General features: G+C 62.3%; 96 protein-coding genes (1 of these 96 running past the window's edge). 56 read left to right on the plus strand and 40 right to left on the minus strand.

The window, feature by feature from the left end; all coding sequences use genetic code 11:
• Positions 1-274 precede the first annotated feature (274 nt).
• The gene (locus P3T18_RS17465) at positions 275-1,042 is read left to right on the plus strand and encodes a DUF899 domain-containing protein (RefSeq protein ID WP_429301219.1); all 768 of its coding nucleotides are present in this window, start codon (positions 275-277) and stop codon (positions 1,040-1,042) included.
• Positions 1,043-1,055: 13 nt separating this feature from the next.
• Here the strand turns inward: P3T18_RS17465 and P3T18_RS17470 are convergent, their stop codons facing one another.
• The gene (locus P3T18_RS17470) at positions 1,056-1,904 is read right to left on the minus strand and encodes a response regulator transcription factor (RefSeq protein WP_429301220.1); all 849 of its coding nucleotides are present in this window, start codon (positions 1,902-1,904) and stop codon (positions 1,056-1,058) included.
• Positions 1,905-2,103: 199 nt separating this feature from the next.
• On the opposite strand from P3T18_RS17470, the gene P3T18_RS17475 reads away from it, so the two are divergent.
• On the plus strand, positions 2,104-2,940 hold the full coding sequence (locus P3T18_RS17475) for a carbon-nitrogen hydrolase family protein (RefSeq protein ID WP_429301221.1): 837 nt from the start codon (positions 2,104-2,106) through the stop codon (positions 2,938-2,940).
• A 168-nt stretch (positions 2,941-3,108) separates the two neighbouring features.
• A complete protein-coding gene (locus tag P3T18_RS17480) occupies positions 3,109-4,473 on the plus strand; it encodes an APC family permease (RefSeq protein ID WP_429301222.1) in 1,365 nt (454 codons plus the stop codon).
• 31 nt (positions 4,474-4,504) lie between these two features.
• Here P3T18_RS17480 and P3T18_RS17485 read toward each other — a convergent pair whose 3' ends face one another.
• Both P3T18_RS17485 and P3T18_RS17490 read right to left on the minus strand, forming a co-directional pair.
• Positions 4,505-4,687, minus strand: a complete 183-nt coding sequence (locus P3T18_RS17485; RefSeq protein ID WP_429301223.1) for a hypothetical protein — start codon at positions 4,685-4,687, stop codon at positions 4,505-4,507.
• A 192-nt stretch (positions 4,688-4,879) separates the two neighbouring features.
• Entirely contained in the window at positions 4,880-5,782 is a 903-nt protein-coding gene (locus tag P3T18_RS17490) for an NAD-dependent epimerase/dehydratase family protein (protein WP_429301224.1), read from the minus strand.
• A 456-nt stretch (positions 5,783-6,238) separates the two neighbouring features.
• On the opposite strand from P3T18_RS17490, the gene hutH reads away from it, so the two are divergent.
• The 7 genes from hutH (at position 6,239) to hutG (ending at position 14,533) form a co-directional block, all read left to right on the plus strand.
• The gene (gene hutH / locus P3T18_RS17495) at positions 6,239-7,762 is read left to right on the plus strand and encodes a histidine ammonia-lyase (RefSeq protein ID WP_429301225.1); all 1,524 of its coding nucleotides are present in this window, start codon (positions 6,239-6,241) and stop codon (positions 7,760-7,762) included.
• A gap of 23 nt (positions 7,763-7,785) precedes the next feature.
• Positions 7,786-8,484 carry a histidine utilization repressor gene (gene hutC / locus P3T18_RS17500; RefSeq protein WP_429301226.1) on the plus strand — a complete coding sequence of 233 codons (699 nt, stop codon included), beginning with the start codon at positions 7,786-7,788 and terminating at the stop codon, positions 8,482-8,484.
• 104 nt (positions 8,485-8,588) lie between these two features.
• The gene (gene hutU, locus P3T18_RS17505) at positions 8,589-10,277 is read left to right on the plus strand and encodes a urocanate hydratase (RefSeq protein WP_429301227.1); all 1,689 of its coding nucleotides are present in this window, start codon (positions 8,589-8,591) and stop codon (positions 10,275-10,277) included.
• Positions 10,278-10,279: 2 nt separating this feature from the next.
• Complete coding sequence (locus P3T18_RS17510; RefSeq protein WP_429301584.1) at positions 10,280-10,927, plus strand: HutD/Ves family protein; 648 nt, start codon at positions 10,280-10,282, stop codon at positions 10,925-10,927.
• Between the two features lie 123 nt (positions 10,928-11,050).
• The gene (gene hutI, locus P3T18_RS17515; RefSeq protein ID WP_429301228.1) at positions 11,051-12,274 is read left to right on the plus strand and encodes an imidazolonepropionase; all 1,224 of its coding nucleotides are present in this window, start codon (positions 11,051-11,053) and stop codon (positions 12,272-12,274) included.
• A 13-nt stretch (positions 12,275-12,287) separates the two neighbouring features.
• Complete coding sequence (locus tag P3T18_RS17520) at positions 12,288-13,682, plus strand: formimidoylglutamate deiminase (RefSeq protein WP_429301229.1); 1,395 nt, start codon at positions 12,288-12,290, stop codon at positions 13,680-13,682.
• Positions 13,683-13,720: 38 nt separating this feature from the next.
• Positions 13,721-14,533 (plus strand): N-formylglutamate deformylase, encoded by an 813-nt coding sequence (gene hutG, locus P3T18_RS17525; protein ID WP_429301230.1) that lies wholly within the window; start codon positions 13,721-13,723, stop codon positions 14,531-14,533.
• Between the two features lie 250 nt (positions 14,534-14,783).
• Here the strand turns inward: hutG and P3T18_RS17530 are convergent, their stop codons facing one another.
• On the minus strand, positions 14,784-14,918 hold the full coding sequence (locus P3T18_RS17530; protein WP_429301231.1) for a hypothetical protein: 135 nt from the start codon (positions 14,916-14,918) through the stop codon (positions 14,784-14,786).
• A gap of 316 nt (positions 14,919-15,234) precedes the next feature.
• Here P3T18_RS17530 and P3T18_RS17535 point away from each other — a divergent pair, with 316 nt between their 5' ends.
• Positions 15,235-15,900 (plus strand): hypothetical protein, encoded by a 666-nt coding sequence (locus tag P3T18_RS17535; protein WP_429301232.1) that lies wholly within the window; start codon positions 15,235-15,237, stop codon positions 15,898-15,900.
• 74 nt (positions 15,901-15,974) lie between these two features.
• On the plus strand, positions 15,975-17,846 hold the full coding sequence (locus P3T18_RS17540; protein ID WP_429301585.1) for a DUF3857 domain-containing transglutaminase family protein: 1,872 nt from the start codon (positions 15,975-15,977) through the stop codon (positions 17,844-17,846).
• 93 nt (positions 17,847-17,939) lie between these two features.
• On the opposite strand, the gene P3T18_RS17545 is transcribed toward P3T18_RS17540, so the two are convergent.
• The 5 genes from P3T18_RS17545 to glgC form a co-directional block, all read right to left on the minus strand.
• On the minus strand, positions 17,940-19,091 hold the full coding sequence (locus P3T18_RS17545; protein WP_429301233.1) for a branched-chain amino acid ABC transporter substrate-binding protein: 1,152 nt from the start codon (positions 19,089-19,091) through the stop codon (positions 17,940-17,942).
• A gap of 518 nt (positions 19,092-19,609) precedes the next feature.
• Positions 19,610-20,071, minus strand: a complete 462-nt coding sequence (locus P3T18_RS17550; RefSeq protein WP_429301234.1) for a hypothetical protein — start codon at positions 20,069-20,071, stop codon at positions 19,610-19,612.
• Between the two features lie 202 nt (positions 20,072-20,273).
• Positions 20,274-21,140 carry a pyridoxal kinase PdxY gene (gene pdxY, locus P3T18_RS17555; RefSeq protein WP_429301235.1) on the minus strand — a complete coding sequence of 289 codons (867 nt, stop codon included), beginning with the start codon at positions 21,138-21,140 and terminating at the stop codon, positions 20,274-20,276.
• 238 nt (positions 21,141-21,378) lie between these two features.
• Positions 21,379-22,839, minus strand: coding sequence for a glycogen synthase GlgA (gene glgA / locus P3T18_RS17560; protein WP_429301236.1), 1,461 nt, complete (start codon positions 22,837-22,839; stop codon positions 21,379-21,381).
• 76 nt (positions 22,840-22,915) lie between these two features.
• Entirely contained in the window at positions 22,916-24,181 is a 1,266-nt protein-coding gene (gene glgC, locus P3T18_RS17565; protein WP_429301237.1) for a glucose-1-phosphate adenylyltransferase, read from the minus strand.
• A 493-nt stretch (positions 24,182-24,674) separates the two neighbouring features.
• On the opposite strand from glgC, the gene P3T18_RS17570 reads away from it, so the two are divergent.
• Complete coding sequence (locus tag P3T18_RS17570; protein WP_429301238.1) at positions 24,675-25,799, plus strand: alpha/beta fold hydrolase; 1,125 nt, start codon at positions 24,675-24,677, stop codon at positions 25,797-25,799.
• A gap of 79 nt (positions 25,800-25,878) precedes the next feature.
• Here P3T18_RS17570 and P3T18_RS17575 read toward each other — a convergent pair whose 3' ends face one another.
• Positions 25,879-27,435, minus strand: coding sequence for a DUF1254 domain-containing protein (locus P3T18_RS17575; RefSeq protein WP_429301239.1), 1,557 nt, complete (start codon positions 27,433-27,435; stop codon positions 25,879-25,881).
• 314 nt (positions 27,436-27,749) lie between these two features.
• Here P3T18_RS17575 and P3T18_RS17580 point away from each other — a divergent pair, with 314 nt between their 5' ends.
• Positions 27,750-29,201 (plus strand): DEAD/DEAH box helicase, encoded by a 1,452-nt coding sequence (locus P3T18_RS17580; protein ID WP_429301240.1) that lies wholly within the window; start codon positions 27,750-27,752, stop codon positions 29,199-29,201.
• Between the two features lie 122 nt (positions 29,202-29,323).
• On the opposite strand, the gene P3T18_RS17585 is transcribed toward P3T18_RS17580, so the two are convergent.
• The 8 genes from P3T18_RS17585 to P3T18_RS17620 form a co-directional block, all read right to left on the minus strand.
• Positions 29,324-30,793 carry a DUF1254 domain-containing protein gene (locus P3T18_RS17585; RefSeq protein WP_429301241.1) on the minus strand — a complete coding sequence of 490 codons (1,470 nt, stop codon included), beginning with the start codon at positions 30,791-30,793 and terminating at the stop codon, positions 29,324-29,326.
• Positions 30,794-31,135: 342 nt separating this feature from the next.
• On the minus strand, positions 31,136-32,320 hold the full coding sequence (locus tag P3T18_RS17590; protein WP_429301242.1) for a serine hydrolase domain-containing protein: 1,185 nt from the start codon (positions 32,318-32,320) through the stop codon (positions 31,136-31,138).
• 45 nt (positions 32,321-32,365) lie between these two features.
• A complete protein-coding gene (gene glnQ, locus P3T18_RS17595) occupies positions 32,366-33,094 on the minus strand; it encodes a glutamine ABC transporter ATP-binding protein GlnQ (protein ID WP_429301243.1) in 729 nt (242 codons plus the stop codon).
• The gene (glnP, locus tag P3T18_RS17600) at positions 33,091-33,747 is read right to left on the minus strand and encodes a glutamine ABC transporter permease GlnP (RefSeq protein WP_429301244.1); all 657 of its coding nucleotides are present in this window, start codon (positions 33,745-33,747) and stop codon (positions 33,091-33,093) included. The genes glnQ and glnP overlap by 4 nt, the downstream gene beginning before the upstream one ends.
• The gene (locus P3T18_RS17605; RefSeq protein ID WP_429301245.1) at positions 33,744-34,496 is read right to left on the minus strand and encodes a transporter substrate-binding domain-containing protein; all 753 of its coding nucleotides are present in this window, start codon (positions 34,494-34,496) and stop codon (positions 33,744-33,746) included. The genes glnP and P3T18_RS17605 overlap by 4 nt, the downstream gene beginning before the upstream one ends.
• A gap of 111 nt (positions 34,497-34,607) precedes the next feature.
• Entirely contained in the window at positions 34,608-35,147 is a 540-nt protein-coding gene (locus P3T18_RS17610; RefSeq protein ID WP_429301246.1) for a RidA family protein, read from the minus strand.
• The gene (locus P3T18_RS17615) at positions 35,144-36,085 is read right to left on the minus strand and encodes a PhzF family phenazine biosynthesis protein (RefSeq protein ID WP_429301247.1); all 942 of its coding nucleotides are present in this window, start codon (positions 36,083-36,085) and stop codon (positions 35,144-35,146) included. Before P3T18_RS17615 ends, P3T18_RS17610 begins: the two co-directional genes overlap by 4 nt.
• A gap of 87 nt (positions 36,086-36,172) precedes the next feature.
• Positions 36,173-37,048, minus strand: a complete 876-nt coding sequence (locus P3T18_RS17620; RefSeq protein WP_429301248.1) for a helix-turn-helix domain-containing protein — start codon at positions 37,046-37,048, stop codon at positions 36,173-36,175.
• Positions 37,049-37,395: 347 nt separating this feature from the next.
• Here P3T18_RS17620 and P3T18_RS17625 point away from each other — a divergent pair, with 347 nt between their 5' ends.
• Complete coding sequence (locus P3T18_RS17625; RefSeq protein WP_429301249.1) at positions 37,396-39,081, plus strand: arylsulfatase; 1,686 nt, start codon at positions 37,396-37,398, stop codon at positions 39,079-39,081.
• Between the two features lie 163 nt (positions 39,082-39,244).
• A complete protein-coding gene (locus tag P3T18_RS17630) occupies positions 39,245-40,420 on the plus strand; it encodes an anaerobic sulfatase maturase (RefSeq protein WP_429301586.1) in 1,176 nt (391 codons plus the stop codon).
• 70 nt (positions 40,421-40,490) lie between these two features.
• Here P3T18_RS17630 and P3T18_RS17635 read toward each other — a convergent pair whose 3' ends face one another.
• Positions 40,491-41,486 (minus strand): LLM class flavin-dependent oxidoreductase, encoded by a 996-nt coding sequence (locus P3T18_RS17635; protein WP_429301250.1) that lies wholly within the window; start codon positions 41,484-41,486, stop codon positions 40,491-40,493.
• A 514-nt stretch (positions 41,487-42,000) separates the two neighbouring features.
• Between P3T18_RS17635 and P3T18_RS17640 the strand changes: the two genes are divergently transcribed.
• The 16 genes from P3T18_RS17640 to P3T18_RS17715 all read left to right on the plus strand — a co-directional run bounded on the left by P3T18_RS17640 (position 42,001) and on the right by P3T18_RS17715 (position 58,728).
• On the plus strand, positions 42,001-42,243 hold the full coding sequence (locus tag P3T18_RS17640) for a hypothetical protein (RefSeq protein WP_429301251.1): 243 nt from the start codon (positions 42,001-42,003) through the stop codon (positions 42,241-42,243).
• Between the two features lie 30 nt (positions 42,244-42,273).
• Positions 42,274-43,875 carry a rhodanese-related sulfurtransferase gene (locus P3T18_RS17645; protein WP_429301252.1) on the plus strand — a complete coding sequence of 534 codons (1,602 nt, stop codon included), beginning with the start codon at positions 42,274-42,276 and terminating at the stop codon, positions 43,873-43,875.
• 605 nt (positions 43,876-44,480) lie between these two features.
• A complete protein-coding gene (locus P3T18_RS17650; protein WP_429301253.1) occupies positions 44,481-45,032 on the plus strand; it encodes a hypothetical protein in 552 nt (183 codons plus the stop codon).
• Positions 45,033-45,051: 19 nt separating this feature from the next.
• Positions 45,052-46,005 (plus strand): patatin-like phospholipase family protein, encoded by a 954-nt coding sequence (locus tag P3T18_RS17655; RefSeq protein ID WP_429301254.1) that lies wholly within the window; start codon positions 45,052-45,054, stop codon positions 46,003-46,005.
• 213 nt (positions 46,006-46,218) lie between these two features.
• Complete coding sequence (locus P3T18_RS17660; protein WP_429301255.1) at positions 46,219-46,809, plus strand: hypothetical protein; 591 nt, start codon at positions 46,219-46,221, stop codon at positions 46,807-46,809.
• Between the two features lie 88 nt (positions 46,810-46,897).
• Positions 46,898-47,587: an ABC transporter permease gene (locus P3T18_RS17665; RefSeq protein ID WP_429301256.1), complete on the plus strand. Its 690-nt coding sequence runs from the start codon at positions 46,898-46,900 to the stop codon at positions 47,585-47,587.
• 4 nt (positions 47,588-47,591) lie between these two features.
• Complete coding sequence (locus P3T18_RS17670) at positions 47,592-48,305, plus strand: ABC transporter permease (RefSeq protein ID WP_429301257.1); 714 nt, start codon at positions 47,592-47,594, stop codon at positions 48,303-48,305.
• 56 nt (positions 48,306-48,361) lie between these two features.
• Entirely contained in the window at positions 48,362-49,189 is an 828-nt protein-coding gene (locus P3T18_RS17675) for an ABC transporter ATP-binding protein (RefSeq protein WP_429301258.1), read from the plus strand.
• 29 nt (positions 49,190-49,218) lie between these two features.
• Positions 49,219-50,259, plus strand: coding sequence for a GlxA family transcriptional regulator (locus P3T18_RS17680; protein ID WP_429301259.1), 1,041 nt, complete (start codon positions 49,219-49,221; stop codon positions 50,257-50,259).
• A 157-nt stretch (positions 50,260-50,416) separates the two neighbouring features.
• Complete coding sequence (locus tag P3T18_RS17685) at positions 50,417-51,652, plus strand: aspartate aminotransferase family protein (protein ID WP_429301260.1); 1,236 nt, start codon at positions 50,417-50,419, stop codon at positions 51,650-51,652.
• 28 nt (positions 51,653-51,680) lie between these two features.
• On the plus strand, positions 51,681-52,748 hold the full coding sequence (gene aruF / locus P3T18_RS17690; protein ID WP_429301587.1) for an arginine/ornithine succinyltransferase subunit alpha: 1,068 nt from the start codon (positions 51,681-51,683) through the stop codon (positions 52,746-52,748).
• Positions 52,745-53,788 carry an arginine N-succinyltransferase gene (astA, locus tag P3T18_RS17695; protein ID WP_429301261.1) on the plus strand — a complete coding sequence of 348 codons (1,044 nt, stop codon included), beginning with the start codon at positions 52,745-52,747 and terminating at the stop codon, positions 53,786-53,788. Before aruF ends, astA begins: the two co-directional genes overlap by 4 nt.
• Positions 53,789-53,790: 2 nt before the next feature.
• Positions 53,791-55,254 carry a succinylglutamate-semialdehyde dehydrogenase gene (gene astD, locus P3T18_RS17700; protein WP_429301262.1) on the plus strand — a complete coding sequence of 488 codons (1,464 nt, stop codon included), beginning with the start codon at positions 53,791-53,793 and terminating at the stop codon, positions 55,252-55,254.
• A gap of 9 nt (positions 55,255-55,263) precedes the next feature.
• Entirely contained in the window at positions 55,264-56,604 is a 1,341-nt protein-coding gene (gene astB / locus P3T18_RS17705; protein ID WP_429301263.1) for an N-succinylarginine dihydrolase, read from the plus strand.
• A complete protein-coding gene (astE, locus tag P3T18_RS17710; RefSeq protein ID WP_429301264.1) occupies positions 56,588-57,631 on the plus strand; it encodes a succinylglutamate desuccinylase in 1,044 nt (347 codons plus the stop codon). Before astB ends, astE begins: the two co-directional genes overlap by 17 nt.
• A gap of 290 nt (positions 57,632-57,921) precedes the next feature.
• Entirely contained in the window at positions 57,922-58,728 is an 807-nt protein-coding gene (locus tag P3T18_RS17715) for an ABC transporter substrate-binding protein (protein WP_429301265.1), read from the plus strand.
• 136 nt (positions 58,729-58,864) lie between these two features.
• On the opposite strand, the gene P3T18_RS17720 is transcribed toward P3T18_RS17715, so the two are convergent.
• The gene (locus P3T18_RS17720) at positions 58,865-59,623 is read right to left on the minus strand and encodes an acetoacetate decarboxylase (RefSeq protein WP_429301266.1); all 759 of its coding nucleotides are present in this window, start codon (positions 59,621-59,623) and stop codon (positions 58,865-58,867) included.
• 293 nt (positions 59,624-59,916) lie between these two features.
• On the opposite strand from P3T18_RS17720, the gene P3T18_RS17725 reads away from it, so the two are divergent.
• Positions 59,917-61,299 (plus strand): EAL and HDOD domain-containing protein, encoded by a 1,383-nt coding sequence (locus P3T18_RS17725; protein WP_429301267.1) that lies wholly within the window; start codon positions 59,917-59,919, stop codon positions 61,297-61,299.
• A gap of 149 nt (positions 61,300-61,448) precedes the next feature.
• Here the strand turns inward: P3T18_RS17725 and P3T18_RS17730 are convergent, their stop codons facing one another.
• Together P3T18_RS17730 and P3T18_RS17735 are read right to left on the minus strand one after the other, a co-directional pair.
• A complete protein-coding gene (locus P3T18_RS17730) occupies positions 61,449-62,906 on the minus strand; it encodes an HDOD domain-containing protein (protein ID WP_429301268.1) in 1,458 nt (485 codons plus the stop codon).
• Between the two features lie 91 nt (positions 62,907-62,997).
• Entirely contained in the window at positions 62,998-64,812 is a 1,815-nt protein-coding gene (locus P3T18_RS17735) for a putative bifunctional diguanylate cyclase/phosphodiesterase (protein WP_429301269.1), read from the minus strand.
• A gap of 298 nt (positions 64,813-65,110) precedes the next feature.
• Between P3T18_RS17735 and P3T18_RS17740 the strand changes: the two genes are divergently transcribed.
• From P3T18_RS17740 to P3T18_RS17750, 3 genes are all read left to right on the plus strand, one after another.
• Complete coding sequence (locus tag P3T18_RS17740; RefSeq protein ID WP_429301270.1) at positions 65,111-66,448, plus strand: EAL and HDOD domain-containing protein; 1,338 nt, start codon at positions 65,111-65,113, stop codon at positions 66,446-66,448.
• Positions 66,449-66,665: 217 nt separating this feature from the next.
• Entirely contained in the window at positions 66,666-67,226 is a 561-nt protein-coding gene (locus tag P3T18_RS17745; protein ID WP_429301271.1) for a peroxiredoxin, read from the plus strand.
• 123 nt (positions 67,227-67,349) lie between these two features.
• A complete protein-coding gene (locus tag P3T18_RS17750; protein ID WP_429301272.1) occupies positions 67,350-67,814 on the plus strand; it encodes a hypothetical protein in 465 nt (154 codons plus the stop codon).
• Positions 67,815-67,905: 91 nt separating this feature from the next.
• On the opposite strand, the gene P3T18_RS17755 is transcribed toward P3T18_RS17750, so the two are convergent.
• The 7 genes from P3T18_RS17755 to P3T18_RS17785 form a co-directional block, all read right to left on the minus strand.
• A complete protein-coding gene (locus P3T18_RS17755; protein WP_429301273.1) occupies positions 67,906-71,247 on the minus strand; it encodes an efflux RND transporter permease subunit in 3,342 nt (1,113 codons plus the stop codon).
• Positions 71,248-71,250: 3 nt separating this feature from the next.
• A complete protein-coding gene (locus P3T18_RS17760) occupies positions 71,251-74,385 on the minus strand; it encodes an MdtB/MuxB family multidrug efflux RND transporter permease subunit (protein ID WP_429301274.1) in 3,135 nt (1,044 codons plus the stop codon).
• 18 nt (positions 74,386-74,403) lie between these two features.
• Positions 74,404-75,840, minus strand: a complete 1,437-nt coding sequence (locus P3T18_RS17765) for an MdtA/MuxA family multidrug efflux RND transporter periplasmic adaptor subunit (RefSeq protein ID WP_429301275.1) — start codon at positions 75,838-75,840, stop codon at positions 74,404-74,406.
• A 513-nt stretch (positions 75,841-76,353) separates the two neighbouring features.
• Positions 76,354-77,190, minus strand: a complete 837-nt coding sequence (locus tag P3T18_RS17770; protein ID WP_429301276.1) for an IclR family transcriptional regulator — start codon at positions 77,188-77,190, stop codon at positions 76,354-76,356.
• 565 nt (positions 77,191-77,755) lie between these two features.
• Positions 77,756-78,439, minus strand: coding sequence for a response regulator transcription factor (locus tag P3T18_RS17775; RefSeq protein ID WP_429301277.1), 684 nt, complete (start codon positions 78,437-78,439; stop codon positions 77,756-77,758).
• A 77-nt stretch (positions 78,440-78,516) separates the two neighbouring features.
• Positions 78,517-79,860, minus strand: coding sequence for a sensor histidine kinase (locus tag P3T18_RS17780; RefSeq protein ID WP_429301278.1), 1,344 nt, complete (start codon positions 79,858-79,860; stop codon positions 78,517-78,519).
• Between the two features lie 118 nt (positions 79,861-79,978).
• Positions 79,979-80,185, minus strand: coding sequence for a hypothetical protein (locus P3T18_RS17785; protein ID WP_429301279.1), 207 nt, complete (start codon positions 80,183-80,185; stop codon positions 79,979-79,981).
• On the opposite strand from P3T18_RS17785, the gene P3T18_RS17790 reads away from it, so the two are divergent.
• Positions 80,184-80,378, plus strand: a complete 195-nt coding sequence (locus P3T18_RS17790; protein ID WP_429301280.1) for a hypothetical protein — start codon at positions 80,184-80,186, stop codon at positions 80,376-80,378. The genes P3T18_RS17785 and P3T18_RS17790 overlap by 2 nt on opposite strands.
• 24 nt (positions 80,379-80,402) lie before the next feature.
• Here P3T18_RS17790 and P3T18_RS17795 read toward each other — a convergent pair whose 3' ends face one another.
• The 3 genes from P3T18_RS17795 to P3T18_RS17805 all read right to left on the minus strand — a co-directional run bounded on the left by P3T18_RS17795 (position 80,403) and on the right by P3T18_RS17805 (position 82,652).
• Positions 80,403-80,690 (minus strand): GCG_CRPN prefix-to-repeats domain-containing protein, encoded by a 288-nt coding sequence (locus P3T18_RS17795; RefSeq protein ID WP_429301281.1) that lies wholly within the window; start codon positions 80,688-80,690, stop codon positions 80,403-80,405.
• Between the two features lie 221 nt (positions 80,691-80,911).
• On the minus strand, positions 80,912-81,292 hold the full coding sequence (gene crcB / locus P3T18_RS17800; RefSeq protein WP_429301282.1) for a fluoride efflux transporter CrcB: 381 nt from the start codon (positions 81,290-81,292) through the stop codon (positions 80,912-80,914).
• Positions 81,293-81,449: 157 nt separating this feature from the next.
• A complete protein-coding gene (locus tag P3T18_RS17805; protein WP_429301283.1) occupies positions 81,450-82,652 on the minus strand; it encodes an ammonium transporter in 1,203 nt (400 codons plus the stop codon).
• A gap of 408 nt (positions 82,653-83,060) precedes the next feature.
• Here P3T18_RS17805 and P3T18_RS17810 point away from each other — a divergent pair, with 408 nt between their 5' ends.
• On the plus strand, positions 83,061-84,833 hold the full coding sequence (locus P3T18_RS17810) for a sensor histidine kinase (RefSeq protein WP_429301284.1): 1,773 nt from the start codon (positions 83,061-83,063) through the stop codon (positions 84,831-84,833).
• Here the strand turns inward: P3T18_RS17810 and P3T18_RS17815 are convergent.
• Both P3T18_RS17815 and P3T18_RS17820 read right to left on the minus strand, forming a co-directional pair.
• Positions 84,820-85,146 (minus strand): hypothetical protein, encoded by a 327-nt coding sequence (locus tag P3T18_RS17815; RefSeq protein ID WP_429301285.1) that lies wholly within the window; start codon positions 85,144-85,146, stop codon positions 84,820-84,822. The genes P3T18_RS17810 and P3T18_RS17815 overlap by 14 nt on opposite strands.
• A gap of 160 nt (positions 85,147-85,306) precedes the next feature.
• A complete protein-coding gene (locus P3T18_RS17820; RefSeq protein ID WP_429301286.1) occupies positions 85,307-85,888 on the minus strand; it encodes a DJ-1/PfpI family protein in 582 nt (193 codons plus the stop codon).
• A 167-nt stretch (positions 85,889-86,055) separates the two neighbouring features.
• Between P3T18_RS17820 and P3T18_RS17825 the strand changes: the two genes are divergently transcribed.
• The 9 genes from P3T18_RS17825 (at position 86,056) to P3T18_RS17865 (ending at position 97,698) form a co-directional block, all read left to right on the plus strand.
• Positions 86,056-86,529: a hypothetical protein gene (locus P3T18_RS17825; protein ID WP_429301287.1), complete on the plus strand. Its 474-nt coding sequence runs from the start codon at positions 86,056-86,058 to the stop codon at positions 86,527-86,529.
• Between the two features lie 96 nt (positions 86,530-86,625).
• On the plus strand, positions 86,626-87,087 hold the full coding sequence (locus P3T18_RS17830; RefSeq protein WP_429301288.1) for an Rrf2 family transcriptional regulator: 462 nt from the start codon (positions 86,626-86,628) through the stop codon (positions 87,085-87,087).
• A gap of 166 nt (positions 87,088-87,253) precedes the next feature.
• On the plus strand, positions 87,254-87,907 hold the full coding sequence (locus tag P3T18_RS17835; RefSeq protein ID WP_429301289.1) for an NAD(P)-dependent oxidoreductase: 654 nt from the start codon (positions 87,254-87,256) through the stop codon (positions 87,905-87,907).
• A gap of 1,632 nt (positions 87,908-89,539) precedes the next feature.
• Positions 89,540-90,973 (plus strand): HK97 family phage prohead protease, encoded by a 1,434-nt coding sequence (locus tag P3T18_RS17840; protein ID WP_429301588.1) that lies wholly within the window; start codon positions 89,540-89,542, stop codon positions 90,971-90,973.
• Between the two features lie 49 nt (positions 90,974-91,022).
• Complete coding sequence (locus P3T18_RS17845; RefSeq protein WP_429301290.1) at positions 91,023-91,211, plus strand: hypothetical protein; 189 nt, start codon at positions 91,023-91,025, stop codon at positions 91,209-91,211.
• Positions 91,212-92,181: 970 nt separating this feature from the next.
• Positions 92,182-94,959 (plus strand): phage tail length tape measure family protein, encoded by a 2,778-nt coding sequence (locus P3T18_RS17850; protein WP_429301291.1) that lies wholly within the window; start codon positions 92,182-92,184, stop codon positions 94,957-94,959.
• An 11-nt stretch (positions 94,960-94,970) separates the two neighbouring features.
• Positions 94,971-95,174, plus strand: coding sequence for a hypothetical protein (locus tag P3T18_RS17855; protein WP_429301292.1), 204 nt, complete (start codon positions 94,971-94,973; stop codon positions 95,172-95,174).
• A 1,085-nt stretch (positions 95,175-96,259) separates the two neighbouring features.
• Positions 96,260-96,574, plus strand: coding sequence for an HNH endonuclease (locus P3T18_RS17860; protein WP_429301293.1), 315 nt, complete (start codon positions 96,260-96,262; stop codon positions 96,572-96,574).
• A 296-nt stretch (positions 96,575-96,870) separates the two neighbouring features.
• Complete coding sequence (locus P3T18_RS17865) at positions 96,871-97,698, plus strand: hypothetical protein (RefSeq protein WP_429301294.1); 828 nt, start codon at positions 96,871-96,873, stop codon at positions 97,696-97,698.
• An 82-nt stretch (positions 97,699-97,780) separates the two neighbouring features.
• Here P3T18_RS17865 and P3T18_RS17870 read toward each other — a convergent pair whose 3' ends face one another.
• Together P3T18_RS17870 and P3T18_RS17875 are read right to left on the minus strand one after the other, a co-directional pair.
• The gene (locus tag P3T18_RS17870) at positions 97,781-98,518 is read right to left on the minus strand and encodes a hypothetical protein (protein WP_429301295.1); all 738 of its coding nucleotides are present in this window, start codon (positions 98,516-98,518) and stop codon (positions 97,781-97,783) included.
• Between the two features lie 49 nt (positions 98,519-98,567).
• Positions 98,568-100,610 carry a P-loop ATPase, Sll1717 family gene (locus tag P3T18_RS17875; RefSeq protein ID WP_429301296.1) on the minus strand — a complete coding sequence of 681 codons (2,043 nt, stop codon included), beginning with the start codon at positions 100,608-100,610 and terminating at the stop codon, positions 98,568-98,570.
• 274 nt (positions 100,611-100,884) lie between these two features.
• On the opposite strand from P3T18_RS17875, the gene P3T18_RS17880 reads away from it, so the two are divergent.
• Entirely contained in the window at positions 100,885-101,169 is a 285-nt protein-coding gene (locus tag P3T18_RS17880) for a hypothetical protein (protein WP_429301297.1), read from the plus strand.
• A 472-nt stretch (positions 101,170-101,641) separates the two neighbouring features.
• Here P3T18_RS17880 and P3T18_RS17885 read toward each other — a convergent pair whose 3' ends face one another.
• Positions 101,642-102,202: a potassium channel family protein gene (locus tag P3T18_RS17885; protein WP_429301589.1), complete on the minus strand. Its 561-nt coding sequence runs from the start codon at positions 102,200-102,202 to the stop codon at positions 101,642-101,644.
• Between the two features lie 494 nt (positions 102,203-102,696).
• Here P3T18_RS17885 and P3T18_RS17890 point away from each other — a divergent pair, with 494 nt between their 5' ends.
• Genes P3T18_RS17890 through P3T18_RS17900 form a run of 3 tightly spaced genes read left to right on the plus strand, consistent with a single transcriptional unit; the run spans position 102,697 to position 103,781 of the window.
• On the plus strand, positions 102,697-103,017 hold the full coding sequence (locus tag P3T18_RS17890) for a pyocin activator PrtN family protein (protein ID WP_429301298.1): 321 nt from the start codon (positions 102,697-102,699) through the stop codon (positions 103,015-103,017).
• Between the two features lie 4 nt (positions 103,018-103,021).
• Positions 103,022-103,288 carry a pyocin activator PrtN family protein gene (locus tag P3T18_RS17895; protein WP_429301299.1) on the plus strand — a complete coding sequence of 89 codons (267 nt, stop codon included), beginning with the start codon at positions 103,022-103,024 and terminating at the stop codon, positions 103,286-103,288.
• A 22-nt stretch (positions 103,289-103,310) separates the two neighbouring features.
• Positions 103,311-103,781 (plus strand): hypothetical protein, encoded by a 471-nt coding sequence (locus P3T18_RS17900; protein ID WP_429301300.1) that lies wholly within the window; start codon positions 103,311-103,313, stop codon positions 103,779-103,781.
• 14 nt (positions 103,782-103,795) lie between these two features.
• Here P3T18_RS17900 and P3T18_RS17905 read toward each other — a convergent pair whose 3' ends face one another.
• Positions 103,796-105,238, minus strand: coding sequence for a DUF6538 domain-containing protein (locus P3T18_RS17905; RefSeq protein ID WP_429301301.1), 1,443 nt, complete (start codon positions 105,236-105,238; stop codon positions 103,796-103,798).
• Positions 105,239-105,443: 205 nt separating this feature from the next.
• Here P3T18_RS17905 and P3T18_RS17910 point away from each other — a divergent pair, with 205 nt between their 5' ends.
• Positions 105,444-108,083 (plus strand): mechanosensitive ion channel family protein, encoded by a 2,640-nt coding sequence (locus tag P3T18_RS17910; RefSeq protein WP_429301302.1) that lies wholly within the window; start codon positions 105,444-105,446, stop codon positions 108,081-108,083.
• A gap of 48 nt (positions 108,084-108,131) precedes the next feature.
• Here P3T18_RS17910 and P3T18_RS17915 read toward each other — a convergent pair whose 3' ends face one another.
• Entirely contained in the window at positions 108,132-108,638 is a 507-nt protein-coding gene (locus P3T18_RS17915) for a cysteine dioxygenase (protein WP_429301590.1), read from the minus strand.
• Positions 108,639-108,950: 312 nt separating this feature from the next.
• Here P3T18_RS17915 and P3T18_RS17920 point away from each other — a divergent pair, with 312 nt between their 5' ends.
• The 3 genes from P3T18_RS17920 to P3T18_RS17930 all read left to right on the plus strand — a co-directional run bounded on the left by P3T18_RS17920 (position 108,951) and on the right by P3T18_RS17930 (position 110,343).
• Positions 108,951-109,436 carry an Lrp/AsnC family transcriptional regulator gene (locus P3T18_RS17920; protein WP_429301303.1) on the plus strand — a complete coding sequence of 162 codons (486 nt, stop codon included), beginning with the start codon at positions 108,951-108,953 and terminating at the stop codon, positions 109,434-109,436.
• Between the two features lie 132 nt (positions 109,437-109,568).
• Positions 109,569-110,009 (plus strand): YciI family protein, encoded by a 441-nt coding sequence (locus P3T18_RS17925; RefSeq protein WP_429301304.1) that lies wholly within the window; start codon positions 109,569-109,571, stop codon positions 110,007-110,009.
• A gap of 124 nt (positions 110,010-110,133) precedes the next feature.
• Complete coding sequence (locus P3T18_RS17930) at positions 110,134-110,343, plus strand: hypothetical protein (protein ID WP_429301305.1); 210 nt, start codon at positions 110,134-110,136, stop codon at positions 110,341-110,343.
• A gap of 132 nt (positions 110,344-110,475) precedes the next feature.
• Here P3T18_RS17930 and P3T18_RS17935 read toward each other — a convergent pair whose 3' ends face one another.
• Positions 110,476-112,959, minus strand: a complete 2,484-nt coding sequence (locus P3T18_RS17935; RefSeq protein WP_429301306.1) for an FUSC family protein — start codon at positions 112,957-112,959, stop codon at positions 110,476-110,478.
• A gap of 202 nt (positions 112,960-113,161) precedes the next feature.
• On the opposite strand from P3T18_RS17935, the gene recC reads away from it, so the two are divergent.
• Positions 113,162-115,343: the 5' portion of an exodeoxyribonuclease V subunit gamma gene (gene recC, locus P3T18_RS17940; protein ID WP_429301307.1), read on the plus strand. 1,208 nt of this gene lie beyond the right edge of the window; 2,182 of the gene's 3,390 nt are visible here — the first part of the coding sequence; the start codon lies at positions 113,162-113,164; its stop codon lies off the right edge, out of view.

The following is a 115,343-nucleotide window of genomic DNA, read 5'->3' on the forward strand; positions in this document are numbered from 1 at the left end:
CGAGAGCAGGGCGCCCGTATTGCGCCTTGCCCGACCGTGTAGTCGGTTGTTCTCCACCCTTGACGCGACGCCGTGCCATGCAGTTTGCGCGCGGCGTCGCGTGTCTTTTTTCAGATCATTCAGCGTTTTTCATGCACACGTTTTGCGGGCACACAGCAGCCGGCCAACGTGGCGCGCCTTGACATCCCCAAGTGCATTTCTAGACTGGAGTTCATGGTTCAGTTCGACGCGGCATCCTGCCCGTCGAACGGCGTTTGCCATCTGGGAGGTGCACATGAACCCGCAAACTCGGGACCCGCAGCATCGAACCGGCACACGGGAAGAATGGCTGGCGGCCAGCAAGGCGCTGCTTGCCGAAGAGAAAGCGCATATGCGTGCCGGCGACGAACTCGCGCGCAAACGCCGTGCGCTGCCATGGGTGAAAGTCGACAAGACCTATTCTTTCGACACGCCGCAAGGCCGCAAGACGCTCGCCGATCTGTTCGACGGGCGCAGTCAGTTGATCGTCTATCACTTCATGATGGGTCCGGACTGGGACGAGGGCTGCGTGGGCTGTTCGTTTCTCTCCGATCACATGACCGGCATCCTGGCGCATCTCGAACATCACGACGTCTCGTACGTGACGGTCTCGCGTGCACCGCTCGACCGCATCGAGGCCTTCAAAAAGCGGATGGGATGGCAGTTTCCGTGGGTGTCGTCGAATCAGAGCGATTTCAACTACGACTATCACGTGTCGTTCACGCCGGAAGAAGTGGCGGGCAAGAAGGGCTTCTACAACTTTACCGAGCAGGATGTCGGCATCGACGAAATGCACGGGCATAGCGTGTTCTACAAAGACGCGGCGGGCGACGTGTATCACACGTATTCCACCTTCGGTCGCGGCGACGAGCAGTTCATCAACACGTACGCGCATCTGGACGTCACGCCGAAAGGCCGCAACGAAACGACCAGTCTGACCGACTGGGTCAAACATCACGACCGCTACGAGGCCGGCACGTCGGATGCGTCCAACGCGTCCGGTTGCGCTGCCTGCAAATCGTGAAAACACGGGGACGTCACGCGTTTTTGCGTCCCGCCTCGTAGAAGAGCGCGAACAGTTCCGACTGCGAGTTGACGTTGAGCTTGGTGTAAATGTGCTTCTTGTGCGCACGCACCGTTTCGAACGAGATGGTCAGTTTCTCGGCAATGGCGCGTGTCGAGAATCCGCTCAACGTCAGCATGGCCACTTCGACTTCGCGCGCGGTGAGCGGCGAACGTCCGCCCGCCGACGACACCTGCTCGAAACGCGCGGCATAGGCGGGCGCGTCTTCGGCGAGCGTCTGGACCGCGTTTGCCGGCGTGGCGTCACCGGAGAACGCTTGCGAGGCGCCGGCATCGAACGACTCGAAACGCAGACGCTGACGCAGCAATGCGATCACCCAGGGCGCGCACAGGGCAAGTACCGCGAGATCGCGTTCGCCGTAGCGCTGCGTCGCGCCGAGTGAAAACGCGAGCGTGTGACGCGCGTCGATCATGTAATTGAAGTGCACTTCATCGCCGACGATGTTCTTCCTGAAGTACCGCTGGTAGTAATCGGTCATCGTGAAGTTGTCGGGTGCGACGTCGGCGAGCGTGAGAAAGCCGGAGACGGGCCGCTCGGTCGCGGCGATATAGAACGGATCGAGTTGATACAGCGCGGCCAGATAGTCCTGGAACATCGTGTCGACCGTGCCGTCCGGCATCGGCGATTCCGCGCACACCAGCGGCGCTTCGCCCACGGCGAAACGCAGGGCGACCCAGTTGTCGAACATCACATAGCGTTCCAGCGCGCGCGTGAGGCGGGTCCAGAACTGCGCGGTGTCGAGTGCCTCGACGACCGCGCCGATCTCGCGATGAAAGGCCAGGTCGCGCCATTCGAGTTCCATGCCTGCTCCGGTGAGGGTAACCCTGCTGGGTAATTACGGACAAAAATATGTCTGGTAATAATAGGCTCAACCTTGAAACAGAGGCGGTCGAGTCAAGCCGCGTAGCAAACGTGGCGCCGACCGGTATTTTGCACGGGACGGGAGTGATGCGCGCTTGCGCCGCTCCGGTCGAGCCGGCATGGAATCGGAGACAACAGCAATGCTTCAACTGGAACTGGCACAAATTCCCATCGTGGACGGCGCGTCCGGCGTGGATGGCGCGAACGTGCAACGCGTGCTGCACACCATTGCCCGACGTTCGGACGGCACCGATCTGATCGTGTTTCCCGAAACCACGCTGTCGGGCTTTCCGACGCGTGACAACGTGCGTGACGTGGCCGAGCCGATCGAGGGTGCCTCGCTCACGGCGGTGCGCAATGCCGCGCGCGACGCGCGTGTGGCCGTGGCCGTCGGTTTCGCGGAACGCGACGGCAGCCGCTTTTTCAACACCACGGTACTGATCGACGAGCAGGGCGGCATCGCGCTGCGTTATCGCAAGACCCATCTGTGGGCCTCGGACGTGGGCGTGTTCGAACCGGGCGACCGCTACGAAGTGTGCAGCTTCAAGGGCATGACCGTCGGTCTGCTGATCTGCTACGACATCGAATTTCCCGAAACCGGGCGCGCGGTGGCCTCGCTCGGCGCCGATCTGCTGCTCGTGACGAACGGCAACATGGACCCGTTCGGTCCGGTGCATCGCCGCGCCATCGTGGCGCGGGCCATGGAAAACCAGATGTTCGCCGCACTCGTGAACCGGATCGGTTTGGGCGACGACAACCTCACGTTCCCCGGCGAGTCGGCGTTGATCGATCCGCTCGGCGAAGTGGTCTGCGATGCGGGGCATGAAGAAACCGTGATGCGCGCCACGCTTGACCCGGCACGCCTCGAAGGTGCGCGCGAGCATTACCGTTATCTGCACGACGCGCGCATTGCGCTCGATCTCGCCACGGCAGAGGGCGAGCGCGGCCAGCGGATGCGCGTGATCCGCAACGGCTGATTGCAGCATGCGCTGAAGCAGGCACGGCAGCGCAAACGAAGTTCAGGCACGACACCTACCGCGCAAAAAACCGCGCATCCAGCAAGTCTGATCGACGGTATCGAGCAGGACGGCGCGAGGCGCGCCGCCCGCAGCCGATGCTCGTCCATTCGTCTCAGGAGACACCGCATGAACCCATCATCGAACGCCGGGCCGGCCGCGCAGTCCGTCAGCGGCACCACGCATCTGAAACGTACGCTCGGGCTGCCGTCGGTCTTGCTATTCGGTCTCGCCTACATGGCGCCGCTGATCGTGTACGGCACCTACGGCGTGCTCGCCGGCGCGAGCGGCGACACGGCGGCGCTCGCCTATCTGATCGCGCTGATCGCCATCGTCTTCACGGCGCTCAGTTACGGCAAACTCGCGCGACTGTTTCCGGTCGCGGGTTCCGCGTACACGTACACGCGCAAGACCTTCAACCCGCATCTGGGATTCATGATCGGCTGGGCCACCTTACTCGATTATTTTTTCCTGCCCATGGTGATCTGGCTGATCGGCGCCGCGTATCTGAGCGCGGCGTTCCCGCATATTCCGGGCTGGATCTGGATCGTCGCGTTCATCGTGCTGACCAGCGCCTTGAATATTCTCGGCATCGAACTCGCGAACCGTTTCAACATCGTGCTGATGGTGGTGCAACTGGCGATCGTCGCGTTGTTCGTGGTGTTGTGCTGCCATTACGTGACGGCTGCTGTCGGCCCGGGCGGACTGATTTCGGCGGAGCCGTTCTTCAAGCCGCACGTGCCGTTCTCGGCCACCATGGCGGGCGCCGCGATCGCCGCGTATTCGTACCTCGGCTTCGACGCGGTCTCCACGCTCACGGAAGAAACCATCGCACCGGAGAAGACCATGCCGCGCGCCATCGTGCTGATCGCGCTGATCGGCGGCGCGATCTTCGTGATTGCCGCGTACACGATCCAGCTCGCGCATCCCGGCGCCGTATTCAAGGACCCGGATTCGGCGGCGTTCGAAGTGGCGCGCAAGGTCGGCGGCGATATCTTCGTGACGGTGTTTCTCGCCGGGCTGATTCTCGCGCAGTTCGCCTCGGGCATCTCGGCGCAGGCAAGCGTGGGCCGTTTGCTCTATGCGATGGGACGTGACGAAGTGCTGCCCAAGCGGATCTTCGGCTTCGTGCATCCGAAGTACAAGACGCCGGCGCTGAACATCGCGATTGCGGGCGCAATCGGTCTGGTGGCATTGAAGCTGGACGTGGCGACCTCGACATCCTTCATCAACTTCGGCGCGTTTCTCGCGTTCACTGCCGTCAACCTGTGCGTGATCCGGCAGTTCTTCAACGCAAGGGGAAGCGCGAATGCGATGGGCGTGATCGGTGGACTGCTGTTCCCGCTGGCCGGCGCCATCGCGGACGTGTGGTTGCTGGTGAGTCTGGAGAAAACCGCGCTCGTGCTCGGCGCAGTGTGGTTCGTGCTGGGGCTGTGCTATCTCGGCTGGATCACGCGTTGTTTCCGTCAGGCGCCGCCGGAAGTGGCGGTGTAAAACAGATCGCAGCGCCGAGGCGCTGCGGCGCTCAGAGCGACATGTCGAAGGCGGGCTTGAGGAAGAATTCGATGGCCATCACGGCGAGGCCCATGGCCGCCGCCGACAGCGTCAACGTGCCGTATTCGTCGTAACGTGCATCGTAAAGGCACGCTACGACGAACAGAATCGCCAGCAGGTTAGTCAGCCAGTCGAAATTCAGCGCGAAGGTCATCGATCAAATCCGGGCTCATGTGCGACCGCAGTGCCGGGTCGCTCGCTAAGGTGAGCGGAATTCTAGCGAGTTGAGCTTACGGATTCGCAACGGCTGCGCTTACAGAAATTACGCATTGCGTGAAGCCGGGGAGTCGCTCCGGCGGAGCGCTCCTCGCAGATAAGGCCTGAAAACAGGCCTCGCGGCGAATCTTCAGTCGAGCTTCATGTCGTGCTCGATCCAGTCGATCACCGACGTGTGCTTCGGTTGCCAGCCCAGCAGTTTGCGCGAACGGTCGCCGCGCACGCGGCTGTTCGAGCCGAGTCCGTACGACGCCATTTCGTAACCCCATTCCTTCTGTGCTTCGGCGAGCGGCCAGTCTTGCGCCTCGCCGAGCTTCATCTTGCGGGCAATCGCCGCGCTCATGTCGCGGAACGAGGCCTCGCCGCTTTCGACGAAGTAGAACGTGCCGGGCGGCGTTTTTTCCAGCGCGAGCCGATACAGTTCGGCGACGTCGTCCACATGCACGTTCGACCAGGTGTTGCCGCCGCTGCCGACATGCCGCACCACGCCGCTTTTCTGCGCCTGACGCACGAGGCGCGGCAATTGCACGCTCGAGCTGCCGGCCACGACGCCGTTGCCGTAGATCAGCGTGTTGCACAGCACGGCGGAGCGGACGTTCTGTCCGGCCGCGTCGAGCACCAGCTGATCGATCGCGACGCGCGCCGCTTTGTCGGCGGTCGGCGTGGGCAGGGCGTCTTCGTGGTAGATCTGCGCCTGGCCGGCTTCGCCGCCGGACGCGTCGCCCACGATGCTCGACCCGCTCGTGTGCAGAAACGGTTTGCCCGAGCCCGCGAGTCCTTCGATCAGCGCCTTGACGGCGCCCTCGTGGTCGCTGCTTGCCGCGTTGATCACGGCGTCCGCGGCCTTCGCTTCGGCGACCAGCAGGTCGCGGTCGTCCAGTGTGCCGATGACGGGTTCGATGCCGAGGCGCTGCATTTCGGCAGCCTGCTCGGGCTTGCGGATCAGTCCACGGACCTGATGGCCGGCGCGCACGAGATGCGCCGCAATGGAACCGCCGATAAAGCCGCTTGCGCCAGTAATGAATATCTTCAAGACGTTCTCCAGGTTGGAAACACGATGCAATGAAGGCAGTATCCGCTCTTCCGATTCTCGCAAAAAGACGCGTAGTGACAAATCAATCTTGATTTCAGATCAATAATCCCGCGACGCCCCCGCGACACCTGTTAGCCCGGCATGCCCCGCCGCCGCGCGCCCGTTCTGCGTGGTCGCCTATAACCTGAAGAGCGACTATTCGGCCTCGCCGCGCGTGGTGCGCCTTTTTTGGCTACTTGCCAGCGTGGTTTTTGAAGATGTATATACAAGACATCGCTTTCCGTTGCGCAGGCCGGCAGATCGGCCGGACGCCGCACGTCGGCCGGGGATTCGACAAGCCCGCAGCCAATGCGATGCCCTAATGGAAACCCCTGGATAAGTGCCCGCAAAAACAGGTTGTATATACAAGAGCGCGACGCTAAACTTGTCCCAAATTGTATAGACAGGATGACAACCATGATGATTCTGAAGCCCGGCTACCTGACTCTCCCGCAACTGCGCCAGATCGCTCGCGAGCATGTCGCGCTGCAACTCGATCCGGCCAGCCACGCCGCTATCGACGCCTGCGCCAAAGCCGTTGCCGATATCGCCGCGAAGGGCGAGCCGGCCTATGGCATCAACACGGGCTTCGGCCGTCTGGCCAGCACGCACATTCCGCACGACCAGCTCGAACTGCTGCAACGCAATCTGGTGCTCTCGCATGCGGTCGGCGTGGGCGAGCCGATGTCGCGTCCGGTGGTGCGTCTGCTGATCGCGCTGAAGCTGTCGAGCCTCGGCCGCGGTCACTCGGGCATCCGTCGCGAAGTGATGGAAGCGCTCATTACGCTGTACAACGCCGATGTTCTGCCGGTCATTCCGGTGAAGGGCTCGGTCGGCGCATCGGGCGACCTTGCGCCGCTCGCGCATATGTCGGCCACCTTGCTGGGCGTCGGCGAAGTGTTCGCGAAGGGCGAGCGCATGCCGGCCACCGAAGGCCTCGCGCTGGTCGGTCTGAAGCCGCTCACCTTGCAGGCTAAGGAAGGGCTCGCGCTGCTCAACGGCACACAGGCGTCCACCGCGCTCGCGCTCTACAACATGTTCGCCATCGAAGACCTGTACCGCACGGCGCTGGTGTCGGGCGCGCTGTCGGTCGACGCCGCGATGGGCTCCGTCAAGCCGTTCGACGCGCGCATTCACGAACTGCGCGGCCACCGCGGCCAGATCGACGCGGCGGCGGCCTATCGCTCGCTGCTCGAAGGCTCGGGCATCAACGTCTCGCACGCCGATTGCGACAAGGTGCAGGACCCGTACAGCCTGCGCTGCCAGCCGCAGGTCATGGGCGCGTGTCTCGACCAGATGCGCCACGCGGCCGACGTGCTGCTGCTGGAAGCCAACGCGGTGTCGGACAATCCGCTGATTTTCCCGGACACCGGCGAAGTGCTGTCGGGCGGTAACTTCCACGCTGAGCCGGTTGCATTCGCGGCCGACAACCTCGCGCTCGCGGCCGCTGAAATCGGCGCGCTCGCCGAACGCCGCATCGCCTTGCTGATCGACGCCACGCTGTCGGGCCTGCCGCCGTTCCTCGTGCGCGACGGCGGCGTGAATTCGGGCTTCATGATCGCCCACGTCACGGCGGCCGCGCTCGCGTCGGAGAACAAGACGCTTGCGCATCCGGCGTCGGTGGATTCGCTGCCGACCTCGGCGAACCAGGAAGACCACGTGTCGATGGCGACTTTCGCGGCGCGCAAGCTCGGCGACATTGCCGAAAATACCGCGAATATTCTGTCGATCGAACTGCTTGCCGCGGCGCAAGGCGTCGATCTGCGCGCGCCGCACAAGACCAGCCCGAGTCTGCAGAAGGTGATGGACACGGTGCGCAAGGACGTCGCGCACTACGAACTCGATCACTACTTCGCGCCGGACATCGAAGCCGTGACGCGCCTCGTGCAGAACGGCACGATCGCGAAGCTGAGCCCGTTCTCGTTCGCCTCCGAACAGTAAGCCGCGGCTACCCAGAGCGTCTCATGAACAACGCACCGGCTTACCAGGGCATCAAGGACTTCATCCTCTCGCGCATTCACGCAGGCGAGTGGGCCGAAGGCGACCAGGTGCCGTCCGAAAACGAGCTTGCACGCGAATTCAACGTGGCGCGCATGACGGTCAACCGCGCGCTGCGCGAATTGACCTCGGAACAGGTGCTCACGCGCGTGCAGGGTTCGGGCACTTTCGTGGCCCGTCCCAAGTACGAATCCACGCTGGTGGCGATCCGCAGTATTTCCGACGAAATCGTCGCGCGCGGGCATCGTCATCAGGCGAAGGTGCTGCATATCGGCGCGACCATCGCCGACGAAGCGCTCGCCGAGGAAATGCAGGTGAGCGCGGGCAGCCCGGTGTTTCATTCGCGCGTGCTGCATCTGGAAAACGACGAGCCGGTGCAACTCGAAGAACGCTGGGTCAACCCGGCGGTTGCGCCCGAGTACGCCTTGCAGGATTTCACCAACACCACGCCGAATCAGTACCTCGTGCGTGTGGCGCCGCTGCAGCGCGTGGAGTACCGCATCGAGGCGCTGGCCGCCGACGCGGCCACGCGCGAATTGCTGACCATGGACGACACCGAGCCGTGCCTCGTGCTGCATCGGCGCACGTGGTCGCAAAGTCAGGTGGCGTCGGTTGCCAATCTTTGGCATCCCGGCAGCCGTTACCGTTTCACCGGCCATTTCTGAGTTGCCGGGTTCCATCAGTTCGAACCATTCGACGAATCTTCGCGAAGCTCTTTCGATCCGTTTTTAGACACTCTCCGACCATTTTCCGCATTCCGAGGGCCACCATGAACAACCCGAAACACATCGATCCGCGTCTCGACCCGACCCGCACGATTCGCGCGCCGCGTGGCGCGGAAAAGACCTGCAAGACCTGGATCGCTGAAGCGGCTTACCGGATGATCCAGAATAATCTGGACCCCGAAGTAGCCGAGCATCCGCATGCGCTGGTGGTGTACGGTGGCATCGGGCGCGCTGCGCGTAACTGGGACTGCTTCGACCAGATTCTCGCGTCGCTGAAGGATCTCAACGAAGACGAAACGCTGCTGATCCAGTCGGGCAAGCCGGTGGGCGTGTTCCGCACGCATGCCGATGCGCCGCGCGTGCTGCTGGCCAACTCGAATCTGGTGCCGCACTGGGCGACGTGGGAACACTTCCACGAACTCGATCGCAAGGGCCTCATGATGTACGGCCAGATGACGGCCGGCAGCTGGATCTACATCGGCAGCCAGGGCATCGTGCAGGGCACGTACGAAACGTTCTTCTCGGTGGCCAACCAGCATTTCAACGGCGACCCGGCGGGCCGCTGGATTCTCACCGGCGGTCTGGGCGGCATGGGCGGCGCGCAGCCGCTCGCCGCCACCATGGCGGGTTTCTCGATGATCGCGGTGGAATGCGACGAGACGCGTATCGACTTCCGCCTGAAGACCCGTTACGTGGACAAAAAAGCCAAGACGCTCGACGAAGCGCTTGCCATGCTCGACGAAGCGAAGCGCTCGGGCAAGCCGGTGTCGATCGGTCTGCTGGGCAATGCGGCCGACGTGTTCGCCGAATGCGTGGCGCGCAACATCACGCCGGATTGCGTGACGGACCAGACCAGCGCGCACGATCCGATTCACGGTTATCTGCCGCAAGGCTGGACCGTCGAAGACTGGCGCGAACGCATGAAGACCGCGCCGGATTCGATCGTCACGCCGGCCAAGCAGTCGATGGCCAAGCAGGTTCAGGCCATGCTGACGCTGCAGGAACGCGGCGCCGCCACACTCGACTACGGCAACAACATTCGCCAGATGGCGCTGGAAATGGGCGTGGAAAACGCGTTTGATTTTCCGGGCTTCGTGCCGGCGTATATCCGGCCGCTCTTCTGCGAAGGCAAGGGGCCGTTCCGCTGGGTCGCGTTGTCGGGCGATCCCGAAGACATCTACAAAACGGATGCCAAGGTCAAGGAACTGATTCCGGACGATCCGCACCTGCACAACTGGCTCGACATGGCGCGCGAACGCATCGCTTTCCAGGGCTTGCCGGCGCGCATCTGCTGGGTCGGCGTGAAAGACCGTTATCGTCTCGGCCAGGCGTTCAACGAAATGGTGAAGAATGGCGAACTGAAAGCGCCGATCGTGATTGGCCGCGATCACCTCGACACCGGTTCGGTGGCGAGCCCGAATCGCGAAACCGAATCCATGAAAGACGGCTCGGACGCCGTCAGCGACTGGCCGCTGCTCAACGCGCTGCTCAACACGGCGGGCGGCGCATCGTGGGTCTCGCTGCATCACGGCGGCGGCGTCGGCATGGGCTTTAGCCAGCACTCGGGTGTCGTGATCGTCGCCGACGGCACCGACGCCGCCAAGGAGCGTCTCGGCCGCGTGCTGTTCAACGATCCGGCCACCGGCGTGATGCGTCATGCGGACGCCGGCTACGAACTCGCGCAGGAAACGGCGCGCGAGGCGGGTCTGAATCTGCCGATGCTGGGCCGTTGATCGTGACCGTTGCCGGCAAGGAGAGAGCGGCGGCGCTCGGCACTACGTTGATCCGCGCGGCCGATCTCGTGGCCGCGCCGTGGAAGAACGGCGGCGGGGTCACGCGCGAAGTGGCGAGCTTCCCGACGGATGCGGGGCTCGACAGCTTCGTGTGGCGGGTGAGCGTGGCCGACGTGGCGCAGGCGGGACCGTTCTCGCGCTTCGAAGGCATCGACCGCACGCTGGTGCTGCTGGGGGGCGCGGGCATGCTGCTGGACGAGACGTCCGCCGACAACACGGCTGCTGCGCTGACGCACACGCTCACCACGCCGCTCGACATCGCGCGTTTCGGCGGCGAGGCGCAGATTCAGGCGCGTCTCGTCGACGGCGCGACGCGCGACTTCAACCTGATGGTGCGGCGTCGCGCGGCGACGGGCGAGCTGGAAGTGTGGCAATGCAATCAGCAAAGCCGTCAGCAGCACGAGTTGTCCGCCGATGTGGTGGTGCTGTTCTGCGCGAGCGGGGCGGTCTCGGTTACGCTGGACGATTCGGCCGAACCGGTTTCGCTCGACACCGGCGACACACTGATGATCGACGCGCCGCGCGCACGGCCATGCCGCGTTCAAGGCGCGGGCGCACTGCTCGCGATCAGCATCCGCTACACCGCCTGACGACGATTCGCGCTCGCGGCCCGAATCAGAGGGCGAACCCGCAGCGCGAATCCGGGGTGCAAACCCCGACGAACACGCCAAGGCCATCTTAAGAGCACGTTACGAGCAAGCAAAGAGCACGCGATGAAGCAAACCGTCTGGCATCACCTGAATCTTTGTCCAACGGGCGACCCTCGGCACACGTCGAGCGACGCCGCGATCGCCGTGCAGGACGGCCGTATCGCGTGGCTCGGCGCAGAGTCTGCGCTGCCGGCCGAATATGCCGCGTGGCCGCGCGAAGATCTGCATGGCGCGTGGGTCACGCCGGGTCTCGTCGACTGTCACACGCACCTCGTGTACGGCGGCCAGCGCGCCGACGAATTCGCGCAGCGGCTGGCAGGTGTCAGCTACGAAGAAATCGCGCGGCAGGGCGGCGGCATCGTCTCGACCGTGCGCGCCACGCGTGCGGCCGACGAAGCCACCTTGCTGCGCCAGTCCGCCGCGCGGCTCGAACCGCTGCTCGCCGAGGGCGTCACGGCGGTCGAAATCAAATCCGGTTACGGGCTCGATCTCGCCAGCGAGCGCAAGATGCTGCGCGTCGCGCGGCAACTGGGCGAACGCTACCCGGTGACCGTCTACACGACCTTTCTCGGCGCGCATGCCTTGCCGCCCGAATTCGCGGGCCGTGCGGACGCGTACATCGACGAAGTCTGCAACACCATGCTCCCCGCGCTCGCGGACGAAGGTCTGGTGGACGCCGTCGACGTGTTCTGCGAGCGCATCGGTTTTTCGCTCGAGCAGAGCGAACGCGTCTTCGAGGCGGCCGGGCGTCGCGGCTTGCCTGTGAAGATGCACGCCGAGCAGTTGTCGAACGGCGGCGGCACGGCGCTGGCGGCGCGCCATCGCGCGCTGTCGGCGGATCACCTCGAATTTCTCGACGAAGCCGGGGTGGCCGCGATGAAAGAAGCCGGCACGGTTGCGGTGCTGCTGCCGGGCGCGTACTACTTCATTCGCGAGACGCAATTGCCGCCGCTGGACTTGCTGCGGCGCTACGAGGTGCCCATCGCGATTTCCACCGACAGCAATCCCGGCACATCGCCCGCCACCTCGCTCCTGTTGATGATGAACATGGCGACCACGCTGTTCCGCATGACCGTGCCCGAAGTCCTGCAAGGCGTCACGGTGAACGCGGCGCGGGCGCTCGGCAAGTCGGACACGCACGGCACGCTGGAAGCCGGGCGCGCGGCGGATTTCGCGGTGTGGTCCGTCGATTCGCTGGCCGAGCTGGCTTACTGGATCGGACGTCCGCTGTGCGCGCGCGTGGTGCGCGCGGGCGAGACGGTCTATACACGGCGTGAACTGATTTAAGGCCAGAACGACGATGCAAACTGAACTGTCATTATTCGCCGACCACGCCTATCTGCCCGATGGCTGGCATCGCAACGTGCTGTTGCAATGGGACGCGGCCGGCACGCTCACGGCCGTCACGCCGGGCACGGATGCGCCGCCTGCCGGCACGCGGCGAGCCGCGGGTCCGGTGATGCCTGGCATGCCGAATCTTCATTCGCACGCATTTCAGCGTGCCATGGCCGGTCTCACCGAATATCGCGCGGCGTCCGGCGCGAACGCCACGGACAATTTCTGGAGCTGGCGCGACCTGATGTACCGCTTCGCCGCGAAGATCACGCCCGAAGGACTCGCGAGCGTGGCGCAGTGGCTGTACATCGAAATGCTGAAAGCGGGCTATACGTCCGTGTGCGAATTCCATTACGTGCATCACACGCCGGACGGCAGCCGCTATACGAATCAGGCGGAACTCGCGCAGCGTGTCGTGGACGCGGCTTCGGCGAGCGGCATCGGCATGACGATGTTGCCGGTGCTGTATCAGTACAGCGGCTTCGGTTCGCGCGCCCCGCGTGAAGATCAGCAACGCTTCATCAATACGCCCGACAGTCTGCTCGATCTGCTCGGCACCTTGCGCGCGGCACGGCCCGAAAGCGCGGCCTTGCGTTACGGCGTGGCGCCGCATTCGCTGCGCGCGGTGTCGGCGGATTCGTTGCGTGCGCTGCTCGGCGGACTCGACGCCACCGCGCCGGTCCATATCCATATCGCGGAACAGACGGCGGAAGTCGATGCATGCGTCGAAACCGAAGGCGCGCGGCCGGTGCAATGGCTGCTCGATCGTTTCGATGTCGATAGCCGCTGGTGTCTGGTGCATGCCACGCATGTCGACGCAAACGAAACACAGGCGCTCGCGAAGAGCCGTGCGGTAGCCGGTTTGTGCCTGACCACCGAGGCCAATCTCGGCGACGGTATTTTCCCGGCGTACGATTATCTCGACGCGCAAGGGCGCTTCGGTGTCGGCTCGGACAGTCACATCGGCGTCGACTGGCGCGCGGAACTGCGTCTGCTCGAATACGGCCAGCGTCTCACGCGCCGTCAGCGCAACGTGCTCGCGTCGACGCAGGCCACGCATGTGGCGGACCGTCTGTTCGACGCCGCGCTCGAAGGCGGCGCGCAGGCCACCGGCCGCGCGGTGAGCGGCTTGCAGGTGGGGCAGCGCGCGGACTGGCTGGTGCTCGACCCCGATCATTCGAGCATCGCCGAGCATGCGCCGCACGCGTGGCTCTCGGGCGTTGTATTCTGCGAGCATGGTGAGACGCCGATTCGCGACGTCTACGCGGGCGGCCAGAAGGTCGTCGACAACCGCCGTCATCGCGATGAAGAAGCGGCGTACGCGCGCTATCGCGTGGCGCTCGCCGATCTGCTGAAGTGATTGAAACGACTCTTCGAAACCACTGATTCCGGGCCGATATGACTGCCGCCAACCATCCGCCGGTTTTCTCGCTGCAACAGGGAAGCCTGCCGTTGCTGATTTCGATTCCGCACGTGGGCACGCAGATTCCCGCCGATATCGCGGCCACCATGACGCCCGTCGCGCAACGCACGGACGACTGCGACTGGCATCTCGACCGCCTGTACGCATTTGCCGCGCGCATGGGCGCATCGATTCTGACGCCGTTCAACGCGCGCTACGTGATCGACCTGAACCGTCCGCCCGACGGCGCGAACCTCTATCCTGGTCAGGACACGACGGGCCTGTTGCCGGTCGATACCTTCGAGAAGGAACCCTTGTATCTCGACGGTCGTCTGCCCGACGAGGCCGAAGTGGCGCGTCGTCGTGACGCCTACTGGCGGCCCTATCACGATGCACTGACGGCCGAACTTGCCGAACTCAAGGCGCGACACGGCAAGGTGCTGCTGTGGGAAGCGCACTCCATCCGCTCGCATGTGCCGCGCTTTTTCGAAGGACGCCTGCCCGATTTCAATTTCGGCACCTCGAACGGTGCGAGCGCCGTCGCCGGACTGGGCGAGGAACTGGCCGCCATCGTCGAGCGGCATGGCGATTATTCGGCGGTTGCGAACGGGCGCTTCAAGGGTGGTTACATCACGCGGCAATACGGTGTGCCGGCAGAAGGTGTCCATGCCGTGCAGCTGGAACTCTCGCAGATCACCTACATGCAGGAGCAGTTCCCCTATGCGTATGACGAAAGGCTCGCGGTGAAGGTCGAACCGCTGCTGGAAGAACTGGTCGCGGTGGCGTTGCAGCGCGCGAAGAGTGCGTAGGGAAGTTCGTAAGGTCACCGGCCTCGCCGGAATCGCAGGCGGCGGGCTTCGCCGCCCGGCGATCTTTCTTTGCGGCCCGCTTCGCGTTCTGCGAGTGCCGGGCATTTCCATCAAGGTGTAACAGCATGTGTCCGTCGTTGCGTGTTCGCCCGTTCGCGGCGAACTTATAGTGCGGCGACGTGACGTGCTCCAATGAAAAAGCCCCGCTTAGGCGGGGCTTTTCGGTGCTCGCTCGAAGCGTTGCACGGCATCAGTGGCAGCGACGTTCCCAGTGATGGTGAACGCGCACCTTGTGGCATTCCTTGTGATGTTCGTAGGCTTGAGCGGGAGCAACTGCGCTCAGCGTGACAACTGCCGCAGCGATGGCGAGAACGAGCTTTTTCATTACAGAATCCTTAATTCAACGTGTTGGGACTAACCGTGCAGCACAACGCGTGCCGCGCGGCCCCGGAAGGATGCCACAAATCGTCGGCGATGCGCTGGAACACAGGCGAAATGCGCGGGTCAATCTCAAACGCCGGCTTGCGCGCACGTGGTTGCGCGTGTTTTTTTCGCGGCAGCGGCGTGTAACTTCGGCGCCACGACAGCCGCCGCACGAACGCATATGGATTGCGCGTCGCGGTGCGAAGCGGCTACCCTTTCAGAACGATGACGCGCGAGCGTGTCATCCATACATCGGGCAAAAGATGGAAGACCCAGCGATGGAAGATTCCGACGAATTGCTGCTCCCAGTGTGGCGGGCAAACCTGGTGCTGCTGACCCGCGAGGTCGGCGCGGCGTCGCGCCTCGCGCGCATGATGACGTTCTCCGCGAGCTACCTCAAACTGATGCTGTCCGGCCAGCGCGAATTCAGCGAGGAATTCGTGCGCGGGATCGAGGCCGTGACGGGTTTGCCGAACGGCTGGATGAATTCGCCGCACGCGGAGCAGGACATTCCCGCCAACGCGCGCGAGGCGATCGACAACGAGCAGCCGCTCGCGCGCTTTCGCGGCACGGCGCATCCGGTGCGCAAGAAAACCGTGCTGCGGCCGCCCGAGCCGATTTTCGGCCAGCCGGCGGCAGCCAAACGTGTCGAAGAAGAAACCATCGACGCCGAGGCGCACCGGCGTCAGGCGCACGTGCGCAAGCTGCGCGATCTGGCGGTTCAGGATGTGCGGCGTTTCGAGCGTCATCTGAGTCACGCGCCGGTCGAACTCACGGCAGTGCGCGCCAAGGTGGAAGACGTGATCGCCGCGGCCGATCTCGACGACCCGATCCAGGCCGATCTCGCCGGCAGGCTCGAACAGATCGAGAAGCATCGTCATCTGCTGCTGCGTCACGTGGAGCGCCTGCAAAGTCTGCTGGGAGAGATCGGGGACACCGATTGACCGGCGTGCCGGTGACGCGCGGCCGCGCCTGGCTCGTGGCGGGGGCGCTGCTTATGCTCCTGCCCGGCGCGGGCATGCTGAACGCGGCGCATGCCGACGAGCCCACGGCCGATTCTGTTGCCGACGACCTCGCTCCGTCCACGATCGAGCGCGACGTGCATCTCTTCGTGATCCAGAAAGACGGCTCCGTGGAAGAGCACGACGACACCGTGTTGCGCGCCAACACGGCGAGCGGCGTCGACGACATCGCGCAGCGCTACGTGTGGTTCAACAAGGATATCGAGCAGGTGCAACTGCTGGCGGCGCAAACCATCGGGCCGGACGGCGTCGCCCACGACGTTGGCCCCGAAGCGATTCGCGACGTTCAGGAACCGCGTTCGGCCGGTGCGCCGAGTTTCGAAGACGGTGTATTGCGCACGGTGATCTTTCCCGGTGTCGAAGCGGGTTCGCGCGTGCATCTGGCCTTCCGCAAAACGCGCAAAACACCCTTGCAGGCCGGCACATTTGCGTATCTGGTGGAGCCGACGCGTGATCCCGTCGAGATGCAGAAGCTGATTTTCGATCTGCCCGCCGACGTGCCCTTGCACGCCGACGCGCGCGGTTACGTCGCGCTGCCGCCGGTAACGGAAAACGGCCGGACGCGCTACGAATTCGACTATCGCCACGGTCCGTATGCGCGGCTGGAAGCGGGCGCGGTGGGCTACGCGAATTGGGGCGACCGTTTGATGGTATCGACCGTGCCGGACTTCGCGAACTTTGCGGCACGCTATCGCGGACCTGCCACCGACGCGACCATGAGCGATCCGCAGATCGTGCAGCTTGCCCGAAGCCTGACTGCCCAGGCCGCCGATCCACGCACCAGGGCGCGTCTGCTGTACGACTGGGTGCGTCTGAATATCCGTTACGTGGCTTTGTTTCTTGGCGAAACCGCGGCCGTGCCGCACAGGGCAATCGACATTCTTCACAACCGCTACGGCGACTGCAAGGACCACGTTGCGCTGTACAGCGCGTTGCTGGCCGCGGTCGGCATTGACAGTCAGGCCGTGCTGCTCAATCTCGGGCCGTACTACAGATTGCCCGACGTGCCGGGCTACGGCGCGAGTGCGATCAATCACGCTATCGTCTGGATTCCTGAGCTATCGCTGTTCGCCGATACCACGGCGGGCGGCGTCGCATTCGGTTATCTGCCGCCAAGCGTCATGGACCGTCCCGTATTGCTGGTCGATGACGGCGTGCTGGTGCGCACACCCGCCACGCAGCTTCGCGAGCGCAGCGCGCGTCTGCAGATCGACGTGGACGAGAGCGGCGCGGCCACTTACGCGTATCGCGTGGAAGACGCGGGTTACACGGCGGAACTCGAACGCAACACGTTTCGCCGATCCACGCGGCAGCGCATCCAGCAGATCGCGGCGAGCCGTCTGCTGCAAACGGGTCTACACGGCACCGCGCAATTGCGCACCGACGACGTCAACGCCACCGATGGCGCGTTTGCCACGTCGATGCAGGGCAGGGTGGAGCATGTCGTCTGGCCGGACGGCACCACCGCCGTGCCCGCTCTGAGCAGCCTGTCCGGCGGTATCGGAAGCCAGGTCCAGACGTGGCTCGCCGAGCCCGTGCGAACGCAGCCTTGGGCCTGTGTCGGCGGCAGCTTCGACGAGACGCTGGAGATCACGCTACCGCGTTTTGCGCGCGTCGCGAATACGCAGGGGAGTCGGCAGGGCGCGCCCGACATACCGTCGAACCTCACGGTGAAAGATCCGTTTATCGAGTTCTCTTCGCGCTACGTGTTCGATCCGGTTGCGCGCACCTTGCAGGTCACGCGGCATTTGCAGGCCGCGTTCGGGCATCAGATGTGTTCGCCGCAGGAGTTCGCCGGCATGAAGGACGACCTTGTGCGGATCGAGCGCGATCTCGATGCCGAACTGGTCGTCAAGGCGGGAAAGTAGAGCGGAATGCGGATGTGAAACGCCGGACCGGCACGCGCGCGGCGTCGCAACCCGGCGAGCGCCGCGCGCAGGACGAAGCCGCCGCGCGCTATGTCAGGTGCCGCTCTTCGTGACGATCGGCACCCACACGCCACCTTTCACCTGATACAGCGTGGACGCGCCGCTCTTCAGCGCGCCCGTGCTGTCGAACGAAATCTTGCCGGTCACGCCGTCGTAATCGATTGCCTTGAGTACCGGGCGATACACCGCCGGCGAACTCGACTTGGCCTGCTGCATGGCCTTGATCGCGACCCACGCGCCGTCGTAACCGAACGGTGCATACGAAAGAATATCGACACCGAAACGCTTCTTGAACTTCGCGGAGAAGTCCTTGCCGCCCGGCAATTGCGCGAGCGGCCGGCCGTATTCCCAGGCCATCGCACCTTCGGCCGCGTCGCCCGCGAGCTTGATGAAATCCTGGTCCATCACGCCGCCGCCGCCGACCAGCTGTGCGTTCAGTCCGAGTTGCTTCATGCGCTTCGCGAAGCCGGCCGCCTGCGTATCCAGTCCGCCGAAGAACACCAGGTCGGCGTTGGTCGACTTGATCTTGGTGATCTGTGTGCTGAAGTCCACGGCCTTGTTGTCGGTGTACTCGCGCGCCACCAGCGTGCCGCCGTGCGCCTTGACCGCTTTCTCGAACTCGTCCGCTTCGCCCTGACCGAAGGCCGTGCGATCGTCGATGATCGCGATGCGCTTGGCCTTGCTCACTTCGACCGCGTAGACGCCCGCGTTGCCGGCGTTCTGCGCGTCGGTGGAAATCACCATGAAGGTGTTGGCAAAGCCGCGTCCGGTGATGATCGGGTTGGTGGCGGCCGGGTCGATCACCGGAATGCCGGCCTGCTCGTAGACCTGCGACGCGGGAATCGTGGTGCCCGAATTGAAGTGGCCGACCACCACGGCGACGCCCGAGTCCACCAGTTTCTGCGCGGCCTGCACGCCGATGCGTGGATCGGCCTGGTCGTCCTGCGAGACGATTTCGAATTGCGCCACCTGATCGCCGATCTTGATCTTCTGCGCATTGGCTTCTTCGATCGCGAGCCGGACGCCGTTTTCGAGGTCCTTGCCGTAGCCTGCATTGGCGCCCGTCAGCGGCGCCGCGAAACCGATCTTGACCGGCAGGTCGTCGGCGAAACTGCTCAGCGGCGCGAGGGTGAAGACGGTGCCAATCAGCAGAGCAAGCGGTTTCAGCGTATTGCGAAGACTCATGGTCTCTCTCTCCATCGACAGTTTCAGGGTGTTGAAAACGGCACGGTGTCACGCTGGATCGGCACGCGAACGCCGGTTTGCGCCCGCGTGGCCCCATGCGTCGAGACTACGGATGATCGGCCGCCAAAAACATCCGGACATGTCCCGGTAGGTGTTGCCCGGCCTCGCAACCGTTCGTCATCTGGCGCGAATATAGAAAGCCAATTTGCGGTCGTCTTGGCAGATCGCGGCGCTTTGCATGAGCATTTCGGCATACCGGCGCGGGCCGTTCCCGGACGGGCGGTGCGCGCGGCTACCTACGCGCCGTTGACGGCACACGCTTGATCTGCGGGAGGGAGAAGGGCGGCGTCGGGCTGGTTTGCTGCAACGCGGCGGGAGAGGCGGCACCGCGAATGCGGTGCCTGACGACAAATCGGATGCGGATTACGGAGTAGCCTGCTCACTGACGAGCCAGGCTGGCGCGGCAGACCGGAGGACGCGGAAAGCGCCTGGCCCGGCCGGTGCGCTGGCTCGCCGCTTCAGCGTTCCCCTTGCTGGCGCAGCAACTCTTCGCGCAGACGCAGCAGCGGTTCCTTGGTGGCTTCGTCGGCCCAGGTGTCGAGGTCGTCGATGGCGCGCTGGCAGCCGTCGAGTACGAGGTCGATATCCACCGGAATGCCGTTGTTGAGCGCGAACTCGATGGTCTCGGCAAACTGCTGGCAGTCGTCTTCGCCGTACGAGATGTCGAGGTTGTCCGCGATCACTTCGGCGATATTGCTGCGCGCCTTGTCGTCGGGCGTGACCATATCGACGATGCCGCGCGCCACCGCGGGCGAGTAGTAGAGCGCGATGTCGAGCCATTGCGTCGGGTCGAAGTCGGCCTGGTCGAACTGGTTCTCGAAGTACTCGATCGCTTCCTGCTCGTGCGCCTCGTCCGCATCGACGCTGATGCACAACTGCTCAAAAAATTCTTCCCGCTCGCTGCGGATATAACCGTCCATCGATGCCTCGTCTGCTGAATTGCCGGATGCTGAAAACTGCCGCGCGAGCGATGGCGAACCGCACGCACGCGGCACGCATTATAGGACGCCGCGCGTTTGAACAGCTTGCGCACCGGCAGACGAAGCGGTCACGACGCGAGCCTGAGCTGTTTGCGCGCGGCTGCCCGGCCAGATTCGGCCGCCCCGACCACTGGTCACACCGTCAGGTGGTCTCGGCGACCCACGCATCGAACCATTCGCGCGGCTGGGCGATTTCGTTTTGCGCCGCCACCAGTTCGAGTTCATAGCGCCCGGCTTGCCAGGTGGCCTTGACCACCGCGTTGACGGCGGCGATGGTGTGCTCGAAGGCCGTGCGGATCGAGTCGCCCAGCAGCGTGCGCGCCACGAATACCGCGCTAGTGAGATCGCCCACACCCACCGGCTGCCGCGCGAACGGATAGAGCGGGCGCTGCCCCATCCACGCCTCGCGCTCCGTCACGACCAGCATGTTGAAGCGGTCGGCGGGGCTGTTGCGGTCGAGCAGATGTTTGACCAGCATGAGTTTGGGTCCGCGCGCGATCACCTCGCGGCAGGCCGTGACGGCTTCTTCGAGCGTTTCGATTTCGCGGCCCACGAGGCGTTGCAGTTCGGTGTGATTGGGCGCCATGGCGTCGGCCATCTCGGGCATGGTGCGCACCAGAAACTCCTGAATGCCGGGCTCGACCTTGCAGCCGCTCGTCGCGCCCATGACTGGATCGCAGAAGTACCAGGCGCGCGGATTGGCCGCTTTCACCGAACGGACGATTTCCAGCACTGACTCCGCCTGTTCCGGCGTGCCCAGATAGCCCGACAGCACGGCGTCGCAGCGCGGCAGCATGCCGATCGCGCCGATGCCGTCGACCAGTTCTTCCATCTGGGCGGCGTCGATCGCGCTGCCGCTCCAGTGACCGTATTGCGTATGGTTCGAGAACTGCACCGTGTTCAGCGGCCAGACGTTGACGCCGAGCCGGCGCATCGGAAACACGGCCGCGCTGTTGCCCGCGTGTCCGAAGACCACATGAGACTGGATGCTCAGAACGTTTTTCGTCATGGTATGCGTCCGCGCTCGCCGGAGTGCGCGTTTGAATGAGAACCGAAGGATGGGCCGCGCCCGCGACCGGCAGGCGCCAGTGCTTTATGCGGCAGGACAGTGTCAGACCATGCAAGAAAAATGCACGGTCTGCGTAGTCAACTAAAGATACAGGAGTTTCGGGCGGGCGAGTTGATCCGTCCCCGAGTTGTTGCGCCGAACCATCAGCAGACCGTGGCGGAACAGTTCGGGCGCGCTGTCAGGCAAGCTCGCGATAGAGCGCGATGTACTGCCCGGCGGAATTGCCCCAGCCGAAATCCTGACGCATGGCGCGCCGCTGGGTCGCTTTCCACTCCGTGCGGCGGCCGTAGAGCGCGAAGGCGCGGCGAATCGCGGCGCCGATGCCCTTCGGCTCGAAGCGCTCGAACACGAAGCCGGTGGCGGTATCGTCGGCGAGATTTTCGAGCGACGCATCCACCACCGTGTCCGCCAGCCCCCCCACGCAGTGGACGAGCGGCAGCGAGCCGTAGGCCAGCGCATAGAGCTGCGTGAGACCGCAGGGCTCGAAGCGCGACGGCACCGCGATCACGTCGCTGCCCGCCACGATGGTATGGGCCAGCGTTTCGTCGAAGCCGAGCTCGACCGCAACCGCTTCGGGATGCGACTGCGCCACGCGTTTCAGGCCGTTTTCCAGCGCCGGGTCGCCCGTGCCGAACACCACCAGTTGCCCGCCGTGGCGGATGATCTCCGGCACCGCGCCGAGCAGCAGGTCGAGTCCTTTCTGTTCCGTGAGCCGGCTGACCACGCCGAACAGCAACGCGTCGCTTTTCTGCGCGAGGCCGAAGCGCTTTTGCAAGGCCTCCTTGCAGGCCAGCTTGCCGGCCAGACGCGTCGCCGTGTAATGGTTCTCCAGCAAGGTGTCGGTGGCGGGATTCCAGACGCTGTAATCGACGCCGTTCAGGATCCCGCTCAGGTCGTGCGAACGGTGACGCAGCAGCGCGTCGAGTCCGCCGCCTTGCGCAAGCGTCTGGATTTCGCGGGCGTAGGTGGGGCTGACCGTGGTGATGCGGTCGCTGTAGTAAAGGCCGGCCTTCAGGAACGAGAGCTGTCCGTAGAACTCGATGCCGTGCATGTTGAAGAAATCGCCCGGCAGGCCGAGCTGGCCGAACTGATGGGCCGGAAAGACGCCTTGATATGCGAGGTTGTGGACGGTGAACACGCTATGCGCGAGCGCACGGCCCTGTTCGCGCTCGGCGGCCTTGAGGTAGGCGGGCGCGAGTCCGGCGTGCCAGTCGTGTGCGTGGATGATTTGCGGCGACCACGCCGGATCGAGCTGCTGCGCGAGTTGTGCGGCCACCCAGCCAAGTAGCGAGAAACGCTGCGCGTTGTCGCCGTACGGGACGTGCTCGTCGTTCAGATAAGGATTGCCCGGCCGGTCGTACAGCGTGCCGGCGCGGATCACGTAGACCACCAGCCCGTTCGCCGGCAGCGTGCCGCGTTCGAGCGAGACGTCGGGCGCGTCGAAGCGGCGCCCCAGTTGCGCGACCGGCTGGAGATCCGTCAGCCCGGCGAGCACGGCCGGGAAGCCGGGCAGCAGCACCCGCACGTCGGCGCCGCGCTCGATCAGCGCGGGCGGCAAGGCGCCCGCGACGTCGGCGAGACCGCCCGTTTTGAGGAGGGGATACAGCTCGCTTGCGACGTGCAGGGCGCGAATCGTCATAGGCTGCGTTTCATCCTGTTGGTCAGTTGAGCGGGGGCCCGCTTGCACGGCGCCCGCTTTCAGGGCATGCCGCGGCTCATTTCGGCTTCTGCCGCAGCGCTTCGGGCGTGACCAGCACGACGCCGTCGTCGGTGCGGTAAAAGCGTTCGGCGTCCGCCACCGGATCTTCGCCGATCACCGTGCCGTCCGGAATCGCGCAGCCGCGGTCGATCACCACCTTCTGCAGACGGCAGCTCGCGCCGACCGTAACCTGCGGCAACAAGACTGCCTCATTGATGTTACAGAAAGAGCTCACCTTGACGTTCGACGACAACACCGAGCGCGAAATCTGCGAACCGGATATCACGCAGCCGCCGCACACGATCAGATTATTGCCCGAGCCTTGCAAGCCTTTCATGTCACGGACGAATTTGGCCGGCGGCAGCTGTTCCTGATACGTCCAGATCGGCCAGTTGCGGTCGTACAGGTCGAGCGTCGGGATGGTGGAGGCGAGGTCGAGGTTGGCGGCCCAGTAGGCGTCGATGGTGCCGACGTCGCGCCAGTAGGGCTCCACTTTCGGGTCCGACGACACGCACGACATGCTGAACGGATGCGCAATCGCGAGGCCTTGCGTGACCACGCGCGGCAGGATGTCCTTGCCGAAGTCGTGGTCGGTATCGACGGACGAGATATTTTCTTCGAGCAGCGAGTACAGGTAATCCGCGCTGAACACGTAGATGCCCATGCTGGCGAGCGCCGTGTCGGGCCGGCCCGGAATACAGGGCGGGTCCGCCGGTTTCTCCACGAAGCCCGTCACGCGCCGGTTTTCGTCCACGTGCATGACGCCGAACGCCACCGCGTCCATGCGCGGCACCTCGATACAGCCGACCGTGCAATCCGCGCCGCTTTCCTCGTGATCGGAAATCATGCGCGTGTAGTCCATCTTGTAGATGTGGTCGCCGGCCAGCACCACCACGTATTTCGGCCGGATCGAGCGGATGATGTCGAGATTCTGGAACACCGCGTCGGCGGTGCCGCGATACCAGTGCGCCCCTTCCACGCGTTGCTGGGCCGGCCACAGGTCGATGAATTCGCCGAACTCGCCGCGCAGGAAGCTCCAGCCGCGCTGCAGATGACGCAACAGCGAATGCGCCTTGTACTGCGTGACCACCGCGATGCGGCGAATGCCGGAGTTCAGACAGTTGGACAGCGCGAAGTCGATGATGCGGTATTTGCCGCCGAAGTGAACCGCGGGCTTGACCCGTTTGTTGGTGAGCGGCCCGAGCCGCGTGCCGCGTCCGCCCGCAAGGACGATGGCGAGGGTGCTGCGTTGCAGATCGTTCAGCCGTGCCGGAGTTTCCATATCTGTCTCCTTGATTAGTATGCCCCGGGTGTTCCTGCTCGCTTGTTCTGACTTCGTGTTTTGCGGTTGCCTTTGCTATTTTCTGTTTGCCTGCCTTGAGCCTGGTCGATCGTCCGCTTATACGTCCGCTTATACGTCCGTTTATACGCCCGTTTTCGCATTTGTCCGTCTGCTATTTCTAGCACCGAAATGCCGCCCGTGCATCCCGTGATGGTGCGGATGCCGGTTCTGGCCGACCGAACCACATCGATACACGTCGACTCCGCCGAACCTGTCCACGATCGACCGTTGTGCGATGCGCATCCGTGCGCCACGACACATTCGGCATGAGGTGACGCGCCGCAATATATGTGCCACGGCCGATGCGGCGGAGTGCGCCGCGCGGGCATGGTTGCGGGCGCCGCGGCAGAGTTCGGCGGTGCGTCGTAGAATCGGTCGGCTCGAGCTTCGACTTTGCTGCCCATCGCCTTCCTTCTGCAAGAAAAAATAAACGATGAATTTCCGTCGCCATGCTTTGTTCGCCATCCTGAGTGCGTCGTCGCTCCTCGCCAGTCAGGGCGTTTTCGCGCTCGATGCCGCCAGTGCTACCAGTGCCACGCCGACAGCGTCGATCGCCACGGCCGGTTCGTCCACCGCGGCCGCGCCCATCGGCCAGGCCGCGGACAATGCCGGTCCGGCGTACGGTCCCGAGCTGGAGGGCTTCGACTATCCGGCGCCGGTCGGGCAATACACGTTCACCTCGCAAGGGGTCGCGCTGCATATGGCTTACATGGACGTGAAGCCTGCGCACCCGAACGGCCGCACGGCGGTGCTGCTGCATGGCAAGAATTTTTGCGCGGCGACCTGGGCCGACACGATCCACCGTTTGACCGACGCCGGCTATCGCGTGGTCGCGCCCGATCAGATCGGCTTCTGCAAATCGAGCAAGCCCGAGCACTATCAATACAGCTTCCAGCAACTGGCGCGTAACACGCACGCGCTGCTCGAGTCGCTCGGCGTGAACGACGCGACCGTGATCGGCCATTCGACCGGCGGCATGCTGGCGATCCGCTACGCGCTCATGTATCCGCGCGAAACGCAGCAGCTCGTGCTGGTCAACCCGATCGGTCTCGAAGACTGGAAGGCGAAAGGCGTGCCGTCCTTATCCGTCGACCAGTGGTACGAACGCGAACTGAAAACCACCGCCGACGGTATTCGCCGCTACGAGCAATCGACCTATTACGCCGGGCAGTGGCGCGCCGACTACGAGCCATGGGTGCAGATGCTGGCGGGCATGTATCGCGGTCCGGGCAAGCAGATCGTCGCGTGGAATTCGGCGCTGCTGTACGACATGATTTATACGCAGCCGGTCGTCTATGAACTAGGCCAACTGAGCATGCCGACGCTTCTGATGATCGGGCAGAAGGACACGACCGCGATTGGTAAGGACGCGGCGCCGCCCGAGGTGCGCGCGAAGATCGGTCATTATCCGGAGCTGGGCAAGGCCGCGGCGAAGGCGATTCCGCATGCCACGCTGGTGGAGTTCGCCGAGTTGGGACATGCGCCGCAGATGCAGGACCCTGTGGCGTTTCATCGGGCGTTGCTCGATGGGTTGGCGGCGGTGCCGGCGAATCGGTGAGGGTGATCTCGTGACGGCTCACGGCCGGTCACCTGGCGTTAAGTGACCGGCCTGCTCGCGACGTGTGTTTTTCTATTTCCTATTGCGTGATGCGCTTCAAGTCGTCGGGTTTCCAGGTCTTCTTGAAGAAGGCTTCCTTGGGACTGTACAGACGCAGGATGATGAAATAGCCCTTGCCCGGAACCGTCCTCACCCAGTTGCGTTCCTTACCGGCCGGTGCGCTCGGGCCGAAGTAAAGATCGTACGTGCCGTCGGCGTTCTGCACGGGTTTGTCCATCGAATTCAAGGAAGGCAGCGGTTGGCCGTTCTGCAATCCGGATGCGGTGATCGAGTCATAGACCGTGACCGACCAGAAGTTGGCGGCAGGAATATCGGGCGGCAAGTGAAGTTGATAGCTGTTGCCGCCTTCCAGGAAGTTGCCGTCCGCATCGCGCCAGGTCGACGGATATTTCGCGCCCTTTTCGACGAGGTCGACGACCATACCGGGACTCGTTGCATAAGCCGTCGTGAAGTACGCATCTCGCTGAGCCAGATTGGTGAACGACTTGCTTGCCTGAAACAGCGGGTTCTGGCCGGCGAACACATTGACCCATTGACGGTCCGGATAGTATTTGGCCTCGGGTTGATCGACCAGTCCGTTATAGATTTCGACCTTGCTCATTCCGAACGCGGTTTTCGCGGCCTTGTCCAGCAACTCGCGCTGCCGCGCGGTGGGTTGGAACGGCTTGCCTTTCTCGATGCCGATTGCGGCCATCATGCCGCGCCAATCCATATCCGCGGGGTCGACGGTTTCCTGATCGACAAAGCGGGCGAGCATGTCGAAATAGCTGCCGTCATGGGGGAACAGCATATCGGCCGGCGTGGCCGATCCATCGGGAAACCGCATCGGTTCGGCAGACTCCTTTTTGCCGTAGGGATAAATGCGTGTGCCCGCGATCAGGGCGTTGGCGGGTTTGAGATCTTTCGGGTCGGTGAAAAAGCCGCGATAAAACACGAATACATTGTTGGTCCGGGAGCGGTAAAGGTAATAGCCTTTCGGTGCGGCTCCCTTGTAGTTCCACGGGACGATCAGATACTTGCCGCCCTTGCCGCCGTCAGGTCCGGCAAATCCGAGGTCTCCTGTATAGGTTTTCCCGCCTATCGTTGGACCCGAGAGCGGGCGCTGATAGAAGTCGTCCAGAATGCCCTGATTCTGAGGCGGCACTTCGACGACGATCGGGCCGTCTTTCGCAATGTTGACGTACGCCATCGCGTAAAGACAATCGGAGTTCGGCGTGGTGACCTGCGTCTGTGCGTTGAGCCGTTCTTTCCAGACCGGCAGAACGTTGTAGCCGGCTCCGTAGATTTTCTCCGACCCTTCCTTCATCGCGAACATATTGATTGCGGGCAGCGACCACAAATAGACCTGTACCGCGCGCTGAAAATACAGTTCGTCGCGAAGCAGTTCGGCCGATTCATGGGTGGGGAAGTCGCCGGAAAACGGCGCGTTGGCCAGCGCGTCGTGGCTCGCGGCCAGCGTCTGCATGGGTGTCGGCTGCTGCGATTGAGGGAACGCCTGCGCGCAATAGCTCGCAACGGCAAGCGCGATGAGCGCGCCCGCGAAATGCCTGGAGGCGACGGATGGCGATGGTTTCACGGCTGTACTCCTTTGACTTCGTCAAAATCATCAAGTGCAGTCTTGCTGTGGCGGGGAAGGGTTCGACCTTCGACGTGAGCGGCTATCGGCGTCGGTGCTTTTCTCCGTGCTTTCGCGACGAAGGGTGGGGCCATTCGGGATGCCTCGCAGGAAGCGCGTAATCTACCTTGCATGCTTCGTGAATATTTTCGGGGTGCTTACTCCGAGGATCATCGGGTCTTTCCGGAGAACCGGCTATCGGGGTAAGGGGCAACGCAGCACCTCGCACGGCCCCAACCGCTAAAATCTCCCCTTTACCCCAACTGCCTCTGAAAATGTCCTTCGCCTCCCTCGGCCTGATCGATCCTTTACTGCGCACCCTGCAGGATCTCAATTACCAGACACCTACGCCGGTGCAGGCCAAGGCGATTCCCGTCGTACTGGACGGCAAGGACGTGATGGCCGCGGCGCAGACCGGCACGGGCAAAACTGCGGGCTTTGCCTTGCCGCTGCTGCAACGCCTCGTGCAACACGGCCCGGCGGTATCCAGCAATCGCGCGCGCGTTCTGGTGCTGGTGCCCACGCGCGAACTCGCTGAACAGGTACTGCAAAGTTTCATCGAATACGGCAAAGGCCTCGACTTACGATTTCTGGCCGCGTACGGCGGCGTAAGCATCAACCCGCAAATGATGAAGTTGCGCAAAGGCGTGGACGTGCTCGTCGCCACGCCGGGCCGGTTGCTGGATCTGAATCGCCAGAACGCGGTGCAGTTCGATCAGGTGCAAACGCTGGTGCTGGACGAAGCCGATCGCATGCTCGACCTGGGCTTTTCGCGCGAACTCAACGCGGTCTTTGCCGCCTTGCCCACGCAGCGTCAGACTCTGCTGTTTTCCGCCACGTTCTCCGATGAAATCCGCACCATGGCGGCGGGCATCCTGCGCAGCCCGGTGCATATCAGCGTCAGTCCGCCCAATGCCACGGCAAGCAGGATCAAGCAGTGGGTGGTGCCGGTGGACAAGAAGAACAAGCCCGATCTGTTCATGCATCTCGTCGCCGAGAACGACTGGAAGCACGCGCTGGTGTTCGTCAAAACCCGCAACGGCGTGGACTACCTCGCGGCCATACTGGATGACGCGGGTTATTCGGTCGACACCATTCACGGCGACAAACCGCAACCCGCGCGCCTGCGCGCACTGGAGCGCTTCAAGTCGGGCGACGTGCATATGCTGGTTGCCACCGATGTGGCGGCGCGCGGACTCGATATCGACGACCTGCCGCTGGTGATCAACGTCGATCTGCCGATCGTCGCGCAAGACTATGTGCACCGTATCGGCCGAACTGGACGCGCCGGTGCGAGCGGCGTGGCGGTGTCCCTCGTGTGCGCCGACGAAGCGCCACAACTGGCCGCGATCGAAGCGCTGATCCGGCAGACGCTGCCTCGCGAAGAGGAGCCGGGTTTCGAAGCCGAGCACCGTGTGCCGCAAACCAGCGCGACGGGCGAGATCATCAAGAAACCCAAGAAGCCGAAGAAGCCTAAAGTGCCGCAAGCCTTGCCGGGCATCAAACAGGCACCCGGCAAGAAGCCGCAGCCGAAAGGTGGCGAGAGCCGGCGCAAGGCGGCGCCACCGCAAGCCGTCGCAGTGAAGAACGACACGAGCTTTTCCAGCGGCAGTCCGTTCAGCGTGCAAAAGCCACGCAGTAAGCCCGCCGGCAAATCTGGCAGCAACCCGGCGGCGGGCTCACATAAGCCGGCAGGCAAACCGGCCGGTGGACGAGGCAAAAAATAAGCCGCAATTAAGCCGCGAATCAGCCCTGATTCGCGGCAACGAACCACGCCAGCCCCGCAGAGGGCTGGCGATCTTCTGCAAGTGTGAGGCCGATACGCATCCGTTCGGCCCATTCCCACCCGCTATTTTCCGACCGCCTCGAAATCCGGCAGCTTGAACGACTTGTTCATAAAATCATCCGTTGGTCCGTAGAACCGGACCGTCGGAGCAGGGCGGCGCCTAGCCGTTGGAATCCAGTTCGACTCGAGTCCCTTTGGCGCATGCGGTCCGACGTAGATCGTTACGCTGCCGTCGCTATTGAGCTTCATCTTGTCCATGTCGTACGAAGACAGCGTGGTGCGCTCGCTATTGCTGTAAATGTAGGTCCACGTGGCATGGTCGTAGACCGTGACGGCCCAGAATTGCTTCGCGGGCATCTTGGCGGGAATCGTGATCTTGTACGTCGTCTTCGCGTCCATCAGTTTGCCGTTCTTGTCCGCCACGGCCACCATGTACATCGTGCCCGGCGAATCGCTCAGCGTCTTGGGCATATAGATGCACCAGAAGAAAGCTCTGGCGCGGCCCACGTAATCGACGCGGTCGTCGTAGACGTAATCGAACTGTTTCTTTTCGTCGGGGAGCAGCAGGGAAATGTAGTGTCGCTCGGGCCAGTAGAGAACATCCTTGGGCGGATGATCGAAGTAGGCCTGCAGGCTGAACCAGGCGTCGGCGGCACCCTGACGCATCGCCCGGATTGTTTCGGCATCCGGATTAAATGGCTTGCCTTTCTGAATTCCCAATGAGGCGAGCATGCCCATCATCACTTTGTCTTCCGGTCTCACGGGTTCGACATTGACGATATCGGCGAGATCCTTGAAGAATCGCTCGTCGTAAAACGGCAGTGTCGGATAGCGTCGAGTGCCTGGATCGACGAAAGTTTGCTGGGGCGGGTTGGCTGCGTCCGAGAGATAGTACAGCCGCAGCTTGTGCGAGAAATTGAACGCGTCGTCCACCGTTTTGCCTGGCTGGACGATCGAGCGGAATGCCATCGTAATCCGGAAGCTGGGTGACGCAACGTGAATGTAACCCTCGGGAATCGGCCCTGTGTAACCGGGTGGCGTGAACAGATATTTGCCGCCCTTTCCCTGATCCAGTCCTGACGGGCCAACGTCGGCAATCGTGAATTGCCACGCATCCACGACCTGTCCGTACAGGCTGCCGTCGGCGCCGGACGGCGGCAGTTCCAGCACCACCGGACCCTTGCGAAGATCGGTGAAGGCGGAAATATACGGCGTCGAACTATTCCCCGTCACGACTTCGAGATTGGGCGTTGCGGGCTTGGAATACGCGAGAATATCGTTGTCTTTCAGACCGAGGGATTTGGCGCCGGCGGGACGAAATCGATAGATTTCCACTGCAGGCAGCGCCCAGTTGACCGCTTCGAATGCGCGCTGTCGCAGGATCTGATAATTGAGGTCCGGGGAGGGTTTGCTGCCCGCCGCCGGTTGGCCGCCGAGCGGCTCCTTGCCGTCCTGCGCGCCGGCTGTGCCGGATGCGAGTGTGAGCAGGCAAATCGCTGCAATCGTGAAGCCTCGTTTGATCATGTTCTTCATGAGTCGACACCGCCTCGCAAGAAAAGATCGCCGCTCCATGATCCGGTGCTTCCACGCAATCATCTTCCCATTCTGGCGCGCGCCACTCGTCTCTGTAGGCTGGATGGGATTACGTGGCGCTTGCCGGGCGCGGATTCGATCGGACAAGATTCAGTCGCTGAGTCTTGTCCGAAATCCGGCCGGACGCCATAGGGGAAAAGGGCAACGGAATTGCCCAATGGGGCAGTCGTGAAGGGACGCCCGCGCAGTTGGCAGTTCGCCGGGGTGCCCGGTGAGCTTGCCGGGTCGGCCGGGACGGGCTCGCCGCGATGGCGGGCCGTCCCCGATGCAAAACGCCCAGCCTTACGGCATCGTCGCGATCGCCTCGAACAACGCCAGATTCAGCAGCTTGACCGCTTCGTTGGTCGGATCGGGTTGCGACGAGAACTTGGCGATCACCGTTTCGCGCAACGGATCGACATAGAGCCACTGTCCATGAATGCCGATTGCAAAGCAGGCGCCGCTGGCATTACCCACCTGATACCACTTGTTGCGGTACTTGCCGTCCGGCAGCCACGACGAGAATGAGCCTTGCCGCCAGGCTTCCGCGCTGCCGCCCGTGAGCGTGTCGGTCATCCAGTCGGCGGGGATCAGCCGGCGGTCTCCGGCCACGCCGCCCAGCCGCACCAGTTCGCCGATCCGCGCCAGATCGCGGACGGTCATGCACAGGCCGCCGCCCGAGCGAGCCGTGCCGGCGATATCGACCGTGACACAGCCGTCCTGCCGCAGACCGAGTGGTTGCCACAGACGCGTCGCGGCGAAGTCGGCATAGCGCTGCCCCGAGGCGCGTTCGATCACGAGGCCGAGCACGTCCGAGTTGGGCGAGCAGTAATGAAACGGACCACCATGCTCGCCCGCGCCTTTGGACAGACACGCAAGCAGCTCGATTACCGTTTCCAACGGCTCGCCGTCGCGGCGCGGATCGAGCAGGCCGGCGCGCCGGTAGCGCGCGTAGATGCCGTTGGGGTTGAGATAGTCCTCGTCGAAGTCGAGACTGGTGCGCATATCCAGCACGTGTCTGACGCGGGCGTCGCCGAACGCCGAGCGCGCGAGTTCCGGCACGTACTCCGCGACCGGCGCGTTGGGGTCGAGCAGTCCGTCGCCGTACAGCATGCCGGCGAGCAGTCCCGCGACCGACTTGCTGGCCGAAAACAGAATGTGGCGGCTTTGCAGCGTGAAATTCGGCGCATGAAAATCGGCGACGAAGCGTCCGCCTCGCATCACGGCAATGGCATCGGTCGAGGTCTGACCCAGCGCCGAGGCAATCGTGCGGCGTTCGCCATGCACCACGAACTCGTGTGCGGTCAGCGCGTCGGCGTTCGCGAGGGGTGCTTCGGCGAGACCGGGCGTGGCGGCGATGCGCGCCGTCGGAATGATTTCGTGGACGTGGCGGAAGGCCCAGACGTTCCACGGCGCGTCGCGCCAGTTGTCGTGACGAACGCTGTCGCGGCGAAAACCGTAGTCGTGTTCAAAGCGTGACGGGATCATGGGGCTGCGGACTCCTGTGGCGTACGGCGGTAAATCGCATGAGCATCAATGGACATGCTGCAGAAACTCGCGAAAGCGGTCGCCGGGCGGCGTGGCCAGCATCTCGACGGGCTTGCCGTCGTGCACGACGCGACCCGCTTCCATGAAGAGCAGGCGCGATCCGACGCGCTGCGCAAAGCCCATTTCATGCGTGACCACCACCATCGTCATGCCTTCGCTGGCCAGCGTCTGCATGACCTTGAGCACTTCCTGACGCAATTCCGGATCGAGCGCCGAGGTCGGCTCGTCGAATAACATCAGCTTGGGCTGGACGGCGAGCGCGCGCGCGATCGCCACGCGCTGCTGCTGTCCGCCGGAAAGCTGCGACGGGTAGTGCTGCATGCGTTGCGCGAGGCCGACTTTCTCCAGCAGCGCGCCGGCAATCTCGCGCGCTTCGGCCTTGCTGCGGCCGCGCGCGCGGATCGGGCCGAACATGACGTTCTGCAGCGCCGTGAGGTTGGGAAACAGATTGAACTGCTGGAACACCATGCCCGCTTCGAGCCGGATGCGCCGGATATCGCGCGCGGAACCCAGCACGCTGATGTCGTCGACGCGCAGGTCGCCGGAACTGATGGTCTCCAGTCCGTTGATGCAGCGAAGCAGGGTGGACTTGCCGGACCCGGACGGCCCGACGATCACCGCGACTTCGCCGCGCTCGATCGCGAGATCGAGCGGTTGCAGAACGACATGCTGTCCAAAACGTTTGGATACCTGACGAAATTCGATCATGCTCATGGCAGACGTACCCTCCGTTCGAGTACTCGCAGACCGAGCGCGAGCAGGCTGATCACGAGCAGATAAATGACCGCCACCGCAGTCCAGATTTCCACCGCCCGAAAGTTCTCGGCCATGATCTCCTGGCCGCGGCGCGTGAGTTCTCCCACGCCGATGACGAGAAAGATCGAGGTGTCCTTGACCAGGTTGACGAACTGGTTGCCCATTGCCGGCAGTGCGCGGCGGAAGGCAATCGGCGTGATGACATGCGCGAGCACGGTGTGAAAGCGCAAGCCCATCGCGAGGCCGGCTTCGCGCAATCCGCCGGGCACCGCGTCGAGCGCGCCGCGGATGATTTCCGCGTTGTACGCGCCGGAATTCACGATCAAGGTGATGATGGCCGCGCTGGTCGCGCTGATCCGTATGTTCATCATGATCGGCAGCGCGAAATACACGAACATCACCTGCACGACGATCGGCGTGCCGCGAATCAGCGCGACATACACCTGCGCCGGCAGCGCGGCGTAGCGGCCGCCGTAGGTCAGCGCAACGCCGGCCATGACGCCGAGCACGACGCCGCCGGCGAGGCCGGCCAGCGCGATCAGAAGCGTGAGCCGGAGCCCCATCAGCAGGTCCGGCAGCGCGGCACCGACGGCCGCCCAGTCAAAGCTCATGACGACGCCTCGCCGAACCATTTGCGGTTGAGCGCCTCGAGCCGGCCGTCGGCCTTCATGGCGGCGAGTTGCGCATTGGCCGCGGCAACCAGCGGGCTGCCTTTCTGGAAGCCCATGCCCACGTCGAGTCCTTCGAGCGGCGGCTGGACGACCCGCACCTTGTTCTTGCCGGCGGTGTTGGCGTAGTAGAGCAATTGCGGCTTGTCGTAGACCACGGCGTCGGTGCGGCCCGCTTCCAGCGCCAGCAGCGCATTGTTGATGCTCGGCAGTTGTTCGAGCGTCGCGTCCTTGACGTGATCCTTGATGTAGCCCACCGCGACCGTCCCCGTCTCGGTGCCGATGTGTTTGCCGGCGAGATCGGCCGGGCTGTGGATCGTGGTGTTGTCCAGCCGCGTCAGCGCGATCAGGCCGCTTTTGTAGTACGGCGTCGAGAAATCGATGACCTGCTGACGCTCGGGCTTGATGAAGAGTTGCGAGACGATCACGTCGATGTTGTGCGTCTGCAGGGCCGGGATCAGCGCGCCGAATTCCATCGGCTGCAGGCGCCATTTGCGTTTCATGCCTTTGGCGACTTCGCTCCAGACCTCGACGTCGAAGCCGGAATAGCTGTCGCCCTGCTTGAACGCGAACGGCGGGGCGCCGACATTGGAGCCGACCACCAGTTCGGCGTCGGCCGCGCGCAGCGAGCGCGACAACAGGAGAGCGGGTCCGGCCGCGAGGCCGAGTTGCAGCAGTTGACGGCGATTCATGGTTTTCTCCACGGTGGTTGATCGTGCGGACCTGCCGGTCTGGCCGGCGATCCGCCATCTAATGACGGCTCGTTAATGTTCGTTGATGGCTCATTGACGGCTCATGCCGCGTTACGGCGGCCCGGCTTCGTTGGTGTTGCTGGTGTTTCCGGCGCTGCCGGCGTGTTGCGGCTCGCCGGCACGGGCGATGGGCACGAGCGCAACGGTCAGTTCGATTTCGAGCAGTCCGCCGCCCGGCAAGCCGGCCACGCCCACGGCCGAGCGCGCGTGCTGGCCGCTTTCGCCGAATACCTCGTGCAGCAGCAGGGACGCTTCGTCCAGCACCTGGCTGTGGTTGCCGAACTCGGGCACGGCGTTGACGAAGCCGCGCAAAAACAGCACGCGCTCGACCGTCATCGTGGACGGCAACGCCGCCGCCAGCGCGCTCAGCGCGCGCAGCACGCAGGTCCGCGCGGCATCGCGGATCGACTCGCGCGGCGTCGTGTGATCGACCGGTCCCGCGATGATGTCGTCGCCGGTGCGGCTGACCTGGCCGCTGATGTAGGCAATCCCGCCGTGGATCACCACGCCCACGTAGGCGCCGCGCGGCGAGGGCAAGGGCGGCAGCGTCAGCCCGAGTTGCGCCAGACGCGCAGCGATGGCGGTCGTCATGACGCAGCCCCGACGTGCGTCTCGAAGCGGACCGGCCCGCCGAGCCAGCAGCCGTCGGGACGGCCTGCCGGTGCGTCGGTATCGCTGCTTGCGGCCGCACTTACAGCCGTATCGAAACTGAAGCGTACCGAGATCTGCGAGGGACGCTTCATCGCGCGGCCCTGACGGATCGTGATGGTTCGCGGGGACGCTTCCACCATGCCGTTGGCCAGCAGACCGAACGACAAAGCCGAGGCCGCGATGCCGGTGGCCGCGTCTTCCGGATAGCCGGAGGCGCGGGGAAACTGCCGCGCGTCGAAGATTTGCCGGCCGGCGTCGAAGCTTGCGTAGGGATAGAGGCCGGTCGAGCCGATCCGCTCGCACAGCGCTTCGATTTTTTCGAAGCGCGGCTGCAGGGCGTCGAGCGCGGCGCAGGTGGCGAGCGGAATCAGCGTCTTCACGCGGCTGGTGGAGGCGTTCTGGATCGGCAGGGGAGCCAGCTGCGTTGCGTCGATACCGAGCGCGTCGAGGATCTCGTCGCGGCTGCGCTCGGCGTGCGGCAGCGGCTCGATGCGGCCCAGCGGCTGGGAGATTTCGACTGCCGCGCCGTCGGCGGTGTGATCCGTGATGCGCACTTTCACCGCGCCGCTGCGCGTCTGGACCGTCAGATGGTCGCGTTGGAGTTTGCCGGTCTGATGGAGCAGCCAGACCGCGCCGACCGTGGCGTGGCCGCACATCGACATTTCGTGGTTCGGTACCCAGAAGCGAAACTCGTAATCGCAGCCGGAGCCGGGCGGCGCGGGCAGCACAAAGCCGCTTTCGTGGCCGTAGTGCCGGGCCACCTGCTGCATTTGCGCGTCGGACATGCCGGCTGCGTCGACCACGATGGGCGCGGGATTGCCGCCGCCGGGACCGGCGGCGAACACGCTGACGAGTTCGACCTGATGGGGTGAAGACATGGCGGTGTGAGCCCCGCTGACCGGGGGATGTGTTTCCATCCGGTCAATTTACGGGGATCGACGCCGCGCCGCGCGTTCGAGCGGGCCTTAACTTTTGACCGCGCGGGCCATCCTGTCGCGCAACTCGGACGGCGAGTGGCCGCCGATGCGGCGCATCGCGCGCGCGAGCGCCGCGCCGCTTTCGAAGCCGACGCGAAATGCCACTTCGCCGATCGGCAGATCCGTGTCGGAGAGCAGCCGGCAAGCGTTTTCGTAGCGTTTGCGCTGCTGGAATTCGCCGATCGACTGGCCGGTGCCTTCGCGAAACAGCCGTGTGATGTGACGGCGCGAAATGCCGAAGCGGTCTTCCAGCGCGTCGAGCGGAATGTCCTGATCGGCATGACGGGCCACGAAGGCTTCGAGGTCGGCGACCAGCGCCATGCCGTGCTCGCGCGGCGAGATGCCGGGCTCCGTTTTGCCGGAGATCACTTCGCCGATGCACTGCATCAGCAGAGCCGACGAAAGCGCCTGACGCGTGGCCTCGCCGCCATACGCACCCATGTCGCTGCGCAACGAGAGTTCCTGCAGCGTGCGAATCGCGGCGGTTCGTCGTACGAGAATCGGCGTGCGCGTGCGGCGCCGGAATTCGCCGAGCGAACCGACGCCCGTATCGAGCTTGTGCAGTGCATCACCCGTCACGTAGACGGCGACGTGCGTGTGCGTGGCGCATCCGGCGCGGGTCTGGTGCGCGCGTCCTTGCGGCACGACGGCGAAGCGGTCCTGCGAAAGCCAGGTGCCCGAGCGGCGGTCTTCATGACAAAGCTCCACCGCGCCGTGACTCGGCAGGATGAACATGAGGCAGTCGTGCCAATGCCAGGGCATCGCGTAAGTGCCGCTGCCGGTCAGCGTCGCGTGTCCTTCGTCTGCGGCAACCAGCTGGGCCTTGTTGGCGGGCTGGCAAAGCTGGGTGAACGTTCGTAGCATGGCGATACTCCATGCGATTCAGGAAGTGTCTCGCCGTGGCAGACCCGGCGACCGGCGCGCGTGCGCCGTATCGAATCGCGAGGGCCGCCCGGCATCGACGGAATGCTGGAAAGCATAACAGTGCAAAAAGCCGCTGGGGGCTTTGCCGGGGACTGTTTGCGCCAGGGCGGCGTATTGCTGGTTTGGTGCGCCGCGTCAGAAACGCGCCCGTGCATTGCCTTCTGTTTTGCCCTTCGGGGCAATTCCGTTGCCCCTTGCCCTAATGGTAAAGAGCGGTGCCTCGTAGAAAAATCGTTCCGGTAAATCAAACCGGAACTTCTCCGGCAATCTCTAGTTTGGGGAACAGCATGCGACTCGTGACGCGCCTCGCAGGATTGTCCAAACCACTGGCATACGCGCCGTTTGCACTTGCCGCAACCGGTCTTCTCGGTTTTGCGATCAGCGGACAGGCGCAGACTGCGTCGCAGCCGCAAACGCGGCCCAACATCGTGCTGATCGTCGGTGACGACGTCGGCTACGGCGATCTCGGCGTCTACGGCGGAGGCGAGGGGCGCGGTATTCCGACGCCAAACCTCGACAGAATGGCCGACGAAGGCATGACATTTTTCGACTTCTATGGCCAGCCAAGCTGTACGCCCGGCCGCGCGGCGCTTCAGACGGGGCGCAACCCGAATCGCAGCGGCATGACAACCGTCGCGTTCCAGGGGCAGGGCGGAGGTTTGCCCCATGCGGAGTGGACTCTGGCTTCCGTATTGAAGCTCGCGCACTACAACACCTATTTCACCGGTAAATGGCATCTCGGCGAGGCGGATTACGCGCTTCCCAATGCGCAAGGCTATGACGACATGAAATATGTCGGTCTCTATCACCTGAACGCCTACACGTATTCCGATCCGAAGTGGTTCCCCGAGATGGATCAGAAGACTCGCGACATGTTCGCCAAGGTGACGACCGGCATGCTCTCCGGCAAAGCCGGCGAAAAGGCGCATGAAGATTTCAAGTTGAACGGGCAGTACCAGAACGAACCGGAAAACCGGATCGTCGGTATTCCATTCGTGGACCGGTACATCGAGAAAGCGGCGCTCGACGACATCGACGAAGCGGCGCAGCGCGGTCAGCCGTTTTTTATCAATGTGAACTTCATGAAGGTGCACCAGCCGAACATGCCCGACCCGGACTACATCGGCAAATCCCTGTCGAAGGCCAAATATGCGGACTCGCTGGTCGAACTGGATGCGCGCGTGGGTCACATCCTCGACAAACTGCGTGAAAAGGGACTCGACAAGAATACGCTGGTCTTCTTCACGACCGACAACGGTGCGTGGCAGGACGTTTACCCCGATGCCGGCTATACGCCGTTCCGTGGCACCAAGGGAACCGACCGCGAAGGCGGCACACGTGTACCGGCGCTTGCGTGGTGGCCCGGCAAGATCAAGCCGCACTCGCGAAACTACGACATTCTGGGCGGTCTCGATTGCATGGCAACCTTCGCGGCGCTGGCGGGAGTCGATTTGCCGAAGAACGATCGTGAAGGCAAGCCGATTATTTTCGACAGTTTCGATATGTCGCCCGTGCTATTCGGCACCGGCAAGAGCAAGCGCGAGGCCTGGTTCTATTTCACCGAGAACGAATTGACGCCGGGCGCGGTGCGGGTCGGACAATTCAAGGCTGTCTTCAATTTGCGTGGCGACGGTGGAGCGGATACGGGTGGTCTCGCGGTGGATACGAATCTCGGCTGGAAAGGGCCCGAAAGTTACGTCGCGACGGTTCCGCAAGTGTTCGATCTCTATCAGGACCCCCAGGAGCGGTACGACATTTTCATGAACAACTATACGGAGCACACCTGGACACTTCCGACGTTCAACCTTGCCGTGAAAGACCTGATGAAAACGTACATCCAGTATCCACCCCGCAAAATGCAGGGCGAAGGCTATTCAGGTCCGATTACGCTGACCCAGTATCAGCGGTTCGGCTACATTCGCGACGAACTCCAGAAGAACGGCTTCAACATCCCGATGCCGACCGGCAATTGAGCAGTCCCCGAGGTGCACGTTATAGTCGCGCACCTCGGGCTCCGGTGCGAGGAATGGTATGCACGAAAGAGACGACGTAGTACAGCGGCCGATTTCGTTCGTGAGCGCGAAAGCGTCGGTGCCGGAGCCAATCGCACCGGCGCAGAAAGGACGCTTTCACACGATGGCGAAACCCGTCGGCTCGACGTGCAATATCGACTGCACGTATTGCTATTACCTGCACAAGGAACATCTGCTCGAACAGCGTCGGGGCAGCAGAATGACGCCCACGATGCTCGAACGTTACATTCGTCAGTACATCGAGGCGCAAAACGGCGACGAGATCATTTTTTCATGGCAAGGCGGCGAGCCGACCATGCTCGGTATCGACTTTTTCCGCGACGTCGTCGAGATTCAGAAAAAATACCAGCCGCCGGGACGCCGCATTTCGAATGATCTTCAAACCAACGGGACCTTGCTCGACGACGAATGGTGCGTCTTCCTCAAAGAGCACGCCTTTCTGGTTGGACTCAGCATCGACGGGCCGCGTGAATTGCACGATGCGTTCCGTCGGGACCGGAAAGGCCAGCCCACGTTCGACAGGGTCATGCGCGGCGTCGAATGTCTGCGCAGGCAGGGCGTGAAATTCAACACGCTGACCGTCGTGAACCGGATCAATGCAAAACGTCCGTTGGACGTGTACCGTTTTCTGCGCAATGAACTGAACTCGACCTATATGCAGGTCATTCCCTGCGTCGAACCCAAAGTTTTTCGCGAAGTTGCCCCTCAGCACTGGTCGGTCGAGACCATGCCCATGATCGGCACCAGCGCGGCGAAGCCGGGCAATGCGGATTCGGTCGTGACGGACTGGTCGGTCGATCCCGACGACTGGGGCTACTTTCTGTCGCGCACTTTCGACGAGTGGCTCAAAAAAGACGTCGGCCGCGTGCTCGTCAGCCTCTTCGAGACGGCAGTCGTGCAAACCATGGGGAAGCCCGCACAAACCTGCATCAGCGCCGAGTTTTGCGGCAAAGCGCTTGCGATCGAACACGACGGCGAGGTGTATTCGTGCGATCACTATGTCTATCCAGCATGGTCGCTGGGTAACATCGGCAAAACGCACCTTGGCGAGATGGCTTTTTCCCAGCAGCAACAGCGCTTCGGATACGCGAAGCGCGATTCCCTTCCCGACTATTGTCGGCAATGCAAACACCTGAAACTTTGTTGGGGAGAGTGCCCAAAGAACCGCTTCGTACGAAGCCCCGACGGAGAGCCGGGACTGAATTATCTCTGCGCCGGGATCCGACGGTTTCATGAGCACGCAGGTCCCGCGCTCAGGCAACTCGCAAGGCAGTGCTAGCGGGGCGGCCAGCGCATGCCGGCCGCCGCCGTCGGCTTTTTATGAGTCTCGGCGCAACCTCAACGAAACCTCAACGCGCCTCGGCCAGTTCCTCTCTCACCTGCGCGCCGATCTCGAACGAACGCAAACGCGCGGCGTGATCGTAAATCTGCGCGGTGAGCATCAACTCGTTCGCCCCCGTTTGCTCGATGATGGAGCGCAGCCCGTCACGCACCGTCTCGCGATCGCCGACCACCGAGCACGCGAGCGAATGCGCGACGCCGTTCAATTCCATCGACGACGCCTCCAGCTGTTCGACCGGCGGCTGCAATTGTCCGGGCGTGCCACGCCGCAGATTGATGAACTGCTGCTGCAGCGACGTGAAAAGACGCGCGGCTTCTTCGCCGGTATCGGCGGCGAACAGATTCACGCCGACCATCGCATACGGTTTGTCCAGCGTCGCGGACGGACGGAACTGTTCGCGATAGACCTTCAGCGCGCTCAGCATGTAATCGGGTGCGAAATGCGAGGCGAAGGCGAACGGCAGGCCAAGCGCCGCGGCGAGTTGCGCGCTGAACAGCGACGAGCCGAGCAGCCATAGCGGCACGTGCAAACCCGCGCCGGGCACGGCGCGAATCCGCTGACCCGGCACGGGATCGGCGAAATAACGCTGCAATTCGACCACGTCGTCGGGGAAGGAGTCGGCGCTGTTCTGCAGATCGCGGCGCAGGGCGCGCGCCGTCGATTGATCGGTGCCGGGTGCGCGGCCGAGGCCCAGATCGATACGGTCGGGATACAGCGAAGCCAGCGTGCCGAACTGTTCCGCGATGACGAGCGGCGCATGGTTCGGCAGCATGATGCCGCCGGAACCGACGCGGATCGTCTGCGTGCCGCCCGCCACATGGCCGATCACCACGGCGGTCGCCGCGCTGGCGATGCCGGTCATGTTGTGATGCTCGGCCAGCCAGAAGCGACGGTATTGCCACTTTTCCGCGTGCTGCGCGAGATCGAGCGTGTGGCGGAACGCGTCGGCAGGGGTGGCGCCCGCGTTGACGGGCGAGAGGTCGAGGACCGAGAAGGGGATCATTGTCTGTTCACTTGCTGATTCGGGCGCTGTCGCGCGATGGGGCATTGTGGCAAAGGTTCGGCTTTCCTGCTGACTGCCCCCGGATGCCCACGTTTGCGAAAGGGTTGGGCGCGACGTGCTGCTCGATGTGAGCGATACACGTGAGGTCGATATCGATATGGCCGATCGATATTTAACAGTCACATGCCGCGCTGCTACCTTGAACGGCTCGCGTCTTAGTCTTTTTGCGCGGCGAAGCGGGCGGCCAATCCGACGCAGCGCGAAAGCGTTGCGCGTAATTCTTGCATTCCTCGCTACGCTTTCCGGGGGCTTCGATGAATCCAGCTAGACGAGTGGACTGAACGCACACGTCGCGCAGCGCGAATCGGGTCGCGCGGCGGCCCGCGACAGTCAAAATCGCAACAGTCGACGCCCGCGCACGACGCTTCCGTCTGCGGATTGATCGACGTGCCGCGTGGCGCGGAAATTGCACAGTCGTTCAGTGTCACGCAGGATGGCGCGCCCGAACAGCAGCTTGCATAGCGGCTTTGAGGAAAACGAGGAAAACGCGCCGCAACGCCTCGCAGCGGGCGCGGTCGAAGCCGTCGCGCCGCGTATCGGCAATATCCATTGCGTGAGCAAGGCTTATAGCAACCGTACGCCGATCGTCATTCGCGTGTACGGTGGGAATATCGGTGCGGCAACGCGCGGTCCATCGGGCCGGCAGCGGCCGCAAGACCTTTATCTCCGGCTAGTCGAACGGCGTTTTACCGAATAGCTGGAATGTCACGAAGGAGTCTCCGGTCTCATGACTTTCGTCAAAGAGTTCAGTACTCAATCATTCGAAAACGTGCGCCGCGCACTGCTCGCGCGCGCCGAAATCGCGCTCCTCGATGTGCGCGAAGAATTTCTGCATGCCCGCAGTCATCCGCTTTTTGCCGCCAATCTGCCGCTGTCGCGGCTCGAACTGGACGCGCCGCTGCGATTGCCGCGCCGCGACGTGCCGATCGTCGTGATGGACGACGGCGAAGGGCTGGCGCAACGCGCGGCCGAACGGCTGAGCCAGCTCGGCTACACCAGCATCGCCCTGCTCGAAGGCGGCCTGAAAGGCTGGGCGCGCGCGGGCGGCGAGCTGTTCAAGGATGTGAACGTGCCGAGCAAGGCGTTCGGCGAACTGGTGGAGAGCGAGCGTCATACGCCGTCGCTGGATGCGGCGCAGGTTCAGGCCTTACTCGACCGTGAAGCCGATGTGGTGGTGCTCGACGCACGCCGCTTCGACGAATATCAGACCATGAACATTCCCGGCAGCGTGAACGTGCCGGGCGCCGAACTGGTGCTGCGCGCACGTCAGCTTGCACCGAATCCGGCCACGCGCATCATTGTGAACTGCGCGGGACGCACGCGCAGCATCATCGGCGCGCAGTCGCTCATCAATGCGGGCGTGCCGAACCCGGTGGCGTCGCTGCGCGACGGCACGATCGGCTGGACGCTCGCGGGACAACCGCTCGCGCACGGCAGCACGCGGCGCTTCGATCCGAGAGTCGACGACGCGATCCGCCTCGCGGCCGCGACGGCGGCGCGCGATGTCGCCGACCGCGCCCACGTGGGCCGCACCTCGCGCGACGAAGCGCGTCGCTGGGCCGACGAAGCGGTACGCAGCGTCTATCGATTCGACGTACGCACACCCGACGAATACGAAGCCGGCCACGTGCCGGGTTTTCGCAGCGCGCCCGGCGGCCAGCTTGTGCAGGAAACCGAAATGTTTGCCACGGTGCGCGGTGCGCGTGTGATTCTCGCAGACAACGACGGCGTGCGCGCCAACATGACGGCGTCCTGGCTCGCGCAGATGAATGTCGAGGTGTACGTGGTCGACGGATTGACAGGTGCCGATTTCAGCGAGAAGGGACCCGCGCCCGCGCCGCGTTTTGCGGTCACGCCGCCCGATGTCGAAGAAATCTCGCCTGCCGGATTGCTGACCTTGCTGCAGGCGCGCGGCACGGTGGTGCTCGATCTCACCGCGAGCGCGAACTACGTGAAGCGCCATATTCCCGGCGCGTGGTTCGCGATCCGCTCGCAACTGGGCGAAGCGGTGCGCAAGTTGCCCGATGCCGAGCGTTACGTGGTGACGTGCGGCAGCAGTCTGCTCGCGCGTTTCGCCGCCCCCGAACTCGCCGCCTTGACGGGCAAGCCGGTGCAGGTGCTGGCCGGCGGCACGGCCGCGTGGATCGCCGCGGACCTGCCGCTCGAAAGCGGCGAGACGCGGCTGGCGTCGCCGCGCATCGATCGTTATCCGCGTCCGTATGAAGGCTCGGATAACGCACGCGAAGCGATGAGCGCCTATCTGGAGTGGGAACACGGACTCGTCGCGCAACTCGGGCGTGACGGCACGCACGGTTTTCACGTGATCTGAACGCGATAGTGTTTTGGAAAGCGGCGCGAAGACCGGCTTGCGCAGCGGGCGCGATGATGCGCAGCGTTGCTCGTGGGGCCCTCGCCGCCAAGCCGTCGTGTGGTACGCGAATCCTCTGCCGATTCGGTGTAAACGCGCTCTCGTCGAAAGCTTTCGATGCGGTTAGATTAGCTGCACCTGAAAGGCTTATCGAGGGACCAGGGCGGCTTCAGTCAGCAGCAGTCCGGCATGCCGGCGACGATCTCGCATCGTTGCCGTCATGCGTCGAACCGGACTGCTGCCCGTCGTCCACGCCGCAGCACTCGATCTCTGCTTCCGGCATCTGCCGCTTTTGATGGCAGCTCGCCAGTCCTCTTTGCGGCCAACCGTACCGGCCTCGGACGACGCTTTGCACAGCGTCGCCTTTTTTCCTTGCACCGATGTTTTTTTGACTGCGTGCGGCACGCGACTCGCGAGCCGCCGGGCACGTCGCTCGCGGTTTTTTCCCCAGACGGTTATCCTGTAGCACGCTCGATGGTGTCGCGCCGCGCTGGCCGATCCATCGACACGCCATCACATTTGGAACGCGCCCGGTCGTGCGGTCGCGTTCATACAGGACATCTGCTGTGAGCCTCAAACTGCTTACCGTCGCCATGCTGGCCGCGTGCGTCGCGCTGACCGGCTGCGACGATCAACAAAGCGATCGCGCCGTGCAAAAACTCAAGGAATTCTTCAACGCCGTCAAACCGGACGCGCTGCTGCTCAAGGACATGACGCCGGGCGTCACGACCGAAGCGAAGATTCGCGACCAGATGGGCAAGCCCGAAACCGAGCGCACCTTCACGGACGGCTCGAAACGCTTCGAGTATCCGCGTGGGCCGGAAGGCCTGAACACCTATATGGTGGACATTGACCGCGACGGCAAATTGCAGGCGATCACCCAGGTGCTGACCGCGGAGAACTTCGGCAAGATCCGCATGGGCATGACCGAGGACGAAGTGCGCCGTCTGCTCGGCAAGCCCGGTCAGGTCGCGGTGTTTCCGCTCAAGCCCGAAACCGTGTGGAGCTGGAAGTGGCGCGAGCGGGGCGTGACGGAAGAGGGTATCTTCAACGTACATTTCGACGAGTACCATAAGGTGTACACGACATCGCGCTCCGACGTGGTGCGTGGCCGGTAGAGAAAAAAGCGGGGAAGCGATGATACGTCGACGTCGATACAGCCGTATCGGGCTGGTATTAGGGGGCGGGGCTGCACGGGGCTGGGCGCATATCGGTGCGATTCGCGCATTGCACGACGCGGGCATCAAGCCCGATGTGGTGTGCGGCACATCGATCGGCGCGCTGGTGGGCGCGGTCTACGCAAATGGCGATCTCGACTGGCTCGAGGAGTGGGTGTCGCGCCTGACGTGGCAAACGGTGGTCCGTCTGCTCGATCTGCGTCTGTCGGGTGGTCTGCTCGGCGGGCGCAAGGTCATTCAGGTATTCGCCGACAAATTCAACGGCCGTTCGATCGCGCAGTTGAACATGCCGTTCGCCGCGGTCGCGACCGAACTCGATTCGGGCCGCGAGAGCTGGATGCAGGACGGCAGCGTGGTCGACGCCGTGCGTGCGTCGATCGCGATTCCGGGCATTTTCACGCCGGTGTGGCACAACGGCGTGTGGCTCGTGGATGGCGGCCTGAGCAATCCCGTGCCGGTTTCCGTCGCGCGCGGCATGCGTGCCGATTGCGTGATCGCCGTCGACCTGAACAACGACATTCTGAACGGCCGCGATTTCGGCGGAGCGGTGGTGGAGACGCCGGCGCTCGATCCGACCGCACCGCCGCCCGTGGCGCTGCGCCGCAACGGCAAACCGTGGCCGCGCTGGCTCGCGCCGGCCGAGACGCCCGTCAGCGACGACGTGCGCGTGCCGCCCGCGCCGAGCGCGCGCGTGCCGTCGATGCTGAGTTCGGTGGCGCAGAGCATCGACATCATGCAGGTGCGGATTACGCGGAGCCGGTTAGCCGGTGAGCCCGCGGATATTCTGATTCAGCCGAGGCTGGGTGGGATGGGGATTTTTGATTTTCATCGGGCTGGGCCGGCTATTGAAGAGGGACGCGCGGCGGTCGAATATATGTTGCCGGCTATTCGGGCTCGATTAGGGATGGAGTGATGGTTTTTTTCCCTGCCCGGGGGGTGTTTTTTTGGTGTTTCATTTCTTAGTGGTTTATTAGTGTTGCCCCTGTGCGGGGCGGCACTTACTTTCTTTGCCGCGGCAAAGAAAGGTAAGCAAAGAAAGCCGCTCAAACCGCTAACCCTAAGCGGGCACCTCTCATAACCACGCGGAGTGGCAGCCGATAGGGCCGGCCGTGGATCGCCACCCGCAGTGGTACAGCAGTCATCCGTTCCGGCGACGCTGCGCGCGCCGGAGCGGTACTTCACCCAACCAATCACTTCGTTTTTTGCTTTACCAGCCGTCGGCTTCGCCTCGGCGAAGCGCCCATTGGAAACCTTCGGTTTCCCCAGCATACCGCTCGGCGCGCGAAGCGCCGCCGGAACTGATGACGGCCTTGTCACTTACGCGGAGTGCGCGACGCGCCGGACGCTCCGGGGCCACCGCCGCAGAGAAGTGCCACCGATAACGAATAGCATTAGCGGTGTGAGCGGCTTTCTTTGCTTAGCTTTCTTTGCCGCGGCAAAGAAAGTAAGTGCCGCCCCGCACAGGGGCAACGCTAATAAACCAATAAGAAAAGAAACGCCGCTGCCGCAGGCAAACCAGAAGAACACCATCGCCGCAGAAAAAAACAAAACAAGCCCCGTGGGCACTCCAGCAAAAAATATAAAAAAAGCGACCCAAAACCATCAACTTCAAAGCACGCCAAACCCGCGCCCGGGGCGCACAGCCACCCACAACCCCCGAACCCTCAATAAAAACAACGCCATGCTGCACCGCATCAAACAACCAACCAGAGTTTGAGCAATTAATTTCCGCCAGGGACACTCGCACCCACCCCTGACAAGCCGCGCTGCAACAGGCTGCCAAAACAAACCAACTGGAGACAAGCGTGTTCCTCTACGGCTTTGGTCCGGTGCTGCTGGCCGGCACGATCCAGACGATCGAACTGTCGGTGCTGTCGCTGGCCGCGGCAGTCCTGCTCGGCCTCGCGGGTGCGGCGGCGAAACTCTCGTTTAACCGGCCGTTGCGTGCCCTCGCCACGGGTTATACGACGCTGATCCGCTCGGTGCCGGATCTCGTGCTGATGCTGCTGCTCTTCTACAGCATCCAGATCGCCGTCAACAATCTCACCGATGCGCTTGATCTCCCGCAGTTCGATATCGATCCGTTCGTGGCCGGCGTGCTGACGCTCGGCTTCATCTACGGTGCGTATTTCACCGAGACTTTCCGCGGCGCCTTTCTCGCGGTGCCGCGCGGTCAACTCGAAGCGGGCAGCGCCTACGGCATGAGCGGCGCGCGCGTGTTCACCCGCATCCTGTTCCCGCAGATGATGCGCTTCGCGCTGCCGGGCATCGGCAATAACTGGCAGGTCCTGGTCAAGGCGACGGCGCTGGTGTCGATCATCGGCCTCGCCGACATCGTCAAGGCCGCGCAGGACGCCGGCAAGAGCACCTTCAATCTGTTCTTCTTCATCCTGATCGCCGCGCTGATCTATCTGGCGATCACCACGGTATCGAATCTCGCGCTGATCTGGCTGGAAAAGCGCTATTCGATCGGCGTGCGGCACGCGGAGTTCTAAGACCATGCTCGATATCCTCAACCAGTTCTGGCAGGCGTTCCTCTACTGGGACGGTCAGCGTCTTTCGGGCCTCGCGGTCACGCTATGGTTGCTGGTGGCGTCGATCGGCATCGGCTTTTTTACGGCCATTCCGCTCGCGGTGGCGCGCGTGTCGAAGAACCGTTGGCTGTCCACGCCGGTGCGTCTCTATACCTACGTGTTTCGCGGCACGCCGCTCTACGTGCAACTGCTGCTGATCTACACGGGCATGTACAGCCTCGAATTCGTGCGCTCGCATCAGTTGCTGGACGCATTCTTCCGCAGCGGTTTTCACTGCGCGATCCTCGCCTTCGCGCTGAACACCTGCGCCTACACCACGGAGATTTTCGCCGGCGCGATCCGCTCGACGTCGCACGGCGAAGTGGAAGCGGCGCGCGCGTATGGCATGAGCGGATTCACGATGTACCGGCGCATTGTGATACCGTCCGCGCTGCGCCGGGCCTTGCCGTTGTACAGTAACGAAGTGATCCTGATGCTGCATGCCACCACGGTCGCATTCACGGCCACGGTGCCCGACATTCTGAAGGTGGCGCGCGACGCGAACTCGGCCACGTATCGCTCGTTCGACGCCTTCGGACTCGCGGCGCTGATGTACCTGGTCGTGTCGTTTGCGCTGGTGGCTTTGTTCCGGCGCGCCGAGCGTCACTGGCTGGGTTATCTGGCGGTTCGCACGCACTGAATTCGCCGGGATTCGAGCCTTGCCCGCAGCATCGGACGGCGCCTCGTTGCGCCGTCATGAAGACCGATCCGTATTTTCCAAGGGAGAGCATCTTGCTCCACACGACTCAGACCGAAGCCTGCAAGCTCGCCGTTCAGGACATCCACAAGCGTTACGGCGACAACGAAGTGCTCAAGGGTGTCTCGCTGAACGCGAACAAGGGCGACGTCATCAGCATTATCGGCGCGAGCGGCTCGGGCAAGAGCACCTTCCTGCGCTGCATCAATTTTCTGGAGCGGCCCAACGCGGGGCAGATCGTGGTCGACGGCGAAGCGGTCAAAACGAAAACCGACCGCGCCGGCAATCTCGAAGTGGCCGATCACAAGCAGTTGCAGCGCATTCGCACGAAGCTCGCCATGGTGTTCCAGCACTTCAACCTGTGGGCGCACATGAACGTGATCGAGAATGTGGTGGAAGCGCCGATTCACGTGCTGGGCATGTCGCGTCGCGAAGCGGAAGAACGCGCGCGCGAATATCTGGAGAAGGTGGGACTCGCGCCGCGCCTCGAAAAACAGTACCCGTCGCATCTGTCGGGTGGTCAGCAGCAGCGTGTGGCGATCGCGCGGGCGCTGGCCATGAATCCTGACGTGATGCTGTTCGACGAGCCGACCTCGGCGCTCGACCCCGAACTGGTCGGCGAAGTGCTCAAGGTCATGCAGAAGCTCGCGGAAGAAGGCCGCACGATGATCGTGGTCACGCACGAAATGGGTTTTGCGCGCAACGTGTCGAACCACGTGATGTTCCTGCATCAGGGCCGCACCGAAGAAGAAGGGCTGCCCGCCGACGTGCTCACCGCGCCGCGCAGCGAACGCCTGAAGCAGTTCCTGTCCGGCAGTCTGAAGTAACGCGCGCCGCTCGCGCTTCTCCGTTAGCGATGGCCCGCACGTCCAGCCCGTCCCGCACCATTCAGGTCGCCATTGTCGCGCTGCCGCCCGTATCGATGTCGGGCGTCGGCCCGATCGTCGACGCGCTCAATCTCGCCAATGAAATCGACGGACGCGCCTTGTATCGCGTGCAGGTCTGTTCGTGGGACGGCCGCGCGGTGCCGCTGGCGGGCGGCGCGCAGTGGCCGGCCGACGCCGCTTTCGGCGACGCGATCGCGTGCGACTGGCTGATCGTCATCAGCGAGCGCTTCCAGCAGTTCGCCGACTACCGCCTGTTCCTCGCCAGTCTCTCGCGCGTCGGACAACGCACGCCGCTCGTCACCGGCATCCATCACGGTGTCTGGTGGCTGGCCATGGCGGGGCAGTTGTCCGGCTATCGCGTGAGCGTGAACTGGGAAACCTACCAGCAGTTCTCGGAACAGTTCGAACGCTCCATCGTCACGCAGCAGATTTTCGAAATCGACCGCGACCGCGCCACCTGCGCGGGCGGTCAGGCCACCGTCGACTTCATGCTGGCGATGATCGGCCGCGATCACGGTCCCGAGCTCGCCGAGCGCATCGCCGACACGCTCGGCGTGGGCGTGCTGCGCGCCGGCGACGAACGTCAGCGCATTCCGTTCGTGACGGCGCCAGGCGAGCGTCATCCGCGTCTGAACGACGCGCTGCTGCTGATGGAAGCGAATATCGAAGACCCGCTCACCACCGACGAAATCGCCGGCCTCGTGGGCGTGTCGCGGCGTCAGCTGGAACGGCTGTTTCGCCAGTACCTCGGCTCGATGCCGTCCAAATACTATCTCGGCCTGCGGCTCTCGAAGGCGCGCACGCAGTTGCAGCGCACCAGCAAATCGGTGGTGCAGATCAGCCTCGCGTGCGGGTTTTCGTCGGCGGCCCATTTTTCCAATGCGTACCGCGAACGTTTCGGTGTCACACCGCGAGAGGATCGTCGCAACTGGATCGACAAACAGACCGGCGCGAGCGGCGCCGAGCCGCGTCCGGCTGCGCTGATCGAACCGCCGGACCACGAGGCGTGAGCCGGGCCGGCCGGCGTTCGACCCGCCGGGGCCCGCACACCGCCGGAGCGCCGCCACGCATGGAAGCTCATAGAAAGCGTCGCGTATGCGCAAGACGTATCGCCGGCGTTTTCCTACACTACCCTGTATTACCTCTCACCTGTAACGAGGATTTGCCATGAACGACCTGACTGTGACACGCCAGACCTTCGACGAAGTCATGGTGCCGGTGTTTTCGCCCGCCGCCTTCGTACCGGATCGTGGTCTCGGCTCGCGCGTCTGGGATACGCAAGGCCGCGACTATATCGACTTCGCCGGCGGCATCGCCGTCACCGCGCTCGGTCATGCGCATCCCGAACTGCTGAAGGTTTTGCACGAGCAGGGCGGCAAGCTGTGGCACATCGGTAACGGCTACACCAACGAGCCGGTCCTGCGCCTCGCCAAACGGCTCGAGGAGCTGACCTTCGCCGACCGCGCGTTCTTCGCCAACTCGGGCGCCGAAGCCAACGAAGCGGCGCTGAAGCTGGCGCGCCGCGTGGCGTTCGACCGCCACGGCGCAGAGAAAGACGAAATCGTCTCCTTTACGCAATCGTTCCATGGCCGCACGTTCTTCACGGTGAGCGTGGGTGGTCAGCCGAAGTATTCCGAAGGCTTCGGTCCGGTGCCGGCGGGCATCGTCCATCTGCCGTACAACGACATCGAAGCGGCGAAGCAGGCCATCGGCGCAAAAACCTGCGCGGTGATCGTCGAGCCGATCCAGGGCGAAGGCGGCGTGATTCCGGCCGATCCCGCGTTCCTGAAAGCGCTGCGCGAAGCCTGCGACCAGCACGGCGCCCTGCTGATTTTTGACGAGGTACAAACGGGTGTGGGCCGCAGCGGCCATTTCTACGCGTATCAGGACACGGGCGTGACGCCGGACATTCTGACCACCGCCAAGGCGCTCGGCAACGGCTTCCCGATCGGCGCGATGCTGACCACGAACGAACTGGCCGCGCATTTCAAGGTCGGCGTGCACGGCACGACCTACGGCGGCAATCCGCTCGGCACGGCGATCGCCGAAAAGGTGGTGGAGCTGGTGAGCGATCCGAAGCTGCTCGAAGGCGTGCGCACCCGCAGCGAAGCGCTGAAGGCGCATCTGCGCAAACTCGACGAGCGTTTCGGTCTGTTCACTGAAGTGCGCGGCAAGGGGCTGCTGATCGGCGCGGAACTGAACGACGCGTACAAGGGCCGCGCGAAAGACTTCGTCACGGCCGCGGGTCAGCATGGCGTCATCATGCTGATGGCGGGTCCGGACGTGCTGCGCTTCGTGCCGTCGCTCATCATGCCGGCCGAAGACATGGACGAAGGTTTCGCGCGACTCGCCAAAGCGATCGAATCGATTGCCGGTGTCAAGGCCGAAGCCTCGTCGCACTGATCCCGCGTCATATTCAACAGGAACGATGATGCTCTTCGTACGTCCCAGCCGTCTTGCCGATCTCGACGCGCTCGAGCATATGGCGCGCACCGCGCAACCGGTGCTGCATTCGCTGCCGCACGACCGGGGCGCGCTCGAAGCGCGCGTCGCGTTGTCGGAAGACTCGTTTCGCGCGGAAGTGGATTTTCCGGGCGAGGAGTTCTATCTGTTCGTGCTCGAAGACGCGGCGAGCGGCAAGCTGCTGGGCACCGCGAGCATCGTCGCCGCCGCCGGTTATTCGGACCCGTTCTACGCGTTTCGCAACGATGCCCTGATTCACGCGTCGCGCGAGTTGCAGGTGAATCGCAAGATCCACGCGCTCACCATGTCGCACGAACTGACCGGCAAGAGCCGGCTGGCGGGTTACTACATCGACCCGTCGCTGCGTCACGACGCCGCCGCGCATCTGATGTCGCGCGCGCGGATGATGTACATCGCGGCCAATCGCAAGCGCTTCACGCCCGAGGTTTTTTCGCTGCTGCTCGGCGTGACCGATGACAACGGCGTCTCGCCATTCTGGGAAGCGGTGGGCCGCAAGTTCTTCGGACGCAATTTCGCCGACATCGAAATCGAGTCGGGCGGGCGCAGCCGCACCTTCATCGCCGAAGTAATGCCCACCTATCCGATCTACGTGCCGCTTCTGCCGGAAGCCGCGCAGCGCGTGCTCGGCGAACCCGATTCGCACGCGCTGCTCGCCTACGACATCCATCAGGAAGAAGGCTTCGAAACCGACCGCTTCATCGACATCTTCGACGCCGGCCCGGTGCTGACCGCGCAAGTGGACCGCAGCGCCTGTGTCACGCGCAACGAAACGCGCGTGGTGCATGAAGCCGCGTCCGCCGCCGACGGTTCGACGTATCTGATCGCGCATAACGGCGTGGACGGCGAATTCCGCTGCGTACTCGGCGAGCTGCCGGACGGCCGGGCGAGCGGTGCGGCGCTCACGCACCAGGCACGCGCCGCGCTTGGCGTGGCGCAAGGCGACGCGGTGCGCTGCGTGCGTCTGCATCAGCCGCGCCAGGACGCCCAGAACGAATTGACGGGAGAAGCACAATGATCGTGGTTCGCGTTGTGCAACGGGGCGATGTGGACGCGCTGATGCGCCTCGCCCAGGAAACCGGGCCGGGCCTCACCACCTTCAAGCCCGATCGCGACGCGCTCGCGGCACGGGTCGAACGCGCGCGCCGCACCATGGAAGACAAGGCGGAGCCGTTCGAAGCCGGCTACTTCTTCGTCATGGAAGACACCGAAACCGGCGACGTGGCCGGGGTCTGCGGAATCGAGACGGCGGTGGGCCTGCAACAGCCGTTTTACAACTACCGCGTGAGCACGGTGGTGCATGCCAGCCAGGACCTCGGTATCTGGACCCGCATGCGCGCGCTGAATATTTCGCACGACCTGACCGGTTACGCGGAAGTGTGTTCGCTGTTTCTGAGTCCGCGTTATCGCACGAGCGGCGTGGGCGGTTTGCTGTCGCGCTCGCGCTTCATGTTTCTCGCGCAGTTTCGCGAGCGCTTTCCGCAGCGTATCTGCGCGGAATTGCGCGGCCATTTCGACGCAGAGGGCACTTCGCCGTTCTGGCGCGCGGTGGGTTCGCACTTCTATCAGATCGACTTCAACGCGGCGGACTATCTGAGTTCGCATGGCCGCAAGGCGTTTCTCGCCGAGCTGATGCCGCGCTATCCGGTGTACGTCGAGTTGTTGCCGCAGGAGGCGCAAGACTGCGTCGGCCTCACGCATAACGACACCATTCCGGCGCGCCGCATGCTCGAGGCGGAAGGGCTGCGTTACGAAAACCACGTGGATATTTTCGACGCCGGTCCGGTGCTCGAATGCCACATCGCCGACTTGCGCACCGTGCGCGAAAGCGTCGTCGTGCCGGTCGAAATCGGGGTGGCGAGTGTGGCGGCAGGTGCGGCCGTGGACGGCCCGAAGTCGATGATATCGAATACGTCGCTCGGCGACTTTCGCGTCGGGGTGGTGGCGGGCGTGCCGCAAGACGGCGTGTTCCGTCTGAGCGCGGCCGAAGCCTCGGCGCTCGACGTCAAGGCCGGCGACCTCGTGCGGGTGTTGCCGCAGAAACACAAACAGGGATGATCATGAGTGAGCTTTTCATCGACGGCGAATGGGCCGCCGGCACAGGACCCGCTTTTGCGTCGCGCAACCCCGGAACGGGCGCGACGGTTTGGGAAGGCAACAGCGCCTCGGCGGACGACGTCGATCGCGCCGTGCGCAGCGCGCGCCGGGCATTCGCGACGTGGTCAGCGCTGAGCCTCGACGAACGCTGCACGATCGTGCGCCGTTTCGCCGCGCTCGTGACCGAACGCAAGGAAGCGCTCGCCGAAGCGATCGGCCGCGAGACCGGCAAGCCGCTGTGGGAGGCGCGCACGGAAGCGGCGTCGATGGCCGCCAAGGTCGAGATTTCGATTCAGGCCTACAACGAACGCACCGGTGAAAAGCGTTCGGCCATGGCCGACGGCACGGCGGTGCTGCGGCATCGTCCGCATGGCGTGGTGGCCGTGTTCGGACCGTACAACTTTCCGGGCCATCTGCCCAACGGCCACATCGTGCCGGCGTTGATCGCGGGTAATGCCGTGGTATTCAAGCCGTCCGAGCTGGCGCCGGGCGTTGCGCGCCTGACCGTCGAAATCTGGCGCGACGCGGGTTTGCCCGCTGGAGTGATGAACCTCGTGCAAGGCGAGAAAGACACCGGCGTGGCGCTCGCCAATCACCGGCAGATCGACGGACTGTTCTTCACGGGTAGTTCGGATACCGGAACATTGTTGCACAAGCAGTTTGGCGGCCGTCCGGAGATCGTGCTGGCGCTGGAGATGGGCGGCAACAATCCGCTCGTGATCGGGCCGGTGGCCGATGTCGACGCCGCCGTGCATCACACCATTCAATCGGCGTTTCTCTCGGCAGGGCAGCGCTGCACCTGCGCGCGCCGTCTCTTCGTGCCGAACGGCGCGCAGGGCGACCGTTTCATCGAGCGTCTGGTCGACGTGACTTCGAGTATCGCCGTGGGCGAATACAACGCCGATCCGCAGCCGTTTATGGGCGCGGTGGTGTCGGCGCGTGCCGCTTCGCGACTGGTCGCGGCGCAGGAGCGTCTGCTCGCGGGCGGCGCGAAGGCGCTGCTCAAGATGACGCAACGCGATCCGCAACTCGGCTTCGTCACACCCGCGATTCTCGACGTGAGCGCCGTGGCCGGTCTGCCCGACGAAGAGCATTTCGGCCCGCTTGCGCAGATCATCCGTTACGGAACGTTCGACGAAGCGATCGAGCACGCGAACGATACGGAGTTCGGCCTTTCCGCGGGTCTGCTCGCCGACGACGAAGCCTTGTGGACGCAGTTCCAGCGCAGCATTCGCGCGGGCATCGTCAACTGGAACCGGCCGACCAACGGCGCGTCGTCCGGTGCGCCGTTCGGCGGTCCGGGCCGCTCGGGCAACAACCGGCCGAGCGCCTACTACGCGGCCGACTACTGCGCGTATCCGATGGCGTCGGTCGAGAGCGCGCAACTGACCATGCCCGCGAGCGTCTCGCCGGGCCTCCAATTCTAAGGATCGACGATGCAAGCCACTGAAGCGAATTTCGACGGCCTGGTCGGCCCGACCCACAATTACGCGGGCCTCTCGTTCGGCAATGTCGCGTCACAGAACAACGAGAAGTCGGTTGCCAATCCGAAGGCCGCGGCCAAGCAGGGTCTGCGCAAGATGAAGCAGCTGGCCGACCTCGGTTTTCATCAGGGCGTGCTGCCGCCGCAGGAGCGTCCTTCGATGCGCCTGCTGCGCGAACTCGGCTTTTCCGGCGACGACGCCACCGTGATCGCCCGCGTCGCGCGCGATGCGCCCGAGTTGCTGGCTGCGGCGAGCTCGGCCTCGGCCATGTGGACGGCCAATGCGGCCACCGTGAGTCCGTCGGCCGACACGCACGACGCCCGCGTGCATTTCACGCCGGCCAATCTGTGCAGCAAGCTGCATCGCGCAATTGAACACGAATCGACGCGCCGCACGCTGCGCGCGATTTTCGCGGACGACAACCGTTTCGCCGTGCACGAAGCGCTGCCCGGCACGCCCGCGCTCGGCGACGAAGGCGCGGCGAATCACACGCGTTTCTGCGCGGAATATGGCGTACGGGGAGTCGAATTCTTCGTGTATGGCCGCAGCGAGTATCGTCGCGGGCCGGAGCCGAAACGCTTTCCCGCACGCCAGAGTTTCGAGGCGAGCCGCGCGGTCGCGCATCGTCATGGTCTCGCGGAAGCGGCCACAGTCTACGCGCAGCAGAATCCCGACGTGATCGACGCAGGCGTGTTCCACAACGACGTGATCGCAGTCGGCAATCGCAGCACGCTGTTCTGTCACGAACTGGCATTCGTCGAACAGAAAGCGGTCTACGACGAACTGCGCGCGAAGCTCGTGGGCCTGAAATCGGAATTCAACGTGATCGAAGTGCCGGACGCGCAGGTGAGCGTGGCCGACGCCGTCACCTCGTATCTGTTCAACAGCCAGTTGCTGACGCGTCCGGACGGCCGTCAGGTGCTGGTCGTGCCGCAGGAGTGCCGCGAAAATCCGCGCGTGGCCGCGTATCTGGACGATCTCACGTCGCACACGGGGCCGATCGACGAGGTGCTGGTGTTCGATCTGCGCGAGAGCATGAAGAACGGCGGCGGTCCGGCGTGTCTGCGTCTGCGCGTGGTGTTGAACGACGCGGAGCGCGCGGCGGCGAATAACGGCGCATGGATCGACGACACGCTGTTCGGCCGTCTCGATACGTGGATCGACCGTCATTACCGCGACCGTCTCGCGCCCGCCGATCTCACCGACCCGCAGTTGCTGGTCGAATCGCGCACGGCGCTCGACGAACTCACGCAAATTCTCAAACTGGGTTCGCTCTATGACTTCCAGCGCTGAGCACGGCATGCTGGGCGATTTTCTCGCCTTCACGCTGGCCGGCGAGCGGCCCGCGCCGGAACACAGGGAAGGCATAGGCGCGAACGGCGCGCGCTGGACGTGGCTCGACGACGGCGTGCTGCAGTTCGAGCCGGCCACGGTCGTGGGCAATACGCGCAGCGTGCTCGCCTCGGCCGGCATACACGGCGACGAAACCGCGCCGATCGAACTGCTGTCGAAGCTCGTACGCGACATCGCGCACGGCGACGCCGTGCTGACCTGCCGTCTGCTGGTGATCCTCGGCAACGTGGACGCCATGCGTGAGGCCTGCCGTTATCGCGACGACGACCTGAACCGGTTGTTCAGCGGCCGTCACGAGCAGGTGCCGCACAGCTACGAAGCGCCGCGCGCCGCGGCGCTGGAGCGCGCGGCCATCGCGTTTTTCGATCGGGCGTCGAGCGAGACGGGCGCGCGTTGGCACATCGATATGCACACGGCGATCCGCGCCTCGGCGTTCGAGCAGTTCGCGTTGCTGCCGCACACCGGCAAGCCGCTGTCGCGCGTCATGTTCGAATGGCTCGGCGACGCACGCATCAGCGCTGTGCTGCTGCACACCACCAAGGGCAACACGTATTCGCATTTCACTGCGCAGCGCTGCGGCGCCGAAGCGTGCACGCTCGAACTCGGCAAGGTGCGGCCGTTCGGCCAGAACGATCTGACGCGCTTCGCGGGCGCCGACGCAGCGCTGCGCCGGCTGCTGGCAGGCAGCGGCGACATGGTGGACGGGAGCGCCATGCCGCGCGTGTTTACCGTGATCGACCAGATCACCAAACAGAGCGACGCGTTCGAACTGCACGTCGCCGCCGACGTGCCGAACTTCACGCCCTTCGCGAAAGGCACCGTGCTCGCCACCGACGGCGACTATCGCTACGTCGTGAATCGCGACGAGGAGCGCATCGTGTTCCCGAACGCCACGGTCAAACCGGGATTGCGCGCCGGACTCATGGTCGTCGAGACCACGCAGGAGACGCAGGCGTTGCTCGTCTGACACGGTGAAATGAAAATGGGTCGCTGCTTGTGCGCAGCGACTTCTCTTGCCTGAACGCGACACGCATTTGCACCTTCAGCGGGCCACGCCATGTCGCCGCGTTCCGTACGCTGCGCCCGCTGTCGTGCGACGCCCGCCAGGCGCGCTTTCCCGAGCCTGTACAATTCCGGCCTCGCGGCTGTGCGCTGCACCATGCGCGCCGCACGAGTTTGAATCGTTTTTTTGGCGCGGCAATCATGCTTGCCCAGATTCGGCTCTGTCTTATTCAATACCGTAGAGGAACACCCGTAATGAAGATGAACTGGCGAAACATGGCCACGCTCGCGCTGTTCGCGACGGCAACAGTCACCGCAACTGTCACGGCATCGACGGCGATGGCTGCCGACATCAAGGAAGTGCGCTTCGGCGTCGAGGCGTCGTATGCGCCGTTCGAATCGAAGTCGCCGTCGGGCGAACTGCAAGGTTTCGATATCGACGTCGGCAACGCCGTGTGCGCGAAGCTGAAGGCCAAATGCGTGTGGGTCGAAAATTCCTTCGACGGTCTGATTCCCGCGTTGCAGGCTCGCAAGTTCAATGCGATCAACTCGGACATGACGATCACCGAGCAGCGCCGCCAGGCCATCGACTTCACCGATCCGATCTACACGATTCCGAATCAGATGATCGCGAAGAAGGGCAGCGGTCTGCTGCCGACGCCGGCTTCGCTCAAGGGCAAGCATGTCGGCGTGCTGCAGGGCACGATTCAGGAAACCTACGCCAAGGCGCGTTGGGCCCCGATGGGCGTCGACGTCGTGCCGTATCAGACGCAGGACCAGATCTACGCCGATCTCGCCGCCGGACGTCTGGACGCCGCGTTCCAGGACGCGGAAGCCGCTTCGAAGGGCTTTCTGAAGAAGCCGCAAGGCGCGGGCTTCGAATTTGCAGGTCCGGCCGTGACCGACGAGAAACTGCTCGGTGCTGGCGTGGGCTTCGGTGTGCGCAAGGGCGACAAGGCGCTGAAAGATGCGTTGAATCAGGCGCTCAAGGAGCTGAAAGCGGACGGCACGCTCGACCGCTTCGCCGCGAAGTATTTCGACGTGAAGGTCGTGCTGAAGTAAAGCGCGTCGGTTTTTCTACGCCACGTTTCACGCAAACGGCCGCTGATCCAGCGGCCGTTTGCATTTTTGCTGCTGCTTTGCTCGTGCATCGTCGACAAGTCTCGCTGCGCGGCAGGCTTCGGCGTTTTGCGAAGTGTCAGCGCGCTTTCGCTTCCGGCTGATCGAGATAATCGAACATCACTTCGCCCAGACCGAGCGTGAGGTCGGCAATCAGATGCCGCGCCTCGACGATCTCCAGCACCGGCAACTCCGCGACGGGCGCCAAGGCATGCGGCGCGAGTTCGAGCGCGGCAGGGCCGGTCCATGCGCCTTTCAAGTCGATGTCCTGCAGGTAGTAACGCACGAGTTCGCAGATGCGCGGCGTGCCGTCTACATGCGGAATGACCTTGAGCAGGAAGTTCGGCGCTTCCAGACGTTTTTTCTGCTGCGCCAGATCGAGCTGGCGATGCTTGTAGCCCATCGTGCCGGTGGCGATGCGCACCGGACCGTAATCGAGCGTGCCGACGAGCGTGTCGGTGTGAACCTCGAGCACCGGCTTCGCGAGTTTCTTCGGAAAGCCCCACAATTCGCGACCGCCGGCGATGGGCGGATGGTCGTCGAGATACATGGCGAGCGTGTAGCTGCCCGCTACGCCGTTGTACGACACCGGAATCACCTGGCCGCTTTCGGTGTAATCGCCGAAACCGGTTGAGTCGGGCATGCGGATGAATTCGTAGTGAACCAGCGGCTCGCCGATCTGCAGCGGCTCGGGCACCACGGCGCGCAGTTTGTCCGGGTCGGTGCGGTAGGTGATGATGAGGAATTCGCGATTGATGAACCGGTAGGGGCCCATCGGAAAAGCCGGGCTCGTGATCGGCATGGCGAAGGCATTCGACAGCACGCTTTTGACGTCCATGGAGGTCCTCTATGGTTGAACACAGGGTAGCGCGGGCAGTACGGGCAGCGCGGTTTTGCACCGCACAACAGTATCGTCGATTCCGCGCGAAGCTTCTGTCAGGGTGCTTCCAAATTATTTCCAGATATTGCTGCAAGGGCGTGTCGTGGCGCGATGTGCTGCGATAAAATCGCCGGGCGCAATCGGAGCGCGCCGACGCTCGCGCATCGCATATCACACGTTGCGCAAGCGTGATCGATCAACACCAGAACAACGAAGCAGGCGCCGGGGCGGCGCGCTAGCGAGGGACCGCAATGACCAGCATCGCAATCGAGAATCCGGGCCAGACGAATCACGCGAGCGCCACGGACGATGCACAACTGCACGTCAGCTTCGCCCGTCAGCCGATTTTGAATCGCGACAGCATGTTGTGCGGCTACGAACTCAAGATGCGTCTGCCGGCACTGCCGGAGGCCGAACCCGAATCCGAATCCACACACGAGCCCGAGCCCGAAGCCGAACTGCCCGAAGGCGCCGAGGCGCCGCCTACCCCGCAGCAACGTGTCGCACGCGCCGTGCTGCGCGCGCTGGCCGAAGGCGAAGTGCGCGGCGCGCTCACCGGGCATCCGGCGTATGTCGACGTGACGCGCGAGATGCTGTTCGACGACGCGATCCTGCGCCTGCCCCCCGAGCGCTTCATGTTCGAACTGCCGCCGGTGATCGAAGTGGACGCAGCGCTGATTGCGCGAATCGTGCAACTGCATGGCCGCCGCTACCGCTTCGCGCTCGACGAAGTGACGCAGGCGAACGAAACCTTCGCGAAACTGCTGCCTTACGCGGAAGTCGTCAAGATCGATTTCGCGCGCGCACCGGAGGCGCTGCTGCGCAAGCTCGCGAGCGTGCTGAAGTCGGCGGGCAAGTTGCTGCTCGGCCTGGGCATCGATTCGCAACGCGATTTCGAAACGCTGCATGAACTCGGCTTCGATCGCTTTCAGGGCTACTTCTTTGCACGTCCGCAAACGTCGAGCGCGCGGCGCGTCAGCGCGCCCCGTCATGCGCTGCTCAATCTGCTGCAACTGCTCTCGGGTGAACCGACGGTCGCGCAACTCGAAGCCGAACTCAAGCTGAATCCCGTGCTCGTCATGCACCTGATGAAGCTCGCGAACTCCAGCGGCCTCGCCATGGGTCATAAGGTCACGACCTTGCGCGACGCCATCATCGCAACGGGCACCAACCGGATCGCGCGCTGGACCCAACTGCTGCTCTACGCAGACGGCCGCAAGGTCGCGCTCGAAGACGATCCCTTGCTGCAACTCGCGGCCACCCGCGCGCGTTTCATGGAACTCGCCATCGAGCGTCTGCCCAACGCCAATCGCGACGAAGCCGACGCGGCCTTCCTGACCGGCGTGTTCTCGTTCGTCGACGCGGTATTCGGCGGCTCGCTGCAAAGCACCCTGAACGTGCTCACGCTTTCCAAGCCGATTCAGGCGGCGATCCTGCATCGCGAAGGCGTGGTGGGTCAGTTGCTATCGACCGTCGAAGCACTGGAAAACGGCGCGTGGGAACAACTCGACGTGCTCAGCGCGCGCCTTCAGCCCTTGACGGTGGAAGACATCGCGCAACTCGGTCTGATGGCCGGTGCGTGGGCCGGCGTGGCGGATCGCGGCGCGGAAGGCCTGGAGAGAATCGAAGACTAAGCTCTTGCGGCAAGAAAAAACCGCGGCATGCCTTGGGGCACGCCGCGGTTTCGGCACGTCTGACGCCACTGGAACGTGGGTAAGTCTGGCTTCGGGCAAATACAAAGTGGAGCGGGTGAAGCAGGGCGATCAGCGATCGCGCCAGGTCTTCACATCATCTCCATTTCCTGCATTTGCCCCAGGCCGAAAAAACGTCCAAGCTCCTTGGCCAGTTCGTTCAGCACGCTCATTTCTTTCTGCGAAATGCGCCGTGGTTCCTGCGTATGGGACCAGTCTCCGTAGAGCAGCGCGACCGTCTGATCGCTTTCGTCCACCACCGGCAGGAGCACGAAGGCGCGGGCGTCGTCGAAGGAACGACGGAACCACTCCGGTAATCGCGCGACCATTTTCGGATCGCGCGCATTTTCGATGAAGATGCCGACCGAGTTGGCGATAGCCAGATGGAACACGTCCGGCTCGAAGGCGGTATTGAAGGTCAGCCTGGGCAAGGCCGCGTCGATCTTCGGACCGAGCCCGAGGCGCGCCTTGAAGGTGCCGTTGCTGTGCTTGACGAACACCACCGTGCGCGCAAAGCCGAGACCCGCGAGCAAGGTTTCCGCCGCCATGCCGAGCGCCGGAGCGAGCGCGCTGTCTTCGGGCAGGCCGCGCAGATCTTGCACCCCGACGGCTATGCGCGCCTCGGGGCTCAGCGCCTCGCGCGCGATCGCGTCGGCGTTGGCGCGCAGTTCGACGATCTCGCGCATCACGCCGTCGCCGCCTTCTTCGCGGGCGAGCGCGATGCTCATCTGCTGCAGCACGTCGGGGTCGGTGTTGAGCGCGTGGCTGTATTCCTGCGCCAGTTCGGCGATACGCTGTTCGCGCTCCCAGTCCGGCACGTTCTGCTGCGTCAGCACGTCTGCCACGGCGGTGGAGTAGTTGGTGATGGCACGCAGCCATTGCACCTGACGCGGCTGCGTGACGTCCTGCGGATCGAATTCGCCCATGCCGGAGCGGATCATGTCGGGCAGACGCCAGCGCACCGCGGCCTCGGCGCCGATTTCGTCGAAGGTCACGCCGAGCACGAGCACGCAGGCGTCGGTTTCGAGTTCGCCGCTTTCGATATGCCGGCGAATCTGGTCCCACTCGGCGTCGAGATAGAACACCACCAGCAGCTTGCCGATCTGGCGCATCAGCGTGCAGACCACGGCCTCTTCGCCGGCGCGCAGATCGCCGCGCTCGGTCAGCTTGCGCGCAACGCAGCCCGAGAGCAGGGTACGGTTCAATTCGAGTTTGGCGTCGATGCGGCGGGGCGCGCTGTGATGAAAGTGATCGACGATCTTCAGGCCGACCACCAGATGGCCGACCGCGTCCATGCCGAGCACCATGAGGGCGCGCGACACGGTGGTGATGTTGCCGCCGAACGCCATGTACATCGCCGAGTTCGCCAGACGCAGCACCTTTTGCGTCAGGGCGAAATCCGACAGCACGACCTGAACGAGGCCGGTGAAGTCGAGGTCGTCATTGTTCATCGCCGCCATGGTGGAGCGCAGCGATTGCGACAGCATGGGGAAATCGCCGCGCTCGCTCATTCGCGTCCAGAGCCGGTCGAGCACCGCCGCCTTTACCATGTGAGTCCCGCCAAAGCCATACATGTTCCAATGAGTGCCACGCCGGCGTGAAACCGGCTTCTTACGCTGCGCAAACGCTGCGTCTGCATGGTCATGCGGTATGCAGGTGAAGCGTGCGCGCTTCGAAACGCTGCGCGAGTTCATCAGACGGCAACGCCTTGCAGACGAGCCAGCCCTGAATGTGGTCGCATCCCATCTCGGTGAGCAGCGCGCGTTGTGCCTCGGTCTCGACGCCTTCCGCAACCAGCTCGAGATCGAGCGTCTGCGCAAGGCCGACGACCGCGCTAACGATTGCCTGATCGTTCCGGGAGGTTAGCAGATTCTCGACGAAACTCCTGTCGATCTTCAGTTTGGCCAACGGGAACCGTTGCAGGTACGCCAGGCTCGAGTATCCCGTGCCAAAATCGTCCACTGCAAAACGGATGCCCATGGCCGTCAGTTCTTCGAGCAGACCCTTCGCGTGCGCCGGGTCGTGCATCAGCAGACTTTCGGTGATTTCGAACACCAGACGCCGCGGGTCGATGCCCGTCAGTTCGATCGCCTCGCGCACGGAATCCTTGAAGCGCGGGTCGCGGAACTGCTGCGGCGACACGTTGACCGCCACGTACTGCAACGAGATGCCGCGCGCGTCCCACTGGATCAGCTGCATGCACGCCACTTTCAACACCCAGTTGCCGAGGAAGTTGATCAGGCCGATCGATTCCGCGAGCGGAATGAACATCGAGGGCGGCACCAGGCCGTGCACCGGATGCAGCCAGCGGATCAACGCTTCCACGCCGACCACGCCATGCGTGCGGCTGCTCGTGATGGGCTGGAAGTGTAACGAGAACTCGCCGTTACGCACACCGTCGTAGAGGTCCGCCTCCAGTTTCAGCCGTTCCGCATCGGCCGGATTGTCGTCCGGCACATAGAAGGCGAGCGTGTTGCCGCCGGCCGCCTTGGCTTGCAGCAACGCGTGATCGGCCCAGCGCAGCAGATGCGTGTCGTGGCCCGCGTCGTCGTTGGCGTGGCGCACGTCCGGATAGAGCGCGATGCCGATGCTCGCCGACAGGTGCACCTGCTGGCCGTTGAACACGTACGGCTGCTGGATCGCGGTCAACAGGCGCCGCGCCAGGGTTTCGGCGGCGGCGGCCGCGTCGGTACGGCTGGCGGCGGGCTTCACCAGGATCGCGAACTCGTCGCTGGCCACACGCGCCACCGTTTCGCTCGGGCTCGTCATGTTCAGCAGACGCCGTGCGGTGTCGCGCAGCATTTCGTCGCCGGCGTCGTAGCCGAGGGCGCGGTTCACGCGCTGGTAATCGTCGATATCGAGCAGCAGCAGCGCGGCCGGCGTGCCGTGCGCGTCGGCCTGCTGTTGCGCGTCGAGCAGCGCGGGAATCAGCGCCGACTGGTTCGAGAGGTTGGTCAGGCGGTCCAGATGCAGCGCCTGGGTCAGGCGCTCTTCGGTCGCGCGCCAGGCCGACACGTCGAAGCCGGCGATCGCGTAGCCTTCGACGCCGTCATGGTTGCTGCGCACCACGCGCAACTCGACGGTGATCGGATAGGTCAGCGACTTGATCAGGCCGATCGTGGCCTTCTCGACGTTGCCCGTCGCCACGGCGCGCACCAGCAGCGCATCGAGGCGCTGCACGTCGGCGGGCGCCACGAGGTCGTGCAGCGTGATGGTCTCGAGATACTCGCGGTGATAGCCGATGAAGCGCAGGCTCGCATCGGACACGTAGACAAAGCGCAGGTCGTCGTCGACGTGCGCCAGCAGGTCGACGGCGCCGACCACTTGTTCCAGTTGCGCGGCACGGCTCGGCGCCGGCTGCGGTTTGACGTCCACGCGCCGGCCGAACGCACGAAGCCGGTCCACGACCGTGCGCAAGGAGCCCCGGCGGGGCGCGGTGATCCTGTTCGCTTCCATGTTTGTCGCTGGCAACCTGTATTCGTCTGCAGGCGGGCGGCCGGTTGTCCGCCTTGTTCGGGCGGTCGAGAGGTATCAGGCCGCCCCATCAGAACGAGATAACGACCCTTCGCGGAAAATCTTTAGCGACTACTGTAAAAAACAAGTGGTAAGGAGGGTCGCATGCAGGCTGAAACCGTCGCGGGACCGATTCGGTTAAAGTGCAACCGCTTACCGTCCGTTAATACGGCATACCCGTTGTGCAGTGCCGCCTGTGAAGTCGCTGCGTAGCTTTTCAGAATAATTGCCCCGATGATCCATGTCTGAACGTCACTTGCCGAGACCCGTCCCCCGGCGCATCGAGGTGCTTGAACCTGACGCAGACGGCGCCGATCCGGCAGCCGCCGCGCAGTTCGTGTATCTGGGCCGTCAGCCCATTCTCGACCGGGACGGTGCGCTTCATGCTTACGAATTGTTATTTCGAGCCGGCGCGCATAACTATGCCGAAGTGACCGACGACGCCCAGGCCACGGCGCAGGTCGTGGCCCGCGCGATCGGCGGCATCGGCGTGCCTGCGGTGCTGGGGCAGTACTGCGGCTACGTCAACATCGACCGCGCGCTGCTCTTCAACGACATCGTCCATCTGATGCCGCCGGATCGCTTCGTGCTCGAAATCCTCGAGACCGTGCAGTTCGACGCGCAACTGGCGCGCCGGCTGACCGAGTTGCGGCGCGCCGGTTTCAAGGTCGCGCTCGACGACGTGAGCGAGGTCTCGGACCAGCTGATCGCGGCGCTGCCGCACGCCGACATCGTCAAGATCGACTTCCTCGAGACCGACCGTGCGTTGCTGCCCAAGCTGGTGTCCATCGTGCGCGGCGAGGGCCGCACGCTGATCGCCGAGAAGGTCGAGACGCGCGAAGATTTCGCACTTGCGCGCGACCTCGGCTTCGATCTGTTCCAGGGATACTTCTTTGCCCGCCCGCAGGTGCTGGCCGCGCCGCGGAACCGCTCGCCGCGTCCGGCGCTGTTGCGGCTGCTCGGGCTGCTGTCGCGCGACGCGGGCATCGTCGAACTGGAGCGCGAACTCAAGCTTAATCCGAGCGTGGTGGTGCAACTGCTGCGTCTCGTCAATTCGAGCGCGTTCGGGCTGGGCCGCAACATCGCCTCGTTGCGCGAGGCGATTCTCGCCACCGGCACGCGTCAGATCGCGCGCTGGGCGCAACTGCTGCTGTACGCGGACAGCGGCGACTTGCCGTGGCGCGCCGATCCGCTGGTGCAACTGGCCGGCACGCGTTCGCGTTTCATGGAGCTGGCCGCGCAGCATCTGCGCCCGGACGACGACGAATTCGCCGACGCCGCCTTCATGACCGGCATCTTCTCGCTGGTCCACGTGGTGCTGGACAGCACGCCGGCCGCGATGCTCGACAAGCTCGGGCTGGCCCCGAAGATCCGCGACGCGATCGTGCATCGCACCGGGCCGCTCGGCGCCTTGCTGGGTCTGGCCGAGGCGGCCGGCGAGGGCGCCGACGCCGCGCGCATCGCCGCCGCGCCCGACGCGCCGGCCGGCTTCCACACGCTGACCGCCGAAGTGCTGGCGGATCTGAACCTGTCGGCGGCGACGTGGTTCAGCTCGCATATCGGCGACATCTCGCAGTGAGTGCGTCAGCCCGGGGCACCATGCCTCGGGCGTTGCCTTCTTCTCCGCCGGCGCTTCGCTGAATCTCTTTCATCGCTTCTCACGTATACCTCCCGGGCGTGGTTCAATAGCGCATCGAGGCCGTGCTGCGTCCGTCCGGACCTCGCGGCCGGTGCGTCCCGGCACGCCGGGATCGCATGGCATGCCACGGCATGACTCACCCATGGAGGAGTGGAAGATGAAAAAAAGATTCGTGTCGGTGGCGCTGGCCGCCGTGCTGAGCGCAGGATTCGCCCTGCATTCGCTGACGGCTTCGGCCACGCTCAAACCGGGCGATGCGGCGCCGCCGTTCACCGCGCAGGCTTCGCTGGGCGGCAAGACCTACACGTATTCGCTCGCCGACGAACTGAAGAAAGGGCCGGTGGTGCTGTACTTCTATCCGGCCGCCTTCACCAAGGGTTGCACGATCGAAGCCCACGAGTTCGCCGAAGCGGTCGACGAATACAAGAAGTACGGCGCGACGGTGATCGGCGTGTCGCACGACAACATCGACACGCTCACGAAGTTCTCGGTGAGCGAGTGCCGCAGCAAATTCCCGGTGGCCGCCGACGCCGATTCGAAGGTGATCGGCGAATACGATGCGGGCCTGCCGATGCATGCGTCGATGGCTAATCGCGTGTCGTATGTGATCGCCCCGGACGGCAAGATCATTTACGAATACACCAGCCTGTCGCCGGAGAAGCACGTCGAGAATACGCTGAAGGCCGTCAAGGACTGGGCGGCGACGCACAAGCAGTAAGCAAAGCAGTTAGCGAGGCATCCGCGCGACATCCGGGCGCCGCTGTCGTTTTCCGCAATGCATTCTTGCGGACGCCCGATGCGCGGCGCGTGCTAGCCTGCGTTTTTTTCTCGTGAGCTTGCGATGCCGATTCTGGTTGCGTTGATTGCGCTCATTGCGCTGGTGTACGGCGCGGTGCGCGCGTTTTATGCGTTGCAGGCGGCGTTCGGTCTCGGAGTCGCGATCGGTGTCGCCGTGCTCGTCGCGGTGCTGGTGATCGCGGCGCTTGCCCGCTGGTTGCAGCGGCGCAAGGAGGTCGCGCGCAATATCCGCGACGGCGACTGGACGCACGAACTCAAAGGCGACTGGGGATCGGTGCGGCTTGCCGCCGGCAAGCGTCTCTGCGAGATTCGCGAAGGCGGCGAGCAGGGTGCCTACATTTTTGCCGATCTGCTCGGCGCCGAGGCGCAGAACCACGGCGCGCAATGGCAGGTCGCGCTGAAGGTGCGGGACGCGAAACACGCCGAATGGCAGTTGCCGATGCGCGACGCGCGTCAGGCGAAACAATGGCAGCGGATCTTCACGCTGGCGATTGAACAGAAGCTTTGAGATTGGGTATGCAGAAAGGGTTGCACGCTTGCCGCGTGCAACCCTTTCTGGTCATTCGACTCAAGACCGAACCGGCTGGCCCATCAGACCATCACGTCGAAGCCGTACCCGCGCCCGTGCCGGCCGCCCGGCGAGCCTTGCGCGATTCCCAGCGCACGCGGATGCGGTCCATGTAGAGATAGACCACCGGCGTGGTGTAGAGAGTGAGCATCTGACTCACGATCAGTCCGCCGACGATGGCGATCCCCAGCGGCGCGCGCAGCTCCGCACCTTCACCATGACCGAACGCGAGCGGCAAGGCGCCGAGCAGGGCGGCGAAGGTCGTCATCATGATCGGCCGGAAGCGCAGCAGACACGCCTGGAAAATCGCATCGCGCGACGACAGGCCGTGCCGCGATGCCTCGATCGCGAAGTCGACCATCATGATCGCGTTTTTCTTCACGATGCCGATCAGCAGGATCACGCCGATCAGCGCGATGATGCTGAACTCCGTCTTGAAGAGCAGCAGCGCCAGCAAGGCCCCCACGCCCGCCGACGGCAAGGTCGACAGGATCGTGAGCGGATGGATGTAGCTCTCGTACAGCATGCCGAGCACGATATACACGGCGGCCAGCGCGGCGAGAATCAGGATCGGCTGGTCCGACATCGACTGCTGGAAGGCCTGGGCCGTGCCCTGGAAGCTGCCGTGGATGGTGCCGGGCATGCCGATCTGCGCCATGGTGTCGTAGATCGCCTGGGTGGCGGTGGAGAGCGACACGCCGGGCGGCAGGTTGAACGAGATCGTGGAGGCCACGAACTGGCTCTGGTGATTCACCGACAACGGCGTGCTGCCCGGCCCGAAGCTCGCGATGGCCGAGAGCGGCACCATGGTTTCCTTGGCGGTGGAAACGGCCGCTCCCGATGACGCGCTCGACTTGCCGCTCGCGGCGATCGAGTTGATCGCCTGGTTGCGCGCGGAGTCGGCGGCGATGCTGGCCGCGCTCGACGCCGTGGTGCCCGCCGTGCCGCCCGTGGTGGCGCTGGTCGCGGTGGTGGACGACGTGCTGGTGCTGCTGCTCGTGCTGACCGTGCCGGCCGGCGCATTGGTGGTCTGCGCGCCGCTTGCGCTGCCGCCCGACGTGCTCACGTAGATCTGCTTGAGCATGTCCGGGCTTTGCCAGTACTTCGGCGCGACTTCCATCACCACGTGATACTGGTTCAACGGGTTATAGATGGTCGATACCTGACGCTGACCGAACGCGTCGTACAGCGTATTGTCGATCTGGGCCGGCTTGATGCCCAGGCGCGAGGCGGTGGCGCGGTCGATCGTGACCATCGCTTCGAGGCCGCCTTGCTGCTGGTCGGAGTTGACGTCGGCAAGTTCGGGGCGCGCCTGCAACGCCTCGGTCAGCTTCGGTCCCCACAGATACAGATCGGGCGTGGAGTCGGCGAGCAGGGTGAACTGATACTGTGCGTTCGATTGCCGGCCGCCCACGCGGATATCCTGCACCGCCTGCAGGAACGTGCGAGCGCCGGCCACGTCGCCGAGCGGCGCGCGCAACTGCTGGATCACCTGGTCGGCGGAAAGCTTGCGCTCCGACTTCGGTTTCAGAGTGACGAACATGAAGCCGGAGTTGGTCTGCCGCCCGCCGGTGAAGCCCGCCACGCTATCCACCGCCGGGTTCTTGCCGACGATTTCCATCATCTGCGCGAACTTGCCTTTCATGGCCTGGAACGAGGTGGCCTGGTCGGCCTGAATGCCGCCGATCAGCCGGCCGGTATCCTGCTGCGGGAAAAAGCCCTTCGGCACGATGATGTACAGCCACACGTTCACGCCGATGGTCAGCAGCAGAATGGTGACGATCAGGCGCGGATGCAGCAGCGCCCAGCCGAGCGAGCGCTCGTAGCCGCGCTGCATCGACGCGAAGCCGCGTTCGAGCCAGCGGCCGAAGCGTCCTTCTTCCTTCTTTTCGTGATGTTCGAGCAGCAGGCGCGAACACATCATGGGCGTGAGCGTGAGCGAGACGATCAGCGAGACGCCGATGGCGAGCGACAGTGTGAGCGCGAATTCGCGGAACAGCCGCCCGACGATGCCGCCCATCAGCAGGATAGGCAGGAACACGGCGACCAGCGAGATGCTGATGGACAGCACCGTGAAGCCCACTTCGCGCGCGCCGAGGAAGGCCGCCTTCATGCGCGGCACGCCGTTTTCGATGTGTCTGGAAATGTTCTCCAGCACCACGATCGCGTCGTCCACCACGAAGCCGGTTGCGATGGTCAAGGCCATGAGCGACAGGTTGTCGATCGAGAAGCCGAGCATGTACATCGCGCCGAAGGTGCCGATGATCGAGATCGGCACGGCCACGCTCGGGATCAGCGTGGCGCGCCAGTTGCGCAGGAACAGGAACACTACCATCACCACCAGCGCCACCGCGATCACCAGCGTGCGCTCGGTGTCTTTCAGCGAGGCGCGGATGGTCGTGGAGCGGTCGGCGGCCGGGGCGATGTCGACATCCGCCGGCAGCGACGCGTGCAGTCGCGGCAGCATGGCCGTCACGCGGTCGATGGTGTCGATGATGTTCGCGCCCGGCTGGCGGTACAGGATGACCAGCACCGAGCGCTTGCCGTTGAACAGGCCGAGGTTGCGCAGGTCTTCCACCGAATCGACCACTTCGGCCACGTCGGAGAGTTTGACCGCCGAGCCGTTACGGTAGGCGATGATCAGATCGCGGTATTGCGCCGCCTTGCTCGCCTGGTCGTTGGTGTAGATCTGCACGCGGTTCGGGCCGAACTCGATCGAGCCCTTCGGACTGTTCGCGTTGGCGGCGGCGAGCGCGGCGCGCACGTCTTCGAGGCCGATGCCGTAGTGCGACAGCGCGTTCGGTTCGAGTTCGACACGCACGGCCGGATTGGCCGAGCCGCTCACGTCCACTTCACCCACGCCGTCCACCTGCGAAAGCGACTGTTGCAGGACCGTGGCCGCCGAGTCGTACAACTGACCGGCGGTGAGCGTTTTGGACGTGAGCGCGAGAATCAGGATCGGCGCGTCGGCCGGATTCACCTTGTGATAGGTCGGATTGCTGCGCAGGCTGGCCGGCAGGTCGGCGCGCGCGGCGTTGATGGCCGCCTGCACGTCGCGCGCGGCGCCGTCGATGTCGCGGTTCAGGCCGAACTGCATGGTGATGCGCGTCGAGCCGACCGAACTCATCGAGGTCATTTCGGTGACGTCGGCAATCGAGCCGAGGTGCCGTTCGAGCGGACTGGCGACGCTGGTCGCCACCGTGTCGGGACTCGCGCCCGGCAAGGTGGCCTGCACCGAAATGGTCGGAAAATCGACCTGCGGCAGCGGCGCCACCGGCAGCTTGGTGAACGCGAAAATGCCGGCCAGCGCGATGCCGATCGCCAGCAACGTGGTGGCGACCGGACGGGAGATAAACGGACGCGACAGGTTCATCGCTCAGTTCCCTGCATCGGTGGCGGGCGGCGGCGCGCTCCGGGGCGTGTCGCCACGATGGAAGCGCGCGCGTGCGCGGCGCGCCAGCGCGTCGAAGCCGAGATAGATGACGGGCGTGGTGAACAGCGTCAGCAACTGGCTCACGATCAGACCGCCGGCGATGGCGATACCGAGCGGACGGCGCAACTCCGAGCCGGCGCCGGTGCCGAGCATCAGCGGCAGCGCGCCGAGCAGGGCGGCGAGCGTGGTCATCAGGATCGGCCGGAAGCGCAGCAGACACGCCTGGTAGATGGCTTCGCGCGGCGACTTGCCTTCCTCGCGCTCGGCGTAGAGCGCGAAGTCGATCATCATGATGGCGTTCTTCTTCACGATACCGATCAGCAGGACGATACCGATGATGCCGATGATGTCCAGATCGTGCCCGGTGATGAGCAGCGCGAGCAGCGCGCCGACACCGGCCGAAGGCAGCGTGGAGAGAATCGTGATCGGGTGGATGAAGCTCTCGTAGAGCACGCCGAGCACGATATACATCGTGACGATAGCCGCGAGAATCAGGAACAGTTCGTTCGACAGCGACGCCTGGAACGCCAGCGCCGCGCCCTGGAAGCGCGTCTGGAACGACTGCGGCAAGCCGATGTCTTTCTCCGCCTGGTCGATGGCCTTGACCGCCGCACCGAGCGACGAACCCGGCGCGAGGTTGAAGGAGATGGTGGTGGCCGGGAACTGGCTCAGGTGCGAGACGAGCAGGGGCGCCGGCTTCTCGATGAACCGCGCGATCGACGAAAGCGGCACCTGTCCGCCCGACGACGTGGAAGAGGGCAGGTAGATCGACTTCAGCGACTCGGTGTAGTGCTGCATCTCGGGCTGCGCTTCCAGAATCACGCGGTACTGGTTCGACTGCGTGAAGATGGTCGAGATGATGCGCTGACCGAAAGCGTCGTACAGCGCGCTATCGACGGTGGCCGGCGTGATGCCGTAACGCGACGCGGTGGCGCGGTCGATTTCGATGTAGACCGACTGGCCGCTGTCCTGCAGATCGGTTGCGACGTCGGCGAGTTCCGGCGACTGCTTCAGGCGATCGAGCAGCTTGGGCACCCACGCCGAGAATTCGCTGATGTTCGGATCGGTCAGCATGAACTGGTACTGCGTAGGGCTGACCGTGGAGTCGATGGTCAGATCCTGCACTGGCTGCATATACAGCGACGCGCCCGGAATGTGGGCCACGTCCTGCTGCAACTGGCGGATCACGTCGCTCGCGGTGCTGCTGCGGTCGTCGCGCGGCTTCAGGTTGATCAGCATGCGGCCGCTGTTCAGCGTGATGTTGCTGCCGTCCACGCCGATGAACGACGTGAGGCTTTCCACGTCGGGGTTCTTCAGGATCTGGGCGGCGAGTTGCTGCTGGCGTTCGGCCATCGAGGCATACGAGACCGACTGCGGCGCCTGCGTGATCGCCTGGATCACGCCGGTGTCCTGCACCGGAAAGAAGCCCTTCGGAATGAAGACGTACAGCACGCCGGTCAGCACCAGCGTGAGCAGCGCGACGACCAGGGTGGAGCGCTGCCGGTTGAGCACCCACGTGAGCGCCACCGCGTAGCGGGCGATCACCCAGTCGATCGCGCGGTGCGCCTTGGCTTCGAAACGGTGGCTCTCGTGCGGCGGCGTGTGGCGCAGGAGTTTGGCGCACATCATCGGCACGAGGGTGAGCGAGACGACCGCCGAAATCACGATCGTCACGGCGAGCGTAATGGCGAATTCGTGGAACAGCCGGCCCACCACGTCGCCCATGAAGAGCAGCGGAATCAGCACGGCGATCAGCGAGACGGTCAGCGAAATGATCGTGAAGCCGATCTGTTTCGAGCCCTTGAGCGCCGCCTCCAGCGGCGCTTCGCCTTCTTCGACGTAACGCGCGATGTTCTCGATCATCACGATCGCGTCGTCCACGACGAAGCCGGTGGCGATGGTCAGCGCCATCAGCGAGAGATTGTCGAGCGAGAAGCCGCACAGGTACATCACGGCGAGCGTGCCGATCAGCGAGAGCGGCACCGAAAGACTCGGGATGATGGTGGCGTAGATGTTGGCGAGGAACAGATACATCACCATGACCACCAGCACCACCGACATGGCCAGTTCGAACTGCACGTCGCGCACCGATGCGCGGATCGTGGTGGTGCGGTCGGTGACGACCTGCACGTCGAGCGCGGCGGGCAGCGACTGCTGCAGTTGCGGCAGCAGCGCCTTGATGCTGTCGACCACCTGGATCACGTTGGCGCCGGGCTGGCGCTGCACGTTCAGGATGATGGCCGGCGTGTTGTTCACCCAGGCGCCGAGCTTGGTGTTCTCCGCGCCCTGCACGATGGTCGCGACGTCGGTGAGCATCACCGCGCGGCCGTTCTTGTAGGCCACTACCGCGCTCTTGTAGGCGTCGGCGTCGGTCAGCTGGTCGTTTGCGTTGATCGTGTAGTTGCGCGTGGGACCGTCGAAATTACCCTTCGGCGTGTTGACGTTCAGGTTCGAGATGGTGGTGCGCAGGTCGTCGAGATTCAGACCGTACGCGGCGAGCGCGCGCGGATTCGCCTGAATCCGCACGGCCGGCCGCTGGCCGCCCGACAGACTCACCAGACCCACACCCGCCACCTGCGAAATTTTCTGCGCGAGACGCGTGTCGGCGAGATCCTGCACCTGCGTGAGAGGCAGCGTTTTCGACGTGATGGCGAGCGTGATGATCGGCGCGTCGGCCGGATTGACCTTGGCGTAGATCGGCGGCGCGGGCAGGTCGGACGGCAGCAGGTTGCCCGCTGCGTTGATCGCGGCCTGCACTTCCTGTTCGGCGATATCGAGCGGCAGGTCGAGGCTGAACTGCAGCGTGATGATCGACGAGCCGGCCGAGCTTTGCGACGACATCTGGTTGAGCGACGGCATCTGCCCGAACTGGCGTTCGAGCGGCGCGGTGACCGAGGACGTCATCACGTCCGGGCTCGCGCCCGGATAGAAGGTCTGCACCTGGATGGTCGGATAGTCGACCTCGGGCAGCGCGGAGAGCGGCAGGAAACGCAGCGCGACGAGACCGACCAGCATGATCGCCGCCATCAGCAAGGCGGTGCCGACGGGACGCAGAATAAAGGCGCGGGATGGATTCATGCGGTAGTGGCCGTGCCTTTATTCCGAGGCTTGCGCCGCGTGTTTGCGATGATGTCCGTGTGCGCCGGATGCGCCCGAAGCCGCGTCCGCCACGTTGGCGCTGCTGGCGCCCGAAGCGGCCTGTGCGCCGCGTGCGCCCGAGGCGCCGCGCGGTTTGTCGGCCGGGATCGTGATCTTCGCGCCTTCCTTGAGGCGGTCCGAACCGTCGATCACGACGCGCTCGCCGACCTGCAGGCCCGACTTGATGCTGGTGCGTTCGCCGTCCACCGGACCGATCTTGACCTGGCGCACCGTAACGGTGTTGTCCGGCTTCACCACGTACACGAAGGTGCCCATCGAGCCGTTCAGCACCGCCGGTGTCGGCACGATCACGGCGTTCTTGATGGTGTCCACCAGCAGGCGCGTGTTGACGAACTGGTTCGGGAACAGCACGTTCTTGTCGTTCTGGAAAATCGCGCGCAGCTTGACCGTGCCGGTGGTGGTGTCGATCTGGTTGTCCAGCGTTTCGAGCATGCCGCCTTCGAGCGACGTGGTGTTGCTGCGGTCGTACGCGGTGACCGAGAGCTTCGCGCCGGTCTGCGTCTGCTGGAGGATCTGCTGCAGGTTGTCTTCGGAGGTGGTGAAGATCACGCTGATCGGCTGCAATTGCGTGATCACCACGATGCCCGTGCTCAGGCTCGGCGTGACGTAGTTGCCCGGATCGACCTGGCGCAGACCCACACGCCCGGAGACCGGCGCCGTGATGCGTGCGTAGATGAGGTCGAGCTTGTAGGTGTCGATGTTGGCTTTGTCGGACTTCACCGTGCCTTCGTATTGCTTGACCAGCGAAGCCTGCGTATCGACCTGCTGGCTCGCGATCGAGTCCTGCGACAGCAGCGTCTGGTAGCGCTTCAGATCGAGGCGGGCGGTTTGCAGCAGCGCTTCGTCGCGCGCCAGCGTGCCTTGCGCGTTATCCAGCGAGATCTGATACGGGCGCGGGTCGATCTGGGCGAGCACGTCGCCTTTCCTGACCATCTGGCCTTCCTTGAAATACACGTCCTGCAAGGTGCCGCTCAGCTGCGGCAACACGGTGACGTTGGCGAGCGGCGTGACCGTGCCGAGCGCGGTGAGCACCACCGGCATTTCGCCTTGCGTGGCGGCTGCCACGTGCACCGGTTGCGGCATGTTCGCCATTGCGCCGCCGCGGCCCGCGCGACCTGCACGGCCGGCGCTCGCGCCGCTTGCCCCGGCTGCTCCGCTCGCGCCACCCGCCGGCGCGCCCCACGGATGCCAGCGCCACAGCACGACGCCCAGCACGATCAGGACCACGACGATCAGCGCGATCGTGCGGCCACGATGCCGCCTGGGACCGCCCGGCGGATTCGGTGGACTGCCGGCGGGCCGCGTGGTGGAAGCGGGTTGCGGAGCCGGTGTGGTCGGGCGTGAAGTTTCCGAATGCTTTTGTTGTTCGTCCATCGGTTCGGTCTGGTGGCTGGCTTTGATGTGAGCCGCTCGTACGAGTGAGCCGCTCGAAGAGTGACGCGGATCGACCCGCAGGCGGCATAGCAGGCGGTTTCGACAGCGGGGACATCGCGAATGTTCAGCGCGATGCTACCCGAGGCGCGGGACAAGGATGTTAATGCACGAAGCGGCTGCCCGGAAACCGCCAGGGCAGCCCGTTACCGGATGACGATGACGGCACGCCGTCACCGCGAGCCGTCACGGCTGGCCCCGACAGCACGCTGGAACGGCGGTCTGCAATGGCCCGCAGCGCTGCGCAACGGCGATCCGGCCGCAACCCGGGCGAGCGCCCCCGCGACGGGAATGCATGATCCTACGTCGCGGGCTCTGTAACAGTCCACCGGAGTATTTTTCTTTTGATTACGAAGGTTACAGAATGGCAAGGCGCGCATTCGTGCCGACGGCCGCGCAAGGGCGGCCGTCAGACAGTGGCAGTAGCGGCGGCGCTGACAGGAGCGTCGGCGCGGTTCAGGCGTCGAGGCGGCGGCCTGGCGTGCCGCCGATCTCCAGAGTGATCTTGCTGATACATTCCATCAGGGCCGGCGCCGCGCGCGAGATCAGCCAGTCGCGCGGACACTGGTCGGCCGAACCGCCGCAGTTGACGGCGTAGCGCTCGCCCGACGGGCCGGTGAAGCCCGCTGCGATCGCGTTCAGCCCGTCGTACCATTCGCCGGTGGCGATGGCGAAACCCTGCTCGACGGTTTCCTTGAGCGCTTCGTCGAGGCGGGCGCTGACGTAGCCCCAGTCGTCGCCCTCGGCGGCTTGCAGGCCGATCAGCAGCTTGTCGCGATCTTCGTGTGAGAGTGCCGCCAGATAGGCGCGGCCGATCGCGGTACGGCTCAGATTCATGCGCGAGCCGATTTCGAGGCGCGAGACCAGCACGGCGGAACGCGGCCGGATCGCGTCGATGACCACCATGTCGAGCCGGTCGCGCACGGCCAGGTGTACCGATAGCGCGGTGCGCTCGGCCAGCTCGATCAGGAAGGGCCGCGCGCGCGCGCGGATGTCGAAGTTGCGCAGAAAGCCGTTGCTCAGTTCCAGCACGGAGGAGGTCAGCACGAAACGCTCGCTGTCCGGCAGCCGGAACAGGAAGCCTGCGCCGACGAGCGTGGCCGTGATGCGTGAAACGGTGGGTTTGGGAATGCCGGTCAGTTCCGTCAACTCACGGTTACTGAGTGGTGCGTCGGCGGCCGCGACGGCTCGCAGCACGGTCAAGCCGCGTGCCAGCGCAGTGACTTCGTCACCGGAACCGTCTTTTTCTCTCAGCGAATCCGCAGCGCTACGGGGAAGCGTGGGTCGTGTCATTTTGGTCTTTTGTGAAACTAGATTTCGATTTATTAATTTTGCGGATCATTGCTGCCTATCCGCAAAGGCCTCCTGAAAGCCCTTTGTTAGCGGTGAAAGTCCATTTTTCATCAGAAGATTCATTGTATCGGAATATTTTGCTGAACCGATTCAGTGCTCTTTAGATTTTGCTTGACTTAGTCAGCATAACCATAAAAAATGGAATCACATTTCGAAAGACGATTTGCGCTTCTCCAGTTGAAACATTCTGAAGCGATGTGTGGCCCGCCTGGCATGCTGTTTAGTACTTGCCAGCGTTTGTTTAGTACTGGCCCGCATTCCGCATCATGCTCTTCATCAGCGCCGTCCACACTTTCGAAATACCGTCTCTCAGGTTCTAGCACGGCCCTCGGAATGGCTAGAACTTTTCAAGGCGTCACGGAAACGTGACGCCTTTTTTTTCATCCGTCACTTCCCATTGAGTCACAAGCGTGACCGGCGTGAACGCCGTCGCCCTGTTCGTAGACGACAAACCGGCGTATTCCCCTAGAACCGCGGCGCGGCTTTAGCCGCAAAGAAGAGGCGCCTAGGCCGTCGCGCCTTTGCCGGTTTCGCCGAGCATCACGGTCCAGCCCAATCCGCGCACGTTGTGGATCACGGCAAGACCGAATTTCTTGCGCACGGAATGGATCAGCACGTCCACCGCATTGCTTTCGACCTCCTTACCCCAGCCGTACAGACGGTCTTCGAGCTGCTTGCGCGAGAGGATCGTGCCGGGACGTTCGAGAAACGCCAGCATCAAGGCGAATTCGCGCGCGGAAAGCGGTGTCGTGGCGCCGTTGCAGGTGAGGGTGCGTTTGTCGAGATCGAGGCAGAGCGACGCGTCGCCCAGACGCGAAGACGCGTAGCCGGCCTTACGCCGGATCACCGCGCGAATGCGCGCGAGCACTTCGGGCACGTCGAAGGGTTTGAGCAGATAGTCGTCCGCGCCGACGTCGAGGCCTTCCACGCGCGAGTCGAGATCGTCGCGCGCGGTCAGAATGAGAACCGGCACGGCATTGCCCGACGCCCGCGCCGACTTCAGCAATTCGATGCCGCCCATGCCGGGCAAGCCGAGATCCAGCAGCACGACCGTGTACTCCGTGTCGGCCAGCGCGTTGCGTCCGGCCAGACCGTCGCGCACCCAGTCGACGCTGAACTCGGCGTCTTTCAGCGCGCGCAGCAGGCTTTGACCAATCTGGAGATCGTCTTCGATTAGCAGGACTCGCATGGGGACTCCCTCGGCAATCGTGAGATGGGACGCGCCTCGACCTCGGCGGCGCTGCGATGACGACGATGACGATGCAGCTACGGCTGGGTGGCACTGTCCGCTTCGAGCGGCAAGCCGACCGTCGCGACGATGCCCGACTGGCCATCGTTGCGGTTGCGCAGGCTCACCGTGCCGCCATACCGCGTGACGATCGCCTTGACGATCGACAGCCCGAGTCCGCTGCCTTCGATCTCCGTGTTGGCGCGAAAGAAGCGGTCGAACACGCGCGGCAACAGCGCTTCGTCGATGCCCGGCCCGGTGTCGGCCACCTCAATTTCGACCATCCTGTCGCGAAGACGCGTCGACAGATCTATTTTGCCGCCGTCGGGCGTGTAACGCACGGCGTTGCCCACGAGATTCTTGATGACCGTGGCGATGTCGAGTCCGATGGCATGCACGCGGGCGTCGGCCATCTCGTCCGCGCCGATGTCGATGCCGCGTTGCATGGCGATGGGCAGCACGTCGGCAATCGCGTCGACCACGGCGGCGCCGACATCGACACTTTCCATCGCGCGCGCCATGCCCGCTCCGACCGGCGGCGCGTCTGCGCGCGCCAGCCGCAGCAGTTGCGAAATCAGGTTGCTGCTGCGCGCGATGCCGCCTTGCAGGGCGCGAAAGCGTTCCTGATTGCTCGGCGCGATGTCGCGCTGCAGGTTGTCGGCTTGCAGTTGCAACGCGGTGAGCGGCGTGCGCAACTCGTGCGCCGCGTCGGAAATGAATTTGCGCTCGCTCTCGATGGAGCGCGCGAGCCGCTGGATCATCAGATTGATCGAGCGGACGAAGGGCAGCAGTTCGGTCGGCACACCGGCCAGCGGCAGCGCTTGCAGACGATTCGCGTCGATGCGCTGCGCCTGCTTGCCGAGTTGGTTCAAGTGCCGCAACGAACGGCTCACCACGACGATCACGGCAACCCAGACGAGCGGGATCAGCACGACGATCGGCCACAGGGTTCGCGTCGCGGCCGCTTCTTCGATCTCGTGGCGCACCGAGAGGCGTTGCGCGATCTGGATGGTCCGGTCGCCTTCGCGGCTCGTGTAGAGACGCCAGCCTTCGCCGTTGACCTCGGGCGACGTGAAACCCGCGTCGGCGTCCCGTGGCAGCGTCAACGACGGTTCGGTGGAACGCACCGGCACGGTCTCGCCGTCCTTCCAGATCACGATGAAAATATCGCGGGCATCCTGCGAGCCGCGTGCGGGGAAGGCCGGAATGCTGTCGCCGAATCCGCCGCGCATGCGCGACGCGACCTGCTCCATGCGCAGGTCGAGCACCGCGCTCATGCCGGCCACGCAGAACTGATAAGAACTCACGCCCTGCGCGATGGCAAACAGGCTGACCACGAGGCCGAGAGCGATCACGAGTTGATTGCGCAGCGATTTGAGCATGTCAGGCTCGGGCAGAGCGGTTGGCAAAATCGGTTGGCAGAAGCGGTTGGCGTCAAGGGTAGCAGGAGCGGCGCGGCCGGGGATCGCTTATCGACTATACCGTTGCGCGACGCCGGCTTCAGATGGCGGCCATCGCCAGCACGAGATACGGAAGCATCTCTTCGTAGCTCGCGGCCCGTTGTTCGGACGGCTTCGTGTGGTCGGCGTGCGTGGTGTCGGTCGTGTCGAGGGTAAGTGTTGGTGCCGGCGCGGACATCACGATGACGGCGGCGTTATCGCTCGTGACGAGTAGCGAGACTGCGCGACGGTTGAAGAGTGGGAACATGATGAGCGTCCTTGATTGGTCGATTGGGGCGAATCGTCGATTCGTTCGACCTATCTTCGTGCGCGAGAATGAGCAGAAAATGAGCGCCGCGCTCAAGGGCTGTGTCAGGGGCCGTGACGCGAATGCGAACCTGCAAAATGCGCGCGTGCGATGGCCGCGATCCATCGCACGCAAGAAGAAAAAACAGCGGTGAAAGGCCGGGCCGCGCGCCCGTGCTTCATTGCCATTGACCGTTCGGCAGACGGCCGTGATACGGCGTGTTGCGGCAATGGCCCCACGGACCGAGCCAGGACCCCGGCGGGCAGGCGTACGGCGAAGCGACCACGGGCGGCGGGGTGTAAATCACCGGCGCCGCTTGAATGATGACGGGCGCGGCGTAGCGGCATACGCCCCACGCATTGCGCCAGCCGTTCGGGCCGCAACCCTGTGCGGCCTGCGCATAGCCGGTCACGAACAGCGACGCGGCCGTCGCCACGCCGATCAATGTGAGTTTGGTGCGGTTCACGATGTGCTCCTCTTTATCCGTTGAGATCGACAGCAGATCGATGTCGTCTGCTGGTGGGAGCAGTGTGGAACCGCAGACTTAGCGGAAAATGAGCGCGGCGTTTCCGGCGTCGCTGCTTGGGCGCGCGGTGATGTGGCAGCGGCGGCAAGGGCCGCGTTGCGCGTCGTTACGAGAGTGGGGTATCCATCCGCGCGCCGGTCAGATGCAAGATCAGCGCAAGATCAGCGCGTGAACAATGCCACCGTGGCGATGCCGAGAATGGTCATGACGACCGAGGCCGCGACGTGGATCACCACTTCGCCCGCGGCCCAGCCAAGCCGGCCGTCCTGAAGCCGTTGGACGACTTCTGCGGAAAAGGTCGAGAAGGTCGACAGTCCGCCCATCAGACCTGTGATCACGAAGAGCCGCCATTCGGGCGACAGTTGCGGCGCGCGCGCGAAGCCGGCCACCGCCACGCCGATCACATAACCCGCGATCACGTTGGCCGCGAACGTGCCGAGCGGCAGACCGGCGAAGACGCCATTCAGACGGATGCCGAGAAACCAGCGGAACAACGACCCGAGTGCGCCGCCGATGCCGACCGCGAGAAAGGACATGTACATAGGTGACGTCTCTGACGAGGACCTGGTTGCCGACGGAATGTCGAAAAACCGGAAGCGCCGCAGTGCGAGGCGCTGCGGCGAGTCTATCACCGACGGCATATGGGGTCAGGGAAGGCCGGGCGCCGTGGCGCGCGCCTTCCGTTGCACCGGAGACGGTTCAGCCGACGCTTTCGCGCTCCGGCGTCGACGAAATCTTGTGGATCGACAGGTCCGCGCCGTTGTATTCGTCTTCCTGATCGAGCCGCAAGCCCACCGTCAGGCGGATCGCGCCGTACACGATCGTGCCGCCCAGCGACGCCACCACGATGCCGCCGACCGTGCCGACCAGTTGCGAGCCGAACGACACGCCGCCCATGCCGCCCAGCGCGTGCAGTCCGAAAATGCCCGCCGCCAGTCCGCCCCACGCGCCGCACAGGCCGTGCAGCGGCCAGACGCCGAGCACGTCGTCGATGCGCCAGCGGTTCTGCACGCAGGTGAACATGTAGACGAACAGCACGCCGGCGATGCCGCCAGTCACGAGCGCGCCGAGCGGATGCATCACGTCGGAGCCGGCGCAGACGGCCACCAGTCCGGCGAGCGGACCGTTGTAGGTAAAGCCGGGGTCGTTGCGACCCGCCAGCCAGGCCGTCAAGGTGCCGCCCACCATCGCCATCAGCGAATTCACGGCGACGAGGCCGCTGATCTTGTCGATGGTCTGCGCGCTCATCACGTTGAAGCCGAACCAGCCGACCGCCAGCACCCACGCGCCCAGCGCGAGAAACGGAATGTTCGACGGCGGATGCGCAGCGATCCCGCCGTCACGGTGATAGCGGCCGTGGCGCGCGCCGAGCAGGATCACGGCCGGCAACGCGACCCAGCCGCCGAACGCGTGCACGACCACCGAGCCGGCGAAGTCGTGAAACGGCGCGCCGAAAATCTGCGTGAGCCATGTCTGGATGCCGAAACGGTCGTTCCACGCAATGCCTTCGAAGAACGGATAGACGAAGCCGACCAGCACGAACGTCGCGAAGAGTTGCGGGTTGAACTTGGAGCGCTCGGCGATGCCGCCCGAGACGATGGCGGGAATCGCCGCCGCGAACGTCAGCAGGAAAAAGAAGCGCACCAGGGCATAGCCGTTATGCGCGGCGAGCGATTCGGCGTTGCCGAAGAACTGCACGCCGTAGGCAATCGTGTAGCCGATAAAGAAATAGGCGATGGTCGAGACCGAGAAGTCCACCAGAATCTTGACCAGCGCGTTGACCTGGTTTTTCTTGCGAACGGTGCCGAGTTCAAGGAACGCGAAGCCCGCGTGCATGGCGAGCACCATGGCGGCGCCGAGCAGCAGAAAGAGCGTATCGGTGCCGGTTTTCAGACTGTCCATCGGTATGTCCTGCGTATGCCAAAAAAGCGGGCATTGAATGCAAGAAGCGGGCCAAACTTGTGCCATCAGGCTTGAATAAGGTGCAAAACCGCACCGGCTTGGGATTCTGATTTATGCCGGGCGAAATCTGGTCGATTAATCGTGCACTGGAAATGCGATGAAAAAGCACAAAATAAGTGCATGAAAATCGGCATACGGGCGTCGCTGTCCAATTTCGGGCGAATTATTCGATTGTCTTTACGATCCATTCAGAACGCTGACTATTTATGCGTAATCGCAGCGCGTGAGCCCCATTCCAGGGTGTGGCATGCGCCAGTTTTGCGCCGTCTTTGTTTTCCCAGGCAATCGCCGACATAATGTGCCGTCCCCGCGCGACTCGCGCCGGCCCTTCGATCCCATTGCGCGCGCATGAGACTGTCCACCAAAGGCCTGTTGCTGATCGCAATTCCGGCCGTCCTCGAACTGGCTTTACTGACCGGGCTGGTCAAGGCGCAGTCGGACGCGGCGCAGGCGGAGAAGTGGGCGATCCACAGCGAGGACGTGCTAAGGCAAACCACGGCGGTGCTCGAACCGGTGCTCGGCGAGTCGGTACTTTTGCGCGGCGCCGTGCTGGGCGAAGACAGCCATTTCGTTACGCCGGTCACTGTCTGGATGGACGTCGACCGGCGCATCGACCAGCTTGCCGAACTCGTCGCCGACAATCCCGCCCAGGTCGAGCGGGTGGTGCAGGTGCGGCAGTCGGTGCAGGCTTACCGGCAGTGGTCGGACCGTATCCAGGACATGTTGCACTCGGGCCGCCGGCGCGATGTCATCGACCGTTTCCGCGACATGGCCGGCACCGACGTGCTCGACCGTTTCCGTCAGCAGATCACGAGTTTCCAGGCCGAAGAGCGCCGCCTCGACACCGAGCGTTCGATCGCCGCCGACGCCGCCCGCGAGCGCCAGCAAATTCTTATCGTCGCGGCCGTGCTCGGTTCGCTGCTGTTCGTCGCGCTGGCCGTCTGGTTGTTCACGCGCGGCGTGCGCGGCCGGCTTGCGCTGCTATCCGACAATGCCGGCCGGCTCGCCGGCAACGAGCCGCTGGCCTCGGTCGGACCCGGCCGCGACGAAATCGCACGGCTCGATCTCACCTTGCACGAAACCAGCCGGCGCCTGATCGAAGCCGAGCGCATTCAGGCGCGTTTTCAGGCCGACCTCGCGCGGCGTGCCGGCGAACTCGCGCGCATCAACGAAACCCTACGGCAGCAGACGCAGGAGAACGAGATGTTCATTTACAGCGTCTCGCACGATCTACGCGCGCCGCTGGTGAATTTGCAGGGTTTTTCCAAAGAGCTGATCCGCGCGGGCGACGATCTGCGCGCAGCCGTGCGCAAATCGTCGCTGACGGTGGAGACGCGCCAGCGTATCGAGCGCATCGTGGACGAAGACATCGGCGAGGCGCTGCATTATCTGCAGACCGCCGTGCTGCGTGCCTCGCACATCATCGACGCCTTGCTGCGGTTGTCGCGCGTGGGTCGTGTCGAGTACCGGCAGCAGAAGGTCGAGGTGGCGGATATCGTGCCGCGCGTGATCGACGCGATGCAGGTGTCGATCCGGGCGCGCCGCGCGCATGTGATCGTCAACGAGTTGCCGGCGGTGTGGGGCGACCCGACCGCGATCGAGCAGGTGTTCGCGAATCTGATCGGCAACGCGGTCAACTATCTGGATCCGTCGCGCGAAGGCCGCGTCGAGATCGGCACGACGCCGGCGCCGCCGGGCGTGCAGTCGCTGCGCATCTTTTATGTCCGCGACAACGGCCTGGGTATACCGGCCGTCGCGCTGCCGCGTCTGTTCAACGCGTTTCAGCGGCTGCACGGCAATGTGGCGGCAGGCGAGGGGATCGGTCTCGCGCTGGTACGGCGCGTCGTGGAGCGTCACGGCGGACGCGTGTGGGCGGAGTCGAAGGAGGGTGTCGGGACGACGTTTTATCTGTCGCTACCCGAAGCTCAGGCGCGGGCGGCGCAGGCCGCGGGGGACGTTTATGCGGCGTTGGTGCCGGCGGGCACGCAGGGTGCCGTGAATCCCGGCAACGCCGGTGAGATCGGCGACATCGGTGGGTTGGGCGGGGCTCGTGGTCGGGGCGTCGGTGCGGCTGCGGTTACGCACGCCGGCCACGTGCCGGGCGGCATCAGTACGCCGTGAAAAGCCGCCGCGGCTTGAGCAGTTTGCTGCCGCGAATCGACCAGTAACAACCGCAGGCGACGAGGATCGCCACGCCCGCGAGCGCTTCCATCGGCGCGAAGGTGAGGCCGAACAGGCCGTTCAACGCGAACAGTCCGCGGACGAGAAGCAGCAGCGCGGCCCACAGCGAGCAGGCGGCCTGCACCAGCATCCGCGTGCCGGCCAGACGCCGCGCACGGTTCTCGCGCGACCAGTTGGCGGGCGTGCGGGCGCAGAAAAATGCAATCGCCATCAGGATGACGGCGAGTATGACGATCCAGTCGATCAGTTCCATAAAAAGGGCTCCAAAGTCTGCCGGCGACTATAGAAAAGCCCTCTACTACGCACTATCGGACTAGTCCCAAATACAAACGCGATAAATGGGGCGGACTGGACGAAGGGCGCGGCCAGCGCAAGCAGGCGAAGCCTGCCGCGCTAACCGTTCGATGGTGGGATCAGAGTTCGATGCGCGTGCCGAGCAGCACGAGGAATTGCCGCAGCCATTCGGGATGAGCCGGCCATGCGGGCGCGGTGACGAAGTTGGCGTCGGTGATGGCGGCGTCGACGGGAATGTCGGCGTAGTCGCCCCCGGCCAGCTTCACTTCGGGGGCGCAGGCGGGATAAGCGGAGATGCGCTTGCCGCGAATCACGTCGGCGGCGGCCAGCAGTTGCGCCGCGTGGCAGATCGCGGCAATCGGTTTGCCGGCCTCGGCAAACTGGCGTACCACTTCGATCACTTTGGGATTCAGGCGCAGATACTCGGGCGCGCGGCCGCCGGCAATCGCGAGGGCGTCGTACTGGCGCGGGTCCGCGTCTTCGAACGACGCATTGAGCGTGAACTGGTGGCCGGGCTTCTCGGTGTAAGTCTGGTCGCCTTCGAAATCGTGAATCGCGGTCTTGATCTTGTCGCCCGCTTTCTTGTTCGGACAGACCGCATCGACCACGTGGCCCACCGCCTGCAGTGCCTGGAACGGCACCATCGTTTCGTAATCCTCGGCGAAGTCGCCGGTCAGGAACAGAATCTTCTTTGCTGCCATCGCATGCCTCCAGTTGATCAACGGAACACATCGAACGCTCCGGCAGTCTACTCCAACGCGTTTGACAGAAGCGCGACGCCGCCGGTAATCGGGGGCACCGCGCGCATCGGCGTATGATGGGCGCGTTTTCGCACGCAGAAGCCGCCCGGCGCGGCTCATCCATCACCATGATTTCATCTATCCGTTCCCCGCTGTTGCGCCGTGCCGCTGTGGTCGTCTTCGTGTTCGGCGGCCTCGCGGCCTGCCAGAAGAACGACGCTTCGGCCGGGCAGGTTGCCGGCAAGCTCAACGACGCCGCGCAGGTTGCGAGTCAGAAACTCGATCAGGCCGCCAGCTACGTCGGCCAGCAGGTCGACGCGACCAAATCGGCGGCGCAACAGAACCTGGAATCGGCGGCCTCCGCGCCCACCATCAACATCGACCCGAGCGCACTCGCCTCGACCGCGCAAGCCAACCTGCAGGACGCGGCGAGCGCGACGCATGCTCAACTCGGCAAGGCGGCCTCGCTGACCGGACAAAGTCTGGAGTCGGCGGGTCGCAAGCTGCAGGAGTGGTCGGCGCAAAGTTCGGCTTCGTCGACCAGCGCTTCGTCTTCATCGTCGGGCGACTCCAGCGACGCGCAGAAGCAGATGGACAAATGACGGCTCGACCGGTTCGACGCGCGCGGGCCTTCGTTTGACAGCTGGATTAAATGTAATTATCATGGTTACACTTAGTCGTTGCCGTGCAGAGGTGTCGTGAATACGAGTAGCCGTTTCGCCTTTGCGGTACACGTGCTCGCGTTGCTGTCGTTGCAGGAGGGCACGCCGCTCTCGTCGGAAATGATCGCCGGCAGTGTGAACACGAATCCCGCCTTGATCCGGCGTCTGCTTAGCATGCTGGCCGAAGCCGGTCTCACCACGTCGCAGCTCGGCGCGGGCGGCGGTGCGCTGCTGGCGCGTGCGCCCGACGAAATCACCTTGCTCGAGGTGTATCGTGCCGTAGACGACGCGCAACTCTTCGCGCTGCATCGCGAAGAGCCAAATCCCGCCTGCATGGTGGGGCGCAATATTCAGGGCGTGCTGCGCGGCATCATCGACGAAGCGCAGCAGGCCATGGAAGCGTCGCTCGGCGCACGCACGCTGGCTGATGCAACATCGGACCTGGTCCGTGCAGAACGTGCGCGCGAACGGGAGCGTAAGCGTCGGCCGACGGGTTAGTCCACGGCACGCAGAATGTGGCGGTAAAGAAGGGCGCATGCCGGCAGACCGGCCATGTGTCATGAAGCAAACGCAACTGAACCAGACGGGGGCCCAGGCCCCTCTTTTTTCCTCGATATATGTAATCAATGTAGTTACATATTTTTGCATCACGGGAGTTTGAAAAATGAATAAGCCATTGAAAATCGCACTGTTCGGCGCCACCGGCATGATCGGATCGCGAATCGCTGCCGAAGCGGCTAGCCGCGGTCATCAGGTGACGGCGCTGGTCCGCGATCCGGCGCGTGTGCCGGCTGGCGTGGCGAACCTGCATGCCGCGCAGGCCGATCTGCTCGACGCCGCGAGCGTCGGCGGCGCGGTGCGCGGTCACGACGTGGTGGCGAGCGCTTATGCGCCGCCGCAAGCCGACACGGCCGAGGTGCTGGGCAAGGCAACCCGCGCACTTATCGACGGCGTGCGTGCCGCCGGCCTGAAGCGTCTGGTCGTGGTGGGCGGCGCGGGTTCGCTCGAAGTGGCGCCCGGCAAGCAACTGGTCGACGCGGAAGGTTTTCCGGACGCGTACAAGACCGTCGCCCTAGCGCATCGCGATGCGCTGGAGAAGTACTATCGCGGCGTCACGGATCTCGACTGGACCTTCTTCGCGCCGGCCGCCATGATCGCGCCGGGCGAGCGCACCGGCAAGTTCCGCACCGGCGCGAACGCGCTGATCGCCGACGCCGAAGGCAATAGCCGCATTTCCGCGGAAGACTACGCCGTCGCTTTCGTCGACGAACTGGAACAGGGCCGCTTCATCCGTCAGATCGCGACGGTGGCTTACTGATTCTTCGCGTGAAGCAGGCGCTGCATTCCGGCGCCGCGCTGTGAAGCCCGGCAACCGGGCTTCCTAACATTCGGTTAAGTAACTATCAATTAAATCAATGACTTACGAGTGTGTGGTAAGTGCCTGTGAGCATACCACATGCTCCTCCCACCGCCGCTCAATTCTCGTCCGTTGTGGCCCAGTAGCTACCACTCGCCAGCTTCTCACCAGCCTCCCGTAGCTTGCCCTCGTTAGCTTTTATGTAGCGTCTCAGGGCGTCCCGGACCACCTCAGCGGTGGGCTTACCTGTGATCGTTTGGAGTACGGCCAGCTTTTCAAGGTCCCACACCTCAACACGTACGTTAAGCGAGCGGGCCGGGGCCTTCTGCGGTCTGCCTCTAGGCATTGTCGTAATCTCTCTGAGTGTAGCCGGCCCTCATTTTAACCGCGCTCTGCAGAATTGTCATAGTCATAACTACGAATAAAAACATAACTTTTATGTCTGAGGGCGGCTATTAAACATAGTCATCTTTACGTTTAATATCTGTCTCGACGGGACGCCAAGACGGACCGCGAATTGAATAAGAAAGGCCAACGTAATCGCCGAATGGAGAGCGCACGCTCCCGCCTACAGTCACACGTCCAAACGAGGCAGACCTTATATGCACCAAACGCTTCACATTGAAATTCCCCGCATAACCGATCGCCACGCACACCGCCTCGCAGTCTTTACGCTTATGCACTACGGTTTCGAGGTCACACACGCCACGACAAAGCACAGTCGAGGTAGCGCACGGGTTAGGGTGATAGCAAGACATTGTGCTAACGACCACGAAAATTCCGCGCAGCTAGTTGCGCGAGCGCTACCGCAAGGGGCGCGGGTTCGGATGGCACAGGCAGATTAATAATTTTGCACGGGGGCTTGCAAAGCCGTAAACCCTCATGCTAGAGTCTGGCCCGTTGAAGATGTCTATGTGATTCGACAACGCTAATTTTAGCGGTGCCCCTTGCCGCCGTAGCCGTGCCGAGAGAATTGCTTGCGCTCTCGCTGGGTTAGAAAAAGGGAAGAATGCTAAAAACTAGTTCTCACGTTAGAGGCGTGGCAAGGTTCTTCCCGGGACCAGCAGCGGAACTAGCTGATTATTAGAGGCTGGTCCAAGCGACCAGCCAGAGATAGACAAGCACTTTGCTAGTGAATTTCGTCTAACTCATCAAGCCCTAAGTGCTGTGCGGCCTTAGGGCTTTTTCACATCTGCAATATTCCAACCGAACACCTCTCGCCGCCTTAATGACGGACGGGCCAGTGCGTCACGCCTAGTAAATACGTTTATTTAATTCGTTGTAAACATCCGTCTCGTTAACATTAGGACTATTAATTATGTCGTCAAATAATCTGGACCCGGGCCGAATCGTTGCGGTACGCGTAGATAGCTGCACATTCAAAGCACTGCGGTATCTCGCGGTGGACCAAGATAAGACGGTCAGCGCACTGCTACGAGAGGAAGCGCAACGTCTAACCGGTACCAGTAATACAACACACGCACCCGCCTCTTAGAGCATTGCTAACCCAGCGGGTAGGAATACTGAAAAACCACGCTACACCTAAGGCGAATAACTTTAGGATAACTAAACATAAGGAAATAAGTGGATAAAATGTTTTCGGATTTCGTCGTTAAGGCGATTACAGAGGACAAGCGGGAGTTTGAGGGTATTGCAAGCACACCGACTATCGACCGTGTAAGGGATATCGTGGACCCGATGGGCCTAACGTTCCAGCGGGAGGCACCTCTGTTGCTTGGCCACAACCATTCACAGCCTGTCGGTACGGTTACTTTCGGGACGCCCAACGCTAACGGCCTTCCGTTCAAAGCCAGGATTGCAAAGGTGGACGAGGAAGGGACCGTTAAGCAACGCACGGATGAGGCTTGGCACAGCATCAAAAGTGGAATTATCAAGGGCGTATCTATCGGATTCTGTCCGATCGAATCGCGACCGCTAGCAAATGGCGGAACACTTTACAGCAAAGCGGACGTGCACGAGCTTAGTCTCGTGTCGATACCTGCAAATCCCGAAGCTGTCATTACCGCAATTAAATCAACTCAATTTCACTATCAAAAGGACATGACCATGATTGAACCTATTCGCATGCAAAACAAGACGTTCATCCGTGCAGCTATCGCCAAGGCAGCGGACGGGCACAACGCCGCGCTTTACGCTGCTAACCGATGGGGAGAAAATTCTACAGAAGCAACCTATATCAAGGCAGCTATTAATCCCATGGCGGCTGGTTCTGACGCAACGGGAGTGCTAACAGTCGGAAAGCTTAGCCGTTCGGAATTTGTGCAGACCGTCTTTACCCGGTCGATCCTAGGCCAGATGCAAGGGTTGGTTCAAGTCCCCGCAATTACGCGGGTCAATGTGGAGGCTTCACCCGTAGCAGGTGCTTTCTTTGGCGAAGGAGCGGGTATGCCGTTGGCCCAGGGCGATATCGGTGTGTATCTGTCGGATAAGCGAAAAGCCGGGGTGTGCATGGTCATTTCGCAAGATCTCATTCGAGCGACCGACGATACTGCGGAGGCGACGGTAACGGGCATCCTCGTGCGAGCCCTCAGTCGTGCAATCGATAACGCCTTCGTTGGCGCGCAAGTCCGCGACCATGTATCCCCGGAGGGCCTTGCGGCGGTGGCTACACAGGCGACGGGATTTAATGCAGGTGTTGAAGCGTTCACCGGGGACATTGCTCAAGCTTGCGTGATTGTGAATCCGCTTACCGCAATTTCGTTGCGCAGTCCGACCGAGACTCAAATTACGGCGCGCGGCGGATTCTACGGCGGAATGCCCGTGATTTGCTCGTATGGTGTCCCGCCGGGCAAGCTATTCATTACAGATGCAACCCGCGTACTCGCCTACATTGGTGATGCGGTAGTGGATGCTATGGGACACGCCGATGTCTATGGTCTCTCTGGCGTGGCAGCTAATGTGCCAGTAAATATGTTTCAGACATCCCAAGTCGCCCTTACTGCGCAACAGTATATCGACTGGCAGTTCGTACCGGGCGCAGCGGTGGAAGTCGAACTTCCGGCCTAATTTGATCCAAGGGCGGTTGAGTCCGCCCCAACAAACAATAAGGAATGCTATGAAAATGACGTTTGAGATTGACGGCTTGCTGTCCGGGAAAGATGAGAAAGCGCTTACTGAAATAATTGCAGCGGCTCAGCGTGACAACAGCATGGCAAGGCTGGTAATGGCGCGCAATGACCTGATCGCCATCGCCGCTCAACACCGCGTGATTGCAATGCAATTGCAGGACGGAGAACGCGAATGATCCGAGCCGAACGAAACCGGGGCCTCCCTCGAGGCATCCGGCTAATCGGCAAAGAGTACGTAGTCCGGGGGACGAAGGTGGTCCCGGGGCAGCACGTACGTAGAGCCGACGGCTCGTACGGTCCTGTCTTGAAGCGGATAACGCTTGGCCGTGTATCGTCGCTTGCCGCAGCTATCCGAATGCGGGAAGATTTCGTCAGTGCGCAGGAGACGCGTAATGTCGAATAACCGGGCGCGTGTCGTTCGCATGGCGGAGGCAATGGGCGTAATGACCCGCCGACGGAATCGCAACGGCCAAACGTACGCAAGACCTACCTCCGAGATTCGCGTTGGCCTACTTGAGGCTTTGTACGGACGGTCACAAGGAATGGTTCGGTGCGTGTCTATCAACGAGCTAGACGCGCGGCTAGAGCTTGCTGTAAGGGTGCGCAACGGCTTGTGTGGCCACAGTCTAAGGATGGCTCAATACCATCTTTGCGCCGGTAATAATGCGCGGGATGAAGCGGGCCGTCTTTGGTTGCTACCTAGCAGACCGCATCGGCGGATTATAGCGGCGCTTGTTGATGCGAGAGAACACCTGGCGAAGGCTGCTAAGTTTCAGAGCCAGCATGAGGCTTCGCGATAATGTCTGCGGGGCTTCAAATATGGAATTCGTCGGGGCTATTACTTTTGGACACGTCAGACCGCTTAGGACGTATCAAGGGTGTTTCATCGGTACAAGGGTTTGCCGCAAGTGTGGTCTGCGATATGTCGGACGGAACGCCTTTCTACTCGTTCCAACCGGATTTTCTCTACAAACATATCTCTAACCAGACTCCTCCACCCATTTTTACCATCACCACCAGTGGTATCTCATGGACCTACAGTAGTACGGCGGGTCTTAGCTTCCCAAACCCGATTACCGGGATGGTGTTCTTTGGGGTTTACTAAGATTTTATGATTGGAATTTTTGATTTATTAAATAATAAGGAGTGCGATTGTATAGCAACGATGTAAAAATTAAGGTTTCAGCCGACTCCTCCGGCTTTACCGCTGCTATTGACCGTGCGAACCAGCGTATCTCAGCATACGCGGCGAGTACGGGACGCGCTAAGGAGGTGTTGGAGAATTTCCAAAGTGCGCTAGACGAATCGGGCGCGGCAACAGCTAAACAGGTTCAACAAATCGCGGCGGCTGTTGTGCAAATGGACCGCATGGCTAGTACGGCGGGTAAGACACAGGCACAGCTAGCCAGCATGAAGGCGGAGGGGTTGGGTATCACCTCGGCTATGCAAGGCTATGTCAACCAGATTGAGGCCGCTACCGCACACACGCATGGCCTTGGGCTGGAAACCACCGCAGCACGCCGGGAGCTTATGGTATTGGCTCATGAGGCGTCGCAGGGAAACTGGAAACGCTTTGGCGGGTCGCTCATGGTGTTGGGCGAACAAATGGACGCCACGCGCCTAATCATGAATCCCTTTACGTTGGGCCTGGTGGCTGTTGGTGGCGCGGCGGCTGTTATGTACAAACAGATTGATGAGGCCAACGCCCGCGTTGCAGAATTCCACGAAGCAATGGATACAACGTCCGGATACGCAGGACAAACTCGGGAGTCTATTCAGGGCCTCGCTGAGACTCTATCGAGCCGGTTTGGCATCAGCGTTGGTGCGGCTACGGACGACCTCAATAAATTGGTCGCTAGCGGCCGAGTGTCCGCCGATGTGTTCTTGCAGGTTGCCACCGTAGCCAGCGCTATGGCAAAAACCACAGGTGAGGCGTTCGATAAGGTCTTGGAGGGCATTCTCAAGCAACAGGAGAATGTCAAAAAGGCCGCTGACGAGTACCAGGCGGCTCACCACACAATGACAGATGCCGATATGGCTCTTATCGAGTCATTGGAGAAAACCGGGCAGAAACACCAAGCGTTTACGGTGCTTATTCAGCGGGAACTAGACGACATCGTCATGTCAACCAAAACGCACACGTCGGCGATGGCGAGCTATTGGGACGGCGTCACGGCGGCGGAACAGCGGTACGCCCGCGCTCTATCTGGCAACTCTACAGACTTGGACAAGCTCAACGACCTTAAGGCCAAGCAAGCGGCGCAACAAAGCGGCAAGACCGCCAATTACGATTACACGGACTACGGCCCGTTGATCGCGGCTCAGCAAAAAATCGTTGACGCAACGAATGCGGATCAAGCGGCGGCTGACCGTAACAACAAAACGAAAGTCTTGTTGGCGGAATCGCAAGCGGAGGTGGCTAAGCAATTTGAGCGTACTCTTAACCCTCAGCAGAAGCTAACGGAGGCCCTTAAGCGCGATAACGAAATTATCGACAACCGTATCAAGCTCATGCGCGAGGCTGGTACGTACACTACGGCCGCCCAAGCTCAGCTAGAAGCTCAGCGCAAGCAAATGGTGGCCTTTGATACTGAGCATATTACTCCGGCTAAGAAGCAGCACAGCAACGCGGGCGCATTCGCGGGGCAGATTGCGGAAACTACGCGGGCAAATGCGGCGTTGGTAGAGCTTGAGCGACAGAAGGAGAAAAACCTAAGGGCGCAATACGAGGTAGGCGTAGTGGACGCGGAGACGTATTACCGCCAGCTAACCACCCTACAAGAGAATGCGCTGGATTCGGAAATTGCCAACGCGCAAAAGCGGGTAGACCTTGCGAAAGCAAAGCCGCAATCCGCAGCGTATCAGGAGGCGCTTAGAGAGCTACAGAAGCTAAACATACACCGTACGAATCTTGAGCAAGGTCTTAACAACACTTTGGAGCAAATGCAAAAGCAACGTACGACCGACATTCAGCGTTACGCGCAGCAAGGCGCGGAAGCGTTACGGCAGCAAACAGCCGCTTACACCGTTGAGGATGCGACTAGGTACGCCACGCCTCAGCAGCGCTCGGACTACGATGCTCAGTATCAGCTTGCGCAACAGTTCGCGCAAAAGATGCAAGTGTTGTACTCACAGTACGCCCTAGACCCGGCCTCAGATAAAAAGGCTTGGCAAGAGAAGCAACAGGCGGCGTACGCGGCATATGCAGAGCAACAGCAGGCACTTACGGACCACTTGGCAACGGAGCAATCAATCCGTGAGAGTTATTCGGCGCAAATGCACGGGGCTATTAGTGCCTTGGGCGGAGACGCTATGACTAATGCTCAGTTAGTAGCGACCTCGTTTAGCACAGCGTGGCAGGACTCCGCTAATGCTCTTGAGCAATTCGTTACCACAGGGAAGGGTAGTTTTAGCCAGTTCACTGCGAGTATCTTGGCGGACATGGCGAAAATTGCATTGCGGCAAGCTGAGATGCAAATTTTCCAAAGTATCTCTAGTAGCTGGACCGGCTTCTCTACTGGCGGCTCCGTTGGTCACTACGCCACAGGCGGCTCTATCAGCGGCCCCGGCTCCGGTACGAGTGACAGTATCCCGGCCATGCTCTCCAACGGTGAGTTTGTGGTTAATGCCTCAGCGGCTAACCAACACCGTAGCTTGCTGGAGTCCATCAACTCCGGACAGGTTGCGCACTTCGCCTCTGGCGGTGCGGTAGGTGATTCCGTAGCTACTGGCAACGATAGCGGCGGCTCCGGCTCCGGTGATTTGCATTTCCACTTGGACGGTAGCGCGCGCGGAGGCGGTCTCAGCGCTCAAGACGCAAAGGAATTGCTCCCGGTGTTCCAAGCCATTGTAGATAAGCGCATGGATCAAAAGATGCGCGGACAGGGGGCCTACGCGTACCAGATTAAAAATGGCTTCATTTAATAGGAGTGCATATGAAAAATCCAAGTAAGCTGTTTGAGTTGGGCGAGGCTATGCGTAAGGCTAGCATGGCGGCCTATGACGTCAATAGGTCCATTCAGAAATTAGCCAAGGTAGACCCGGTAGCGGCCTGTGAGTTTGAGCTAAAAGCTATCGAGGGCTTGCTAGGTCAAGTGTGCGAGGCAGCGGACAAAGGTATCCCCATTGAGGCAGTCTAACGATAACAATGTGTGCCCGTCCTGTGGGGAGCGTTTCCGCTCCTCGCGGGGCTTCGAAACACACCGAACAGGTGAGTACGGGCGAACCGGACCGAGCGGAGCCTATCTAGCGTCTACACGCCGCTGTAAGACGCTGGAGGAGATGCTAGCCGACGGAATGCAGCGGAATAGGCGGGGCCTGTGGATCACGAAAGCATTCAGAATGCCTCTCCATTTGCACCTAAAAGCCGCTCCGACCAGCGAGGGTATAGAGACGTAGCCAGAGGGTATCCCGGCCCGTCAAAGCCTCACGCGCGCGCGCTCACAACGAGGGCTACTTTGTACCGCAAACGCGGGCCTTGTCCACGTAGGCGATTGAAGCTGTGCGGTTGTATCGCAGTGCGCCCTTACCGTCGCGCCCCTCGGGCGTAAAGGAAACGGTGATCTCTGTCGTCCCTTGCCGCCATAGCATGGTCACGTCTTGCGTCTCTCCGCCACCTGGACCGGGCCACGGCATGTGCCGCACGAGTACTTTCGGTTGGCCCCACATGTTCATACTGCGTTCAACGGTTGGCACGTATTCGCTGTCTGCGTCCATGTTCTTTGAGTAGGCGACCATACCCGCTGGAGGGCAGACCGAAAACATCGCGTCAATTCTGGCCTCGGCCCGGATGCCTATGCTCCACATGCCTGGCCGGTATTCCCAAGCTTCTAACCCACGGTTGTTCGCTACTGCCGCGACCTCAGCAGGAGACATGCCGGAGTGTAGGCCGTCTACCTCAAATGCTTGGACCTGTGCCGTGAAAGATAGCGCTAGCAAACCTATAAATATTCGTCTCATGTAGCCCCCGGATTTACGGCGGATATTATCAGAACAAGTGTGACGGGCCAGATATGAGCGCTTATCGCTAACACCCTTGGGTTTCGCGCGTTTCGGGAGCGTTTATTTGGACTTAGCGATAAAACGAATGGAACCTGTCGGTGTCCACGTTTTCAAGTCGGAAATTTCAACTATCCCCCCCCCCACGCCTAGATTTGCTGGCTAGTCCTATGCTGGCAGGTATCAAGGCCCTAACATTAACATAACGACTTTGGATGACTAATCATTGAGCTATCAACGGACCAAGAGTAGGGCTAATGCTGGTGGTAATGCTCACCTACGTCTCTCGGGCAGACCAAGACAGAGGCGCAATCTTAAGGTTAAGGAGTCAGCTAACTATTGCTGTGCAAAGTGCGGCATTGCTACAGCCTCAGGTGAAGTGGACCACATTAAGGCATTGGAGAACGGCGGTAATGACGATATTGATAACCTCCAGTATCTATGCTTTGACTGTCATAAGGTTAAGACAGCACGGGATTTAGGTCATAGAGTTAAACGTGTATTTGGTCCAGATGGTTATCCGGTTGATGGTAGCTGGTAACAACACACATAGACAAGTATAAATATGGTAAATCACATGAGAATAACCGGATGGAAAATGCGTCGTGATAGTTCTATACTTTGCTCACTAGTATTTACTAGTAGAAAAGAGGCTAAGGCTACTGCTGATTGGTTTTATGAATGTGAGCCGTATATGAGAGTGAAGGATAGACCGTATGGGTTACTCAAGAATCATTGCACGATCAAGTAACAGATCATGGGTAGGGAGGGGAGGAACAATCTGGAACATATTCCGGTTTTGGTGGGGGTAAAACGATCTCATGGAGGGCAACATATTTGACTGACAGAGTAATTCACACTGATTGGGCTGTTATGGCGGCTAAGTCCGTCATTGGTCCAGCGGCGGAGAAGGCGGAAGCGCTGGCCGCTTCAGCGGGCGTTGCGGTGACCATCAAGACCGCCGTGTATTTGGATGATGGTTCTAAACATTGGGCTACCACGCTTGCGGAGCTACTTTGCGCTCATCCTGAAATGGCTAACGGAAATAGGCAGCGACTTGCGGACCTCTTGGCGGAGCGTATGCAATTAGACAATTTCACCGCTAACCGTTTATCTAAGCCACTATCGACAGACCAAATAACCCGTGTATCCGCTATCTTGGCTGAGCATGGTTACGACACTTCCACTTTGAAAACGGGACTGAACATTCGCGACATTATCAAAGGAAACGTACGATACGGGACCGTAAAACCCACGGAGATTGCCACTAGGTTTTATGCCGATCATATCGAACTGGACGGAGTATCGTTTCAGTATCGGCCTAGAGAGCGAACGCCAATGGGTAAACCAGAGAACGATTTTTGTATTCGTATCGCTGGCGTTGATGTTCCTCTCATGGCCGTTCTTAAGCTTCGGAATGTTGGTCTAGGTGAGTTCCGCCTAGCGGACGAGAAGGCGGCTAGCTCCGCACATACCACGCAGAAGCAGAATAGGGCACGGCTGGACCGTGAGTACGTGCCGCCTGTTCAACTAGGCAGGTTGTACGACGAACTCCAGCGAGCTACGCGGGAGTCTGATAAATCCCAGCGAGCGGCCAGAAGTGCATATGTTGATCCATGGTCGGATTCGGCGCAATTGTTGATGCGGGTAGCCGGTAGCTCCTAAGCCTTTCCAACATTCTTTATCTCAGTTTTGGACTGTGCGGCGTCCATTCGCCTTAACCCGATCTTTCTCGCGGCACGCATCCTCACGTGCCTGTCAGCAGCTTCCATCCAGCAGAGAGCACAGGGGCGATTTCATGTAGATTCGCGGCAATAGTCGTTACCGTCGCCGCGTCGTCAAGTACAGCGCGCAGCCTGTCGCCCAGCGTCGTATGTCCAGTGATTAAGTCGCGATAGCTGGCGTCGGTGAAGGCTCGACCGTAGGATGCATTAACTGCATCCAGAATAGGGGTTACGCCGGTGATGAAATACTCATCAATGCTACTCAAGAGTTGATTGAGATACTTAAGTACGCTTAGTTTCAAATCGTCATCTAAATCGGATTCCCTAAATTCAACTATGAGCGTGTCAACCTTTTCGCGTAGGGTGTTGAGATCGCTCCCTGCCACTGGCTTGAATTTTGTGTAGACTTGAAGTAATTTTGCAGTCTGCCTTAAATATGACATCGAATGCTGATCAATGCCAGAGATAAAGTGGTTCCAGGTATTGTTCAAGTTGAGTTCTTTGAACGCTTTGTTAACTTGGCCGCGCCAGTAAGCCACTGTTTCCCGTTCATCGGGGAAATGTTCATTCATTTCATCTGAAATTATGCCGGGTAGTTCCATTACTTCCGCTATGCGCTTGATAAGTAACGGTGAACTTTCTGGTGGGACATTGAGTAAGTCGTGCCAAATCTCTCTCGCTAGGGCGTCAGCCTTTTTCTGCTTTCCAGCTTCCAAGATGGAAAAAAGGCGTGCAGCTGGATTGTCTACGATCATTGCCAAGTTTGACTCTCAATAAAATAGTGGTGTGGATAAGGTCGATTATGGGATGTCACGCTATTTGACGGACAAAATAATCGTAGCGGTCTTGGATATGGGTTTCCTTGAACACGCCGTTGATTGCCTGGCGCAGAAATACTTCTAAGTCTTTTTGCGTGATTAAAATGATTTGACCCGCTTGATTCTTGTTTGCTACATTGGCAATGTGGCGGTGATATGAGTCTTTTATTTCATTTCCTCTAAATGCAACTATTCCGAATTTCCCAAATGTCTGACTAAAATAGTAAGCGACTTGATGAAAGTCGTCTGCTTGGAGGTCCTCGTAGTTTTTGCATTCCCATACGACTTGGGTTGCGCCATACTTGGTGCGGATAACTTCCCAAAATCCGTTCGCGGCACGGTTCGATGCTACCCAGTCTCGTATAGTGCTGCCATCGTGCGTCCGAGATTTTGCCTGAACGTTGGTAAGGCTGCGGAAGAAGCATAATTTTATTACTTCTCCAACAATATCTTCGAATTCCGCAGCGGTCGAGTGTCCGGTGGACAATGCCTTTAGCCGAGATAGCGTGGTCGTCAGAGCGGCTTTGTATTCGTCAAAGCGATAGTTTTCGGGCAGGTCCTCCAAGAGACCCTCATTTCGCAGATTGGTCTCGTCACCTAGGCGCTGCACTAAAATCGGACGTAGGTTAAGTGCGGGCTGGTAGGTAGGATGAATTACGAATTGAACAGTTGCGTCTATAGGCAGCTTCGCGTTCGAATCCTTACCGGAATCCTTATACGTTATGCGGCCGCGCCTGCTTAGGCCTAAGAAGCCAATACCATGCAATAATTCGATAAATCTAAACGGAGCCGTATAGTCATAAAACCAATCCCCGCAATACTTACGTACTTTGTCGTTTACCAAAAGTTTTCCAATGAAGTCCTCTATCGCGACAAGTGTAAATTCGTTTCCTAGCCCGTAAAAATGCTCTATGATTACGCTAATATTGGGATAATTCTCGGAAAACTCGTCGCCAAGGTCTTTAAGTCTGCTGGTGCTATACCGCGTCGAGGCGTCATCAAGGTCTGTATCGCTAACCTTCTGATTGCCATTGGCAATGGCCGCATTGATTGCGTAGCTGGTCAACATCAGTACGTCGCGCGGCCTGTGCTGGCATAAATCCATTACGCGGCCCACGCTTGGTTTGCCGTCAATCTGTTCAAAAAATTGATCCCAAGCCTCGCCACCGAGCTTAGGCTTTGCAACAAACGGACGCACTAGTCGGCGTTCCACTAGCTCTTGTAACTTCTTTTCGCTCCAGTCAAGAAAAACGACAGAAGTTTCAAGTCTTGCAAATTCATTGTCCATCGCTCTTATGCGGTCGTAGATATTCTCTCGTATAAAAATATACGGTCGCACAGATTCGGTTGAAGCGGTCAGCCTGACTGCTGCATGCATAAGAGCCATGAGACATATCATCGCTGACGGAGAGCCATCCCATGACTCGTCAAGACGATCTATCAATATTACGTATTTGAATGCACCATTGGTCGATAGGCGGTTGACTTCGTTTGTTAGTTCCTTGCTTCTATTGATTTGCCTAAGCCATAACTTATCTTGGCTTTTGCTGTAAGCGTCGAATATTTCATCTGTTAAGCTGATAATTCGCTGGTCAAAATCCAATTCTTCAATAAGGTTGCGCTCTTTCGTTATGGTAGTCGGCGCACCTTTGAATTCGAAAATTCGATCTTCTACCCATGTACGTACAATTTCGTCCAATAATGCACGTTCCATTGTGTGCATCAGCGACTTGAATGGTCGCTGTCGCGTATCATGAAACTCTTCATGCTTTAGTGGAAGCTTCAATAAGTCAAAAATCTGAGGGGTAATGGAAATTGTCCGCTTAATTTGTCGTTGTATTTCGTAGACAATGGCCGTTTTCCCCGCACCACGGCGACCGATAAAGAAGCAACTTTGCCCATCTGGATCTAATGCGGAAATGGTTGATGGCGTCGAGACAAAAAGCTGCGGATCGTCTCTGATAATGTCGTACTCTGCAAACGCTTGCCCGATTTGCACGCGCTCTAATGCATTCTTTGGAAGCGTTATCGACATAGCCTAGACTCGCCTTTGTATGCTGTTTGAGCACCATGAGAGACGGTGCGTTGTTTGGTCACCTACCTCTATCGTCAGGTAAAAAGTGGCGTTACGCAAGCTCGGACGCGTATGCGTATATGCGGCGTGCATTAAATATGGAGCCGGTGCGGCCCGCATGTTTCCAGTGGGATATAACTCAAGTTTGAAACGTTCGCGCCGATAAGAAGATTGAGTGACACCTCGAAGTGCCGAGGTCAGTCAAAAATCAATCACAAACTACGCTGAGAGGACTATGAGCAATCTTATCTGCCCGCATTGCCGAACCCAAGTTCCGCGATGTGCCACCGTCTGCACAGGTTGTCAGGCGGAAGTGAAATATGGACCGGCAAATGGACTTTTCGGCGCGGCATTGCTGTTGGGCGCGTTTGTAGGTTATAAGGTCGGGCATGCGCTGCCAGACTCGTTGTCGTTCGGCGGATGGATTGCTGGTCTGGCGGTCTTCGGTGGCCTAGCAGCGCTAGTTCAGAAAATTTATGCGGATCGAGTGATATTCAATCGTGTGTACCGGACGCGGTAAAACGAAAGCAGGCGCGGACGGTAATCGGTAATTTGACTCCGGTCTCGTAAGCGGCGTTATAGCTGGCAAAACATGAACATCATGGCTTTGTCAGCGCGCCGATATTCTTACACGGGGCGAGAACAGATGCTTATCTTCGTGGATCGCAAAACACCTCCGAGACCTTTAGTATCTTCCAGCCAATCAATTGCCCGCTCTCACTGCCGCCCGAAATTTTGAAACAGCGAAGCAGGGTGTCTCCGCTTGTGATCAGAATCCCAGCAACGGAGGCAGTGCGCTATGCCAACAGCTTCCCGACTGGCGTCTTTCGCGTACATCGCGTCGCTTTTCCGCACCAAGGAATCTTCCGATTCGAAAGCCTCCTCAAGCTCTGCAATGCGCTTGTCTTTGCCAAGGATCGTATCCTGTATCTCCGCAAGCTTCAATTTCAATTCGGCGCGCGTATGAATATAGGCGGTTAGCGTCCGCTATATTACCCGTCAAGCCAAGACTTCGTCACACCCTGATTCAAAGAGTATTCAAACTTTTGCCTTCTTGATTTCATTTCCTTTGCGACTGCAGGCCATTCATCTAAAGGAACTTTCTTTATCTTTGCGAGCATTGTATTCTTGGTTCCATTGCTCGGAGTCGTTAAGCGGAAGAATACGTGGCTTATGGTTCCCGCAGTTCGCCGCTTAGTCAACAAGAGGGAGAACGCCAAAATAGCGAAAAATGAACTGGTTAGGGCTTGGATGCACGTAAAGACTCTTGACGCGTCGGTTGTTGGGGCGAGGTCTCCGTATCCAAGTGTAGTTGATGTTGCCACGGAGAAATAAAACGCTTCCTTAATGTCGCAGAACGACTCTACTCCGCATTGTTTGCTTCCGTAGCTTCCTAGCATCCACCAACAAAATGAATAATAAGAGAGGATAAACAGAAATATTACGGCGTACAAGGCGCAAAATGCACCGTCCTGGTACGGAATCTCTTCGTCGCTAACTTCTGCGGCGAGTACGAGATAAAAGAGCACTGAGCAAATACACACCGCTCCCACGCTGAGCAAATAAAATCCGAGTGATTTGTTTGGCGAGTCCGCGCAAAAACAGGCTACTGATAATAAAAGAGCGCCGATTAAAATTGTTGAGATTAGTATCGCAGCTTTTTTGGTTTTCCAAAGCGATATTGTCGCCGAATTATAACCTTTGATAGATTGTTCATTATGTGCGGGGGTGTTGGTTTCGTTGATTTGTTCAAAATGGAATTTTAAATCTAATTTTGTAGGTCCTGCATGGCAGGCCTATGTTTTAGCGCGCCAATTGAAAGCTCAAATTCTCTAAACATTTAACGGCGAAAAAACACCGGACTTTAGGATGCGCATGAAGTTTCCGCTGAGGGGAGGTGTCTGGCGCCAGTGCATAGAAGATACGGTGGGAAATCCGCGTGTCGGTGTATTTTCCAAAAAGATTGACACATAGTCTGTACTCCATAGGAAGTCATTGCAGGTTGAGGCGCTGGCTGGTTACACTCAGACCTTGACCTGGGGGAGTGATGAAAACTGTCCTTATCCTGATGGCTCAATTTGGGCCGCGCGTCGCCATACCAATCGAAGACGTTCGGCGGGAATATTTCTCGCACCTAGAGCTAGACAAGTTTCTGGAAAAGATCGCGCGCGCAGATATTCCGCTACCCGTCACACGGGTAGACAAAAGTCGGAGGACCGCGAAATTTATCGGCATGATGGACTTGGCGATGTACCTAGATGCGCAGATGGAGGCGGGGCGGAAGGAATACGAACAGATGAAGGCCGCAGCCGGTAGCGGGCCGGATGCGAGTCAACGATTTGCGGACTTAATGTTCAAGCGACGCTAGCACTATGAATACAGCGTTTTTACTTCTTGTCCAATTCGGAGCGCGGGCCGTAATACCACTGGAGGAGGTGAGGCAGCAGTTTTTCTCTCACCTGCAGCTAGACAAACTCCAGCGTAAGATTTCCTTGGGAGAAATTCCGTTACCCGTCGTGCGAATAGAAAGAAGCCAGAAATGTGCTAAGGGCGTACACCTACAGGACCTAGCTGAGTACATAGACACTCAGCGTGCGGCAGCAGTAAAAGAACGGAATCAGCTTTGCGGTATCAAGTGACCGTCTACGCCAAGGAACAATCGTGACGACAGATAGAGATATCGACTATTCCAAATTCGGACCAGCCAAAATAAAAACAGCGGTAGACGCTATAAGGTCTCGCCCAAATCTCACGCGAAACGGTGTTCGTAAGCTGGAGCAAGATAAGGATATGCTCACGGCCCGCTTTGATGAGGTAACAACCATCCGGGAACCGTTGGAGGAGGCTTACGTTAGCGCACGCCGCAGGGTGGACATAAATTACGATCCGGACAAGGATAAGAAGTTGCGCGAGGTCAACAAAGCGGCAGGCGAGCGGTACGAGCAATTACTTACACAACTAGAGCCGTTGCGCGAGACGTGGCTAAAGGTAGCAGCAGCTAAGGAGGCGCAATACTACTTGCTCAGCGTACTAGATGAGTGTCTTAAGATTTGCGATATCTTGGTCACCCTCAGAGACGCTGAGCGCGGTAATAAGACGGCCACAGCGGACGCGCTTCGCTCGTGTGATTAGTACGGAACCGGCCGCTATTTGGGAAGTATTAGCCCGTGGTATGCAACCTGGTCAACGGCCTCAACAAGAGGACGGAGCGGGTAATAGTCGTCCCCGTAACTACGCGCCACGCTACCGCTCGTGTGGCCCGTAAGAGCATCGCTAACTTGCTCCGATACGCCGCACTCTCGGAGGGCGTTCTTAAACCCGTGCCGGAAACTATGGAAGGTTTTGCGCGGGTCGGTGATCTTGCACACTTCCCGCAAGTGCTTGCTGAACACTTGCGAGTAGCGCGCGGTAATTCGTCCATATCTGTCCATTGTTAGCTCGGGGAATAGCCGATTCTGGCCGGAGACACTACGGGCGTATTTCACGAACCCCAACCGCACTAACTCCGGATGCACGGGAATGCGCCGCTTACTGGACAGGCTTTTTAGGCTTTGCTCGTCGCCCTCGTCGGTTGCATAGATAAACGGTGCGCTATGACGCTTGCCGGCCGAATCGGTGTAGTGTTCGATTTTTATATCATTAGCCCTAAGCTGACCTATCTCCATCATTCGCATACCAGTGAACAAAGAAACGAAGGGAAGCCAGTAATTTGACGGCTTGGGGTTATCGCTGCGGAGACTTGACACGATAACGTTAAGGTCAGCCGTAGAGAAAGGAACGCGCGCCTTTACGCTTCGCTGTCTCGCTGCGTCTAGCTTTACGAGACTTGCCGGATTTGTCGCAATGAAGTCCTCAGACACACACGCAGAGAACAGGGCTTTGAGTAGAGAGAGGTAGGACCGCTGCGTTGCCCGTGATAGCTCATTCATCGATTCCAAGAACGTCGTTACGTGTTGCTTGGTGATTGCACTAAGGACCAGCGGTACCCCTGACCGGCGGGCTAGGTCGATAACGCGCTCCATCATGTTGATAGACGCCTTGGAAGGGGCGCGACGGCGTTCCCACACAGCTAGGGCCTCTACAAGCGTTGGGCCTCCTGTGGGCTTCGCAGATGCCGCGTTCGGCAAACTGGCTGGATGCTCTATACGCGCGCCAGTCCCAATAACTTTAGCGAATATCTCGGTCATTACTTCGCGAACCATCTCTTTGCGTCGAGCGTCCTTAGCTTGGCGCGCCTCAATCTTGATCCATGACGCCTCTTGTTCCTCTAGCGTCTCGTGGAGTGCTAGCGCCGCCCCCTCCTCGTACTCGTCACGTTCCCGCAGATAGTTCTCATAAGCCTCTGACCCAAGACCGTCTTTAGACCGAGTGGAAACCGGGGCGGCAGCTAGAGGCGCTCCGCTGGACGCCTGAGCGAATAGCTCGTCTACCTCAACGTCCACCTTTCGGCAGCGTACGCGGGCCTCAGACGGGTCGGAAGTGTTGAGAGCGCGGGTTATCTCGGTCTTGCCTTCCAAGGCCGCTATCAGCGCTTTGGGGACTCTGCGGCGGTAGTAATAACGTGCACCTTTGCGGATCAAATGTTCCATATTCTCTCTTACGCGCCTATACCACGTGGTATAGCTGTGTAACACGCGGGAGGCTTGGATACCCTTTAAACACGGGCTAGCCTTGCCTGCCAAGCATTATACGGCGGTGCCGTGTGGGAAGCGCGAAACATTCGGTTACGCAAGTCCGGTCGCTCGCGGCACAACAACGGCTACACTGGCGTCTCCCGTTTTCTCACGGATCGCCATGCCGTCATGCCCGTCGTGGCGTGAGTCCGCTGCCGCGCCGTCCAAGGGCGCCTCTCCAGCGACTCGCGCCGCTTTTCAAGCCGCTTTGCAAGTTTCTTGCCGCCATGAAAACCCCGCCGCCCGCGTTCGCGTCGCGGCGTGGTCCAGTGTGTGGGCAGCCTCGCTCCGCCTTGCGCTCGTCTGCTGCCTTTTCGTGTGCCTGCTCTGGGTGCCTGCCTCCGCGTGGGCGGCCGGCGGCACGGCCACGCCGGTCATCCCGGCACTGCAAAGCCTCATCAACAGCGCCACGGTGACGCCTGCCGCGGCCGCCTCCGGCGCATCGGCCGCCGACGCCGCGTCCGCGCCGTCGCCCGCGAGCCAGGCTGAAATGCAACGCTCGCTCGACAGTGTGATCGCCACGCTCGACAACGACCGTCAGCGCACCGCGCTCGTCGCCCAACTCAAGAAACTGCGCGACGTGACGCAGAACGTCACGCCGCCCGCGCCCGCGCAACCGAGCCCCGGGCTGCTGGGCGCGATCGCGTCGGGTATCGCGTCGTTCGAAACCGACGTGCATCAGGGCCGCACGCCGGTCCGTTATTGGGGCGGCCGCTTCAATGCGGCGGGCAACGAGCTTTACACCATCATCTCGAGCCAGGGTCACGAAAGCCTCGGCCGCATCCTGTTTTCGATGATCGCGATGCTGGCCGGCTGGGGCGCCTGCGCGGGCGCGCTGATTTACCTGCAGCACCGGCTGTACCGGCGTTTCGGTGTCGTCACCGGACTCAATCCGAATCCCACCACACGCGAGCTGCTGATCTTCGCGCTGCGCCGCGTCGGCCCGTGGATCGTGGCCTTTCTCGCCGCGCTGCTTTTCGTGCGGGCGATGCCGGACGCGCTCGGCCGCACGCTCGGCATGGTGGTCGCATACGCGATCGTCGCGGGGGCGGTGTTTTCGGCAATCTGCCTGATCATGTTCTCGCTGTTCGGCTCGGGGCATCGGCGTATCGCCGTGCGTCTGCTGATCGATCACGCGCGGCGCGTGCTGTTCGTGGTCGGCGTGTGCGGCGCGCTCGGCGACGCGGCCGTGAACTACGACGTCGCGCATCAACTCGGATCGAATCTCGCCGCGCTGATCTCGACCGCGGCCAACATGACCGCCGCCGTGCTCACCGGTTACTTCGCGCTGGCGTTTCGCCGGCCCGTCGCGCACCTGATCCGCAACCGGCCCTACGAGCAGCGCACCAACCACAAGGCCGCCACCGACGCCTTCGACGTGCTCGCGTCGCTCTGGCACGTGCCGGTGCTGGTGCTGGCCACTGCATCGGTGGTCGCCACGCTGGGCGGCTCGGGCACGAGCGAAAACGTGCTGCAGATTTCGGTCGTCACGGCGCTCCTGCTGGTGCTCGCGTTTTTTCTCTCGGCCATCGTGCTGCGCATCACGCGTCCGCGCAGTGCGCGCGCGCGGCGCCGCTCGCCTTACCTGACACGTCTGCTGCGCTTTTGCGGCACGCTGGTCACGCTGTTCATCTGGCTGTTTTTCTTCGAACTGGCGGCGCGCTTGTGGGGTTTGTCGCTGGCGGCAGTGGTCGAAGAAAACGTGGCGGCGCGCGGTATTGCCCATGCCGTGACGGCGATCGTCGCCACCGTGTTCATTGCGTGGTTGCTGTGGATTCTGGTCGACACGGGCATCACCGAGGCGCTCAATCCCGGCGGTCCGCGCAACAAGGCGCGCAGTCCGAGCATGCGGGCGCGCACCATGCTGCCGCTGCTGCGCAACGTGCTGCTCGTTACCATCATGACGATTGCCGGCATCGTCACGGCGGCCAATCTCGGCATCAACGTGACGCCGCTGCTGGCCGGCGCGGGCGTGATCGGTCTCGCCATCGGTTTCGGCGCGCAGTCGCTCGTGACCGATCTGATCACCGGTCTGTTCATCATCATCGAAGACACGATTTCGGTGGGCGACTGGATCGACGTGGACGGCGGGCACGCCGGCACGGTCGAGCATCTGTCGATCCGCACGGTGCGTCTGCGCGACGGGCAGGGCGCAATCCACGCGATTCCTTTTTCGCAGATCAAGATTGTCAAGAACCTGTCGCGCGACTTCGCTTATGCGGTGTTCGAGGTGCGTATGTCGTTCTCGACCGACGTTGACCAGATCACGCAGTTGATCCGCGAAGTGGGCGCCGACCTGATGGCCGATTTCCGTTACCGGCGCGAAATGCTCGGGCCGATCGAAGTGTGGGGGCTCGACCGCTTCGATCCGAACTGGATGGTCGTGAAAGGGCAGATCAAGACGCGGCCGCTGCAGCAGTGGAGCGTGGCGCGCGCGTTCAATCTGCGGCTCAAGCGCAAGATGGACGAAGCGGGCATCGAGATTCCGGTGCCGCAAATGCGCGTGTACACGTCGTCGAAAGACAACGAGGGCGAGCCGCTACAGGAAGATGGCCTGCCGGAGTCGGGTCCGGGGGCGCATGGCAATGAGCACGGCCACGAGCACGGTGGCAGGGTGCCGCCGTTACGCACGGCTCACGGCGGCGTGGCGATGGCGCGCGACGTGTCGCATGAACCGCGTCCGGCACCGCCGCCGACCGGCCAGACCGCGCCAATTCCGCCGCAGATTCCAACCGCCGGCGAGGCAGGCGGCAAGAGTTGAAGAGGCGCGCCGCGCTCGGTCGAGTCTGACGCGAACAGCGCGCCGTGTTCAGGCGAGCGCGGGCGTTGCCGCGAGCACGATATCGTTGACGTGCGTAGCCATTTGCGACCCGGCTACGCCATAGATGTGCAGCGAAATGGCCGGCGCCTCGCTGCGATTGCTCAATTGATGAATCGCACTGCGTCCGCCGCGCACGAACGACACGGCGCCGCGTTCGCGCGCCTGGGTGCGCGTCGCCTGCGCGCAATCCCGCGCACCATCCCATTCGAATACGGTTTCCGTCAGCAAGCCCGCTACCACCGAATAGCCGCACCACGTGTGATGCGCATGCACCGGACTCGCCTGCCGCGGCAGCCAGACGAGTGCGGCGATCGCGTAGCGTCCGTGCGGGTCGGCGGCGAGCAGATGACGCCGGTAATTTTCCGTCGAACTTGCGCGCTGTGCCTCGCTGAGGAGCGCAGGATTCGCGGCCGCTTCGGCTAGGGCGATCCGCATGCTGCGCGCGAAAAACGTCGAATGCGAGGGCTCGGGGAATTTCGCGCACGCCTCGAACATGGCGTCGAGCGTGTCGCACAGCCGGGCTAACGGCGCGCTTTGTCCGACGCGGCTGGCGGCTTTGCTCTCGGCCTCGCTTTCGGCCTCACCCGCACGCGCAGTGGCGCGGCTGCCGGCGCGTGGCAGCGAACTCGTGCGGAGTGATTCGAGGGACGCGAAACGTGGGTTCTGGCTCATGATCGGGTGGCCGCGCCGGTGCGCGGTGCATATTATTGGTTGTCCACATTTATACCTGTTTGCCTGAAGAAAGAGTTTCCATATAATTCCCCTCGGATCGTCAAAAGTAGAATAATTTCCTATAGGGGTAGTGTGATGGGAATGGATATCATCGATCGTAAGCTGCTCGAACTGCTCCAGGCCGACGCCACCATGCCGATTGCCGAGTTGGCGCAGAAGGTCAATCTTTCGCAGACGCCTTGCTGGAAGCGGCTTCAGCGGCTGAAGGAAACCGGCGTGATCCGCTCGCAGGTGGCGCTGTGCGATGCGCGCAAGCTCGGCGTCGGCACGACAGTGTTCGTCGCGGTTCGCACTAATCAGCACACCGAGGAGTGGGCACAAAACTTCACGCGTGCCGTTCAGGACATCCCGGAAGTGGTGGAGGTCTACCGCATGAGCGGCGAGACCGACTATCTGCTGCGTGTGGTGGTCTCCGATATCGACGACTACGACCGCGTCTACAAGCTTCTGATTGCCGCCGTGCCGCTATACGATGTCAGTTCGAGTTTCGCGATGGAGCAGATCAAGTATTCGACGGCGCTGCCGGTGCGGCCTGCCGTGACGGGCGGAAGCCTCGTGTGACCGGCGCGCGGCGAGCCTCTGAATACCTGTCGGCTTGCCGTCTGTCGATTCCGGACGCCTTCGTTCGTCGTAGTGGTGAAGGCAGCCAATGCTCTTCGGGACACTCTTCGAAACACTTTTGGGAGAAAGCGAATGCGCGTCATGGTCATGGTCAAGGCAACCCCTGAATCGGAAGCGGGTCAGATGCCGAGCAAGGAACTCATCGAGGCGATGGGCCGGTTTAACGAAGAACTCGTCAAGGCGCGCATCATGCTCGGCGGCGACGGACTCAAACCGAGTTCGAAAGGCGTGCGCGTGCGGTTTTCCGGCAAGGACCGCACGGTGGTGGACGGTCCGTTCGCCGAAACCAAGGAACTGATCGCCGGTTACTGGATCTGGCAGGTACAGTCGATGGAAGAAGCGATCGAATGGGTGCGCCGTTGCCCCAATCCGATGATGAGCGACTCGGACATCGAGATTCGACCGTTCTTCGAAGCGGCGGATTTCGGCGAGGCTTTCACGCCCGAGTTGCAGGAAAACGAGGCGCGCCTGCGCCAACAGATCGAGCAGAACGAAGGGAAGGCGGGCGCTTGAGTCGGCAGCTAGAGTGGTGAGCATGACGGGCAAGCCGCGTGCAAGCCGCATGCAAGCTCCGCGGGCGTAGAATGCGGCCTTCTCCGATACCATTCGCCATTGCTTCGCGAACCGAGCCCGCCTCATGAACAAACCACCGCGCAAGAAGAATCCGACCTTCGGCATTGCCGTCTTCATCGTGGTTGCGGTACTGCTGGTGATCGCCACGCTCTTCTATAACGCGATCAAGGAAAAGCACGACTTCGATAGTCAGAACGCACAAGGCCCGTCGATTTCTTCGGACGCGGCGGCAGCAGCTACCGCCGCGAAGCCTGCCAGCGGCACGGCGCAGTAGCCGGCGCCTGGCGCTCGCATCAGATGCGAGCGCGGGCACGACGAAACGCCCGCAGAGCCGCTTCGCACAACACGGCAAACACACCGCATCGTGCGGATAGCGCAGTTCAAGACACTGCGCTATCCGCACGCGTCATTGATCCGGCAAGCGGATCACACTCGCATCCTTGCGAATCAGCGCCGACGCCGTCAGCATCTGCTTGCACTGGTGAGCGAGCAATTTCATATCGTTCACGGCATCTGCCGAGAAGTCCGGCGACTTCTCCGTTTCGACCACCATCGCATCCAGTTCGCGCGTCAGCATCCGGTTCTGTTCGTTCTGATCGGCCGGCGGCGGGTTGCCGGCTTCGGCTTCGGTGAGGTTGTCGCGGATCACGCTGAGCGCGCGTTGCAGCGGCTGTTGCGATACGCCTTCGCCGTTTTGCGCGGAGGTGCGCAGCAAGGGCGCGGCGGTGGTGATTTGCGAAGCGAGCACGTGGCTGCGTACCAGCAGCCCGTTCAACTCCGGCACGAACTTCTGCGCCGATTTCGGTTCGAGCATCATGCGCTGGAAGGCCTGACCGAGATTGGCAAACGCAACGTGAACGTTCTTGCGCGCGAGCCGGTAGCGATAGTCGCGGTCGAGCGCGGTGGCGGCGGCCGCCGCGGCGGGCGAGACGTTCGCGGCGGGTCTGGCGGTGGCGTTGCTGACCGTCGTGGTGCCCGCGACCGCGTCGCCGTTCGTCGCGGCCGCCACGCTGCCCACGGCGCCCACGGCGCTCGCGGGCCCGTTGGTCGCACCCGAGCCGCCATTCACCGCGGCCACCGCCGGTTTCGCGAAGTCGATCGCCGGGTCGGCCATGGCCGCGGCGGGCGCGAACGCGCCGGCTTCGGTTACCGTGGCCGCGACGGCCGCAGCGGGTTTGCCGCTCCACCACCAGCTTGCTTCCAGATACTGCCGCGTCGCACCGATCATGTTGTTGACGAGCTTGCCCATCAGCCGGTATTCCCAGTACGGGAAAAGATGGCTTGCCGCGATCGCGATCGCGCAACCCACCACGGTGTCGATGGCGCGCTCGCCGATGATGCGCATGCTGCCCGGCGCGAGCAGATGAAACATGAGCAGCACGTAAGAGGAGGTGAACACCACGCTCGCCGTGTAGTTGAACAGCAGCAGGCTATAGCTCATCACCATCGAGGCGAACATCACCACCAGCAGGATGTGCGGCTCTTTCACGAATATCATCAACGCGATACTCGCCGCGCAGCCGATCAGCGTGCCGACGATCCGTTGCCCGTTGCGCTGTTTGGTGAGCGAATAGCCGGGTTTCAGAATGATGACCGTGGTCATCACGATCCAGTAGGCGTTCGTGAGCGGCAGCAGGCGCCCGAGCCAGAAGCCGACCGCGACGGCGATGGTCACGCGCAACGCATGCCGGAAGCTCGGCGATGCCATGGTCAGGTTGGAGAAAATCTGTCCGAACGGCACGCGCCGGCTCGACACGAAACGCGTCAGCGCCTGGTCCAGACGCAATTCGGTTTCGGTGATGCGCGCGTCGCTCGAAAGACTCTTGCGCATCTTGTCGATCAGCCGCGTCGCGCTCCAGATGCGGCGGAACGTGGACGACACCGCCGCATACGCTTCCGGGTCCTTGCGCGGCAGATCGTGTTTGCGCATCACGTCGATCTCGAACTCGATCGCGCGCAGTTCGGCTTTCACGTTGACGCGCGTTCGCGGCGCCTGATTCTGCAGCACGGCGAGGCCGATCTCTTCCAGATCGGCGGCGGACTTGAGGATCAGGTCGCGATAGAACACCAGCAGATCGGAGCCGCCGAAGGTATTGCGCACCATCGGATAGTCCGTATGCGCGCCGACGAAAAGCTCGTGCAGGTCCACCGTATTGATGAACAGATTGAAGAGCATGGCGCGGCGCGGTTCGAGCCGGCCGCTCTTCAGTCTCGGCAGATTGCGCAGCACGATGTCGCGCGCGGCGTCCTGCCGCTCCACCGCGGCAATCTGCTTGTCGACGAGATTGCGGTAGCACTCGTCGAGATCGTTGTCGAGATCGTAGAAGGCGGCGCGCGCCAGCAGGTAATCGGCGCAGGCGAACACGCTCTCGGCCAGCGCCTGCTGTTCGATGCGATGCATCATCCAGCGGCTGACGAAGGTCGACCAGTAGGTGTACCAGAGCCCGCCCACCAGAATCCACGACGCATTGACGAGCGCCTGCATGGGCGTGAAATGCTCCTCCAGCGTCATGATCATCATGAACAGCGTGGCGAAGCTGATCTGCGGCCAGCGGTTGCCGTACACCACGATCAGGGATAACACGAAGGTAAGCGGCACGACCGTACACCACAAGGCCACCACGTTGACCGTGGCGAGACCGGTGGCGAGCGCGGAGAGGAAACCGATCACCGTGCACGCCAGCATCTCGTTGTGCTTGTACTTGAGCGGGCCGGGCATGTCGACCACGCAGGCGCCGAGCGCGCCGGTCGCGATCGTGAAGCCGAGCTCGCGATCGTGAAATACGATCAGGCATAGAACGGCCGGTAACGACACGCCGACTGCGATGCGCAGGCCGCCATAAAAGTACTGGCTATAGAGGAATTTTTTTATTTCAACCGAATAGCGCATCGACTGCCTGGATTCCATTCGCTGACAAAAACCGCGGTTGAAGGGACAGACTCAACTGCTGTCGAGTCTAACTGATTTCGAGTCTGATCTGACCTTGTCCGTTCGGCCAGGTTCTGGGGCGTGAGCGCCTTTGTTATGCTGTCGCTTCAATGTCTGTTGCTGCCGCGGCGTCCCGCATGCGGCGCACGCTTCTCCCGGATCCATGCTTCAGCTCTTCTATTCGAACCGCTACGAAACCCTTGTCGGCGCGTTGCTCGACGACCTGGCGCAAGCGCCGTCCGACCCGTGGACTGCGCAGCCCGTGATCGTGCCGAGCGCGGCTGTGCGGCGTCGACTCGAACTCGATATCGCCACGCGCCAGGGCATCTGCGCGAATGTCGGCTTCGGTTATCTCGCGCAGTGGCTGTGGGCGCAGATCGGCGGCGTGATCGAAGTGCCGAGGCACTCGCCGTTCGCGCCCGACCGGCTGGTGTGGCGTTGCTATCGCCTGCTCGCCGACCCCGACGAAAACCTGCCGTGGAATGCCTCGCCGCGTCTGCGTACCTATCTGGATGCAGCGGACGCCTCCATGCGCTACGAGCTCGCGCGCCGCGTGGCCACCGTGCTCGATCACTACCTGACGTATCGCCCCGAATGGCTGCTGCAATGGCAGAAGGGCGGCTCGATCTTCGCGGGCGGCGCGGCGAACGAAAGCGGGCCGCGTCTCGTCGGCGCCAGCGAATCGGCGCGCGAAGACGAGCGCTGGCAGGCCGCGCTGTGGCGCGCGGTGCTGGCCGAACTGGCCGGCTCGAATGAAGCGCAGGGCGGTGCGCAAACGTCGGCGGCCGCCTTGCCGCCGGCTTATCGTTTCCTCGACGAAATTCGCACGCTCGACCTCGACGCGATCGCCAGGGCCGACTGGCCCGAGGCGGTCAGCGTGTTCGCGCTGCCGACCATGCCGCCGCTGCACGTAGCGCTGCTGCGCGAACTGTCGCGCTGGGTCGACGTGCGTCTGTACGTCATGAACCCGTGCCGCGAGTTCTGGTTCGACGTGGTCAGCGAAGGCCGTGTCGAAACGCTCGACGCGGCCGGTCAGCTCGACTATCAGGAAGTCGGTCATCCGTTGCTCGCCGAGTGGGGGCGTCAGACCCAGGCGCAACTGCACATGCTGCACGAGTTGACCGAAAGCGCCGCCTCCGGCGAGACCGGCGACTTCACCGAAAACCCGGCGCCCAGCTGGCTCGCCGCCGTGCAGAACGGCATGCTCGACCTGCGCCCCGAAACCCTCGCCGACGATCCGCCGCTCGAGCAGGGCATCGAGGTGCACGTGTGCCACAGCCTGTCGCGGCAACTCGAGGTGCTGCACGACCGTCTGCTCGGCTGGTTCGACGAGTTCGACGACCTGCAGCCGTCCGACGTGCTGGTGGCCGTGTCCGATCTCGCCGCGGCGGGCCCGTTGATCGACGCGGTGTTCGGCACGGCGCCGCACGGCGACACCCGGCGCATTCCCTACCGGATCACCGGCTTGCCGCCGTCGCAGGCCAATCCGGTGGCGCGGCTCGTGCTCGACTGGCTGGCCTTGCCGGAGCGCAGCGTGGGGGCGCCGGAACTGATCGAGTGGTTGCGGGTGGACGCGGTGGCGACGCGCTACGGAATCGACGCGAGCGCGCTCGAAGCCGCGCAGGAGTGGCTCGCGGCAGCCGGCGCGCGGCGCGGCCTCGCGCCGGTCGAACCGCTCGGCGAACACGTGCCGGTGGCACGCCACACCTTTGCCGACGCGTTGACGCGTCTGTACCTCGGCTATGCGATGCCGGACGGCGGCGAACCCGTCGACGCGTGGCTGCCGGTCGAAGGCGCGGACGGCTCCGACGCCGAACTGCTCGGCCGCCTGTCGCGTTTCGTCGACGACATCGATGCGTTTGCCCAACGCTGCGCGGTCGACCGCACGCCGGCGCAGTGGACCCAGCTGCTGCTCGAAACGCTGGCGCAGTGCTTCGACGGCGGCGTCGAGTTTGCCGACTACCTCGCCGCCGTGCGCGACGCGATCGACCAGATGGGCGACGCGATGCGCGCCGGCGCGCAAGACGTCGCGTTGCCCGCCGCCGTGGTGCGCGGCGCGCTCACCGAAGCGCTCGACGACCCCGCGCGGGGCGGCGTGCCCTGGGGCAGCGTGACGTTCTCCTCGCTCACCAGCTTGCGCGGCTTGCCGTTTCGGGTGGTGTGTCTGCTCGGCATGGACGACGGCGTGCTGCCGAGTCTCGCCCGCGCCGACGAGTTCGACCTGATGGCAGCCTTCGGCAAAGCCGGCGACCGTCAACGCCGCGACGACGAACGCAACCTGTTCCTCGACCTGCTGCTGGCCGCGCGCGACCGTCTGCTGATCGCCTACACGGGCCGTAGCATTC

It is taken from the genome of Paraburkholderia sp. GAS199 (genome assembly GCF_050436585.1).
Lineage (GTDB): Bacteria > Pseudomonadota > Gammaproteobacteria > Burkholderiales > Burkholderiaceae > Paraburkholderia.

Coding starts and splice junctions, on each gene's coding strand:
- P3T18_RS17605 (WP_429301245.1), bottom strand. CDS start 34,496: ATGAATCGCCGTCAACTGCTGCAACTCGGCCTCGCGGCCGGACCCGCT.
- P3T18_RS17730 (WP_429301268.1), bottom strand. CDS start 62,906: ATGGTAAAGGCGGCGGTGCTCGACCGGCTCTGGACGCGAATGAGCGAG.
- crcB (WP_429301282.1), bottom strand. CDS start 81,292: ATGTACATGTCCTTTCTCGCGGTCGGCATCGGCGGCGCACTCGGGTCG.
- hutU (WP_429301227.1), top strand. CDS start 8,589: ATGAACAACCCGAAACACATCGATCCGCGTCTCGACCCGACCCGCACG.
- P3T18_RS17915 (WP_429301590.1), bottom strand. CDS start 108,638: ATGTTCGAGGCGTGCGCGAAATTCCCCGAGCCCTCGCATTCGACGTTT.
- glgA (WP_429301236.1), bottom strand. CDS start 22,839: ATGACGATTCGCGCCCTGCACGTCGCAAGCGAGCTGTATCCCCTCCTC.
- P3T18_RS17735 (WP_429301269.1), bottom strand. CDS start 64,812: ATGGAAGCGAACAGGATCACCGCGCCCCGCCGGGGCTCCTTGCGCACG.
- P3T18_RS17475 (WP_429301221.1), top strand. CDS start 2,104: ATGCTTCAACTGGAACTGGCACAAATTCCCATCGTGGACGGCGCGTCC.
- P3T18_RS17890 (WP_429301298.1), top strand. CDS start 102,697: ATGAAAACTGTCCTTATCCTGATGGCTCAATTTGGGCCGCGCGTCGCC.
- P3T18_RS17855 (WP_429301292.1), top strand. CDS start 94,971: ATGAAAAATCCAAGTAAGCTGTTTGAGTTGGGCGAGGCTATGCGTAAG.
- P3T18_RS17770 (WP_429301276.1), bottom strand. CDS start 77,190: ATGACACGACCCACGCTTCCCCGTAGCGCTGCGGATTCGCTGAGAGAA.
- hutH (WP_429301225.1), top strand. CDS start 6,239: ATGATGATTCTGAAGCCCGGCTACCTGACTCTCCCGCAACTGCGCCAG.
- glgC (WP_429301237.1), bottom strand. CDS start 24,181: ATGGAAACTCCGGCACGGCTGAACGATCTGCAACGCAGCACCCTCGCC.
- P3T18_RS17875 (WP_429301296.1), bottom strand. CDS start 100,610: ATGTCGATAACGCTTCCAAAGAATGCATTAGAGCGCGTGCAAATCGGG.
- P3T18_RS17925 (WP_429301304.1), top strand. CDS start 109,569: ATGCGCGTCATGGTCATGGTCAAGGCAACCCCTGAATCGGAAGCGGGT.
- P3T18_RS17715 (WP_429301265.1), top strand. CDS start 57,922: ATGAAGATGAACTGGCGAAACATGGCCACGCTCGCGCTGTTCGCGACG.
- P3T18_RS17825 (WP_429301287.1), top strand. CDS start 86,056: ATGATTTCATCTATCCGTTCCCCGCTGTTGCGCCGTGCCGCTGTGGTC.
- P3T18_RS17760 (WP_429301274.1), bottom strand. CDS start 74,385: ATGAATCCATCCCGCGCCTTTATTCTGCGTCCCGTCGGCACCGCCTTG.
- P3T18_RS17755 (WP_429301273.1), bottom strand. CDS start 71,247: ATGAACCTGTCGCGTCCGTTTATCTCCCGTCCGGTCGCCACCACGTTG.
- P3T18_RS17615 (WP_429301247.1), bottom strand. CDS start 36,085: ATGTCTTCACCCCATCAGGTCGAACTCGTCAGCGTGTTCGCCGCCGGT.
- astD (WP_429301262.1), top strand. CDS start 53,791: ATGAGTGAGCTTTTCATCGACGGCGAATGGGCCGCCGGCACAGGACCC.
- P3T18_RS17680 (WP_429301259.1), top strand. CDS start 49,219: ATGGCCCGCACGTCCAGCCCGTCCCGCACCATTCAGGTCGCCATTGTC.
- P3T18_RS17820 (WP_429301286.1), bottom strand. CDS start 85,888: ATGGCAGCAAAGAAGATTCTGTTCCTGACCGGCGACTTCGCCGAGGAT.
- P3T18_RS17645 (WP_429301252.1), top strand. CDS start 42,274: ATGACTTTCGTCAAAGAGTTCAGTACTCAATCATTCGAAAACGTGCGC.
- P3T18_RS17670 (WP_429301257.1), top strand. CDS start 47,592: ATGCTCGATATCCTCAACCAGTTCTGGCAGGCGTTCCTCTACTGGGAC.
- P3T18_RS17480 (WP_429301222.1), top strand. CDS start 3,109: ATGAACCCATCATCGAACGCCGGGCCGGCCGCGCAGTCCGTCAGCGGC.
- P3T18_RS17740 (WP_429301270.1), top strand. CDS start 65,111: ATGTCTGAACGTCACTTGCCGAGACCCGTCCCCCGGCGCATCGAGGTG.
- P3T18_RS17775 (WP_429301277.1), bottom strand. CDS start 78,439: ATGCGAGTCCTGCTAATCGAAGACGATCTCCAGATTGGTCAAAGCCTG.
- hutC (WP_429301226.1), top strand. CDS start 7,786: ATGAACAACGCACCGGCTTACCAGGGCATCAAGGACTTCATCCTCTCG.
- P3T18_RS17675 (WP_429301258.1), top strand. CDS start 48,362: ATGAAGACCGATCCGTATTTTCCAAGGGAGAGCATCTTGCTCCACACG.
- P3T18_RS17745 (WP_429301271.1), top strand. CDS start 66,666: ATGAAAAAAAGATTCGTGTCGGTGGCGCTGGCCGCCGTGCTGAGCGCA.
- P3T18_RS17540 (WP_429301585.1), top strand. CDS start 15,975: ATGCTGAACGCGGCGCATGCCGACGAGCCCACGGCCGATTCTGTTGCC.
- P3T18_RS17655 (WP_429301254.1), top strand. CDS start 45,052: ATGATACGTCGACGTCGATACAGCCGTATCGGGCTGGTATTAGGGGGC.
- P3T18_RS17840 (WP_429301588.1), top strand. CDS start 89,540: ATGTTTTCGGATTTCGTCGTTAAGGCGATTACAGAGGACAAGCGGGAG.
- P3T18_RS17625 (WP_429301249.1), top strand. CDS start 37,396: ATGCGACTCGTGACGCGCCTCGCAGGATTGTCCAAACCACTGGCATAC.
- P3T18_RS17810 (WP_429301284.1), top strand. CDS start 83,061: ATGAGACTGTCCACCAAAGGCCTGTTGCTGATCGCAATTCCGGCCGTC.
- hutI (WP_429301228.1), top strand. CDS start 11,051: ATGAAGCAAACCGTCTGGCATCACCTGAATCTTTGTCCAACGGGCGAC.
- P3T18_RS17920 (WP_429301303.1), top strand. CDS start 108,951: ATGGGAATGGATATCATCGATCGTAAGCTGCTCGAACTGCTCCAGGCC.
- P3T18_RS17835 (WP_429301289.1), top strand. CDS start 87,254: ATGAATAAGCCATTGAAAATCGCACTGTTCGGCGCCACCGGCATGATC.
- P3T18_RS17815 (WP_429301285.1), bottom strand. CDS start 85,146: ATGGAACTGATCGACTGGATCGTCATACTCGCCGTCATCCTGATGGCG.
- P3T18_RS17550 (WP_429301234.1), bottom strand. CDS start 20,071: ATGGACGGTTATATCCGCAGCGAGCGGGAAGAATTTTTTGAGCAGTTG.
- P3T18_RS17545 (WP_429301233.1), bottom strand. CDS start 19,091: ATGAGTCTTCGCAATACGCTGAAACCGCTTGCTCTGCTGATTGGCACC.
- P3T18_RS17530 (WP_429301231.1), bottom strand. CDS start 14,918: ATGAAAAAGCTCGTTCTCGCCATCGCTGCGGCAGTTGTCACGCTGAGC.
- astE (WP_429301264.1), top strand. CDS start 56,588: ATGACTTCCAGCGCTGAGCACGGCATGCTGGGCGATTTTCTCGCCTTC.
- glnP (WP_429301244.1), bottom strand. CDS start 33,747: ATGAGCTTTGACTGGGCGGCCGTCGGTGCCGCGCTGCCGGACCTGCTG.
- P3T18_RS17535 (WP_429301232.1), top strand. CDS start 15,235: ATGGAAGATTCCGACGAATTGCTGCTCCCAGTGTGGCGGGCAAACCTG.
- P3T18_RS17765 (WP_429301275.1), bottom strand. CDS start 75,840: ATGGACGAACAACAAAAGCATTCGGAAACTTCACGCCCGACCACACCG.
- P3T18_RS17930 (WP_429301305.1), top strand. CDS start 110,134: ATGAACAAACCACCGCGCAAGAAGAATCCGACCTTCGGCATTGCCGTC.
- P3T18_RS17805 (WP_429301283.1), bottom strand. CDS start 82,652: ATGGACAGTCTGAAAACCGGCACCGATACGCTCTTTCTGCTGCTCGGC.
- P3T18_RS17485 (WP_429301223.1), bottom strand. CDS start 4,687: ATGACCTTCGCGCTGAATTTCGACTGGCTGACTAACCTGCTGGCGATT.
- P3T18_RS17465 (WP_429301219.1), top strand. CDS start 275: ATGAACCCGCAAACTCGGGACCCGCAGCATCGAACCGGCACACGGGAA.
- P3T18_RS17580 (WP_429301240.1), top strand. CDS start 27,750: ATGTCCTTCGCCTCCCTCGGCCTGATCGATCCTTTACTGCGCACCCTG.
- P3T18_RS17780 (WP_429301278.1), bottom strand. CDS start 79,860: ATGCTCAAATCGCTGCGCAATCAACTCGTGATCGCTCTCGGCCTCGTG.
- P3T18_RS17785 (WP_429301279.1), bottom strand. CDS start 80,185: ATGTTCCCACTCTTCAACCGTCGCGCAGTCTCGCTACTCGTCACGAGC.
- P3T18_RS17725 (WP_429301267.1), top strand. CDS start 59,917: ATGACCAGCATCGCAATCGAGAATCCGGGCCAGACGAATCACGCGAGC.
- P3T18_RS17590 (WP_429301242.1), bottom strand. CDS start 32,320: ATGATCCCGTCACGCTTTGAACACGACTACGGTTTTCGCCGCGACAGC.
- P3T18_RS17635 (WP_429301250.1), bottom strand. CDS start 41,486: ATGATCCCCTTCTCGGTCCTCGACCTCTCGCCCGTCAACGCGGGCGCC.
- P3T18_RS17570 (WP_429301238.1), top strand. CDS start 24,675: ATGAATTTCCGTCGCCATGCTTTGTTCGCCATCCTGAGTGCGTCGTCG.
- astB (WP_429301263.1), top strand. CDS start 55,264: ATGCAAGCCACTGAAGCGAATTTCGACGGCCTGGTCGGCCCGACCCAC.
- aruF (WP_429301587.1), top strand. CDS start 51,681: ATGCTCTTCGTACGTCCCAGCCGTCTTGCCGATCTCGACGCGCTCGAG.
- P3T18_RS17750 (WP_429301272.1), top strand. CDS start 67,350: ATGCCGATTCTGGTTGCGTTGATTGCGCTCATTGCGCTGGTGTACGGC.
- P3T18_RS17585 (WP_429301241.1), bottom strand. CDS start 30,793: ATGAAGAACATGATCAAACGAGGCTTCACGATTGCAGCGATTTGCCTG.
- P3T18_RS17905 (WP_429301301.1), bottom strand. CDS start 105,238: ATGGAACATTTGATCCGCAAAGGTGCACGTTATTACTACCGCCGCAGA.
- P3T18_RS17790 (WP_429301280.1), top strand. CDS start 80,184: ATGATGAGCGTCCTTGATTGGTCGATTGGGGCGAATCGTCGATTCGTT.
- P3T18_RS17610 (WP_429301246.1), bottom strand. CDS start 35,147: ATGACGACCGCCATCGCTGCGCGTCTGGCGCAACTCGGGCTGACGCTG.
- glnQ (WP_429301243.1), bottom strand. CDS start 33,094: ATGAGCATGATCGAATTTCGTCAGGTATCCAAACGTTTTGGACAGCAT.
- P3T18_RS17620 (WP_429301248.1), bottom strand. CDS start 37,048: ATGCTACGAACGTTCACCCAGCTTTGCCAGCCCGCCAACAAGGCCCAG.
- P3T18_RS17895 (WP_429301299.1), top strand. CDS start 103,022: ATGAATACAGCGTTTTTACTTCTTGTCCAATTCGGAGCGCGGGCCGTA.
- P3T18_RS17880 (WP_429301297.1), top strand. CDS start 100,885: ATGAGCAATCTTATCTGCCCGCATTGCCGAACCCAAGTTCCGCGATGT.
- P3T18_RS17720 (WP_429301266.1), bottom strand. CDS start 59,623: ATGGACGTCAAAAGCGTGCTGTCGAATGCCTTCGCCATGCCGATCACG.
- astA (WP_429301261.1), top strand. CDS start 52,745: ATGATCGTGGTTCGCGTTGTGCAACGGGGCGATGTGGACGCGCTGATG.
- P3T18_RS17470 (WP_429301220.1), bottom strand. CDS start 1,904: ATGGAACTCGAATGGCGCGACCTGGCCTTTCATCGCGAGATCGGCGCG.
- P3T18_RS17685 (WP_429301260.1), top strand. CDS start 50,417: ATGAACGACCTGACTGTGACACGCCAGACCTTCGACGAAGTCATGGTG.
- P3T18_RS17935 (WP_429301306.1), bottom strand. CDS start 112,959: ATGCGCTATTCGGTTGAAATAAAAAAATTCCTCTATAGCCAGTACTTT.
- P3T18_RS17845 (WP_429301290.1), top strand. CDS start 91,023: ATGAAAATGACGTTTGAGATTGACGGCTTGCTGTCCGGGAAAGATGAG.
- pdxY (WP_429301235.1), bottom strand. CDS start 21,140: ATGACGAAAAACGTTCTGAGCATCCAGTCTCATGTGGTCTTCGGACAC.
- P3T18_RS17910 (WP_429301302.1), top strand. CDS start 105,444: ATGCCGTCATGCCCGTCGTGGCGTGAGTCCGCTGCCGCGCCGTCCAAG.
- hutG (WP_429301230.1), top strand. CDS start 13,721: ATGACTGCCGCCAACCATCCGCCGGTTTTCTCGCTGCAACAGGGAAGC.
- P3T18_RS17630 (WP_429301586.1), top strand. CDS start 39,245: ATGGCGAAACCCGTCGGCTCGACGTGCAATATCGACTGCACGTATTGC.
- P3T18_RS17520 (WP_429301229.1), top strand. CDS start 12,288: ATGCAAACTGAACTGTCATTATTCGCCGACCACGCCTATCTGCCCGAT.